This is a genomic window from Hyphomonas sp., from assembly GCF_022844445.1.
GTDB lineage: Bacteria > Pseudomonadota > Alphaproteobacteria > Caulobacterales > Hyphomonadaceae > Hyphomonas.
The window spans coordinates 55,387-139,418 of record NZ_JALHLS010000010.1 but is presented as its reverse complement, the minus strand read 5'-3'; the positions used below and the strand labels follow the sequence as shown (position 1 = coordinate 139,418).

At 64.6% G+C, this 84,032-nt stretch carries 86 protein-coding genes and 1 tRNA gene (1 of these 87 running past the window's edge); 28 read left to right on the top strand and 59 right to left on the bottom strand.

Going from position 1 to position 84,032, the window contains the following annotated elements; translation table 11 throughout:
• From Q0C17_RS12620 to Q0C17_RS12610, 3 genes are all read right to left on the bottom strand, one after another.
• Positions 1-866 (bottom strand): alpha/beta fold hydrolase (locus Q0C17_RS12620; protein WP_291206819.1); only part of this gene is annotated, 866 nt, incomplete at its 3' end.
• 33 nt (positions 867-899) lie between these two features.
• Positions 900-1,370, bottom strand: a complete 471-nt coding sequence (locus Q0C17_RS12615) for a MarR family transcriptional regulator (protein ID WP_291206815.1) — start codon at positions 1,368-1,370, stop codon at positions 900-902.
• A gap of 5 nt (positions 1,371-1,375) precedes the next feature.
• Positions 1,376-2,521 carry a hypothetical protein gene (locus tag Q0C17_RS12610; protein ID WP_291206812.1) on the bottom strand — a complete coding sequence of 382 codons (1,146 nt, stop codon included), beginning with the start codon at positions 2,519-2,521 and terminating at the stop codon, positions 1,376-1,378.
• Positions 2,522-2,642: 121 nt separating this feature from the next.
• Here Q0C17_RS12610 and Q0C17_RS12605 point away from each other — a divergent pair, with 121 nt between their 5' ends.
• The 6 genes from Q0C17_RS12605 to fghA all read left to right on the top strand — a co-directional run bounded on the left by Q0C17_RS12605 (position 2,643) and on the right by fghA (position 6,375).
• Positions 2,643-3,038 (top strand): RidA family protein, encoded by a 396-nt coding sequence (locus Q0C17_RS12605; RefSeq protein WP_291206809.1) that lies wholly within the window; start codon positions 2,643-2,645, stop codon positions 3,036-3,038.
• Between the two features lie 53 nt (positions 3,039-3,091).
• Entirely contained in the window at positions 3,092-4,198 is a 1,107-nt protein-coding gene (locus Q0C17_RS12600; protein WP_291206806.1) for an S-(hydroxymethyl)glutathione dehydrogenase/class III alcohol dehydrogenase, read from the top strand.
• Positions 4,199-4,359: 161 nt separating this feature from the next.
• Positions 4,360-4,737 (top strand): VOC family protein, encoded by a 378-nt coding sequence (locus tag Q0C17_RS12595; RefSeq protein WP_291206803.1) that lies wholly within the window; start codon positions 4,360-4,362, stop codon positions 4,735-4,737.
• 17 nt (positions 4,738-4,754) lie between these two features.
• The gene (locus tag Q0C17_RS12590) at positions 4,755-5,228 is read left to right on the top strand and encodes a RidA family protein (RefSeq protein WP_291206800.1); all 474 of its coding nucleotides are present in this window, start codon (positions 4,755-4,757) and stop codon (positions 5,226-5,228) included.
• A complete protein-coding gene (locus tag Q0C17_RS12585) occupies positions 5,225-5,533 on the top strand; it encodes a hypothetical protein (protein ID WP_291206797.1) in 309 nt (102 codons plus the stop codon). Before Q0C17_RS12590 ends, Q0C17_RS12585 begins: the two co-directional genes overlap by 4 nt.
• The gene (fghA, locus tag Q0C17_RS12580; RefSeq protein ID WP_291206794.1) at positions 5,533-6,375 is read left to right on the top strand and encodes an S-formylglutathione hydrolase; all 843 of its coding nucleotides are present in this window, start codon (positions 5,533-5,535) and stop codon (positions 6,373-6,375) included. The genes Q0C17_RS12585 and fghA overlap by 1 nt, the downstream gene beginning before the upstream one ends.
• Here fghA and hemN read toward each other — a convergent pair.
• Complete coding sequence (gene hemN / locus Q0C17_RS12575; RefSeq protein WP_291206791.1) at positions 6,372-7,724, bottom strand: oxygen-independent coproporphyrinogen III oxidase; 1,353 nt, start codon at positions 7,722-7,724, stop codon at positions 6,372-6,374. The two genes, fghA and hemN, sit on opposite strands and share 4 nt — an antisense overlap.
• Before the next feature lie 148 nt (positions 7,725-7,872).
• Between hemN and Q0C17_RS12570 the strand changes: the two genes are divergently transcribed.
• Both Q0C17_RS12570 and gyrB read left to right on the top strand, forming a co-directional pair.
• Complete coding sequence (locus Q0C17_RS12570) at positions 7,873-10,005, top strand: DEAD/DEAH box helicase (protein ID WP_291206788.1); 2,133 nt, start codon at positions 7,873-7,875, stop codon at positions 10,003-10,005.
• 176 nt (positions 10,006-10,181) lie between these two features.
• Positions 10,182-12,626 carry a DNA topoisomerase (ATP-hydrolyzing) subunit B gene (gyrB, locus tag Q0C17_RS12565; protein ID WP_291206785.1) on the top strand — a complete coding sequence of 815 codons (2,445 nt, stop codon included), beginning with the start codon at positions 10,182-10,184 and terminating at the stop codon, positions 12,624-12,626.
• Between the two features lie 57 nt (positions 12,627-12,683).
• On the opposite strand, the gene Q0C17_RS12560 is transcribed toward gyrB, so the two are convergent.
• Positions 12,684-13,403, bottom strand: coding sequence for a VOC family protein (locus tag Q0C17_RS12560; RefSeq protein WP_291206782.1), 720 nt, complete (start codon positions 13,401-13,403; stop codon positions 12,684-12,686).
• Positions 13,404-13,519: 116 nt separating this feature from the next.
• Here Q0C17_RS12560 and Q0C17_RS12555 point away from each other — a divergent pair, with 116 nt between their 5' ends.
• Together Q0C17_RS12555 and trxB are read left to right on the top strand one after the other, a co-directional pair.
• Positions 13,520-14,542 carry a cation diffusion facilitator family transporter gene (locus tag Q0C17_RS12555; RefSeq protein ID WP_291206779.1) on the top strand — a complete coding sequence of 341 codons (1,023 nt, stop codon included), beginning with the start codon at positions 13,520-13,522 and terminating at the stop codon, positions 14,540-14,542.
• An 81-nt stretch (positions 14,543-14,623) separates the two neighbouring features.
• Positions 14,624-15,592 carry a thioredoxin-disulfide reductase gene (trxB, locus tag Q0C17_RS12550; RefSeq protein WP_291206776.1) on the top strand — a complete coding sequence of 323 codons (969 nt, stop codon included), beginning with the start codon at positions 14,624-14,626 and terminating at the stop codon, positions 15,590-15,592.
• A 26-nt stretch (positions 15,593-15,618) separates the two neighbouring features.
• Here the strand turns inward: trxB and Q0C17_RS12545 are convergent, their stop codons facing one another.
• The gene (locus tag Q0C17_RS12545) at positions 15,619-16,383 is read right to left on the bottom strand and encodes a hypothetical protein (RefSeq protein ID WP_291206773.1); all 765 of its coding nucleotides are present in this window, start codon (positions 16,381-16,383) and stop codon (positions 15,619-15,621) included.
• A 70-nt stretch (positions 16,384-16,453) separates the two neighbouring features.
• On the opposite strand from Q0C17_RS12545, the gene Q0C17_RS12540 reads away from it, so the two are divergent.
• The 3 genes from Q0C17_RS12540 to Q0C17_RS12530 all read left to right on the top strand — a co-directional run bounded on the left by Q0C17_RS12540 (position 16,454) and on the right by Q0C17_RS12530 (position 20,003).
• On the top strand, positions 16,454-17,584 hold the full coding sequence (locus tag Q0C17_RS12540) for an NAD(P)/FAD-dependent oxidoreductase (RefSeq protein WP_291206770.1): 1,131 nt from the start codon (positions 16,454-16,456) through the stop codon (positions 17,582-17,584).
• Positions 17,585-17,641: 57 nt separating this feature from the next.
• Positions 17,642-17,718 (top strand) — tRNA-Met (locus Q0C17_RS12535).
• Between the two features lie 56 nt (positions 17,719-17,774).
• Complete coding sequence (locus Q0C17_RS12530) at positions 17,775-20,003, top strand: patatin-like phospholipase family protein (protein WP_291206767.1); 2,229 nt, start codon at positions 17,775-17,777, stop codon at positions 20,001-20,003.
• Here Q0C17_RS12530 and Q0C17_RS12525 read toward each other — a convergent pair.
• From Q0C17_RS12525 to Q0C17_RS12510, 4 genes are all read right to left on the bottom strand, one after another.
• Positions 20,000-21,619 (bottom strand): ATP-binding protein, encoded by a 1,620-nt coding sequence (locus tag Q0C17_RS12525; RefSeq protein WP_291206764.1) that lies wholly within the window; start codon positions 21,617-21,619, stop codon positions 20,000-20,002. The genes Q0C17_RS12530 and Q0C17_RS12525 overlap by 4 nt on opposite strands.
• Positions 21,620-21,710: 91 nt before the next feature.
• Positions 21,711-22,313 (bottom strand): ATP-dependent Clp protease proteolytic subunit, encoded by a 603-nt coding sequence (locus Q0C17_RS12520; protein ID WP_291206761.1) that lies wholly within the window; start codon positions 22,311-22,313, stop codon positions 21,711-21,713.
• Positions 22,314-22,419: 106 nt separating this feature from the next.
• A complete protein-coding gene (gene recQ, locus Q0C17_RS12515) occupies positions 22,420-24,255 on the bottom strand; it encodes a DNA helicase RecQ (protein ID WP_291206758.1) in 1,836 nt (611 codons plus the stop codon).
• Between the two features lie 49 nt (positions 24,256-24,304).
• Positions 24,305-25,072 (bottom strand): hypothetical protein, encoded by a 768-nt coding sequence (locus tag Q0C17_RS12510; protein ID WP_291206755.1) that lies wholly within the window; start codon positions 25,070-25,072, stop codon positions 24,305-24,307.
• Between the two features lie 173 nt (positions 25,073-25,245).
• Here Q0C17_RS12510 and Q0C17_RS12505 point away from each other — a divergent pair, with 173 nt between their 5' ends.
• Positions 25,246-25,941 carry a pirin family protein gene (locus Q0C17_RS12505; protein ID WP_291206752.1) on the top strand — a complete coding sequence of 232 codons (696 nt, stop codon included), beginning with the start codon at positions 25,246-25,248 and terminating at the stop codon, positions 25,939-25,941.
• Positions 25,942-26,040: 99 nt separating this feature from the next.
• Entirely contained in the window at positions 26,041-26,511 is a 471-nt protein-coding gene (locus Q0C17_RS12500; RefSeq protein ID WP_291206749.1) for a hypothetical protein, read from the top strand.
• Here the strand turns inward: Q0C17_RS12500 and Q0C17_RS12495 are convergent.
• From Q0C17_RS12495 to queC, 5 genes are all read right to left on the bottom strand, one after another.
• Positions 26,508-27,242 (bottom strand): TMEM175 family protein, encoded by a 735-nt coding sequence (locus Q0C17_RS12495; RefSeq protein WP_291206745.1) that lies wholly within the window; start codon positions 27,240-27,242, stop codon positions 26,508-26,510. The genes Q0C17_RS12500 and Q0C17_RS12495 overlap by 4 nt on opposite strands.
• The gene (locus tag Q0C17_RS12490; RefSeq protein WP_291206742.1) at positions 27,239-28,561 is read right to left on the bottom strand and encodes a mechanosensitive ion channel domain-containing protein; all 1,323 of its coding nucleotides are present in this window, start codon (positions 28,559-28,561) and stop codon (positions 27,239-27,241) included. The genes Q0C17_RS12495 and Q0C17_RS12490 overlap by 4 nt, the downstream gene beginning before the upstream one ends.
• A 791-nt stretch (positions 28,562-29,352) precedes the next feature.
• Positions 29,353-29,781 (bottom strand): 6-carboxytetrahydropterin synthase, encoded by a 429-nt coding sequence (locus Q0C17_RS12485; protein ID WP_291206739.1) that lies wholly within the window; start codon positions 29,779-29,781, stop codon positions 29,353-29,355.
• The gene (gene queE, locus Q0C17_RS12480; RefSeq protein ID WP_291206736.1) at positions 29,736-30,383 is read right to left on the bottom strand and encodes a 7-carboxy-7-deazaguanine synthase; all 648 of its coding nucleotides are present in this window, start codon (positions 30,381-30,383) and stop codon (positions 29,736-29,738) included. Before queE ends, Q0C17_RS12485 begins: the two co-directional genes overlap by 46 nt.
• A complete protein-coding gene (queC, locus tag Q0C17_RS12475; protein ID WP_291206733.1) occupies positions 30,380-31,087 on the bottom strand; it encodes a 7-cyano-7-deazaguanine synthase QueC in 708 nt (235 codons plus the stop codon). Before queC ends, queE begins: the two co-directional genes overlap by 4 nt.
• Before the next feature lie 230 nt (positions 31,088-31,317).
• Here queC and Q0C17_RS12470 point away from each other — a divergent pair, with 230 nt between their 5' ends.
• Positions 31,318-34,188, top strand: a complete 2,871-nt coding sequence (locus Q0C17_RS12470; protein ID WP_291206730.1) for a TonB-dependent receptor — start codon at positions 31,318-31,320, stop codon at positions 34,186-34,188.
• A 121-nt stretch (positions 34,189-34,309) separates the two neighbouring features.
• Entirely contained in the window at positions 34,310-35,446 is a 1,137-nt protein-coding gene (locus Q0C17_RS12465) for a PQQ-dependent sugar dehydrogenase (RefSeq protein WP_291206727.1), read from the top strand.
• Positions 35,447-35,537: 91 nt separating this feature from the next.
• On the opposite strand, the gene Q0C17_RS12460 is transcribed toward Q0C17_RS12465, so the two are convergent.
• From Q0C17_RS12460 to Q0C17_RS12440, 5 genes are read right to left on the bottom strand one after another with little or no spacing between them, the layout of a single operon-like run.
• Positions 35,538-35,951 carry a Fur family transcriptional regulator gene (locus Q0C17_RS12460; RefSeq protein WP_291206724.1) on the bottom strand — a complete coding sequence of 138 codons (414 nt, stop codon included), beginning with the start codon at positions 35,949-35,951 and terminating at the stop codon, positions 35,538-35,540.
• Between the two features lie 16 nt (positions 35,952-35,967).
• On the bottom strand, positions 35,968-37,167 hold the full coding sequence (locus tag Q0C17_RS12455; RefSeq protein ID WP_291206721.1) for a crosslink repair DNA glycosylase YcaQ family protein: 1,200 nt from the start codon (positions 37,165-37,167) through the stop codon (positions 35,968-35,970).
• Complete coding sequence (locus tag Q0C17_RS12450) at positions 37,164-37,700, bottom strand: methylated-DNA--[protein]-cysteine S-methyltransferase (protein WP_291206718.1); 537 nt, start codon at positions 37,698-37,700, stop codon at positions 37,164-37,166. The genes Q0C17_RS12455 and Q0C17_RS12450 overlap by 4 nt, the downstream gene beginning before the upstream one ends.
• A gap of 42 nt (positions 37,701-37,742) precedes the next feature.
• Positions 37,743-38,630, bottom strand: coding sequence for a dienelactone hydrolase family protein (locus Q0C17_RS12445; protein WP_291206715.1), 888 nt, complete (start codon positions 38,628-38,630; stop codon positions 37,743-37,745).
• Between the two features lie 48 nt (positions 38,631-38,678).
• Positions 38,679-39,134, bottom strand: coding sequence for a GNAT family N-acetyltransferase (locus tag Q0C17_RS12440; RefSeq protein ID WP_291206712.1), 456 nt, complete (start codon positions 39,132-39,134; stop codon positions 38,679-38,681).
• A gap of 84 nt (positions 39,135-39,218) precedes the next feature.
• On the opposite strand from Q0C17_RS12440, the gene Q0C17_RS12435 reads away from it, so the two are divergent.
• Positions 39,219-40,517, top strand: coding sequence for an Hsp70 family protein (locus Q0C17_RS12435; RefSeq protein ID WP_291206709.1), 1,299 nt, complete (start codon positions 39,219-39,221; stop codon positions 40,515-40,517).
• Between the two features lie 60 nt (positions 40,518-40,577).
• Here Q0C17_RS12435 and tsaB read toward each other — a convergent pair whose 3' ends face one another.
• The 9 genes from tsaB to Q0C17_RS12385 form a co-directional block, all read right to left on the bottom strand.
• Positions 40,578-41,222 carry a tRNA (adenosine(37)-N6)-threonylcarbamoyltransferase complex dimerization subunit type 1 TsaB gene (gene tsaB / locus Q0C17_RS12430; RefSeq protein WP_291206706.1) on the bottom strand — a complete coding sequence of 215 codons (645 nt, stop codon included), beginning with the start codon at positions 41,220-41,222 and terminating at the stop codon, positions 40,578-40,580.
• A 9-nt stretch (positions 41,223-41,231) separates the two neighbouring features.
• Positions 41,232-41,831: a malonic semialdehyde reductase gene (locus Q0C17_RS12425; protein ID WP_291206703.1), complete on the bottom strand. Its 600-nt coding sequence runs from the start codon at positions 41,829-41,831 to the stop codon at positions 41,232-41,234.
• 52 nt (positions 41,832-41,883) lie between these two features.
• A complete protein-coding gene (locus Q0C17_RS18190; protein WP_366914819.1) occupies positions 41,884-42,456 on the bottom strand; it encodes a NifU family protein in 573 nt (190 codons plus the stop codon).
• A 47-nt stretch (positions 42,457-42,503) separates the two neighbouring features.
• Positions 42,504-43,592, bottom strand: coding sequence for a hypothetical protein (locus tag Q0C17_RS12410; protein ID WP_291206700.1), 1,089 nt, complete (start codon positions 43,590-43,592; stop codon positions 42,504-42,506).
• A gap of 134 nt (positions 43,593-43,726) precedes the next feature.
• Positions 43,727-44,197, bottom strand: coding sequence for a copper chaperone PCu(A)C (locus tag Q0C17_RS12405; protein ID WP_291206697.1), 471 nt, complete (start codon positions 44,195-44,197; stop codon positions 43,727-43,729).
• A gap of 79 nt (positions 44,198-44,276) precedes the next feature.
• On the bottom strand, positions 44,277-45,311 hold the full coding sequence (gene trpS, locus Q0C17_RS12400) for a tryptophan--tRNA ligase (RefSeq protein WP_291206694.1): 1,035 nt from the start codon (positions 45,309-45,311) through the stop codon (positions 44,277-44,279).
• 25 nt (positions 45,312-45,336) lie between these two features.
• Positions 45,337-46,893, bottom strand: coding sequence for a murein biosynthesis integral membrane protein MurJ (gene murJ, locus Q0C17_RS12395; protein ID WP_291206692.1), 1,557 nt, complete (start codon positions 46,891-46,893; stop codon positions 45,337-45,339).
• 22 nt (positions 46,894-46,915) lie between these two features.
• Positions 46,916-49,765 carry a [protein-PII] uridylyltransferase gene (locus Q0C17_RS12390; protein ID WP_291206690.1) on the bottom strand — a complete coding sequence of 950 codons (2,850 nt, stop codon included), beginning with the start codon at positions 49,763-49,765 and terminating at the stop codon, positions 46,916-46,918.
• 52 nt (positions 49,766-49,817) lie between these two features.
• A complete protein-coding gene (locus Q0C17_RS12385; RefSeq protein WP_291206688.1) occupies positions 49,818-50,186 on the bottom strand; it encodes an EthD domain-containing protein in 369 nt (122 codons plus the stop codon).
• A gap of 103 nt (positions 50,187-50,289) precedes the next feature.
• Here Q0C17_RS12385 and Q0C17_RS12380 point away from each other — a divergent pair, with 103 nt between their 5' ends.
• The gene (locus Q0C17_RS12380) at positions 50,290-50,496 is read left to right on the top strand and encodes a hypothetical protein (protein ID WP_291206686.1); all 207 of its coding nucleotides are present in this window, start codon (positions 50,290-50,292) and stop codon (positions 50,494-50,496) included.
• On the opposite strand, the gene Q0C17_RS12375 is transcribed toward Q0C17_RS12380, so the two are convergent.
• The 10 genes from Q0C17_RS12375 to Q0C17_RS12330 all read right to left on the bottom strand — a co-directional run bounded on the left by Q0C17_RS12375 (position 50,493) and on the right by Q0C17_RS12330 (position 58,804).
• Positions 50,493-51,728 (bottom strand): acyl-CoA dehydrogenase family protein, encoded by a 1,236-nt coding sequence (locus Q0C17_RS12375; protein WP_291206683.1) that lies wholly within the window; start codon positions 51,726-51,728, stop codon positions 50,493-50,495. The two genes, Q0C17_RS12380 and Q0C17_RS12375, sit on opposite strands and share 4 nt — an antisense overlap.
• Positions 51,729-51,842: 114 nt before the next feature.
• Entirely contained in the window at positions 51,843-52,229 is a 387-nt protein-coding gene (locus tag Q0C17_RS12370) for a GNAT family N-acetyltransferase (RefSeq protein WP_291206680.1), read from the bottom strand.
• A 142-nt stretch (positions 52,230-52,371) separates the two neighbouring features.
• Positions 52,372-53,109: a tRNA pseudouridine(38-40) synthase TruA gene (gene truA / locus Q0C17_RS12365; protein ID WP_291206677.1), complete on the bottom strand. Its 738-nt coding sequence runs from the start codon at positions 53,107-53,109 to the stop codon at positions 52,372-52,374.
• A gap of 31 nt (positions 53,110-53,140) precedes the next feature.
• Positions 53,141-53,413, bottom strand: a complete 273-nt coding sequence (locus Q0C17_RS12360; protein WP_291206674.1) for a SemiSWEET family transporter — start codon at positions 53,411-53,413, stop codon at positions 53,141-53,143.
• 14 nt (positions 53,414-53,427) lie between these two features.
• Complete coding sequence (locus Q0C17_RS12355) at positions 53,428-53,931, bottom strand: N-acetyltransferase (RefSeq protein WP_291206671.1); 504 nt, start codon at positions 53,929-53,931, stop codon at positions 53,428-53,430.
• Positions 53,932-53,941: 10 nt separating this feature from the next.
• Positions 53,942-54,688 (bottom strand): hypothetical protein, encoded by a 747-nt coding sequence (locus Q0C17_RS12350; RefSeq protein ID WP_291206668.1) that lies wholly within the window; start codon positions 54,686-54,688, stop codon positions 53,942-53,944.
• Positions 54,689-54,764: 76 nt separating this feature from the next.
• Entirely contained in the window at positions 54,765-55,712 is a 948-nt protein-coding gene (gene fmt, locus Q0C17_RS12345; protein ID WP_291206665.1) for a methionyl-tRNA formyltransferase, read from the bottom strand.
• Between the two features lie 42 nt (positions 55,713-55,754).
• On the bottom strand, positions 55,755-56,285 hold the full coding sequence (gene def / locus Q0C17_RS12340; RefSeq protein WP_291206662.1) for a peptide deformylase: 531 nt from the start codon (positions 56,283-56,285) through the stop codon (positions 55,755-55,757).
• Between the two features lie 40 nt (positions 56,286-56,325).
• Entirely contained in the window at positions 56,326-57,669 is a 1,344-nt protein-coding gene (locus tag Q0C17_RS12335) for a DNA recombination protein RmuC (protein WP_291206659.1), read from the bottom strand.
• Positions 57,670-57,826: 157 nt separating this feature from the next.
• Entirely contained in the window at positions 57,827-58,804 is a 978-nt protein-coding gene (locus tag Q0C17_RS12330) for a nitronate monooxygenase family protein (protein WP_291206655.1), read from the bottom strand.
• A gap of 250 nt (positions 58,805-59,054) precedes the next feature.
• Here Q0C17_RS12330 and Q0C17_RS12325 point away from each other — a divergent pair, with 250 nt between their 5' ends.
• Entirely contained in the window at positions 59,055-59,786 is a 732-nt protein-coding gene (locus Q0C17_RS12325; RefSeq protein WP_291206652.1) for an alpha/beta hydrolase, read from the top strand.
• Here Q0C17_RS12325 and Q0C17_RS12320 read toward each other — a convergent pair.
• The gene (locus tag Q0C17_RS12320) at positions 59,783-62,389 is read right to left on the bottom strand and encodes a response regulator (protein WP_291206649.1); all 2,607 of its coding nucleotides are present in this window, start codon (positions 62,387-62,389) and stop codon (positions 59,783-59,785) included. The two genes, Q0C17_RS12325 and Q0C17_RS12320, sit on opposite strands and share 4 nt — an antisense overlap.
• Positions 62,390-62,565: 176 nt before the next feature.
• On the opposite strand from Q0C17_RS12320, the gene Q0C17_RS12315 reads away from it, so the two are divergent.
• Together Q0C17_RS12315 and Q0C17_RS12310 are read left to right on the top strand one after the other, a co-directional pair.
• Complete coding sequence (locus Q0C17_RS12315; RefSeq protein ID WP_291206646.1) at positions 62,566-64,425, top strand: DUF885 family protein; 1,860 nt, start codon at positions 62,566-62,568, stop codon at positions 64,423-64,425.
• Positions 64,426-64,430: 5 nt separating this feature from the next.
• Positions 64,431-65,075 (top strand): YceI family protein, encoded by a 645-nt coding sequence (locus tag Q0C17_RS12310; RefSeq protein ID WP_291206643.1) that lies wholly within the window; start codon positions 64,431-64,433, stop codon positions 65,073-65,075.
• On the opposite strand, the gene Q0C17_RS12305 is transcribed toward Q0C17_RS12310, so the two are convergent.
• Together Q0C17_RS12305 and dksA are read right to left on the bottom strand one after the other, a co-directional pair.
• The gene (locus tag Q0C17_RS12305) at positions 65,062-66,144 is read right to left on the bottom strand and encodes a FliM/FliN family flagellar motor switch protein (protein ID WP_291206638.1); all 1,083 of its coding nucleotides are present in this window, start codon (positions 66,142-66,144) and stop codon (positions 65,062-65,064) included. The genes Q0C17_RS12310 and Q0C17_RS12305 overlap by 14 nt on opposite strands.
• A gap of 279 nt (positions 66,145-66,423) precedes the next feature.
• Positions 66,424-66,870, bottom strand: coding sequence for an RNA polymerase-binding protein DksA (dksA, locus tag Q0C17_RS12300; protein WP_291206635.1), 447 nt, complete (start codon positions 66,868-66,870; stop codon positions 66,424-66,426).
• Between the two features lie 229 nt (positions 66,871-67,099).
• Here dksA and Q0C17_RS12295 point away from each other — a divergent pair, with 229 nt between their 5' ends.
• Complete coding sequence (locus tag Q0C17_RS12295; protein ID WP_291206632.1) at positions 67,100-68,440, top strand: hypothetical protein; 1,341 nt, start codon at positions 67,100-67,102, stop codon at positions 68,438-68,440.
• On the opposite strand, the gene Q0C17_RS12290 is transcribed toward Q0C17_RS12295, so the two are convergent.
• The 3 genes from Q0C17_RS12290 to Q0C17_RS12280 are packed head-to-tail and all read right to left on the bottom strand — an operon-like array spanning position 68,437 to position 69,794.
• Positions 68,437-69,087, bottom strand: coding sequence for a MarC family protein (locus Q0C17_RS12290; protein WP_291206629.1), 651 nt, complete (start codon positions 69,085-69,087; stop codon positions 68,437-68,439). The two genes, Q0C17_RS12295 and Q0C17_RS12290, sit on opposite strands and share 4 nt — an antisense overlap.
• A 12-nt stretch (positions 69,088-69,099) precedes the next feature.
• Positions 69,100-69,414 (bottom strand): hypothetical protein, encoded by a 315-nt coding sequence (locus Q0C17_RS12285; RefSeq protein WP_291206626.1) that lies wholly within the window; start codon positions 69,412-69,414, stop codon positions 69,100-69,102.
• Entirely contained in the window at positions 69,414-69,794 is a 381-nt protein-coding gene (locus Q0C17_RS12280; protein ID WP_291206623.1) for a flagellar biosynthesis repressor FlbT, read from the bottom strand. Before Q0C17_RS12280 ends, Q0C17_RS12285 begins: the two co-directional genes overlap by 1 nt.
• A 408-nt stretch (positions 69,795-70,202) precedes the next feature.
• On the opposite strand from Q0C17_RS12280, the gene Q0C17_RS12275 reads away from it, so the two are divergent.
• Together Q0C17_RS12275 and Q0C17_RS12270 are read left to right on the top strand one after the other, a co-directional pair.
• Complete coding sequence (locus Q0C17_RS12275; RefSeq protein ID WP_291206620.1) at positions 70,203-71,084, top strand: MoxR family ATPase; 882 nt, start codon at positions 70,203-70,205, stop codon at positions 71,082-71,084.
• Positions 71,085-71,204: 120 nt separating this feature from the next.
• A complete protein-coding gene (locus tag Q0C17_RS12270; protein WP_291206617.1) occupies positions 71,205-71,525 on the top strand; it encodes an antibiotic biosynthesis monooxygenase in 321 nt (106 codons plus the stop codon).
• 10 nt (positions 71,526-71,535) lie between these two features.
• On the opposite strand, the gene Q0C17_RS12265 is transcribed toward Q0C17_RS12270, so the two are convergent.
• The gene (locus Q0C17_RS12265; protein WP_291206614.1) at positions 71,536-72,306 is read right to left on the bottom strand and encodes a DUF2270 domain-containing protein; all 771 of its coding nucleotides are present in this window, start codon (positions 72,304-72,306) and stop codon (positions 71,536-71,538) included.
• Between the two features lie 27 nt (positions 72,307-72,333).
• On the bottom strand, positions 72,334-73,080 hold the full coding sequence (locus Q0C17_RS12260) for a hypothetical protein (RefSeq protein ID WP_291206611.1): 747 nt from the start codon (positions 73,078-73,080) through the stop codon (positions 72,334-72,336).
• A gap of 133 nt (positions 73,081-73,213) precedes the next feature.
• Here Q0C17_RS12260 and Q0C17_RS12255 point away from each other — a divergent pair, with 133 nt between their 5' ends.
• Entirely contained in the window at positions 73,214-74,395 is a 1,182-nt protein-coding gene (locus tag Q0C17_RS12255) for a VWA domain-containing protein (protein WP_366914822.1), read from the top strand.
• Between the two features lie 174 nt (positions 74,396-74,569).
• On the opposite strand, the gene Q0C17_RS12250 is transcribed toward Q0C17_RS12255, so the two are convergent.
• The 3 genes from Q0C17_RS12250 to Q0C17_RS12240 are packed head-to-tail and all read right to left on the bottom strand — an operon-like array spanning position 74,570 to position 76,099.
• Positions 74,570-75,157 carry a hypothetical protein gene (locus Q0C17_RS12250; protein ID WP_291206605.1) on the bottom strand — a complete coding sequence of 196 codons (588 nt, stop codon included), beginning with the start codon at positions 75,155-75,157 and terminating at the stop codon, positions 74,570-74,572.
• A gap of 33 nt (positions 75,158-75,190) precedes the next feature.
• Complete coding sequence (locus tag Q0C17_RS12245) at positions 75,191-75,451, bottom strand: hypothetical protein (RefSeq protein ID WP_291206602.1); 261 nt, start codon at positions 75,449-75,451, stop codon at positions 75,191-75,193.
• A 36-nt stretch (positions 75,452-75,487) separates the two neighbouring features.
• Positions 75,488-76,099, bottom strand: coding sequence for a GNAT family N-acetyltransferase (locus tag Q0C17_RS12240; protein ID WP_291206599.1), 612 nt, complete (start codon positions 76,097-76,099; stop codon positions 75,488-75,490).
• Positions 76,100-76,294: 195 nt separating this feature from the next.
• Between Q0C17_RS12240 and Q0C17_RS12235 the strand changes: the two genes are divergently transcribed.
• Entirely contained in the window at positions 76,295-77,554 is a 1,260-nt protein-coding gene (locus Q0C17_RS12235; protein WP_291206596.1) for a TCR/Tet family MFS transporter, read from the top strand.
• Between the two features lie 434 nt (positions 77,555-77,988).
• Positions 77,989-78,519 (top strand): HAD family hydrolase, encoded by a 531-nt coding sequence (locus tag Q0C17_RS12230; protein WP_291206593.1) that lies wholly within the window; start codon positions 77,989-77,991, stop codon positions 78,517-78,519.
• 112 nt (positions 78,520-78,631) lie between these two features.
• Here the strand turns inward: Q0C17_RS12230 and Q0C17_RS12225 are convergent, their stop codons facing one another.
• The 9 genes from Q0C17_RS12225 to Q0C17_RS12185 all read right to left on the bottom strand — a co-directional run.
• Complete coding sequence (locus Q0C17_RS12225) at positions 78,632-79,222, bottom strand: hypothetical protein (protein ID WP_291206590.1); 591 nt, start codon at positions 79,220-79,222, stop codon at positions 78,632-78,634.
• A 51-nt stretch (positions 79,223-79,273) separates the two neighbouring features.
• Positions 79,274-79,735 (bottom strand): EVE domain-containing protein, encoded by a 462-nt coding sequence (locus Q0C17_RS12220; protein WP_291206588.1) that lies wholly within the window; start codon positions 79,733-79,735, stop codon positions 79,274-79,276.
• Positions 79,735-80,433 carry a DUF533 domain-containing protein gene (locus tag Q0C17_RS12215; RefSeq protein ID WP_291206585.1) on the bottom strand — a complete coding sequence of 233 codons (699 nt, stop codon included), beginning with the start codon at positions 80,431-80,433 and terminating at the stop codon, positions 79,735-79,737. Before Q0C17_RS12215 ends, Q0C17_RS12220 begins: the two co-directional genes overlap by 1 nt.
• A gap of 72 nt (positions 80,434-80,505) precedes the next feature.
• Positions 80,506-81,327, bottom strand: coding sequence for a DUF3445 domain-containing protein (locus Q0C17_RS12210; protein WP_291206582.1), 822 nt, complete (start codon positions 81,325-81,327; stop codon positions 80,506-80,508).
• A gap of 6 nt (positions 81,328-81,333) precedes the next feature.
• Complete coding sequence (locus tag Q0C17_RS12205) at positions 81,334-81,960, bottom strand: class I SAM-dependent methyltransferase (protein ID WP_291206579.1); 627 nt, start codon at positions 81,958-81,960, stop codon at positions 81,334-81,336.
• Entirely contained in the window at positions 81,960-82,679 is a 720-nt protein-coding gene (locus tag Q0C17_RS12200) for a hypothetical protein (protein WP_291206576.1), read from the bottom strand. The genes Q0C17_RS12205 and Q0C17_RS12200 overlap by 1 nt, the downstream gene beginning before the upstream one ends.
• Before the next feature lie 114 nt (positions 82,680-82,793).
• Positions 82,794-83,591: a sulfite exporter TauE/SafE family protein gene (locus Q0C17_RS12195; protein WP_291206573.1), complete on the bottom strand. Its 798-nt coding sequence runs from the start codon at positions 83,589-83,591 to the stop codon at positions 82,794-82,796.
• A gap of 9 nt (positions 83,592-83,600) precedes the next feature.
• Complete coding sequence (locus Q0C17_RS12190) at positions 83,601-83,927, bottom strand: rhodanese-like domain-containing protein (protein WP_291206570.1); 327 nt, start codon at positions 83,925-83,927, stop codon at positions 83,601-83,603.
• A gap of 4 nt (positions 83,928-83,931) precedes the next feature.
• Positions 83,932-84,032 carry the 3' portion of a metalloregulator ArsR/SmtB family transcription factor gene (locus Q0C17_RS12185; RefSeq protein ID WP_291206567.1) on the bottom strand. The gene runs 214 nt beyond the window's last position, so only the last 101 of its 315 coding nucleotides appear in the window; its start codon lies beyond the right edge, outside the window; its stop codon occupies positions 83,932-83,934.

The window sequence follows — 84,032 nt, the reverse complement described above, 5'->3', positions numbered from 1 at the left end:
TCAGCGCCGTCGAGAATGTGGACCTCGGCCTCCGGCATCACGGCGCGCATCTTGTCGGCGCTGGAGATCAGCACAGTCGGATCCGCTGTACCAAAAACGGCAGCGACAGGAATTCCGTTGGCCGCAAGCGCGGCAAAGGTTTCGTCCCGGCCCTGCATTGGGAAATGCCGGAAGCTCGACAGCAGCGCCCGGCCGAAGCCGCGATAGGCCATCTGCTCCTTGAAGTCGCCCTGCAGACGGTCTCCAGGCGAAAGACCCGTTTCGTCATACTGCGGATCGCTGGTGAGCGTGCCCAGCGCGACGACGCGCCAGAGCCAGTCGCCGATCACCGGCATGCGGATGAGTGAGGCCTGGAAACCGTCCGTACCCGCCACATCGAACCCCGCCGGCACGAACAGAAACACGCGCGCGGCGCGTTCCGGATGGCGCGCAGCAAATTCCGCAACGATAGGCCCGCCCATCGACAGGCCGACAAAGCCAGCAGGCTCGGTGATCGCCAGCGCATCAAGCAAGCCTTGAAGTTCGCTGTCGTAGAAGTCTACGTCGTAGCGGACCGATGGGCGGTCCGACCAGCCGCGCCCGAAATGATCGAACTGCAGCACTCGGAAGCCGGCCTCGCGCAGTGCCGCGGCATTCTGTTCGAAGATGAAGCCCGGCGTTGAGAAGCCGTGGACCATGACGATCAGCGGCGCGCCTTCCGGTCCGCTAAGGCGGTAATGTATCTTGCCTGCCGGCAGGTCGGCGAACTGGCCGGGCGCACGCGCGCGTTCGATCTCGTCGAGCGGTTTCAGGCCACGCCCCGCCCAAGCCCAACTCGCCCACAGGGCGAACGCAAGGATGCCCAGCCCCCACAATACCGACCTCATCGCGTCCTCCCTGACCGGGCAACACTTAGAGGATCAGCGGTGCGTGTCGAGCCAGTTCCTGAGGCGTTCGAGCGCCGGGAGGATCTCGGCGGCGAGTTCCGGTGGGAAACCTTCGGGCAGTTCCGCAAGCGCCGGAACCAGCGCCTTCAGTGCCGTTTCCTGCGCGGCGCGCCCGGCCGGCGTGAGGAAGACCCGCTTGGATCGGGCATCTTCGGGGTCTGGGTCGACACGGATGAACCCTTTCGCTTCCAGCTTCTGCAATGTGTTGGTCATCGTGCCGCGCGTGACCTGAAATGCAGCGGCGAGCCGCGCAGGCGTCCAGCCATCGCCGAGGCGCAAGCAGTGCGTCAACAGGCTGAACTGCGCCATTGTCAGGCCAAAGGGCATCACACGCTGGAACCGGTTGCCCGAGAGCTGCGAGATGATGCCGATCTCGAGAAAGAGGCTGAAATAGAGCCGGGCGGCATCCGCCGAAGGGCTGGTCCGGGCGGATTTTGCGGGCATACGGATCAACTCATCATCAGGTCATCCAGGCCGCGGCGCGGCGCCGGCACGACCGGCCTTGCATAGCCGACGCGCACCAGCATCTGCAACCGCTCCCCTTCACCGATGAGTTCATGCACCTCACGGTACAGCGGCGCCATCTCCGGATACTCCTGCAGCGCCTGGCTCCACGGATGGATCGCGAGGCCCTGGACGGCGGCCTCCAGCGTGAGGCGCATGTAAGCGCGGCCGGCTGAAAGCTGGCCGTCGCGGGAAGCGCCATCGTTCGTCAACCAGGCGAAAGCGCGCGCCGACGCGGCGCGGGCGCGGAACATGTCGAGGCCTTCACGGAACATCGCCGACTGCGGATCTGCCAGTGCCTCGCGTGAGACAGCGCCAACCAGCTTGCCGAGGCCAATAACCGGGCCTTCGAGCGTGAGGCCATCGCCATGCTGCGCCACTTCTTGAGGGCCGATGCGCATCAAGTCGATGCTCTCCTGCATCGTATAATCTGTCAGCGATTCCATCTCGTGACCGCGCCAAGTGATATCGCGCAGACGCTCCGCCGTCTGATCGTTTCCGCAGGTGCGAGCTGTGAGGCCGAAGGATGTACCAGCCGCTGCGAGCGCATTGAGCTTTTCCGTCTCTACATCGCGCGGTTCGTAGATCTCGCGGTTGGTATGGCGCGCAAGGACGTAGGCGAACAAGGGATCAGGCTCTGCGCCGCCAGCGGTGAACTGCACGCGTGCAACCGGGCGCGCATCGAGGCGGCCTCCCATGTCCGGTACGCCTTCGGGGAACATGGCGATCTCGGCACTGTATCTCTCTTCCGCAGCTGCGAGGCGCAGGAGTTCCAGAAACGCGCCGCAGCCGAGAATGATCTGCCGGTCGAAAGGATCCGTCGCGGGCAGGCGGCGGTCGAGATCGACATAAAGCGTCAGCGCGTTTTGACCTTCCAGCTGCACCAGCCAGGGTTGTCGGTTGTGCGGATTGGGCGCCAGCAGCGCGTAGGAAAGGAAGCGGCGGCGGAACTCGGTCTCCTGCCCCGCCGTGCGCCAGGCTTCGCGCGCCGCACGGCTTGGCTGGTTGAGCGCAACGAAACCGCCCACGCCAGCAGCGGCGAGGACGACCCCTCCTCCGATCAGTTTCAACAGTCCGCGCCGGGAGGTCATCACTCAGTCTCCATTGGTTCGATACCAAACTATATAGTTTGAAGTCTAACTATCGTCAAGGTCTGCGTTTGCACCTGCCCCGCGCGGCTGTTAGCGTTCGCGGATACGGGAGGACGCCACCATGAAAACACGCACGATCAACCCCACACCCTGGTTGCAGCATTTCAACCTGCATCACGGCGTTGAGGTAATCGGCGCCTCACGCACGCTCTACCTGTCCGGCCAGACCTCGACGGCCGCCGATGGCAGCACGTTGCACGCCGGCGACCTGGGCGCGCAGTTCCGCACCGCTTGGGCGAACGTGAAGGACGCGCTGACGGAAGCCGGCATGGGCCCGTCGAACGTCGTGCGTCTCAACATCTTCGTCACCGACGTGGACGCCTTCATGGCGATCGCAGGCGAGGCCACCGGCCAGATCAAAGCCGATGGTACCGAGACGGCCTGCACGCTGATCGGCGTGGCGAGGCTGTTTGACCCGGAAGTGATGATCGAACTGGAAGCAACCGCGGTTGCCTAGGTGGATTCTGGCGGCGCATCGCTTTAGGTAAGGCCCAAACGAGGAGTCTCCCGATGAAAACACGCGCCGCTGTCGCCTTCGAGGCCAAGAAACCGCTCGAGATTGTCGAGCTTGACCTGGAAGGCCCAAAGGCCGGCGAAGTACTGGTGGAGATCATGGCGACCGGCATCTGCCACACGGATGCCTATACACTGGATGGGCTCGACTCCGAGGGCATCTTCCCGAGTGTGCTCGGCCATGAAGGCGCGGGCATCGTGCGCGAAGTGGGCGCGGGCGTCACAAGCGTGAAGCCGGGCGACCACGTCATCCCGCTCTACACACCGGAATGCCGCCAGTGCAAAAGCTGCCTCTCGGGCAAGACAAACCTCTGCACGGCCATCCGCGCGACGCAGGGCAAGGGCTTGATGCCGGACGGCACGAGCCGCTTCAGCTACAAGGGCCAGCCGGTCTTCCATTATATGGGCTGCTCGACCTTCTCGAACTTCACCGTCCTGCCCGAAATCGCGGTGGCGAAAATCCGCACAGATGCGCCCTTCGACAAAGCCTGCTATGTCGGATGCGGGGTCACGACCGGCGTGGGCGCGGTGGTCAACACCGCGAAGGTTCAGGTCGGCGAGAATGTCGTCGTGTTCGGCCTTGGCGGCATCGGGCTCAACGTGATCCAAGGCGCGCGCATGGCGGGGGCGGACATGATCGTCGGCGTCGACATCAATCCCTCCAAGGAGGAATGGGGCCGCCGCTTCGGCATGACGCATTTCGTCAATCCGAAGGACGTGAAGGATGTTGTCGCGCATATCGTCGAGCTGACGGGCGGCGGCGCGGACTATTCTTTCGACTGCACGGGCAACACGACCGTGATGCGCCAAGCGCTGGAATGCTGCCATCGCGGCTGGGGAACCTCGGTCATTATCGGCGTGGCCGAAGCCGGCAAGGAAATCGCGACGCGGCCCTTCCAGCTCGTCACGGGGCGCAACTGGCGCGGCACGGCCTTCGGCGGCGCCAAGGGGCGCACGGATGTGCCGAAGATCGTCGACTGGTACATGAACGGCAAGATCGAGATCGACCCGATGATCACGCACGTGATGACGCTCGACAAGATCAACGACGCGTTTGACCTGATGCATGAGGGCAAGAGCATCCGTAGTGTGGTTGTGTACTGATGGACGCATGGCGCCTGCCCTTTGCGTCAACCGGTGCCGAGTTCAGCTTTGAAGGCTTCCCGACGCCCGAAGACTACGGCCCTGCCATGGCGGCCTTCGCCGATCATGGCTTACGGCCGCCCGTAAACTGACTTTGTGAACAACAACTGGAGGAACTGAAAATGTACAGTCACATGATGGTCGGCTCGAACGACATCGATAAATCGAAGGCGTTCTACGACGCGCTATTTTCGTCCGTAGGCGGAAAGGCCGGCATCAAGGATCCAAAGGGCCGACTGGTCTACATGCACAATGGCGGCATCTTTCTCGTCACCCCGCCGATCGACGGCGCGCCCGCGACCAGCGGCAACGGCATGACCATCGGCTTCGCGATGGCCTCCACCGATCAGGCCGATGCCTGGCACAAAGCCGGCGTCTCGGCCGGCGGTAAGGCTATCGAGGACCCGCCAGGCTGGCGCGGTGAGGGCGCCGGCGCACTCTACCTCGCCTACCTGCGCGATCCGGACGGCAACAAACTCTGCGCCCTGCACCGCAAGTGAGTTGAGAGAGGGCCACCATGACACGTTTCAGCCTCGCTGCCGCGCTCATGGCGGCCCTCCTTACGACCGCCTGCGTCTCGGTTGGCCCTCAAGCCGCGCCGGGACCTGAGGTGGCCCATAATACCGGCCAGCCGATTGCCGGCCAGACCCTGCCCTTCTCACGCGCCGTGCGCGTGGGCCACACGCTCTACCTTTCCGGCGAGCTCGGGATTGATCCTGCCACAAACAGTCTGGTGCCCGGCGGTGTCGGCGCCGAGACGACCCAGATATTCCGAAACTACGAACGCACGTTGTCTGAGTATAACGCGGACCTCTCCGACCTCGTGAAATGTACCGTATTCCTCGGCGACATGGCCAGATACGGAGAGATGAACGCGGCCTATGCCGCCGCGCTGCCGGACCCCAAGCCGGCGCGTTCGACGGTCGGTGTGAACGGTCTTGGCTTCAACGCAGCACTCGAAATCGAGTGTATCGCCATTCTCGAGAAATGAGCTGGCGCGGTGAGCCTCCGGTAGACCTGACCCCAGTCAGGTCCGAAGCGATCCGCTGGGTGATCGAGCGCGCGATGGCGCGCGGAAACCACGTAGTCTCGCTGGCCAAGTGGACGAAAGCGTTGGTCGCCCACATGGCGCAGGGACTGGACGAAGGCCTGAAAGCCGAAATCGCCGCGCGCTGGCCGAGCCTTACCTACTACAGCGAAGCTGGGACGCCGCATAACGCGTCGGACGAAGGCTATGTCGAAGACGCATTCGCGGTGGCGTTTCCGCGCCCGAGCTCCAGTCAAAGGACCCAATGATGACCGAGCTGAAACCCGTCTCCTCCTGGAAATCCTTTGGCGGCACATTGTCCGTCCACGATCATGAGAGCGAGTTGCTGGGCTGCGCCATGCGATTTGCCGTCTACACGCCGCCTCAGGCCGCCCACGGACCGGTGCCGGTGCTCTGGTATCTGTCAGGATTGACCTGCACCTGGGCGAACATGATGGAGAAGTCCGGCGTGCAGGAACATGCCGCGCGCCACGGCCTGATGATCATCGCGCCGGATACGAGTCCGCGCGGACCGGACGTGCCGAACGATGACGCCTATGACCTTGGCCAGGGCGCTGGCTTCTACCTCACGGCCACAGAGGCGCCGTGGGCGAAGCATTACAAGATGGACCAGTACATTACTGAAGAACTGCCCCGCCTCATCGCAGCGAACTTTCCGGCCGACATGGGGCGCCAGGGCCTCTTCGGCCATTCGATGGGCGGCCATGGCGCCATCACGCTACATCTCAAACATCCAGACACATACAAATCCTGCTCGGCCTTCTCGCCGATCACCTCGCCGGCGCGCGTGCCTTGGGGTGAGAAGGCCTTCGCGGCCTATCTCGGCCCAGCCTCGATTGCCTGGGAGCAGTATGACGCGACCGAACTCGTGAAGGAGCGCCAATCAAAAGCGCTCATCCTCATCGACACGGGCACGGCAGACAATTTCCTCCAAACGCAGCTGAAGCCGGAAATCTTCATCGCTGCCTGTGAGAAAGACGGCCAGCGCCTCGACTACCGCCTGCGCCAAGGCTACGGCCACGACTATTACTTCATCGCGACCTTCATGGATGAACACATCGCCCATCATGCGAAGGCTCTGAAGGCTTAGACCGCCTTGGCGTGCCGCTGCTCCGGCGCCGCCGACGTGCGTGCGTCGAAGCATTGCGCCACCGTGCGCAGGAAAAGCCTCGCCGAATCAGGCACGCGCACAACAGATCCGTCCACGGTGCACAAGCCCGCAGGCTGCAGCGCGCGGGTGCGGGCGAGCGCATCCTCAAGGCAACCCTCCGGCGCGCCCATCTCAGAGCACACCGCGTTCGCATCCACTTCGAGTGCGCACATCAACTGCTCGATGGCCCGGGCACGAAGCCGGTCATCCGGCGTGAGCGCAATGCCGCGCTCCACGGGGAGCCTCCCGGCCGCAACTGCCTCGCCCCAGATCTTCCGATCCTTGCAGTTTTGTACAAAGCCCTCGCGGAACTGGGAAATGGATGTCGCCCCCATGCCGATCAGCGTCTCGCAGGGATCGTCAGTATACCCTTGAAAGTTCCTCCGCAGGCGCCCTTCTGAGGCCGCGACCGCCAACGGATCACTGGCGCGCGCATAGTGGTCAAGACCAATGGGCCGGTATCCCGCCGCCTTGAGTACGTCCGCCGCCACGCCCGCCTGCTCAAGCCGATCCGGCAAATCCGGCAACGCGGCGTCGTCAATCGCCTTCTGGTGCTTGGCAAACCAAGGCACATGCGCGTAGCCGAAGACGGAAATCCGCGCGGCGCCCTGCTCCGCTGCAAAGCGTGCAGCAGCGGCCACATCTTCCGTAGTTTGATGCGGCAGGCCGTACATCAAGTCCATATTGATGGCGCCAATCCCCGCGCGGCGCAGGTCTGCGACGAGACCGGCCACCATGTCCGGCGGCTGGATGCGGTTAACCGCGGCTTGCACGGCGGGCGCTAACGTCTGCACGCCGAGGCTCACCCGCGTCACGCCGGCGGCAGCAAAGGCTTCCACCTGCCCGTCATGCATCGTACGCGGATCAAGCTCCACTGCGATTTCCGCGTCCCCGCGCAGGCCAAAGCCGGATTTCAGGCGCGCCACGAGTGCGGCAAAATCGTCCGCCCGCAGCGCATTGGGGGAGCCGCCGCCGAAGTGCAGGTGGCCAATGCCGCCATGCTCGCCCACGGCACGCGCCCAGAGATCTGCTTCCTGCTGGAGGCGCGCCGCGTAGGCGCCGACGCGGGCATAGCCGTTCGGCACGCTGGTCGCGCAGCCGCAATACCAGCAAAGCGTCTCGCAGAAGGGGATGTGAAGGTAAACCGAGAGCGGCTCGCCCCGCGGCGCGCTGGCCGCCCAGGCAGCCGCTTCAGCCTCTCCGGCCGCCGCGGTGAAATCCGCCGCAGTCGGATAACTCGTGTAGCGCGGCACTGCGCGCCGGGCATGGTCAAGCCAGTCAGGGTTCATGCGCCATAGTTTACATAGCTGCCGGCCGGCATGATCTAGGGAAAAATCCCTAGTCGCAGCCTGGAATGCCTGCTGCACCGGCACCTTGGCCATAGCCCCAGCGCCCTAAACGTGCCAATAGGCCCGCTTATCGCCCGAAAGCCACGTAATGAACCTCCCCGACACCATCCCCGCCGCACTCGCTGGCGCCCTCTCCGCACGCGGATATACCGATCTCACGCAAGTCCAGGCCGCCGTTATCGCGCCGCACCTTGCCGACAAGGACCTTCTCGTCTCCGCCCAGACCGGCTCCGGCAAAACCGTCGCCTTCGGCCTCGCCATGGCGCAAGACCTTCTTTCCGGCGAAGACACGCTCGCTCCGGCCGCCTCGCCGCTCGCGATAATCGTTGCGCCAACGCGCGAACTCGCCATGCAGGTCGCCCGTGAACTCACCTGGCTCTACGGCATTGCAGGTGCCCGCCTCGCCACTTGCGTCGGCGGTATGGACATGCGCGACGAACGCCGCGCACTGGAACGCGGCGCCCACATCGTGATCGGCACGCCCGGCCGCCTCGGCGACCATATCAAGCGCGGCTCGCTTGTCACCTCCGGTGTCCGCGTCGTTGTGCTCGACGAGGCCGACGAGATGCTCGACATGGGCTTCCGCGAGGAACTCGAGCTGATCCTTGAAGGCACGCCGGATGAACGTCGTACACTGATGTTCTCTGCGACCGTTCCGAAGGGCATCGCCGCGCTCGCCGCCCGCTACCAGAAGAACGCCGCGCGCGTGACAACGGAAGCGGAGAAGAGCCAGCACCTAGATATCGAGTACCGCGCGCTCCTCGTCGCCCCGGGCGATGAAGAGAACGCCATCGTCAACATCGTGCGCCATTCCGATTCCGAGAGCGCACTGGTCTTCTGCTCCACGCGTGCCGCAGTGAACAAGCTGATGAGCCGCATGGGCAATCGCGGCTTCACGGTGGTCGCCCTCTCCGGTGAGCTCAGCCAGAAGGAACGCTCCAACGCACTCCAGGCCCTGCGCGATGGCCGCGCCCGCGTCTGCATCGCGACCGACGTTGCCGCCCGAGGCCTGGACCTTCAGAACCTCGGCCTCGTGATCCATGCGGACCTGCCGCGCGATCCGGCCACGCTGCTGCACCGTTCCGGCCGCACGGGCCGCGCTGGCCGCAAGGGCGTCAGCGCCCTGCTGGTCGCGCCGAAAGCCCGCCGCCGCGTCGAGCGCCTGCTTGGCGACGCGAAGATTTCCGCGACCTGGGGCAAGCCGCCTTCGGCCGACGAGATCGCCCGCCAGGATGACGCACGCCTTCTGTCCGACACCGCAATCAGCGAACCAGCCAACGACCACGAGAAGCACCTCGTCGAACAGCTCCTCGCCCAGCACGGCCCCGCCGCTGTGGCCGCCGCTTTCGTGCGGGCCAAGCGCGAAGGCCGTTCGGCACCGGAAGAATTGCGCGATGTCGACGACCGAGCCAGCGACCGCCGGGCCAAGCCGGACTGGGAACGCCCCGAGCGCTCGCTGCGCGACCGTCCGGAGCGCATCCGTCCGGAACGCGCTCCGCGCGAGGAATGGACCACCCGCGAGGAGCGCCCAGCGCGCGAAGACCGCCCGCCCCGCGAGAAACGACCGCGTACGGAACGGGCCGACATCCCCGGCGCGATCTGGATCGCGATCAATGTGGGCCGAAAAAAGAATGCTGATCCGAAATGGCTGCTGCCGATGCTGTGCAAAGCCGGCGGCCTGGAGCGCGACGATATCGGTCAGATCCGCATCAACTCCGGCAACACGCATGTTGAGCTGACGCCTCAGGGAGCGATGCGCCTGTTCGAGAAGACGGGCGAGTCTGGGCGTCTAGAGGGCAGCCTTCAGGCCTTCCCGATGGACGGCGTGCCCGAGCCCGAGCCATTTTCGCCCGCCGAATCCCGCAACGAGCCGCGCCGCGAGCGCAGCCGGGACGACGCCCCGCGCGCGCCCTACCGCAAGGACCGCCCGCCGGCACAGCGTGAAGAGCGCCTCGTCCGTGCGCCTCGCGAGCGCGGCCGTGATGAGCCCCCGCGCGAGCGCCCGGCCCGTGACGACGCACCCTTCGCCCGCCCCTTCGCGCCCTCCGAATATGTCCAGGATGACCGCTCCAAAGGCGCAAAGCCCGGCAAGCCACGTCCCAAAACGGGCCCGGGCGCGCCGCGCGCGAAGGGCAATTTCAAGGGAAAGCCCAGCGCGTCCAAGGGCGGCAAAACCGGGTTCAAACCCGGCCCCAAACCCGCCAAGCGCAAGCCCTCCTGAGGAGGGGAAGGCACGGCGCGCAAAAAGCCTGAGATCGGCAGCGGAACGCCTTGTTCTTATTGACGATTTTCTATTCGTTTCGGCGCTGCAAAATACGCCCCCGGGACGTTCCCTTGGGGGCGTAAATCCCGTATATTTCAAGACTGTTTCGAGAATCACCCGAGAAAGAACTTCCCATGGCGGATGACACGATCCCCGAGGCCCCCGAAGTGGGCGGCGAAGGCGAGTATGGCGCAGATTCCATCAAGGTCCTGAAGGGCCTCGACGCGGTCCGCAAGCGCCCCGGCATGTATATCGGCGACACCGATGACGGCTCGGGCCTGCACCACATGATCTACGAAGTGGTCGACAACGCGATCGACGAGGCCCTCGCCGGCCATGCCGATCGCGTGACGGTGACACTGTACCCGGACGGCTCAGCCGAGATCACGGATAACGGCCGCGGCATCCCGGTCGGCCTGCACGCCGGCGAAGGCGTCTCGGCGGCCGAGGTCATCATGACCCAGCTGCACGCCGGCGGGAAGTTCGATCAGAATTCCTACAAGGTCTCCGGCGGCTTGCACGGCGTGGGCGTCTCGGTCGTCAACGCGCTGTCCGACTGGCTGGACCTGACGATCCACCGCGAAGGCTTCGAGCATTTTGTGCGCTTCGTCGATGGCGGGCGCGTCGAGGCGCCGCTGGTCAAGCGCGGCCCCTCGCCGAAGCGAGAGAACGGCAAGCCGTATACGGGCACCGCGGTGCGCTTCTTTGCGTCGCCTTCGACGTTCACGATGACGGACTATGACCGCAAGACGCTGGAGCATCGCCTGCGCGAACTCGCCTTCCTCAACAGCGGCGTGAAGATCATCTTCCGCGACGAGCGCGAAGCCGAGCCCTACGAGATCACGCTGGAATACGAAGGCGGCGTGAAAGCTTTCGTCCAGCACATCGACCGCCAGAAACACTCCCTCATCGGCGAACCCGTCTACGTCATCGGCGAAAAGGACGGCATCACCGTTGAAGCGGCCCTCGAATGGACCGACAGCTATCACGAGTCCGTGCTCTGCTTCACCAACAACATTCCCCAACGCGACGGCGGCACCCATCTTGCCGGCTTCCGCGGCGCGCTGACGCGCATCATCAACAAATATGCCAACGAGACCGGCATCGCGAAGAAGTCTAAAGTCGAGATTTCCGGCGACGATGCGCGCGAAGGCCTGACCTGCGTGCTGTCCGTCAAGGTACCTGACCCGAAATTCAGCTCACAGACGAAAGACAAGCTGGTCTCCTCCGAAGTGCGCCCCGTGGTCGAAAGCCTGATCGGCGAGAAGCTGGGCGAGTGGTTCGAGGAGAACCCGAAGAAGGCTGTCCAGATCATGGAGAAGATCGTCGAGGCCGCTGCAGCCCGCGAAGCCGCGCGCAAGGCGCGGGAACTCACGCGCCGCAAGTCCGCGCTCGACATCACGTCCCTGCCCGGCAAACTGGCCGACTGCCAGGAGAAAGACCCGGCGAAATCCGAACTCTTCATCGTCGAGGGTGACTCGGCCGGCGGCTCTGCCAAACAGGGCCGCAGCCGGGACAACCAGGCCATCCTCCCGCTGCGCGGCAAAATCCTCAACGTAGAGCGCGCGCGCTTCGACAAGATGCTCTCATCCGATCAGGTCGGTACACTGATCATGGCGCTAGGCGCCGGCATTGGGCGTGATGAGTTCGACATCAACAAGCTGCGCTACCACAAGATCATCATCATGACCGATGCTGACGTGGACGGCGCACACATCCGCACGCTGCTGCTGACCTTCTTCTATCGCCAGATGCCCGAGATCATCGAGCGTGGCTTCCTCTACATTGCCCAGCCGCCGCTCTACAAAGTCACGCGCGGCAAGTCCGAGCGCTATGTCAAGGACGATGCCGAACTCGAAGCCTACCTGATCGGTGAAGGCACCAGCGGCGAAACGCTGATCCTCGCGGACGGTACGCAGATTGCGGGCGAAGACCTGCGCGACCGCGTGCGCCAGGCCGCGAACTTCCGCGCGAGCCTGCGCCGCCTCGCCCTGCGCGCCCCGGCTGACCTGATCGAGCATGCGGCGCTTTCCGGCGCGCTAGCCAGCAACGCAGACGATGCCGAAGCGAAGGCCACGGCCCATCGCCTCAACTGGCTCGCCGAGGAAGGCGAGGACACCTGGGAAGGCCGCTTCGCCGAAGGCGCCCTCGTCCTGCAACGCACCGTGCGCGGCGTCGACGAAAACGCCGTGCTGCCGCCTGCCCTCATCGCCAGCCAGGACGCCATCCGCCTTGCAGAGCGCGCCGCCGGCATCAGCGAAATCTACGCCAGGCCCGCGATCCTTCGCCAGGAAAAGGGCGGCGACATTGCGGTACACGGTCCAGCGAGCCTGCTCGACGCCGTGCTCGAATCCGGTCGCAAGGGCCTGAAGGTCCAGCGCTATAAAGGCCTAGGCGAAATGAACGCCGACCAGCTCTGGGAAACCACGCTCGACGCCAACGCCCGCACGTTGCTGCAAGTCAAGGTCGAACACGCTGACGAAGCCGACGAACTCTTCACCAAACTGATGGGCGATGTGGTGGAGCCGAGGCGCGAGTTCATCGAGGAGTTCGCGTTGGAAGCCGAAGTGGACGTTTAGTCCGGCAGAACAAGCTGCTCAACTCCCATCGCTGCGCGACAGGAGGTGAGCAGCTACTTAGGCACTCAACACAATCCCCACCCCGCCGATCCGCACTTCGTCATTGACCACGTCCAGTCCGCGCCTCGCTGCCCGCACGGCCGCCGCGCCGATATCGGGCACGTTCACGAGAAACTTCACGATCCGCTCCTCCGCCCCCTGGCGGAATTCCAAGGTCGCATCCGCAAGCTCAACCACGCCGGCTTTCGCCTTCACGCCCAGCGCCTCGGCCCAGCGCGCCGCCATTGATTCCGGGTCGGCGGTGCGGATCACGGCGCCAGTGAGCCGTCCGGGTACGGCGTTCTTGTGCCAGTCCGGGCCGCCCCAGCGCCAGCTACCCGCCGGGCGCGCCTCGTCAATGGAGACGATCGCTGCGCCCATGTCAGCCGGGTGCAGGTGGCTGGCGGAAATGTCCGGCAAGTCGACGTTCCACACACGGCGGATCTTCAGCGCGTCGGCCCGCGCCCTTGCGGCCGCGAGGTCGTCGGTCTGGAAGATCGCCATGTAACCGCCATCCCCGCCGCGCGCGAGGAAGCGTCCCGCCGGCGCGGTCAGCGCCGTCGGCACCACCACCTCCAGAAACTGGTCGCCTATGGCGTAGACGCGGTTGACGAGCCCGAATTCGCCGACGCCGGGGTCTGGATAGCCCTCCCCCAGCCCTAGCACATTCGCCAGTGCCTCAGCCACATCGAGCGATGCGGCCGCAATCACCAGCTGCCGCAGGCGTACATGTCCCATTAGTTCCTCCCGTGCACGTTGTGGCCATGCCTCTGGGGCGAGCATAACCCCATCCGGGGTCGTTATGCTATCACGCCCCCGTTGACGCGGCGGTCCGCACGCGGCACCCCCGCCCCATGCACGATCATGATCACAAACAAGCGCACAGCCACGGGCCCACGCCGCCGGACGCAGGCTGTCCGGATGAGCACGGCGCCCATGCGCATGCCCATGCCTACGGCCTTGCCCACACGCATGACCACGAGGACCACCCTCACCACCAGCACCATGCGGACATGACCACGGTGGACTCCCGTCGCCGCGTCGTCCTTGCGGCGCTGCTGACCGGCGGCTTCATGTTCGCCGAAGTGATCGGCGGCATCGTCTCTGGCTCGCTGGCGCTGATGGCGGACGCCGCCCACATGCTGACTGATACGGGCTCGCTGCTACTCGCCTGGCTCGGCTACAAGCTCGCTGCGCGGCCCGCCGATCCGGGGCGCAGCTTCGGCTTCGGCCGGATGAAGGTGCTCGCCGCCTTTACCAATGGCGTGCTGCTGATCCTGCTGGCGCTCTGGATCGTCTGGGAAGCGGTCAACCGCTTGCTGCTCCCGTCCCCCATCCTCGGGGAGCTGATGCTTGGCGTCGCCGTGCTCGGCCTCGTCGTCAACATCATGGCCTTTGCCATTCTGCACGGCGGCAACCGAGAGGACCTGAACCTGCGCGGGGCGCTCTGGCATGTGGCGGGCGACCTGCTCGGCTCGGTCGCCGCCATTCTCGCCGCCGTGCTCATCCTCTGGCAGGGCTGGTACATCGCAGACCCCCTGCTTTCGATCCTCGTCGCGGGCCTCGCCCTTTTTGGCGGCGTGCGCATCGCACGCGATGCCGGTCATATCCTGATCGAGGGCACCCCGGAGGGCCTCGAGGCGCCCCGCATCATCGAGGACATCAAGGCCAGTGTTCCCGGCGTCGCCAGTGTCAGCCATGTTCACGCCTGGGCGCTGACCGAATCGCGCCCTCTGGTCACGCTGGAAGTCACCCTCGCCCCTGGCGCCGACGCCGAATCGGTGCGCCGCGCCGTCAAGGAACGCCTCGCCCACGCCTTCGGCGCCAGCCATGCCACCGTGGAAGTGATCGGAGAGGTTAGCCCCGCTGCCGCATAGCCGCATTGCGAAGCCGCGCGCAGCGCTTTAACCCTCGTTGCAACCGCCCATATAGGGGCATCGAAGACGATGGAGGCCCCTATGGCCGAGATGAGACATTCCGAAATTCTGATCATCGGCTCCGGCCCGGCCGGCTGGACCGCTGCCGTGTATGCCGCCCGCTCGCTTCGCGAAACACTCGTCGTCACCGGCATGCAGCCCGGCGGCCAGCTGACCATCACCACGGACGTCGAGAACTGGCCGGGCGAGGCTCACATCCTCGGGCCGGACCTGATGGTGCGCATGCAGGAACACGCCGAGAAGATGGGTGCGAAAGTCGCGAACGATCACATCCTCAGCGTCGATTTCGAAAGCCGCCCCTTCAAAGCGGTCGGCGAAAGCGGCACCACTTATACTGCGGATGCCGTCATCATCTCCACCGGCGCCCAGGCCAAGTGGCTGGACCTGCCAAGCGAGCAGAAGTTCAAGGGCTTCGGCGTTTCTGCCTGCGCCACCTGCGACGGCTTCTTCTACCGAGGCCGCGAAGTCATGGTCATCGGCGGCGGCAACACGGCCGTGGAAGAGGCGCTTTTCCTCACGAACTTCGCTTCCAAGGTCACGGTCGTCCACCGCCGCGGCCATTTCCGCGCCGAGAAGATCCTGCAGGACCGCCTGTTCAAGAATCCGAAGGTCGAAGTGATCTGGGATTCGGCGCTCGAAGAGGTGCTCGGCGACGAACAGCCTCTCGGCGTCACCGCCGCGCGCATCAAAAACGTCAAGACGGGCGCCACGCGCGATATCCCCGTCCACGGCATCTTCATCGCCATCGGACATGCACCGTCCACGGAGCTTTTCGCAGGAAAGCTGCCGATGCGCGACAATGGCTACCTGATCACCGAGCCCGGCTCCACCCGCACGGCCATCCCCGGGGTCTACGCGGCCGGCGACGTGACCGACGAAACCTACCGCCAGGCCGTCACCGCTGCCGGCATGGGCTGCATGGCCGCGCTGGAAGCAGAACGCTGGCTCTCCGAGCAAGCTGCGCACGCAGAGGCGGTTGCCGCGGAATAAATCCCAAGTCGAGACTACATCCCGCCTTAGAGCATCCCCTGCGCCGTTTTCTCGATCTCTCGCGTTTTGGCAGTCTGCACCACTCCCAGCAGCGTCTGCGCGCGCCCCTGCATTACGCGGTCTAGCTCCGTGGGCGGATCAATGGTCAGAGCGGCCTGCAGCTCTGCCTCAATCTCGGCGCGGTACTTCTTCGCGTCGAAAGCCGCCAGCGCACGTGCCCATTGCCAGCGCAGGCCGGCATCCTCAGGTGCAAGGCGCACAGCCTCGGCGTAGTTTTTCCGTGCCGTCTTGAGGCTTGCGCCCATCACTGCCGCGCCGATACTGCCACCGCGGCGGTGCACCTCGACATGCCAGACCGCCAGGAAACCCAGCGCGTAATGGTTTGCCGGGTCGTCCGCCAGCACGCCCTCGGCCAGCGCCTTCGCCTTGGGTCCGTACCCGGACTCGCTCGCCTCCGACAGGCTCATCGGCCGGGTCAGCAACGAGAGGGCAATCGCCTTCTGCAGCCGGCCTTCCTCGTGCCGGGCATCTTTCCGAATGGCGGCTTCCGCCGCCGCCAGCGCTTCCTTGATCTGCCCGGTGTCAGGCTCGCGCCCGGTGCACATGGCCCTCGCGAGGATCACGCGGGCCCGTAGCGCATCGGAATCTGGCGTGGCCAGCGCCGCCGCCTCGGTCAGCGCGAGATCATACCGCCCGGCCCGGAACGCCGCATCCGCGGCCGCGAAATCCGCAAAGGCGGCGGGCGCCCCTGAGACAACAAGCGCCACGAGAATCAAGCTGCGTCGGATCATGCGCCCTGATAGTAGACCGTTTGGAAGCCTTCGGCGAGCGGGGGTGACAATACTGGGACCTGGACACGCTATGGCAGACAGTTTCGAGGCAGACGTGGTGGTCATCGGCGCAGGCGTGATCGGCCTCGCGGCCGCCCGCGCGCTCGCCCGGGCCGGACGCGAAGTCATCGTGCTTGAGGCCGAGGACCAGATCGCGATGCACACCTCTTCGCGCAACTCGGAGGTCATCCATGCTGGCCTCTATTACGCCAAAGGCTCGCTGAAGGCGCGCCACTGCGTGGCTGGCCGGCGGATGCTCTATGCCTTTCTCGATGCCCGCGGCATCGCAGTGAAGCGCTGCGGCAAGTTCGTGGTCTCGGTTGGCGCCGCCGAAGCGGAGGGGCTTGCGGCCATTCTCGCCCGGGCCGAGGACAACGGCGTCGAGCAGCTCAGCCTTGTCGACGGCGCCACTGTCCGGCGAATCGAGCCCGCCCTCAGCCCGGACATTTCCGGCGCCATCGTCTCGCCCGTCTCCGGCATTTTCGACAGCCATGCCTATTTCCTCGCCCTGCAGGGCGAACTGGAAGACGCCGGCGGCTCGATCGCTTTCGGTACACCGCTGCTTTCCGGCGCGGTCGAGACCGGGCATGTCCGCCTCGAAACCGGCGGTGCCGCCCCTGCCACCATCCGGGCCCGCACGGTCGTTAACGCTGCAGGACACCATTCCGTCACGGTGGCCGCCGCCATCGAAGGCCCCCATACAGCCGCCCTGCCCCGCACCTGGTTCACCAAGGGAAACTATTTCTCGATCCAGGGCAGCACCCCCTTCTCCCGTCTGATCTACCCGATGCCGGACACGTCCAGCCTCGGCCTGCACCTGACCATCGACCTCGCCGGCCGCGGCAAAGTGGGCCCGGACGCCGAATGGCTGGCCGAGGATGCCCGCCCGCCCTTCGATTACCGGGTGAACCCCGCCCGCGCGGCTGTGTTCCTGCAGGAGGTCAACCGCTACTGGCCGGGCCTGACGGCCGACCGGCTGGTACCCGATTATGCCGGTGTGCGGCCCAAACTGGTGCCCAAAGGCGCCCCGTCTGGCGACTTCCGCATCGAGGGCCCCGAAATCCACGGCAGCCCCGGCCTGATCAACCTCCTGGGCATCGAAAGCCCCGGCCTGACCTCGTCCCTGTCGATTGCCGACCATGTGGCCGGATTGGCGGCCTAGGGCGCTTGCACGCCCCACCTCCAGTGTGTATCAGGCGCCTTCGCTGATGCGGCGAATGGTTCGGTAGCTCAGCTGGTTAGAGCGCGCGACTCATAATCGCGAGGTCGAGAGTTCAAGTCTCTCCCGAACCACCATTCCCTTTCCTTCCGGCACGCTTCCTGCTCTCTGTCGGGGTCAAGGAGACCTGTTCATGCCGCCCAACGCCCGTTTCCTGACCCTGGCTCTTGGCGCCCTCGTGGCAGCCGCATATCTGGCCTCCCCGGCCCGCGCTCAGGAAGCTCCCCTTCCCGAAGAGGCGCCCCACCCACCGAAGATCGCCCTCGTCCTCTCCGGCGGCGGCGCGCTCGGCATTGCGCATGTCGGCGCGATCCAGGAGCTCGAACGCCTCGGCATCCGGCCAGATATGATCGTCGGCACCTCGATGGGCGCCGTGATCGGCGGTCTCTACGCTTCCGGCATGGACGGGGCCGAGCTTGAGGCCGCGGTCAACGACGTGGACTGGTCTGGCGTCTTCACGCCCCAGGCCGACCGTGACAAGCTGACCTTTCGACAGAAACAGCAGCAGGCAGATTTTCCGGGAACGGCGAGCCTTGGCGTCTCTGCCGCCGGCATTCTCTTGCCAACCGGCGCAGTGCCCGACCAGGCGTTGATGAAGGAGTTGCGCCGCCTCACGCCCGCGCGCACGAACCTCGAAAACTTCGACAGCCTCGAGATTCCGTTCCGCGCGGTCGCCACTGACATCGCCAGCGGCGAGGCGGTTGTCCTGAGCTCCGGCGAATTGCCGATGGCAATGCGCGCGTCGATCTCGCTGCCCGGCGTCTTCCCTGCCGTGCGCCATAAAGGCAAGCTACTGGTCGATGGCGGCCTTGCCGCTAACGTGCCGATCAAGGTCGCGCGCGACATGGGCGCCGATATCGTAATCGCTGTTTGGACGCCGAGCGAGCTGATCCCGGAGGAGAAGATCGGCTCGGTGGTCGATGTGCTCGCCCAGACCGTCAGCCTGTTGATCCTTACCAACGAGCGGGCCGAGATTGCCTCTTTAACGGGCAAAGACCTCCTTGTGCGGATCGATACGAGCGGGTTCAACCCGACCGCATTTACTGACAGCGATGAGCTCATCGAGGCCGGACGCGCCGCCATGCAGGCCGAGACAGGGCGCCTCGAAACGCTCGCCGCCAGCCGGCCCGCCATCGTCTACGCCGATAAGGGCGAGACCGATCGGCCGGTCATCGGCTTCCTCCGTATCGAGAATTCCTCGCGCCTCGACCAGTCCTTGCTCGAGGGCAAGGTGATGGACCTCGTGGGCAAGCCCGCCGACACTGCCGAGATCGAAGAAGCGCTGGACCGCATCTATGCACTCGGCCCGTTCGAGCGGGTCGACTACGCCTTCGAAGAGCAGGATGGCCAGACCGGTCTCGTCGTGCGCGCAGAGGACGCGATTCCGGATGCGGGCCGTGTGCGCTTCGGTCTGATCGTCGAGAACGACTTCAACACCGAATCCGACGCTGCCATCTCGCTCGATTTTCGCTCCCCGGCGCTCGACTCTTTCGGCTCGGAAATCCAGGCGCGCGCTACGCTGGGCGATTTCAACGAGATCGCGGCGGAGTATTTCCGCCTGCTCGATTCCCGCCAGAGCTGGTTCTCATCGGTGCGCGGCGAGGTCCAGAACCGGCCGGTGAACGTCTATTCGTCACGTGGCTTCAAAGAAGCCGGCTACGACCTGACCTACGGCCTCGCCGGGGTCGATGCGGGCTACCAGTTCGGCAATGTCGGCGAACTGCGCCTCGGCATCGAAGTCGGCGCCGGCCGCGCCAAGCTGAACGAGGGCTTCGCCCCGCTTGCGGAGATCGACATCGAAATCGGCCGCCTCATCGCGTCAGGTGCCTATGACACACTGGACGACCCCTTTTTCCCGCTAGAGGGCGTGCGGGCGGGCGCGCGCTATGTGCAGGGCTTTGAAGCGATTGGCGACACTGCGGACTTCCAGACCTTCAGCGCCTCGGCGCTCACTGCACGCAGCTTCGGGCCAAACACTTTGATCGCCTCTCTCGCCGCCGGCCAGCGGATAGACGGTGATGCGCCGCTCGATGCGCTCTACCGCATCGGCGGCCTGTTCAGCCTGTCGGGCTTCCGCAAGGAGGAACTGGCCGGCGAGAATTACTTCGCCTCGCAGCTGATCTTCCGTCGCCGCCTTCTGGGTGATTCCGAACAGCTTTTCGGTGTGCCGCTCTATGTTGGCGGCTCGGCGGAACTCGGGGATGTCTGGCAGCAGGACCGAGATTTCAAAACCGGTGAACTGCGCTTTGGTGGCAGCGTCTTCCTTGCGGCCAGCACGGCCTTCGGCCCGATCTACCTCGCCTTCGGCCGCTCGGAGGGCGGACGGCAATCGGCCTATCTGCTCATTGGACGGACGTTCTAGGCGCCGGCAGCCCGTTTCGGCTGACCGCTGGAAATCAGGATATCGGCCAGCGTCGCCACCAGCGGGCGCGGGCGGATCGGTTTCTCGATCAGTCCCGAGAATCCGGCGCGGTCGCACGCAGCTCGGCGTTCGGGGCTGGCATCAGCCGTCACCGCAACCACAGGCGTCAACATATTGAGGCCATTGCCCATGCGCGCGGCACGCAGCACCGCTTCGCCGCCGCCATGCGGCATATGTACGTCGGTCAGGATAACCTGGTAGCGCCGCTGTCCCACGCGCGTCACTGCAGCGGCTGCGTCCATCACCGTCTCGACGCGCCAGCCCGCCGCGATCAGGGCTTCGCGGATCACGAAGGCACTCGCCTCATGGTCTTCCGCCAGCAGCACCTCGCCAAGGTCGAAGCGCGCAGCGTTGCCTTCCGGCTTGTTTTCAACAGCAAGGCGCGGCCCCGCCTTGATTACTGGTAGCGCCACTGTGAATACGCAGCCGCCGCCGGGATTGTCGGACAGAATGACTTCGCCGCCAAGACGCCGCGCGAGGCTGCGCGCAATCGCGAGGCCGAGGCCGCTGCCGGAGAAGGCATCGGCGCTCTCCGATTGCTCGAACGCCTCGAACAGGCGCACCTTATCGGCGTCCGAGATACCTCGTCCGGTATCGGCGACACGCATCGTCAACATCAGACCGTCCGGGGACGGAGAGGTTGCCAGCGTCACGGTCACCTGGCCGCGATCGGTGAACTTCATCGCATTGCTGACGAGGTTGAACAGGATCTGGCGAAGCCGTCCTGCATCGCTCTCGATCCGCGGCTCGGCGCCGGTCGCAACGCCAATCCGCAGGCTCACGCGCTTCTCGTCGAACTGCGGCAACCAGAGGTCGCGTGTCTCGACGGCAAACTGGCGCAGCTCGATTGGATGCTTGGTAATCGCGAGTTTGCCCGCATCGATGCGGGAGAGATCGAGAAGGTCCGTCAGCAAGCGTTCGAGGTGCTGGCCGCTCTGCGAGATGGTCTTGGCGAGACGTTTCGGCTCGCCCGGTGGCAGCTGCGTGTCCAGCAAGTCGGCAACACCCATGATGCCAGTCAGCGGGGTGCGGATTTCGTGGCCGATAAAGGCGAGCGTGCGGGCGCGCGATTCTGACAGCCGCGTTAGCTGGCGCTGGATGTCATCCATCTTGCGCTGGGCATTCTGCTGGGCGCGGGCGCGCGCGGCGTTCTCTTCGGCCACGGCCTTCAGCAGCATGGCGGGCGAAACAACGCCCACATAGCCCCCCTGCTCCATCACGATCACGCCGTCGGTCAATGCGCTGGTGCCTTGCTCGGCGGCGCTCTTGGCAATGAGCGCGGCGGGCATGTTCGCCTGCGCCACGACTGGTTGGGCGCCAACAAGGTGGGTCACCGAACGGGCCGCATAAACATCACGCCCGTTAGGCCCCGCGAGCGCCTCGGTCAGGCGCCCGCGCGTGACAAGGCCATAGGTTGCCTCGTCGCCCTCGGCCAGGCGCACCGGAAGCGCGAACAAGGCGGTATCGGACAGGAAAAGGGAAAACGCGGCAGCCGCCGTCGTCGCTGGCGTGACCGGGGTCACCGGCAGCGCGATATCCTTCAGGCGTACAGGCATGGACGTGCAGGCACCCGGTTATGGTTAAGGGTGAACCATCGCCCATAAACCTTACCGGGAGGCAAACATCAGCCGCGGGCGGCGTACGCCGTCAGGTGATCTCGCTGCGGTGCCGGACGATCTTGCCGACGAGACCGTAGGCCATCGCCTCTTCAGCGCTCATCCAGAAGTCACGGTCCGTGTCCTTCTTGATCTGCTCGAGGCTCTTGCCGGTGGCGTCCGCGAAGATCTGGTTAAGACGCTGGCGCATCTTGATGATCTCGCGGGCCTGGATCTCGACGTCCGTGGCCTGGCCGCCGACGCCGCCGCGCGGTTCATGCAGCAGGAAGCGGGTGTTCGGCAACGCGTACCGGTTTTCCTTCTTGGCGGCTGAGTAGATCAGCGCGCCGGCCGAGGCGACCCAGCCGGTGCCGAGGATCTTCACAGGCGCCGGCACGAACTTGATCATGTCGTGAATCATATCACCGCTCTCGACATGACCGCCGGGCGAGGACAGGACCAGCAGAATCGGCTCCTGGCTTTCCGAGGACAGGGCCAGCAGCCGTTCGGAAATGCGCTGGGCCTGCTTGAAGTCGATGCCGCCGGTCAGCAGGACGGTCCGGGCCTTGAACAAGGCGGCCTCAAGGAAGGCGTTCGGCTCCGTGGTCGGGCCTTTTTCTTTGTCATCTTCGTCGTCGAGGCGGAAAGGGGTCATGCGGGCTCCGGAGAGAGGAATCTGTCCATTGGGGCCTATAGGTGCGGTGCCACGGGCTGCGGGTCAAGGCGGGGTCTGACTATTCCCCAGCGCCTTTCCCCACGCGTCAACCCGCCTCCGCAACGATCCGGGCTACATCGGCGGCATAGGCCTGCGCCTTCTTCTCCCCTACCCCGCTGATTTCGCGCAGCGCCTCCGCCCGGGTCGGCCTCTCCCGGGCGATCTCGACCAGCGTGCGGTTATGGAAAATCACGTAGGGCGGAACGCCGCGCGTCTTGGCCAGGTCGGTCCGCCACTGGCGCAGCGCATCAAATACACCCTGGTCGCGCGCCGAGAGGTCGGCGATGACAGCGGCCCGCGCCGCGCCTTTCGACTTGGTGCGCCGCCGGGGCGCGCCGACATCCTCACGCAAACTAACAGTGCGCTCGCCTCGGAACAGGGACTTCGCGTCCTCCGCATCCGGAACAATCACCACGGGCCGCATCGCCTCGCCGCCTTCGGCAATCAGGCCTTCGAACATCAGCGCATCGAACACCCGGTTCCAGCCGGGCTTGGGCAGGTCTTTGCCAATGCCAAAGGTTGAGAGCTTCGACAACTCCGTATCAAAATCATCCTTCGCCTCGCCGAGCAGGTGCTGCACCAGCCGGCCGCGCCCGATCCGCTGGCCGCAGCGCAGCACGGCGGAGACCGCCATTTGGGCCCAGCGCGTCGCGTCATGTCGCTCGCCCAGTTCGCCCCGGCACGCGTCGCACACGCCGCAAGGCTCGACCTTCTCTTCGCCGAAGTAGCGCCGCACCGCGCCGCGCCGACATTCGTCGCCGTTGAAAAATGCGAACAGCTGGCGCGTCTTCGTCAGCTGTACGCGCTTCACTTCGTCCGGTGCTTCGCTCGCATAGGTCCATTGCAGCGAGCGGTTCATGTCGGCCGGGCCGAACAGCGCAACGCCCTCGGCGGGCTCACCGTCGCGGCCCGCACGGCCGACCTCCTGCCAGTAGGCTTCCAGCGTCTTGGGCGGATCAGCATGGATGACGAAGCGCACATCCGGCTTGTCGACGCCCATGCCGAAGGCGACGGTGGCGACCATCACGCGGCCTTCTTCCAGCAGGAACTGGCGCTGGCGCGCAGCGCGGATACTGGCATCGAGACCAGCATGATAGGCGAGCGACGGCATTCCCGCCTTCTCCAGCGCCTCGGCGATATCTTCTACTGCGCTGCGGGTGGCGGCATAGACGATGCCACTGGCTCCGGCGCGCGCCTTGACCAGCTGCACCACGCGCTGCGTACGGTTGCCGGCCTTCGGCTCTGCGGAAAGGGTCAGGTTCGGGCGGTCAAAACTTGCAACGTGTACGGACGGATCGGTCAGGTCCAGCTGCGTGAGGATATCCTGGCGCGTGCGCGCGTCGGCGGTCGCCGTGACAGCAAGGCGCGGCACGCCCCGGAACATGCCCTTAAGGCGCCCCAACGCGCGGTAGTCCGGTCGGAAGTCATGGCCCCACTGGCTGACACAGTGCGCCTCATCCACCGCGATCAGCGAGATCTTCATCTGCGCCAGCCGGTCGGCAAGGTTGGTGCCGAGGCCTTCGGGCGAGACATAGAGCAGATCCATCTCGCCGCGCCCCGCCGCATTGAGCGCGTCGGCGCGGGCGTTGAAGTCTATCGAGCTGTCGAGCCGTTCGGCGCGTACGCCGACGTGCTTTAGCGCGTCCACCTGGTCTGCCATCAGCGCGATCAGCGGCGAGACGACGAGGCCGCAGCCGCCCCGCAGCAGCGCCGGAATCTGGTAGCAGAGCGACTTGCCGCCGCCCGTCGGCAGCACGGCGAGCCCGTCGCGGCCAGCCAGCACATCCGCGATCACGTTCTCTTGCAGGCCGCGGAACGCGTCATAGCCATAGACGCGCTTCAGCAGCGCGCGGGCATCTTGCAGGGTGGCGACGGCAGGCATCGGGCCGTTGTGCAGGGGTGCGCGAGTCGCGGCAAGTGGCGGGGTGCGCCTAGTCGACGAAGTCGATGCGGTTGTCGCAGATCACGTAGTTCCAGGTTCGGGCCTGCCGGCGCTGGGTTTCGGCGGCGATGAACTTCACGATGTCATCGCGCTCGCCGAGCGGGCGCCCGGTTTCGAGTTCCCATTTCGCGGCTACGGGCACGTCGATGCTGAAGTGCACCCCGCCGCCGCACATCTCGTGATGGAATGTGAGGCGGATATCGCCCTCGATATAGATGATAGTGCCCGCGCGGAAGTTGCCCTCGAATTCGAGGCGGCGGCTGAAGCGCGCGGTGAGCCGCTCCAGCGCTTTCGCGCGCAGTTCGAGGTCATGGTTCGGCAGCATCTTTCCAGTGCCGTCGCGGTAGACCATCGGCAGGCCATCGGACCTCGGCGCCGGCCCCGGCTCCGGCTCCGGCGCGGGCGGGGCGATCCCCTCCTCCAGCTTGGTCAGTGCCAGCTCGTGCGACCAGCCCTCCCGATGCGTGATCTCGACGAGATATTCCCCTGGCAGCCAGGGATGCGTGTCGACGAGGATCTGCACCCGGCCGTTAAGGCGGCGCGTCACTTCGGCCTCCTCTACCCGTCCGCCGCCCGGGCCCCGGATGCGGAACGTGCGGTAACCCGCGTATCCATCCTGCGGCAGCCAGAGGATCAGCTGCTGGCTGCCCGGATAATGCACGAACTTAACCGCGAGCAGCGGCGTATCCGGCGGCGCCGACCGGTTCACCGGGGCGTCAAGCACGATGTGGCCGTCATTGCCTGCGTCTCCGGACATGTCCCGCCCCCGCCCTATGCGTGCAGCCTAGCAGGTGCATCGCGCGGTGTCGCCCTGACGCCTCCGGCATTCATGCGCAGTCTGCATGAATGTCATCGCATCAGCGCCCTTCTCTGTCGGAAAATGGCTGCGCATATGACGGCCAGCCGCAACTCTTCCGATGGAGGCCTTCGATGATTGACATTCGTCCATTCGACAAGCTGGGCCGGTTCCGCAATGACTGGCTCAACGCCCACTACCATTTTTCGTTCTCTCAGTATTACGACCCTGCCCGCATTCAGCACGGCGCCCTGCGCGTCTGGAATGATGACGAGATCGAGCCACGCACCGGCTTTCCGCCGCACGGTCACGACTCGATGGAGATCGTCACCTATGTCCGCAGGGGCGCGATTACGCACAAGGACTCGCTCGGCAATACTGGCCGCACCGAGGCCGGCGACGTGCAGGTGATGAGCGCGGGCTCGGGCATCCAGCATTCCGAGTGGAATGCCGAGGACGTGCGTACCGAGCTGTTCCAGCTGTGGATCCTGCCGCGCATCCGCGGCGGCAAGCCGAGTTGGGGCGCGCGCAAGTTTCCGAAGGGCGACCGGTCCGGCAACTGGGCAGTGCTGGCCTCCGGCACCGGCGAGGGCGGGAGCCTGGTGATCAACCAGGACGCCAAGGTACTCGGCGCGACGATCAAGGCCGGCGAGACGCTGACCTATACGCTGCCCGAGGGCCGCTACGGATATCTCGTGATTGCGGACGGCGAGGTAACGCTCAACGGCAAGGCACTCGGCATCCGGGATGGTGCGGCCATCTCGGGCGGCGAAGTATTGACGCTGGAAGGCGTCAACTCGGCCGAGTTGGTGCTTGTCGACACAGTCTAGGCGCTTCGGTCACGCGGGCGTGACTTCTTCCCCCAGCCGATCACTGGTATAGTCTGGCGGTCGGCTGGCGGAGTTCCAGTCCTGAACAGGAGTGATGCGATGAGACATTTTCTGGCGGCAGCCCTTCTTGTTGCAGTTGCAGCACCGGTCGCTGCAGCGGCGGAAATCAATGTGACCTACGCTCCGGAGTTTTCCGAAAAGCTCTCCGATGACTATGGAGAGCGCGAAGGCGAATATCTCAGCAAGCGCGTGCGTACCGACCTGGAGCGCGCGCTGGCGAAGGCCGGCGTGGACGTGGCGCGGATCGATGTGACGATCCTCGACGCCAAGCCCTCGCGACCAACCTTCAAGCAGGCAGGCGACGAGCCGGGGCTCGACGTGCACCGCTCGGTCAGTGTCGGCGGCATGAAGCTGTCGGCGGTGACGTATGATGCGGCCGGCACGGCGTCCGAGCCGTTCGAATACAAGTGGTTCGAAACCGACATCACGCAGGCGGGCCTGACGACCTGGCATGACGCGCGCCGCGCCTCGAGCCGGTTTGCGTCGCGTTACGCCAAGTCCCTCGACTAATCATTAGCCGCTTCGGCCTCGCTGCCTTTCGGCAGCGGGGTGAGCGCGGTCGCAATCATCGCGAACGGCCAGATCAGGCTGAGGCCAATTCCGGCGAATCCGTTGAGCGGCGTAAACCCTGCCAGTCCGAATACCAGCAGCGATGCGGCAATGCGTGCGTAGTGGACGTACAGCGTCCGGCGCGTCAGCACCCTTTCTTTTGGCGACAGGCCGATCTCGTCGGCAAGGCGGAGCACGCGCGCGTACATCAGAGCGATGGTGAGGTAGATGGCACCAAAGCCGGCTGCAAAAAAGGCGAGGATGATACCGGACTCGCGGTAGCCGACTTCCATCTCGACGATCCGCTCCATCTGACCTGCCTGCAGGAGGATGAAGCCAAACAGGCTGTCGAACATGAAGCGAAGCGGATAGGCGATGTAGAGGATGAGCAGCAGCAATGCAGTGTTGAGCACGATGATGCGGCCGTCGGCGAGGGCGTAACGACGGAAAAAAATGAAGTGGTCATTCCAGATCGAGACAAGCATCGCGAAACCGGCGGCAATCGGGATGATGGAGATCAGGTAGCCCGTCAGGTCATCGAAGGTGCGGATGGTGCTGCTGGCCGACACGAGGATGCCGAGCGCGAGCGCGAAAATGATGTCGGAGAGATTTTCGATCCGGAGGACCTCGGTGGTGCGCCAGGCAAACTGCGGATCATGATCGCGCGCTTGGACAATCTGCTCACGGATCATTTTTCCGTGCTCCCTTCTGCCTCGCCCTTCTCGATCCGGACCGTAATCGGCTCAGCCGATTTCAGGAAAAGGTCGCGCTGCGGGTGCGGGACCTTGATCTCGTGACGCTCAAGCGCGGAATGGATTTCCCAGACATAGTCAGCCATCACCCTCTGCGGCTTCAAAACGGCCTCGTCGGTAAGCCAGACGATCAGCTCGAAATCGAGACGGAAGTCACCAAAGCGAACGAGCCAAACCTGCGGCTTGCGTTCGCCCTGGTCATCGAAGGTCCAGGGCAGACGCGCGGCCGCTTCCAGGCCAGCCTTCTCCACCAGTTCCTTTGGCGTGCCATAGGCGACCCCGAATGGCACGTGAATGCGCCGCTTGGCATCCATCATCGTCCAGTTGATCAGCTGGTTCTTGATGAAGGCTTCGTTGGGAACGATGATGTCGATATTGTCGTTGGTGGTGAGCACCGTGGAGCGGAAGTTGATCTGCTTCACGACGCCGGAGAGACCGCCCTGAAGTTCGATGAAGTCCCCGACCTTCAGCGTCTTTTCCATCAGCAGGATGACGCCGGAGATAAAGTTTGAGAAGATCGACTGAAGGCCAAAACCGATGCCAACGCCGAGAGCGCCGGAGAAGAAGGTGAGTGCGCCGAGGTTCACGCCGACCAGGTTCAGCGCGACAATGAAGGCGATAATCAGGGCGACGCCCTTCAGCGTCTGGCCGAGCAGGCCGCCGACCGAAGGCGGCAGGTTCTGCGAACTGCGCATCTGCGACTGAGCGAGATTGCCGACCAGCCAGCCGAGCCAGAGGGCGAAGGCCGCCAGCGCCAAACTCGTCAGCAGTCGGAGCAGCGTGACCTCGGCCGAGCCGAAGTGCAGCACGACGGAACCCAGCCCTGCCCCCACCGGGCCGAGCCAGCCGACAATGTAGAGCGCCGCGATCAGCCAGAGCAAGAAGGCGATGGTCTTCGAGACCAAGCCGCGCCGCATGCTGGCGGTAGCGATCTGCACCGCGATCCAGGCGATCAGCAGGCTCATCGCGATGTGAAGCGAGCGGCTGCCCATTCCGGCGGCCTCGAAGGCCGCCGTGACGCCGACCAGTAACAGCGCGGTGCAGGCTGGCCAGAGCATTCTAAGGACGGCGACAAGCGCGAGCAGGACGAAGTCGATCCGCCCGCGCGCCTCCGCAGCCGCCATCAGGCGCTTGCGCGGGAACCGCGAGATCACGTAGGCGGCCGCCGCGGCGATGACGATCGCAAGCAATTGCCAGATCGTGTCCGGCGAGGCGAGATCGGACAAGGCCTCGCGGCTCCAGCCGCTCACGACACGCATGAGCCTCTCCAACGCCGGGACGGCGGCCGGGAACGGCGCGGAAAGCTCCTGGAACAAACGGCCCTCGCAAGTCTGGGGGATTCGGCAATGTCGACTGACCTTACCGGGCGCCCTTCAACGCGCAACCCTTGGCGGGCCGTGACGCAGGCGCGCGGCGGCGCGGATCAAGGCGTAGGCCAATGGAGGCATGGCATGGGTTATAGTCCTCGTTGGGCTTCGATCCACCGCAAGCCATAGCGGTAGAGGCAAATAGAAATCATCCGGACCGGCAGAGCCGTCCGCGTACGGAAGGGAGCCTGCGCGGCGGACGCTGCCAGCGAGCGGGCAGAAATGAAGGCCGGCGTTAGACGCCGCACGTCCGCCGGGCGCGCCACTGGGGTTCGGGTAATGCTCCGGACGACTTCGGCGCCGCCAGATCCTGACCGATTAGCCATGTCGAGTAATGCCCTGCGAGAAGGCGGGCCAGTCAGAACTCGCTACCGGTTCTTACCGGCTCACCTCGATCTATGTCGCTGAGGACAGAAGCGGCCGTTACCGGGAATCGGCCCCGGACCTGGCAGATGCGAGAAGATTGCGCGCGCCGGAATTCGGCAGGAATCGTCCGCTGCGCAGTTCTTGGGTTCGCAGCCGGGCGAAGATGGGTCCGTGGGCCGGCCCGGACGGAATAAGCTCTTGTTCTGATTAGCTTTCTAGGTCCCGGCCCTCGCGTTCGGCGAAGCCGGAATCCCGGCTAGATGGTTTGGGATCGCGGAGCGAAAGGGTGCAGACCGGACCTTGTGCGCCGCAATTCGCTATCCAGGCGGCAAGACCAGTTCGCAGCGCTCGTTGAGACTGGGCCGCGCGATGGCGACGCGGGCGAGGCCCGGGAGGTGAGGTTTAAGGTCGGCGGCGGCCCAGAGACAGAGCCTTTCCAGCGTCGGGACCTCAAGGCCCTCGATCTCGTTGAGGAGGCGGTGATCAAGCTTGGCGGCGGTGGCCTCGAGGCAGGCGGTGAGATGGGCGAAGTCTTCAACCCATTGCTCGCCTGGCTTCACGATTCCGGCGACGGTTGTTTCCAGTCGGAAGGAGTGGCCGTGGATGGAGCGGTAGGGATGGCCTTCGGGCTTGCCGCCCATGTAGTGCGCAGCCTCAAAGGTTATGGCCTTCGAGATCTCGAACACCTGACCTTCGGCCTTCAGGGAAGACCGGTCAGTTTGTGGGTTTGCAAGCTCAGTCGCCATCTTGGATTCTTCAAGCAGTAGTCAGCGGTTGCCGCGACGTGAGACACGCCGGGTCCGTCGTCCCTCGGTTGGAGGAAAAAGTGCTGGAAGTCCAGTGACACAAAGCGATCCGGCTGCGCTTCAGGCTCGTCCTGCGGGTAGATCAGCTTTAGCTCGCTGCCTGAGGTCTGCACGAGCGGGGCGCTGGCCTTCGGACTGACGCAGATCCAGTCGATGCCGGCGGGCGCGGGCAGCGTACCATTGGTCTCGATAGCGATTTCGAACCCAGCCTCGTGGAGGGCGTCGATAAGGCCCGTGTCGAGCTGCAACAGGGGTTCGCCGCCGGTGCAGACGACATAGGGCTTGCCGCCCGGCGAGGTGTTCGCCTGCCACAGCGCAGCGACATGGGCGGCGAGCGCGGCGGCCTCGCGGAACTTTCCGCCACCCTCGCCGTTCGTGCCGACGAAATCGGTGTCGCAGAAGCGGCAGACGGCACTGGCGCGGTCGCGCTCAAGGCCGCTCCAGAGATTGCAGCCGGCAAAACGCAGGAAGACGGCGGCTCGGCCGGTGTGGGCGCCTTCGCCCTGCAGGGTGTAGAAGGCTTCCTTGACGGAGTACGTCATCGCGCGCCCTGCCAGCGGGACCAGCCGCTCGAGCGCAGTTCGCAGGCCGGACAGGTGCCGCAGCCATAGCCCCAGGAATGACGATGGGTGCGGTCGCCGAGATAGCAGGTATGGGTGTGTTCGGTTATCAAGTCGACGAGCGGGTCACCGCCGAGCGAATCGGCGAGGGCCCAGGTGGCGGCCTTGTCGATGTGCATGAGCGGCGCTTCGATAATCAGGTCTGCCTCAAGGCCGAGCTGCAAGGTCTTTTCCTGCGCCATCAGGGTCACAGCGCGGCAGTCCGGATAGCCGGAATAGTCGGTTTCGCACATGCCCCCGACAAGGACGGACGCGCCGCGGCGGACGGCCAGGGCGCCGGCAAGGGTGAAAAAGAGAAGGTTGCGGCCGGGCACGAAGGTGGAGGGCAGGCCATTCGCCTGCATCTCGATCTCGACATCCTCAGTCATCGCGGTCTGGCCGAGGGATTTGAGGACGGCCGCGTCCAGCAGATGATCTGGCCCCAGGCGGGCCGCCCAGCCGGGGAACGCGGCGGCGAGACGTTCGAGGAACACATCCCTACAGGCGAGTTCGACGCGGTGACGCTGGCCATAGTCGAAACCGACCGTTTCCACACGGGCATAGCGATCCAGCGACCAGGCAAGGCAGGTAGCGGAATCCTGGCCTCCGGAAAACAGGACCAGCGCGGTTTCAGGCGTTTCGGGCATTTCCGCGCTCTAACAGGCCCGCCGGGGGTGGCCAAGCGGTCCCGCAGGGTGCCGTCACATTTTTGACACCCCTGCAAAGTGTTTGCCCCCTCCCCCGGGGAGAGCAATTGACACGGCCCGGTTCCTGCACTTGTGTTGCCATTGAAGCGGTCCCGGCAAAGAGGATGGCTCGTAAATCATCAACAGTATCGGTGACCTGCACTCAGCGGCCCGAGGGGAGGAAGATTAGAATGACCCGGAACTTTGACTCGAAAACCGTCTTGCTGGCAGGGGCTTCGGCGCTTGTCCTCACGATGTTTGGGCCGATGGCCATCGCTCAGGAAGAAACGGCGCCGGATGAATCGCGCCGCCTGAACACCGTTACGGTGACCACCCAGAAAACCGAACAGTCCATCCAGGACGTTCCGATCGCCGTTTCGGCGTTTGACGAAGAATCCCTCAACAAGCTTCAGCTGGCCGGTGGTACCGACCTTGTGAAGTCGATCCCGAACGTCTCGTTCACGAAGGGCAACTTCGCTGGCTACAACTTCAAGGTCCGCGGTATCGGTAACGACGCCGTGGCGCAGTCCGGCGATGCCGGCGTGGGCGTCCACCAGAACGACGTTCCGCTGCAGTCGAACGCCCTGTTCGAAGCCGAGTTCTACGACATGGAGCGCATCGAGGTCCTGCGTGGTCCTCAGGGTACGCTGTACGGCCGTAACGCCACCGGCGGCGTGTTCAACGCGATCACCGCCAAGCCGGTGATGGAAGAGTTCCAGGGCCGCGTCTCGGCAACCCTCGGCAACTACGACACCTACAAGTTCCAGGGCATGCTGAACGTGCCGATTGGTGACAAGATCGCCGTTCGCGTTGCGGGCTCGAGCCTCGAGCGCAGTGGCTACGCCACCAACACGGTAACCGGCAACGACATTGACGACCGCTCGCTCTATGGCATCCGTGCCTCGATTGCGGTTGAGCCGACGGACCGGATCCGCGCCCTGCTGATCTATGATCACTTCGAAGAAGACGACAGCCGCATCCGTTCGGGCAAACAGCTTTGCAAGAAAGATCCCTTCAACACGAGCTTTGGCGGCCAGGCCATCGGCGCGCTTGACCGTCTTGTGACGTCACTGGGCTGTGAAGAAGCTCGCCTTGAAGACATGAACGACCGCGTGAACTCGGCTGCAACACTGGGCGGCGGTCTGGCCATCACGGCCGGCCTTCTGAACGGCGATGCCTTCACAGCGCCGATCAATCCGAACCTCCGCGAGATCGAATCTGCTTTCGACCCGTCCTACCAGGCCGAACAGACCCTGATCACCGGTAAGCTCGAATTCGACCTGACCGACTCGCTTCTGCTGACCTATCTCGGCGCCATCAGCGAGAACAAGGTCCTGTCGAAAGAGGACTATAACAAGATCGCCCCGACGACCCAGTTCAACACGACGGCAGGTGCGTTCGCGGCTGTGCCGGGTCTCTACCCGCTCCTGTTCCCGGGCGGTGTGGTCAACGATCCGCAACTTGGCCGCGCGAACGTCTTCCGCACCTTCGACCTGTCGGGCGGCGAGTCCGAACAGACCTCGCACGAACTGCGCCTGCAGTCCTCGTGGGACGGCCCGTTCAACTTCAACCTCGGCTCGATCTACGTCGACTTTGAAGCCATCGATCCGGCACGTCCCGGCGACGGCTACTACGTGTTCTCGAACTCGCTGACAGCGCTTGCCCAGATCAACAACGCAGCCGGCGGCGCCTTCTTCGGTGGCCCGGTCGTGATTGATAACGGTGTCGGCGGCGAAGAAGCCTTTGACGGTGCAATTGTCGGTAATGGCGGCAACTACTTCCGCTCGCTGTCGCCCTACCGCCTCGAATCCTTCGCCGTGTTCGGTGAAGGCTACTATGATGTGACCGACTCGCTGAAAGCGACCGTCGGCCTGCGCTACACGAGCGACAAGAAGGAACAGGACGTTGTCCCGTCGCTGCTGTTTGCTCCGAACGCCACGCTGAGATCGACCGGCCTTCTCGAAGCAGAATTCGAGGAAGTCACCGGCCGCGCCGGCTTCGACTGGTCGCCGGATGTCGGCTTCTCGGAAGACACGCTCATCTACGCCTTCTACTCGCGCGGTTATAAGGGTGGTGGTATCAACCCGCCGCAACCGGTTGGTGCAAACCTCTTCCCGCAGACCTTCGAACCGGAGTTAATCAACTCCTACGAAATCGGTACGAAGAACTCGCTGGCTGGCGGCGCGCTGCAGCTCAACGCAACGGGCTTCTACTACGACTACAAAGGCTACCAGATCACGCAGATCGTGAACCGGACTTCGGCCAACTTCAACATCGACACCAAACTCCAGGGTCTCGAGCTTGAATCGATCTGGAACCCGGTCTCGACCTTCGTGGTCAACGCCAACATCGGTATCCTCGACACCGAGATCCAGGACACCTGGGGCATCGACGTGCTGGACCGCACCAACGGCCGCGCTGACCTGGTCACGCTGAAGAACGCCTCCAGCTTTGCCAACTGCGTTGTGTCGGCTCAGGGCTACGCCGCCGTACTCGGCGCAATCAATGCCAGCGCACTGCCTGCCGGTTCGACCCGCGGCATCTGCAACGGCGCCCTGGCTGCCGGTGTCGGTGGCCGGGCCAACCTGGAAGCCCTGCTGGGCCTCACGGGCCAGACCGTTACCATCACCAACGTCGATGGCACCACCAGCGCCGTGTCGCTGCTGACCCCGACCGATGGCGACGCCAAGGACCTTGATGGCAACTCGATGCCGGGCGCTCCGGAATCGACCATCAACTTCGGCGCCGAATACACCTGGGAGCCGGGCGCGTTCGGTAACTGGGGCCTGACCGCCCGCGCTGACTACTACCGTCAGTCGGACAGCTTCAGCCGCGTCTACAATACCGGCCGCGACGAGCTGTCCTCGTGGGACAACCTCAACGTCTCGATCGCCCTCTTCAACGACGAGAGCGGCGTGCGGGTTGAAGCGTTCGGTAAGAACATTTCCAACGAGCAGGTCATCACCGGTGCCTACCTGACCGACGACTCTTCGGGCCTGTTCACCAACATCTTCCTCACCGAGCCGCGCACCTACGGCGTGTCGGTGTCGAAATCCTGGTAACAGACGCCTCAGCGTCACATCATGAGGGGGCGGCCTTTTGGGGCCGCCCCTTTTTCATTGGCGCGCAGCGCGGGACGCATTATGCCTGTGGTGATACCCGCACTGAACCCGGAGCCGCGCCATGACGTTAACGACCCGCCTGCCCCTGCTTGCCCTGATTGCGACGGTTGCGGCCTGCGCCGAACCGGTGGAGCCCTCGGCCCCCATCGCGGTCAGCGATCTCACGGTGAAACTCGAACCGGTGGTCGCCGCCGAGCAACCCTGGGGCATGACCTTCCTGGCCGATGGCGGCCTGCTCTTCACCGAGAAAGAAGGTGGCCTGAAATATCTTGCGCCCGGCGCGGCGGCCTCCGCCCCCGTGACCGGATTGCCGCAGGCACTGACGGCCGATCAGGCCGGCTATCTGGGCCTTGCGCTCGACCCGGACTTTGCCGCAAGCCGGCTGGTCTATGTCTCGCTCTCGTCCGGCACGCCGGAAGCCAACTCCACCCTCGTGGTGCGCGGCCGCCTCAGCGATGACCACACGGCACTCGAGAATGTGGAAGAGCTGTTCCGCGGCGACCTGCGCGATACGACCTATCACTATGGCTCCCGCCTTGCCTTTGCGAATGATGGCACCCTGTTCGTCACCATCGGCGAAGGCTTCAAGTACATGGACCTGGCGCAGGATCCGAAGACCACGCACGGCAAGGTGATCCGGATCAATCCGGATGGATCAATCCCGGCAGACAATCCGTTTGCAGATGGTACGGCGGGCAATCCGGCGGTGTGGTCCTATGGCCACCGCAACTCGCAAGGGCTCTACTATGACACGGTATCGGGCACGCTATGGGAAACCGAGCACGGTCCGAAAGGCGGCGACGAGCTCAACATCATCACCAAAGGCGCCAACTATGGCTGGCCAAAGATCACCTATGGCGTCAACTATGACGGCACGGTGATCACCGACCAGACCGAGGCGGACGGTATGACGCAGCCTGAGACCTACTGGGTGCCGTCAATTGCATCATCGGGCCTGACAATGCTGACCAGCGATGTCTATCCGGGCTGGAAGGGCGACCTGTTCACCGGCGGCATGAACGGGCCGAGCGGACTCGTCCTTGTGCGGATCGATCTGGAAGACGGCAAGGTCGTCGGCAAGGAAGACCTGCTCAAGAACGAGTATTCGATCCGCGACGTGGCGCAGGGCCCGGACGGCTATCTCTATATCGCGAGCAAGGATTTCGACGGCATCTTCAAGGTGGTGCCGGAGGAATAGGTCCAACCTCAGGTGAATACCGAAACGCCGCGCCGGGGCAGACCTGGCGCGGCGTTTTCATGTCAGGCGACGATGCGCGATGAAAGCGTGGCTATTGGCCGTCCTTGATCGGCACGCCGTAAAGCTCGAGGCGGTGATCGACAAGGCGGTAGCCGAGCTTGCGGGCGATTTCTTCCTGAAGCTTCTCGATCTCTGGCGAGTGGAACTCGACGACTTCGCCGGTCTTCACATTGATCAGGTGATCGTGGTGCTCTTCCGGCACTTCCTCGTAGCGTGCGCGGCCATCGCGGAAATCATGCGCCTGGATGATGCCGGCATCCTCGAACAGTTTCACGGTGCGGTAGACCGTGGCCAGCGAGATGGAGGCATCCAGCGAGTTGGCGCGGCGGTGCAGCTCTTCGGCATCGGGGTGGTCATCGGCCACAGAGAGTACGCGCGCGATGACGCGGCGCGGCTCCGTCATGCGGAGGCCTTTTTCGACGCAGAGCTTTTCCAAACGGTCCATGGCGGGTGTTTTGCCCTCAGCTTCCCCGAATGTCCATATAAGCGCCGTCCATCCAAATGGTATCGGTGACATTCGCTAATCGCGCGAACCGGGCAAGTTCCGCTTCGAGCCTTGCCGCCCGCGGGCCGGTCCAGGCGATGCCCGGCTCGGTCCAGAGGCGCTCGACGGTCAGGGTGCCTGCATTGCGGTCAGCCTTGGCGCAGAGGCGGCCGATCATCCGGTCACCCTCTAGCAGCGGGAACACATAATAGCCCCAGATGCGCTTTTCGGCTGGCACGAAGATTTCGATTCGGTAGTCGAAGCCGAAGAGGCGCTTCAGGCGCGCACGGTCGCGGATCACAGGATCGAAGGGGCTGAGGATCCGCAGGCGCGAGGTGGGTGTTTCTGCCGCGTCGAGGCGGACCTCGATGTCAGCCGGGGCAAGCGCGCGCGACCACGCGCCCTCGGCCGATTCGATCTCGACAGGCACGAGGTCCTTTTGCGCCGCGGTCCACGCCTTCACTTCTTCCAGATCGGCGGCGGCCCAGAAGCGCTGGATGTCCCCCTCGCTGCCAAAGGCGAGGCGGCGGATCGCCTCGCGGCAGAGCCAGTCGACCTGCTTGGCGTCCGGCGGCTCTTTTGCCTTCAGGTGCGCGTGGGGAATGACGCGTTCGGTGAGGTCGTAGAACTTGGTGAAGTTCTCGCGGTGGGACGTGGAAAGCTCGCCCGCATACCACATGTAGTCGAGCGAGAGTTTGTGCGGTGGGCGGCGCCACATCTCGCGCTTGCCGATCACCTTGGTGTCGAAGGCATGCGAAGAGAGCGGGCCTTCGGCGCGGATGCGCTCGCGGATTTCGGCGCGCCCTTCCGCGCCGCGATAGCCGGCATGCCAGTCCCAGCCCTTCACGCGCGCTTCCATACGGCGGAACTGGCGGCGCCAGTTGGGATAGAATTCGATCGGGATGACCGAGGCGTCGTGCGTGAAGTGTTCAAAGACGGCGCGCTGGTCCTTCAGCAATTTCACGAGCATCGGCTCGCGGTAGTTCTGATTGCGGCTCCAGAGGATGTGGTCGTGCGCGCGGGCGACGACGCGGATGGAATCGAGCTGCACGAAGCCGAGTTTGTGGATGGTGCCGGCGAGGTCAAGCGGGCCGGTGGGCGTGGCGGCGAGGCCCTGCGCATCAAGCCAGAGGCGCCGCGCATCGCGGTTGCCGATCCTCAGCGGCGCGCCAGTCATTCGAAAAGGACCAGCTGGCCGCCGTCCAGGTGCACGCCTTCCCGCTCGAGCAGTGCGGTCTTGGTGCGCGTTCCGCCGGGCGCGGAGAAGCCGCCGAGCTTGCCGTCAGAGGTCAGCACACGGTGACAGGGGACAATCAGCGGCCAAGGGTTGCGGCCCATGGCAACGCCGACGGCGCGGGCGGCGCCAGTGTCCGCGCCGATGCGGCGGGCGAGTTCGCCATACGAGACAGTCTCGCCCCAGAGCACTTCGCGCAGGGCGCGGTAAAGGGCGGCTTCAAAGTCGGAGATACCGGAAAGATCGAGGGCGACGTCATCGAAGCGAACGGCCTCCCCGGCGAGGAAGGCACGCAGGGCCGCGATGGTGGCCGCGACGGGTCGCGGGGCATCTGATTCGGCCACCAGCACGGCGCCGGGTTGCACGGCCTTCGCGGAGCTTTCCGCGAAAGGGCGCACGCGCGTCAGGCCTGCTGCGGTCCAGCCGAGGCCGCAGAGGCCGGCGGGCGTGTCGAAGGTTGTCGCCGACTCGAACATTTGGGGAACATCTGCCAGATTCCCCCGCCTGTCCAGAGGCGTTCAGGCCAGATGCTTCGCGAAGAAATCGAGCGTGCGGCTCCAGGCGAGGGCGGCGCCTTCGGCATTGTAGCGGGGCGTCGTGTCGTTGTGGAAGCCGTGCTCGAGGCCTTCATACATGTAGACTTCGTAGGCCTTGCCCGCGGCATCGAGCGCCGCCTTGTAGGGCGGCCAACCGTCATTGACGCGCGTGTCGTTGCCCGCGAGGTGGATCTGCAACGGCACCTCGACCTTCGCCGCCTCTTCTGCCGTGGGCCAGCCGCCATAATAGGGCACCGACGCCTTCAGCCAGGGCTGGTGGACGGCCATCAGGTTGGCAATGGCACCGCCAAAACAGAAACCGGTGCAGGCGATCTTTCCATTCGTGTACGGATGATCACGCAGGAATTCGGCGGCGGCCATGAAATCGGCGAACATGGATTCGCGCGTGCGCTGGGCCTGCAGTTCGCGGCCAGAATCATCATTGCCGGGATAGCCGCCGAGGGGATAAAGCGCGTCCGGGCCGAAGGCGACATAGCCGGCCTTGGCGGCGCGGCGCACGACATCGCGAATGTGCGGATTGAGGCCGCGGTTTTCATGGACGACAATGATGCCTGCGCGCTTGGCCTTGCCTCTGGCCGGGCGGACGAGATAGCCGGACATTTCTCCTGCCCCGTTCGGGGAGGCGTAGGTGACGGTTTCCTCAAGGATATCCGGCTCCCCTTCAGCCGTCTGGGCGCGGCCATAGTCCGGCATCACGCAGGCGGCGAGCGCGGAGACCGTGAGGCCGCCGACGGCAAAGGTGGAGAGCTTCGAGAAGAAGTCGCGCCGCGAGAGGGCGCCGTGGCAATAGTCGTCGTAGAGCTTGAAGACTTCCTGCGGGATTTCGATTTTCTGCTCGGTATCGGCCATGTGGGTCTCCCTCGTTTTGAAAGACTATAGACCGGACAGCGCGGGAGGCTACCCGCCGAGCGGGCGCGACATCAGCAGGGCATCGACGGGAGCTGCGCGCCCGGCTGTATAATAGCCTTTGCGGCGGCCATCGAGGGTAAAGCCGAGGCCGGCATAGAGATGGCGGGCGGGGGCATTGTCCTCTGCCACCTCGAGCAGCAGGCGCGTGTTGCCGGCGGCGGCGAGCGGGGCAAGCGCGGCCTCAATGAGCCGGCGGCCATGGCCCTCGCCGCGCCGGGCAGGATCGGTGGCAATCGTCAGAAGCTCCGTGTCCCCCGCAGCGGACTGGAACAGGGCGAAGGCGATGAGCGCGCTGCCGGCCTGCGCGCCGAGGGCCAGCACGTTTGGCTCCGCGATAAGGCCTGAAAGCGAAGCTTCGCTCCAGGCATCGGCAAAGCCCTGCGCATGCAGCACAGCGGCGCGGGCCGCGTCAGCAGGCGTGAGGGGGCGCAGGGCAAGCGTCATCGGGTCATCCGGACAGGCGGGGTTGATCGAGGGGCCCGCCACCTGCTAGTTCGCCTGCCCGCTCCTCCGGCACAAGAGCCAACGATGACCCAGGCCACTTCAACGCTCGGCCTCGACTTCGGCACGACCAACAGTGTTGCATCGCTTGCATCGGCCGATGGCCGGGCCGAGGCGATGACATTCGGCCATGGCGGCGAGACGTTTTCCGCCTGCCGGTCGGTGCTCTGCTTCTGGAAGGACGAGGACGCAGGCGCCCGCGCAAAAATGGAAATCGGCCCCTGGGCGATCGACCAGTTCCTCGAACTGGGCGGCGACTGCCGCTTCATCCAGTCGTTCAAGACCTTTGCGGCGAGCCCCTTCTTCCAGTCGACCACGATCCACAACAAGCCCTGGTACTTTGAGGACCTGCTCTCGGCCTACCTGCGCCGCCTGTCGGAGCGGGCGGGGACGCGCTGGCCCACTCAGGTCGTGATGGGGCGGCCGGTGCAGTTTGCCGGTGCCCAGCCGGACGAGACCCTGGCGCGAACGCGCTACGAGACCGCTCTGAAGCGGCTTGGCTTCGAGACGATCCATCATGTCTACGAGCCGGTGGCTGCGGCCTTCTTCTATGCGCAGCGCCTGACCGCGCCCGCCACAATCCTGGTGGCCGACTTCGGCGGCGGCACGAGCGACTTCTCGATCATCCGGTTTGATCCGTGCGGCAGCAAGCTGCGCGCTGAGGCGCTATCGCATTCCGGCATCGGCATCGCAGGCGATGCGTTCGACCAGCGACTCATCGAGCATGTGGTGGCGCCGCTCTTTGGCAAAGACTCGACGTTCCGGAGCGGTGACAAGACACTGCCCGTGCCGGTGTCATTCTACACGCGGTTCGCGCAATGGAACCAGCTTTCGATCATGCGGCACACGAAGGACTTTGCGGACCTCCAGAAGCTGGAGACGGTGTCGAACGCGCCTCAGCTGATCCGCGCCTTCATCAACTTTCTGGAGGCGGATGCGAGCTACCTGCTCTACCGCGCGGTGGCGCAGGTAAAGATGCAGCTGTCGCAAGGCGCCGCCGGGCGCTTCCTGCTGGAGGCAGGCAAGCTGAATCTCGACCGGACCATCACGCGCGCCGAATTCGATGGCTGGATCGGGGAAGATGTGCTCGCCATCCAGTCGTCCGTAGACGAAGCATTGGCACGTGCGAACCTGAAAGAAGCTGGCATCGACCGCGTGTTCCTGACCGGGGGCACCTCCTATGTGCCGGCGCTGCGCGAAAGCTTCGAGGCGCGTTTCGGCGGCGGAAAGATCGAGACTGGCGACCAGTTCGTATCGATCGCGCATGGCCTGGCGCTGATCGCGCAGCAGGACGATCTCGAGCCGTGGCTGGCGCAGGCCAAATAGGCGTCGCGCCTGTCCGGACAGACGGGAGCGGCGCTGATAGCGGCTCGTATTGTCAGGCGGCTAGCCCTTGGCCGCAGGCAGGGTCGCATCCGGCGCACGGGCGTAGACTGGCGCGGGGGAATGCTTGTCAGGGTGGAACAGGCCCGCCTTGATCGCGGCGGTGACCGCACTTGGCTGCATGGGGCGAAGGTCCAGCTTGGCGGCGAGGTCCCCAAGCGCTTCCTGGCCGTCCATGAAGATGGGGGCGTGGAAGCCGGTCAGCATGGCGGAAAGCTCCGTAAGCGGAACTTCGATCACTTCGGCAATCCCCTCCCCGCCCGAGATCCCCTGCACCCACCAGGTCTGATCCGGGGGGCGGCGCTGGGCGGCGAGGCAGCCGAGCGCGGCGCCTTCGAGCCCGGCCGGGATGGCGGCTTCGAGGCTGGTGATGCCAACGGCCTTCGCGCCGGTGACGAGGGCGAGGCCGCGTGCATAGGCGACCCCGATGCGAAGGCCGGTGAAACTACCTGGACCTGCCACGACGCCGATGCGGGTCAGCTGGGCGAGCGTCACGCCCGCTTCGGCGCAAAGCTCCGCAACGAGGCCCGGCAGGCGGCGCTCCTGCCCGCGCGGCATCGCCTCGCGCCGGTCAGCCAGGATCTCGCCGTCCTGAACCAGGGAGGCTTCCATCGTGCTGAATGCAGTATTGAGGCCGAGGACTAACATTCGGCTCCGCTAGAGGATGCGGCAGGCCTCGTCAAACTCGAGGCGCGGACTGCGGTCGAATATCTTGGTCTTGTCGCCATAGCCGATGTTGCAGATGAAGTTGGCGCGCCAATGCTTCATTTCGCCCTCGTCGCTCTCAAAGAACTCGCGGTTGACCCCGGCCATGTCGAAGCCGCTCATCGGGCCGCAATCAAGGCCGATGGCGCGGGCGGCGATCATCAGATAGGCGCCCTGCAGCGTGCCGTTCCGGAAGGCCGTCTCGTCACGGTTGCTGTTGAACCAGTCCTTCGCGCCGGGCGCATGGGGGAAAAGCTTCGGGATCTTTTCCTGGAAGGCGAGGTCGTGCGCAATGATCACGGTCCATGGTGCGGCGGCCGTCTTTTCGCGGTTGCCGGCGCTCATCAGCGGCAACAGGCGCTCCTTTCCGGCCGCTGAATGGACGAAGATGAAACGCGCCGGCGAACAGTTGGCGCTCGTCGGGCCCATCTTGGTCAGGTCGTACACCGCCCGGACGAGGATTTCGGGCACGTCTTTTCCAAGAAATCCATTCTGGGTCCGGGCGTCACGGAAGATGACATCGAGGGCATGGTCGTTGACGGGATGGGCCATGGGGGGGAGTCCTTGTGAAGGGAGAAGGTAGTCCGGGTGCGGACGGAACGCGCTAAAGAACGGCCTCGACGGCCGTGACTTCGGGCACATAGGTGCGCAGCATGTTCTCGATGCCGGACTTCAATGTCATCGTGGAGGACGGGCACCCGGCGCAGGCGCCGCGCATGTTGAGATGGACGACGCCGGTTTCTGCATCGAAGCTGCGGAAGGTTATGTCGCCGCCATCCTGCGCCACGGCGGGGCGGACGCGGGTTTCGATCAGTTCCTTGATCTCGGCGACGATCTCGGCGGTCTCGCCCTCATACACGGGCTCATCATCGCCGGGGGCAAGGCCGCTCTCGTCGACGACCGGCAGGCCGGCCATGAAATGGTCCATGATGGCGGCGAGCACCATCGGCTTGACGTGTTTCCAGTCTTTCGCGGCTGCCTTGCTGATCGAGACGAAATCAGCGCCGAGGAAAACGCGTTCCACCCCGTCCACCTGGAACAGGGCGCGGGCGAGCAGGCTTGCGCGGGCGCTGGCGGCGTCGGGATAGTCAAACGGCCCGTAATGGCCCGCCACCGGCAGGCCGGGCAGGAATTTCACCGTATCGGGGTTCGGGGTCGCTTCGGTCTGTATGAACATGCCGCCTCACTTTCAGGCCCCAGACATGGCCTGCCGCTCACATCAGTTCAAGGGACAGCAACTTCCTCGGCTGCCCCATCCGTCGCCTGGGACGCCTCTGCCGTCTCCGCTACCACGGGGGCCGGCGGGGCCAGAACGGCAGCCAGGCCGGCCGAAGCCTCGTGCGCCTCGTAGAGATAGAAGGCCATGCTGGCGAGGTGGTTGGGCAAAAGGGCGGCGGATCCGTCCTGATTCGAGACGAAGACCGGCTTCAGCTCGGCGGCGCGTTTCCACGAGGCTTCGGCGCGGGCGAGGCGGGCAGCGACCTGCGAATCGCCGGTCAGGCCATAGGCGCGGGCCTTGCTGGCGAGGATAAGCTCATGGGCGAGATGCGCGCGAGCCTTGGCGGCGTAGAAGGCTGCGATGTCCTCGCGGCTGGCGGGCCAGGCGTCCTGCTCGGCATTGATACGGTCCGACAGGGCGGCGAGATCGGCCTCGGCCCAAGTGGCGAAGAGGGCCATCTCGAGCGGCAGAGTCTCTTCCGGCGCAGGGCGCAAGGCGAGGCCGCGCGAGGCGCGCGTGTCGAACCGGTTGAGGGCCTCAGCAGCTGCGGTCAGGCGCGGGCGCATGTCCTCCCCCGGAACGGCCATCAGCAGGCGCGAGGCGGCAGCGAGGTCTCCGTCCGGACCGTCTGAGGTCGCGGCGACTTCGGACAGCAGCTTGACATGTTCGGAAAGGCCGGCGGCGGTGGCTTCCTGCCAGGCGGGCAGCGCGGTGAGGCGCGCCTGCGGGTGCCAGGTGTCGCGGTCGGACGCCCAGCCGGCGCCGGCGAGTTCGCGCGCCACCTTGTGGATCGCGACACCTACGCCGGGTACGGACCAGCTTTCGTTTGATGGGAAGATGACCGGGCTGTCGTCGATCTGGCTGGAGACAACGACGGCGGCCGGATAGGCGCCGATGACCGCAACGATCAGGGCGAGCCGGAACAGGCCGACGATGCCCTTCCAGGTCTTCTGGAAGCCGATCATGATCGGGCTCGGCTGCGCGTTCTCCAGCGAGATGAAGTGCTCCGGCGGAATCGGCGCAGGTCTAGGCTTGGCGCGAAGGTCTTCCTCATAGGCTTTGGGAAGCTTCGCGGCAGCAGAGCGTGAGGGCATGGATTTGCGCCTGTCCTGAGCGGGTGGCCGGGGAGGTGTCATATGCCCCGACTATGATGTCATCAGGATGGCAATAACAGGGCGGGACTGCATGAAATTTCAGATAACCGCCCGCATTGCCTACAGGATCGGCATTAACCAGCCGGGGGAACAACCTCGGCCTGGGTGACGATGTCCAGTTCTGCGCCTGATTCGTCTGTGAACGTCAGAACCAGGTCGACCTGGTCGCCTGTCTGGAGAGGCTGGACGCCGAACAGCATCAGGTGATTGCCGCCGCGCTCCAGCACGAGGGGCTGGTCCGGCGAAACCGGAAAGCTCTCGACCTTGCGCATCTGCATCATGTCGTTCTCCATCGACATGGTGTGCAGCTCGACCGTGTCGGCTATGTCGGTAGACGCGCGCACGAGCGTGACCGGGGTGCCGGTGACACTGACATGCAGGCCGCCGCCGGTGATGGTGCGGCCCTCGGGCGGCTGGACAATGAAGGCATCGCGCACTTCGATGACGGGACCATCTGTGGCGGCAGGCGCAGCGGTGGGGGCGGAACCGCCGCAGGCAACAAGCACAAAGGCAGCGGGCAGGATCAGACTGGACAGGATACGCATGCGGACTTCCTCAAATGGCTTTGGCGAAGGATGGCGCGTGTCCGGCCAGGTGGCAATCTGTCTGGCGGTCGCAGGGGCGTCAGGGACGCCAGAAACCGACAACGCGGCGGATCTCGTCCATGATCGGCGCAGCGACGGCATTCGCCCGCTGCGCACCATCGGCAAGCACACGGTCGATCCCGGCCGGATCGGCGAGGATGTCGCGGAAGCGGCTGGTGATCGGCGCCATGTGGGCGACGGTGACGTCCGCGAGGGCTGGCTTGAACACGCCGAAGCCCTTGCCTTCGAACTCGGCCAGCACGCTCTCGATCGTGCGCCCGGAGAGGGCCGCGTAGATGCCGACGAGGTTTTCGACTTCGGGGCGGCCCTTCAGTTCCTCGGCAGTGGCCGGGATGACGCCGGCATCGGTCGTAGCCTTCTTGATCTTCTTTGAGATCGCGTCGGCATCGTCCACGAGGGTGATGCGCGAGAGGTCTGACGGGTCCGACTTCGACATCTTCTTGGTGCCATCCTTCAGCGACATGATCCGGGCACCAGGGCCCTTGATCATTGGCTCCGGCAGCGGGAAAAATCCGGGTACACCGTATTCGCGGTTAAAGCGCTCGGCGATATCGCGGCTGAGTTCGAGGTGCTGTTTCTGGTCCTCCCCGACCGGCACATGTGTCGCTTTGTAGGCGAGGATGTCAGCGGCCTGCAGCACTGGATAGGTGAACAGGCCAACCGAGGCGCGCTCGGCATCCTTTCCGGCCTTGTCCTTGAACTGGGTCATCCGCTCAACCCAGCCCATGCGCGCAACGCAGTTGAAGATCCAGGCGAGCTCGACATGCGCGAGGACGGAGGACTGGGCAAAGATCACTGATCTGGACGGGTCCACACCGGCGGCCATAAACGCGGCAGCGATCTGGCGGGTCTGGTCGATCAGCGCGCCGCGTTCAACCGGCATGGTGATGGCATGCAGGTCCACGACGCAGAAGATGCAGTCATGCCCCTCGGCCTGCAGGTCGGCGAACTTCTTAAGGGCGCCGAGATAGTTGCCAAGATGGAGGTTTCCCGTCGGCTGGATGCCTGAGAATACGCGTTTCGGGCCGTTATAGGCTTGGGTCGTGTCGGTCATGATCCGGGGCGTTTAGCCTGTTTGATCAGCGCCGCAAAGCCTGCCGGAGGTCACTGATCCTGACGGCGCCCGTGATCAGGGCGGCAAGGCCGTAAATGACGGCGGCGGCAGTGACCGTTGCGGCGGCGGCCAGCGACTTCGAACCGTAGAGCGCCGCGATGATCGCCGGCTGCTGCCACAGCATCAGCAGGATGCCTGCGGTGAGAATGCCGGTGGCAAGGCCGGCCCGGATGAGGCCGCCGGCGAGCTTCGGCCCAGGCGTGTACCAACCGCGCCGGGCCAGCGTGATCCACAGGAGGAAGGTGTTGACCCAGGCGGCGGTGCTGGTGGCGATAGCGAGGCCGGGAAAGCCGTCTTGGCCGATATGCTTCAGCCAGAAGAACAAGCCTGCTCCGAGCGCCGTGTTCACGAACACCGAGACGAGCGCAAAGCGCATCGGTGTTTTCGTGTCCTCCCGCGCGAAGAAGGGCGGGGCGAGAACCTTGATCAGCACGAAGGCGGGTACGCCCCAGGCGAAATGGAACAGGGCTGCGCCGGCGGCGGCCGCATCGGAGGGCAGGAACGCGCCGCGCACGAAGAAGGCGTCAATCAGGTAGACCGGCGCGGCCATAAGGCCGGCAGCAGCCGGAAAGGTCAGCGCCATGGCGAGGCCAAGGCCTTCGTCCATGGTGCGGGCCCCGGCGGCGGTGTCCCCTGCCCGCGCGGCGCGGCTGAGGCGCGGCAGGATGGCGACGCCGACCGCGACGCCGACGAGACCGAGGGGCAACTGGTAGAGCCGGTCAGCGGCATAGAGCCAGCTCTTGGCGCCGACCTCGAAGCTGGCAAGCGACTGGCTGACAATGATATTGATCTGCGTGCCGGAGGCCGCGATCGTGCCGGGCACGGCGAGCATCAGTACCTTTTTCACGGCCGGCGTGAGGCGCGGCCAGCCAATCAGGCTGAGCTTCACCTTCTGGTGCGAGACGCCCCACCAGAGCGCGCCCGCCTGCAAAAGGCCTGCGACGAAGAAAGCGATGGCAGCAAATACCGCCGTCAGCTGCGGCGTTGTGCCGAGGAGGCCCGCGGGTATGAGGCAGAGATTCAGCAGCGTCGGTGCGCCGGCGGAGAGGATGAACCGCTCGAGCGAGTTCAGCACGCCGGAGAAGAGCGCGGCGATGGCCATGAAGGTGAGGTAGGGCATCGTGATGCGGGTGAGTAACACGGCGAGACTGTAGTTCTCGGTATCGCCGGCCTGGCCGCCATGGATGACCAAGAGCACCCAGGGCATGAAGATCTGCGCGAGGATCGTCAGCGCGGCGGTGGCCGCAAACAGCACCTTCAGCGCATCCTCGGCGACTGCGCGGGCGGCTTCCGGCCCTTCGGCCTCCAGGGTGCGCGCATAGGTCGGCACAAAGGCGGAGGCGAAGGCGCCTTCGGCGAAGATGCGGCGGAAGAGGTTCGGGAACTGCTGGGCGGTGGCCCAGGCGTCGCCAACCGGCCCGGCGCCGATCTTGGCGGCCAGGATGATGTCCCGCGCAAAACCGAGGATGCGGCTGGCGAAGGTCAGGGACGCCTGTACGGCGGTGTTGCGAACCAGGCTCATGTTGTCCGCTTTTCCTGAATTCTCAGAAACTGTCCACGGCGCGTGACCGTTTCAGCTTACGGGCGGGCGTTTGCGGGCCCTCGGGTTCCTCGCGCGACAAGACGGCCATAAGACGGTCTTTCAGGGCCTCTTTTCGGGCTTTCGAGAGGTGGCCATCGCCCGTCGTCTCAGACTGGACATAAAAGGCGTCGAACACGCGCTCGCCATAGGAGCCGACATGCGCGGAATGGATCGACAGCTTCAGCTCGGCCAGCACTTCAGCAACCTCGTGCAGCAGGCCGGGCCGGTCACGCGCGGCAATATCGACGACAGTATAGTCGGCCGAAATCTCGTCGTGGATCTGCACGGAGGGCTGGACGAGGAAGGCCGCCTCGCGCCGCCCGGTGCGGGACTTGACGCCGCCCTGGGCCGGTTTGCCATCCAGGGCGGCCGTGATCGCCTTCTCCAGCGCCTTGAGACGGTGCGGATCGCCTTCACCAAACGGCAGGCCGCGAATGTCCTGCAGCATAAACACGTCAACGATGCGCCCGCCGCGCGAGGTGAAGACCTGCGCGGCGACGATGTTAGCGCCAAGACGGGCGAGTGTGCCGGCGAGGTCGGCAAAAAGGCCCGGGCGGTCCTTGCCCGAGACGAGCAGCGCCACCGCGCCGCCTTCCGGCGCCATGCGCGTGGTGACCACATCGCCGCCCTTGGCGAGCGCGCCAGCATGCCAGGCAATGTCACTCTCGTCGAAACCGGTCCAGTAGGCCGTTTCGAGTTCGAGTAGCAGCGGCGGCAGCGCCCCGAGACGGTCATTGAGCGCGGCGCGGCGATCTTCGGCGCGGCGTTCCAGCTCGCCCAGCACGCCCGCTTCATCCGTACGCCCCCCGCGCAGTGCAGCAGCCGTGTTGTGGTAGAGATCGGCGAGCAGCTGTCCCTTCCAGGCATTCCAGACCGCCGGGCCGACGGCTTTGATGTCGGCGACGGTGAGGATGTAGAGCAGGCGCAGGCGTTCGAGCGAGCCGACGAGGCGGGCAAACTTGGCGACGGTGCGGGGATCAGTGATATCGCGCTTCTGCGCCGTTTCGCTCATTTCGAGGTGGTGGCCGACGAGCCAGACGACGAGATCGGTTTCCTCGTCCGGCAGGCCGAGGCGTTCGCAGGCCTTGCGCGACGTGCGCATGCCGGCTTCCTGCTGGTCGCCCTTCCCCTTGCCGGTATCGTGAAGCAGCATCGCAAGATACAGCGCGCGCCGGTTCTCGATCTGACTGAACAGCTCATGGGCGAGTGGGGCGATGTCGCCGCGGCCATGCTCAAGATCGGCAATCGTTTCCACGGCGCGCAGCGTGTGCTCATCCACCGTGTAATGATGATACATGTTGAACTGCGTCTGCGCGACGATGGAGCCGAACTCCGGAATCGCGCGGCCGAGGACACCGGCCTCGTTCATGCGGCGCAGCGTCGGGCCGGGCTCCGTGCCGCCGAGGATGGCGTCGAGGATGAGTTCTCGCGCTTCCGGCGTCTCGCGGACCGTTTCGGAAAAGCGGCGAAGGTTGCGCGTCAGCGCGGTGAGCGCGGTCGGGTGAATGTCCTTCTGCTCGCGCCGGGCGATCGTGAACAGACGGATCATGTTCAGCGGATCGGCTTCCATCACCTCGTCGCCCGAAGTGTTGATACGGCCCGTATCCACCATGAAACCCGCCTCGGGCAGCGGCTGGGGCGTTCGCGCAGGCAGGAAGCGACGAAGGCCTTCGGGCTTCTTCTTGTGGTCAGCCTCAAGCTTCGCGGCGAGGATGCGCGTCAGGCCGCCGATATCCTTGGCGACGAGGAAGTATCGCTTCATGAACCGCTCGACGCCCTGCTGGCCCTCACGGTCGCGGTAGCCCATGCGGGCAGCGATTTCGGGCTGCAGGTCGAAGCTGAGGCGGTCTTCCGGGCGGCCGGTGACGAAATGGATATGGCAGCGCACGGTCCACAGGAAACGTGCGGCGCGGATGAAGACGGCATACTCATGATCCGTGAACGGACCCGCCTTCATCACCTCTTCCAGAGAAGTGCCGCCATACATGTGCTTGACGATCCAGTAGAGCGTCTGCAGGTCGCGCAAGCCGCCCTTCCCTTCCTTGAGGTTCGGCTCGACCACGTAGCGGGCATCGCCCGTACGGGCATGGCGCGCATCGCGTTCGGCCAGCTTGTCGGCGATGAACTGGGCGTCCTTGCCCTTGATGGATTCCCGCTGGAACAGCACCATCATGTCTTCAGCCAGCGCCTGGTCGCCGCAGATGAAGCGCGCGTCCAGCATGCTGGTCTTGATGGTGACATCATCCTGCGCAAGCTTTACGCAGTCGATCGGAGCGCGGAAGGCGTTACCGACCTTCAGGCCCATGTCCCAGAGAGCGTAAAGCATGTATTCGACCACACTCTCCGTATGCGGACTGGCCTTGTAGGCGCGCAGGAAGAGAAGGTCTGTATCCGAGGACGGGGCCATGACGCCCCGGCCATAGCCGCCGGTCGCGACGATCGCGAGGCGTTCGGCCTCGGTCGGGTTGGAGGCGCGGTGCACGTGGGTGACCGTGAAATCATAGAGCGCGTGGATAACCTCGTCCTGCACGGCGGCGAGGAGGCGCGCGGTATCCAGCCCGTCGGCGCCTTGCTGCAGGCGTTCCTGCGCGATCAGGCGGCCGCGAAACATGGCGCCGTGCAGCAGGTTCAGCGCCTGCTTGCGGGCAACCTGCGGGCTGTTCATGTTGTCGAGCGCCGCAGCGGTCAGCTTCACCCGCAGCGCCCGGCCATCAATGATGTCGGCAATGCGCCATTTGCCCGGCCGGCGGGAAACCGGGGTCCGGGCCGGACGGGTAAGCAGCGTGGGCGGAGGCTTGGGCGGGGAGGTCATCGGGCCTCAAGATAGCAGGTTTGGGGCCCGCGCCTATGGTCAGAGGGCCGCACTAGCCGACAATCGTGTGCACCCGGTTGAACCAGAGCGGCGAGTTTTCCAGGTCGATGAACCTGCGCTCGTCTTCCAGAAGATCCCGCGCGGCCTCTGCGGCTCCCGGGTTCTGGCCGGCGGCGGCCATTGAGGCCTCGCTCTCGAACCATATCTCGGCGATGCCGTCATAGGGCTCCGGCGCGTTACGGGAGGCGCGGATGCCGGCGCTCATTTCGTCAAAGCCCGCATGAACCTGCTCGTATTTCACGATGCCGAGCGTCTTCGCTCGGGCAGCTACCAACGGGGCGTGTGTCTCCCGCCAGTAGCTCTGGAATTCCGCGCGGCTGAGATGCGGCAGGCGGCGCAGGCAGAAGGTGAGCTTGATCATGGGCCAAAACTAAGCCCGGCGCAGCGGGCTGTCCAGATTGACGCCGGGGCTCGCCGCGCGCGCCGCCTTGCGCCATACTGGAACGGCAACAGGGAGGCCGGCGATGGGCGGAAGTTTCACGAAGGAAATCGTGCGCTGGCTGCACATCACCGGCGGCATGATCCTCTTCGCCTATGTCTACACGCCGCTGGTGGAGAACCCGTTCTTCGCCGGTGCGACGAAGAACGTGATCTTTCCGGGCCTCGCGCTGACCGGCCTCTTGATGTGGCAGTGGCCGATCCTCCGCGGCCTCTTCCGACGCAAGGACTAGAGCAGGTCCCCGCCCGCCGCGGCGGCTGTGGTGCCATCCTTCTTGAAGGCGCGGATAACGTTCTTGCCGGTGATCCACTTGTGCACTTCATCCGGCCCGTCGACGAGGCGCTGCGAGCGGATGTGCGTGTACCAGGCGGCAAGCGGCGTATCCAGCGAATAGCCAAGCGCGCCGTGCAGCTGGATCGCGGTGTCGACCACGTCATGCACCATGTTGGCGAGATAGACCTTGGCGATGCCATTCTCCTGGCGGATGTCCATGCCGTTCTCAGCCTTGTAGGCGATGTGCATCAGCATCAGGCGCGCGATATAGATCTTGCTGGCACAGTCGGCGAGCATGAATTGTACGCCCTGGCGATCCTCAAGGCCTTTGCCGAAGGTCGAGCGCTTGGTGACATGTTCCGTGGCCAGATCAAGCGCGCGCTGCGCCATGGCGACGTTGTGCATACCGTGGCGCAGGCGCCCATAGGCAAGCCGGTGCTGGCCCATCGCGAACCCCATCCCTTCCCCGCCGAGCAGGTTTTCTTCCGGCACGATCAGGTTCTCGATGGCCACCTCGGCATGGCCGCCGCCCATCTCGGTATAGTGAGGCCCATGCACCGCCATGGTCGGGATGTCGCGGATGATGCGGTAGCCGGGGTTCGGCAACTCGACGATGAAGGTGGAATACTGCTGGTGGCGAGGCGCTTCTGGATTGGTCTTCGCCATCACGACGGCGATGTCGGCGGCGGTCGCTGCGGACGAGAACCACTTCTCGCCGTTCAGCACATAGTTCCCCTTGCCATCCTTCACTGCGGTCGTCTGCATGCCGGTGGCGTCCGCGCCTGCGGCCTTCTCGGTCATCGAATAGCAGATTCGCTTCTCGCCGTTGATCAGCGGCTTGAGATACTTCTCTTTCTGAAAATCAGTTCCGTGTGCGAGCAGCGTCAGCATCGTCGCATCGTCCGGACCCTGAGAGTTCATCGACAGCGCGCCAAGATGGCTCTGGCCGAGCTCCATCTGCACGAGGGCATTGGCGAGGGGGCCAAGACCCATGCCGCCCTGCTCGATCGGGAAGAAGGGCAACCACAGGCCCTGCTTGCGGGCTTTCGTCCGCAGCTCCTTCAGCACTGTCTTGTATGCCTTACCGGCCGCCATTTCCTTCTCGGCGGGGATGCACTCCTCCTGCACCCACTTGCGCACGCGCGCGCGTACTTCCTTGGCGTCGTCCGGAATCGTGAAGTCGATGGCCATGTTTCTCTCCTTGTTCGGTTGGCCGGGAGGCTAACCCCGAAGACCGGGGCCGCAAAGATTGCCTTCGCGTCAGGATGAGTCTCCTGGAACAGGTCTCGCACCCACGCACCGCTATCAGACCGGATCGGCTCGCACCGCTGGACGCGACAGAACCAGATCGCCGGGATCGTAGCTCCTCAGAGACGGCCAGTCCGGCGCGTCCTCGACCGGAAGGTAACCTAACCGGGCGGCGAGACGGCGTGACCGGACATTGTCGGGCCGGACGACAAACCATAATGAGGGAGCAGCAAAATGGCTGGCCAAATATGAGTGCAGGCAGTGTCCGGCCTCTGTGGCATAGCCCATGCCCCAGTGATCACGGCCGAACACGAATGCCGTTTCGGCAAAGGCCGTCTGGACGGTAGCCTGCACACGGCCAAGTGCGACACCGTCGGCGGCGCGCAGCACGGTGAAGTTGAGCCAGGTCTCCTGATGGGACCGGACGCCCGGCCCTGCCACCATGCGTTAGAGTTCGTCACGGATGTCAGCTTCAGTCCGGGGCCACGCGCCAAAGCAAGTGTTGACGCAGGGGTCCGTCAGTACAGGCGAGAGTATCTCTACATGCTCAAGGCTCAGGGGCTGATAAACCAGCCGCTTCGAAGCCTCAGCCATAATCTACCCGCTCCAGAAACAAACCGTCGCTCGGTGCAACGGGGCCGCAGGCCGTGCGGTCGGCGGCGTGCAGGATTTCGCGGACCCATTCCGGCCGCTGGAAACCACGCCCGACCTCGACGAGGCTGCCGACCATCGAGCGGACCTGCCGGTGCAGGAAGCTGCGCGCCGAAAGGGTAAACTCGATCCGGTCGCCGAAGCGGGCGACATCGAAACGGTCGAGCGTCTTCTGCGGGCTCGCCGCCTGGCAGGCGGCATCGCGGAAGGTCGTGAAGTCGTGATGGCCGATCAGTCTCTGCGCGGCGTCGTGCATCGCGGGGGCGTCGAGCTTCGCCGGCACACGCCAGGCGAGGCCGCGCTCCAGCGCAAGGTCTGCGCGGCGGTTGACGACGACATAGCGGTAGTGCCGCGACGCAGCGGAGAAGCGGGCGTGGAAATCATCCGCCGTGCGCTCGGCCTTCAGCACAGCGATGGGATGCGGGCGCAGGTGGAAGTTCAGTGCGTCGGCCACCTTGTCGGGCCGGTCCTGCGCAAGGTCCATGTGCGCCACCTGCCCCGTGGCATGTACGCCCGCATCCGTGCGCCCGGCGCCGACAATCTCAACCGGGCCCCCATCCAGCTTTGCTGCGGCCTCTTCGAGCGCGCCCTGCACAGTCGGGATTCCGGGCAGCTTCATCCAGCCCTGGTAGGGCCCGCCATGGTATTCGATCAGGAGCTTGTAGCGCGGCATGGAATGGCGCTGCCAGTCCGGCGGGCTTTGGTCAACTCTCCGGCTGGCTGTGGCGAAGCTTGAGCCAGATGATGGCCGAGAACATCAGCACCGCAACTGCATTCCAGAAAACGATGCTTGGCGCCTGCTCCAGCCAGCCGTAGATCCCCCACAGGACTGACCCGGTGAAGGCCATCAGGAACATAGTGAGCGAGACATCGCGGGCCTGCCTTGTGCGGATGATCTTGATCGCCTGCGGCGCGGACGCGAACGTGCCGAAGAGACCTGCGACGAGGCCGAGCAGTTCTACAGGAGATATTTGCATGGGAAGAAGGTCTTTCAGCCGAAAGCGCGGGGATAGGTAAGCGTGCCGGAGTCCGGGCCGCCTTCGGCGAGGCGGATGGCCATGAAGTGCGGGCCGGACCAGGGCGATGTGAAGGTCCTGGCGGTCTCGGCGTCAAAGCCGAAGCGCGGGTAATAGTGCGTGTGCCCCAGCACGAAGACGAGCGTTTCGCCAAGAATATCGAGCTCCTCAAGGCCTGTGCGGACGAGGTAGCTGCCGATGCCGGTTTTCTGCAGGCCAGGCTTGGCGCTCATCGGCCCGAGACCGGCCGCCAGCGGCTCGCCGTCAATCAGGATACGGAAGAATTCTATATGGCCGACGATGCTGCCATCATCGGCTTCTGCAACGAGCGACAGGAGGCTGTCGCCATCGGCATGCAGCTGGCGTATAAGCCGGCTCTCGTCTCTGGAATTGAAGGCCAGTCCAAACGCCTCGTCGCTGAGCGCGGCAATGGCGTCCATGTCTTCCGGTCTGGCGGCACGAGTGAAGAAGCCTATCATGCGCGAGGTCTCAGGGCGGGCCGATCAGGCCGGGGGCGAGATTGTTCCACCAGTCCGAGCGGGCTATCCATGCGCTGGAAAGATGTAGCGGAATCAGGGCCAGCGTGCAGGTGATCGTTGCGGGATGCAGGTGCTTCAGAGTCCGCCAGTCGAACCATCCGAGAGCGGCGAGGAAGGGATAGATCACGGCGTAGCTTGCGAGATCCAGAATGAAAGGGTCGACCCCCGGCACCTTCAGCGTCCAACGCGTTGCCGCATCGAGTGTGAGGTAAGCGGCTGCGGTGAATGTCAGCCTGCGATGCCATTCCTTGTGGCGCGTTACGAGCAGGATCGACGCCGTCATCAGGACCGCAAAGGACGTGATGTCGATGACATTGTACCAGGTGAACTCGTAGGGATTCTCATGTCCTGCTGCAAGGCGGTGCACGGCGGCGCGTTGGGCGATCCAGTAACCGAGCGGGATCATCACACCGGTGAGCGCAAACCCCGCAAGGCCAATCTCGCGGTGACGCGCAATCTGGCCGCGCGCGGTGAGCTGCGTCTGCAAGACATACAACGCAATCCAGGCAAAGAAGACCAGCGCATGCAGATGATACAGGGTATCGAAGTCGCGCGTCCCAGAGGCGACAGGTAGATAGTAGGTCAGCGGAAAGCTCAGAACGACGATGGCTGCCATCACTATCGCGGAGCGCGCAAAGAATTGCGGGCGCTCGCTGCGCACGGCCGTTGCCTCGGCGCCGATCGTGCTTTCTGTCATGTGACACCCCCTAGCCTCGACGTGGTTATTGAGAGGCCTGCCAGGCCTGTCAATCGGCGAGTCAAAAAGTGCGGGATCAGCCGATCACTTGCCCTGCGGCGAGCGGCGAGCCGGCGAGGAAGTCCCGTGCGTCTAACGGCTTGCCACCAGGTTTCTGCAGGCGCAGCAGGCGCACCGCCCGGCCATCGCCGCAGGCGACCGCAAGCCGGTCATCCAGCAGCGTGCCGGGCGGCGCCAGGTTGTATAGGTCCGTCAGTTCACTGAACAGCAGCTTCAGACGCACCGGTCCCTGTCCGAGGTCCGCTTCGCACCAGGCACCGGGCGCAGGCGCCAGGCCCCGTATCCGGCAATCGATCTCCGCCGCCGGGCGCGTCCAGTCGATGCGCTGATCCCCGGAACTAATCTTGGCAGCATAGGTCATGCCGTCTTCGGTTTGCGCGGCAGGCTTCAGGCTGCCATCCGCGAGTCCTGACAGCGCGCGCGGAGCAAGCTCTGCCGCGAGCGCCGCGAGCCGGTCGTGCAGTGTACCCGCCGTATCCTCGCGGGTGATGGGTGTACGGACGGAGGCGAGAACCGGGCCGGTATCAAGCCCCGCTTCCATCATCATTGCGTCGACGCCGGTTTCCGCATCGCCCGCCATGATCGCGCGCTGGATCGGCGCGGCGCCCCGCCAGCGCGGCAGGATCGAAGCGTGCATATTGAGACAGCCAAGGCGCGGCGCATCGAGGATCGGTTGCGGAAGGATCAGCCCATAGGCGACCACCACCGCAGCATCGAGGCCGAGCGCCGCAAAGGCCGCCTGTTCGTCCGGCTTCTTCAGCGATTTCGGCGTGCGCACTTCCAGGCCGCGCGCCTCCGCAAAGGCGTGCACAGCGGTCGGTGTCATCTTCTGGCCACGGCCTGCCGGGCGCGGCGGCTGCGAATAGACGCAGGCAATCTCGTGCCCCGCCGCGATCAGCGCTTCGAGCACGCCGAGCGCAATGCCGGGACTTCCCATAAAGGCGATGCGAAGGCGTTTTGTCATCGGCGCCGATCTATCGGCAATCGGGCGACTTGGAAAGCGAGCCTAGTTCGCGTCTTCGCGGATGGCCCGCAGCTTCGCCTTCTTCACCTTGTCGATGGCGCGCTGGCGCTTGAGGCGCGAAAGGTGGTCGATGAACAGCGTACCGTTCAGATGGTCCATCTCGTGCTGGATGCAGACCGCGTAGAGGTCTTCCGCCCACTCGTCGACTGCGTTTCCGTTATAGTCGAGATAGCGCAGGCGGCATCTGGCTGGGCGTTCCACCTCATCGAAGATTTCCGGGACGGAAAGGCAGCCCTCTTCATAGGGCTTAGTCTCTTCCACGGCCTCCAGGATCTCGGGGTTCACGAAATAACGCGGCTGCTTCTCTTCGCCTTCCCGCGACAGATCCATCACAATAATACGCAGCGGCACGCCAATCTGGATGGCGGCCAGGCCAATGCCCGGCGCGTCGTACATGGTTTCCAGCATGTCATCCATCAACGCACGGTGCGCGTCTGTGACGCCGCCCTCGACAGGCTTTGACACCTCTTTCAGGCGCGGATCGGGAACGGTGAGGATTTCACGGATGGCCATGGCGGTGAGATATGCATGCCTTACATCAGCGTCAACGGGTCTATTCCGAGGCCAGTGCCTTTAGGGGCGGCTTCAGATCCAGTTCCCCGGAGGCGCCAGAAGGGCGGGCCCGGGCCTCAATCTGCTTCGGTTCGGCCACCGTCTTGGCCGGTGGGGCAATCGACAATTCCTCGAACCGGCGCAGTGTCGGCATGACCCGCTTGTCCATAGAGCCCATCACATCATTGAAGGCATCGACCGAGCCGTTCAGCGATTTGCCGAGTTTCTGCATGTGCTCCAGCATCTTGCCGATGCGGACATAAAGCTCTGCCCCGAGTTCGGCGGCCTCCATCGCGTTCGCGTTCATTTCGTGCTGGCGCCAGAGGTGGGCAACCGTGCGGGCGAGCGCAATCAGCGTCGTCGGCGTCGTGACGATCACCGCCTTTCCCATCGCCTTCTCGATCAGATCCGGCGCTTCCTCGAGCGCAGCAGCGAAGAAGTTCTCGCCGGGAATGAACATCGCCACATAGTCGAACCGGTTACCAAGATTGGACTGGTAGTCCTTTGAGGACAGCAGGTTCACGTGCCGCTGCACGCTGGCAGCGTGTGCCTTCAGGTGCAAGGCACGCTGGGCGGTATCATCCGTGGCCGTCGCGGCCATGTAGGATTCCAGCGACACCTTGGAGTCGACGACGATCTGGCGCCCGCCCGGCAGGTGGATGATCGCATCCGGACGCTGCCGGCCAGTCTCGCCTGCCTCGCTGACCTGTTCGGAGAAATCACAGTGCTGGGACAGGCCAGCCTGTTCCATCACGTTTCGAAGCGTCATCTCGCCCCAGCGACCGCCGCCCTTCGGCGCCGTCAGCGCGCTGACCAGTTTCCCGGTCTCGGCGGTGTGCACCTTGAGGCTGAGATGGATCGCATCGACCTGTTCCTTCAGCGCCGACTTGTCTTCGGTGCGGACCTTCTCGATTGCCTCGACCTTCTGGCGGAAGGTTTCGAAATTCTCGCCAATCGGTTTCATCAATTCCTTCAGTTCGCCCTGGGCCCCTTCCCTGTGGCGTTTGAAGGTTTCGTCGGCGCGCTCGAGGAACAGCGCATTCGCCTGGGAGAGGACGCCTTGCGCCAACTGCGCGAATTTCTGCTCGTCCTCGGCAGATCGGGCCTGCAGGGCGGCCAGCTTCAGCTCTGCCTCCCGCAGCCCCGCCTCCAACGTCTGCTCCCGCTGGCGCAGCTGGGCGACGGTCGCCCGCCCGTAATCAAGGTCGCGTGCGACCAGTTCGTCCCGTGCCGCGCGGCTCTGACGGCCCTGCCAGAGGTAAACGACGAGCCCGATCAGGGCCAGCGCCAGCACGACATGCAGAATGTCGAACCCAGCCGAGCCGATCACGATAACTGGGGTCATGGCGCGTCCTTCAGGATAGGTCGCCAGAACATAATTGGAACGCACGTGCGCTGTCTACACCTGACAGGCGAACGTCCTGACCCCGGCTGGGGAATTCCACAGCCCGGAAAAGCATAGGTTAACAGCCGTGATCAGAGCGTGAACGCCGGTCTACGGGCTAGTTTTTCAGGAAGCCGGCGAGGCGCTTGGTGATGATCTCTTCCGCCTCGGCCATGATCCGATCGATCAGTTCCTTGCAGGTCGGGATGTCATAAATCAGGCCGGCGACCATGCCGCACGACCAGGCGCCGGCATCCATCTGTCCGTCGAGCATGATCTTCGGATAGACGCCTGCGACTTCCTCGATGATGTCCTCGAACTTGATCGCAGTGCCGAGTTCTTTCTCCTTCTGCAGAAGGCGCTCGACGGCGGGGTTGGTCAGCACACGCTCAGTGTTGCGCAGCGGGCGCATCACGAGGCGGGTGTCGAGTTCGGATGCGGCGACGAGCGCCTGCTTCACGTTCTCGTGGACCGGGGCTTCCTTCGTGGCGATGAAGCGCGTGCCCATGTTCATGCCCTCAGCGCCGAGCGCCATTGCGGCGACGAGCGAGCGGCCATCGGCCATGCCGCCGGAGGCGATGAACGGAATATCGAGTTCGTCCATGGCGCGCGGCAACAGGATGAAGTTCGGCACGTCATCCTCGCCAGGATGGCCGCCGCACTCGAAGCCATCGACAGAGACGGCGTCGCAGCCGATTTTCTGGGCCTTCAGCGCGTGGCGCACCGCGGTGCACTTGTGGACGACCTTGATGCCGTTGTCCTTGAGTACTGGAAGCACTTGAACCGGGTTGTTGCCGGCGGTCTCAACAACTTTGACGCCGCCTTCGATGATGGCTTTCACATAGCCCGGATAGTCCGGCTGGTTGACCGAGGGCAGGAAGGTGAGGTTCACGCCGATCGGCTTGTCGGTCATGTCGCGGCAGCGAGCGATCTCGTTTGCGAGGTCCTTCGGGGTGCGCTGGGTCAGCGCCGTGATGATGCCGAGGCCGCCGGCATTGGACACGGCCGCCGCCATTTCGGCAAAGCCGACGAAATGCATGCCGCCCTGCACGATGGGGTGCTGGATGCCGAGCATTTCAGTGATGCGGGTTTTCATCGCGAGGGTCTCCCTTGGGGTTCTGATCTGTTTTTTGAGTTCGGACCATCCTTGAACAAGGCGGGGCGCCGCTGCAAGCATGTCATAAGGTCAATTGTTGCAGGCGGGCCGCCGCCCCTGCCAGTGCGCGTCGGTCACGGCTGCGCCATTTGCAGGCGGAGACGAGGTTTGCCCCTGCGCCGTCCCCTTGCGATTTGCCCATCCCCGCTAAAGGCGATAGGGTCGGCCCCGGGCAATTGGGGGAATTGGTATGATCCTGTTCGTACACGGTGTCCCGGACACCGCGATCCTTTGGGACCCGCTGATTGCGGCCTTGGGGCTGCAGCCGGACTCTTACCGCGCCCTCTCCCTCCCGGGTTTCGGTAATCCTGTGCCGGCGGGTTTCAGCTGCACCAAGGATGCCTATGCCGCCTGGCTCGTGCAGCAGATGGAGGCAGCCGGCGAGCCGGTGCACCTCGTCGGTCATGACTGGGGCGCGCTGCTGGTGCTGCGGGCCGCGTCGCTCCGGCCGGATCTTGTGTCCAGCTGGTGTGTGACCAATGCGCTGATCGACAAGGAATACTCGGGCCACCGCACCGCCCGCATGTGGGCGACGCCGCTGCTCGGCGAACTCGTGATGCTTGGCATGCGGAACAAGGAGCGGCTGGAGGCCGGCCTCATCGAAGGCGGCATGCCGGCGAGCCTTGCCAAGACGGAAGTCCCGCACATCGACAAGACGATGCGCCAGTCGATCCTGAAACTCTACCGCTCGGCGCTTGGTCTGAATTTCCGCGGCGCCTGGGTGGACGATCTCGTGAACCTTCCGAAACGCGGTCAGCTGTTCTGGGGCGAGACCGATCCCTTTGTGGACATTTCGGTGGCCGAGCGTTTTTCGAAGATGTGGGGCACACCGCTGCATGTCGCGCGCGGAGCCGGCCATTGGGCCTGCCATGAACGCGCGCCGGAGTTTGCGGGCCTACTTGCGGCGCACTGGTCGCGCTAGGCGGCCGCCTGTTGCGGGGTGCCGATCTCGCGCTTCACAAGCTCCGAGAGCTGACGAACCGAGAATGGCTTCGGCAGGAACGAGACCGCGCGGTCGTCGAGCTGCTTGGCGAGTTCCTGTTCGGCATAGCCGGAGATGAAGATAACGCGGGCATGGGCGAGCTTCTCGCGCGCCTGCTTGATCAGCGTCGGGCCGTTCATGCCCGGCATGACGACGTCCGAGATCACCAGGTCGAAATGGCCCGGCTTGGCGTTGATGATTTCCAGCGCCTCCTCGCCGTCCTCGGCTTCCTCCACCTCATAGCCGCGCGAACGCAGCACCGAGACGGCAATGTCGCGCACGCCGGCTTCGTCCTCGATGACAAGAATGCGGCCGCGGCCCGACAGATCGACAGGTCGCTGCGCAGCGCGCTGCTCGATCGCCGGATCAACCGCCTGCGGAATTTCCGCTGCCGGAAGGGCTGGCAGGTAGACGTGGAAATTGGTCCCTTTGCCGATCGCGGAGACCGGCTCGATGTACCCGCCGGACTGCTTGATGATGCCGAACACAGTCGCGAGGCCGAGGCCAGTGCCGCTGCCCTTTTCCTTGGTCGTGAAGAACGGATGGAAGATCTTGTCCTTCAGTTCCTTCGGAATTCCGCCGCCGGTGTCCTCCACCTCGATCAGCAGGTATTCGCCGTCCTCGACATAGTCGAAGCCCTTGGCGCGCGCATCGCGGCCCGTCGAGCGGCTCGTGCGGATCGTCAGCTTGCCGCCATCGCGGTGTGACAGCATCGCATCGCGCGCATTGGTGACGAGGTTGATGATTGCGGTTTCCAGCTGGCCCTTATCGGCGCGGATCCACGGAACATCGCGGCCATGGTTGACCTCGAAGGTGATGCGCTCGTCGACCGCGCCGCGCAGCAGCAGCGAGAAGTGCGTGAGGAAGTCGGTCGTGTTGAACACTTCGCGCTTGAACGTCTGCTCGCGCGCATAGGCGAGAAGGCCGCGCACCAGATCCGCCGACCGCACGGTCGACTCGTGGATGGCCTTCAGGTTGTCATAGGACGGATCGCCGATCGGGTGGCGGTTCATCAGGAATTCGCAGTTGCCGCTGGTCACCTGCAGCATGTTGTTGATCTCGTGCGCGATGCGGCCGGCGATGTTGCCGATAGCCTGCATCTTTTCGCCATGCGCAAGCCGGTGCTCAAGCAAGCGGTGCTCGGAGATGTCGACGACATAGGCCACCGAAGGCCGGCCATTGGCGTTCAGCGTGACAAACACATTGGCATGCTTGACCTTGTCTTCGCTGACGGCGCCGGCGAGCTTCAGCGCCACCGGCTTGTCGACGGCATGAATCAGCGCCTGGGCCACCGCGTCGGGGCCTTCCTCGTCGGACTCGAACAGGTCGGAGAAACGCGAGCCGGGCGTCGCACGCCCACCGGTCAGTTCCATGAGCGCGCGGTTGGCATCGAGGATGATCGCGCCGTCCACACGGTCGCCGTCGAGGCGCACCGCGCCAAAGGGTGCATCATCGAACATCGGGTCGCCGTCCGGGCGCACCGGGCGCGAGGCGCCCTGAAGGGCGAAGCGGTCGCCCTCCCCGTTGAGCACTTGCGGGCTCGGCAGCAGGATCGTGCGGCCATTGGCGTCTGGGCCCTTGCCGGACCAGGTCGTGATCGCCGTCACTGGCAGCTCGACGCCGTCGCGCGCGCGCAGCTGGATGTCGGCCCGGCCGGGCGCGCCTGTCTTGCGGTCACGGCCGAGCATCTTGACGAATTCGGGGCGCATGATGTCGTCGAGGCGCACATTCTTGGCCGTTTCGGGCAGGCCAAGCATCTCGCGCAGGAAATTGTTCGCGTAGGTAATCGTGCCGTCCGGACGGGCCGCGAAGAAGCCCATTGGCGCGTCTTCGACGTATAGCGATTTCATGTCGGCCGCGCCGGTCGCTTCGAGCTGGCCGGCGATGCGGCGGATGCGCCACAGCACGCGCCCGCGCGGCAGGGGGGCGACGGTGACTTCGAACTGTGCCGGCACCTGTTCCGGGCCGAGCGTCACCATCGGCAGGAGCTCACGGCGACGGATGCCGGCCTTGGCCGCCTTGGAGAGGCGGTAGATCGGGGCGGTGAGGCCGTGGATGGCGCCGAACAGGCGGTCGACGGTGACCGGGCCCGATTCGCTCGGCCCCGTGATCAGCGTCTGCGAGGCCAGCTCGCCATAGGCGTCATTGGCCGCCACCGGGGCGCCGCCCGGATCGGTGACGAGGACGGCTTCTTCCAGCGCATCAATCCACGGGAAACGCGGTGCGCCGGCATTGGCGATGCGGGCCGCAGCGCCCTTCTCCGGGAACAGGCCGATGAACCGACCGGCGCCGCGTACGGTCCACAGGAGGAAAACGAGACCGCCGGACGCCATGGTGATCAGCAGGATCGACCCTGTGGCCCCCGACGCATGCGGGCGCACGAGCGATACGCTTGCGGCAGCAATCGACAGGAGCAGACAGGCCCAGAAGCCCAGCTGCAGCAGGTCTACCTTGCGACCTGCCAGTCCGCTGGTCGTTCCTTCCGCGTCCTCGCTGGTCCCGAGGATTTGCGCCAGATCAAGGGTTTCGTTGTCTTTTTTCATTTTCTACCGCCAATTCACCCGGCCTGCCGCCGGAAGCGCGACTTTCCCGGCGCAGACAGGCATCCGCGCACGGTATTTTCATGGTTACTTCGTTCTCGCACGTCAAAGGTTAACGAATCCGAAAATACCGTTAAGACAAGCTCAAACAATTGCCCAACCAGAACAGGATTCGGCTCATGACGATAATGCGCTCCGCCTTCGCGCTCGCTCTCCTGGGAACAGTGGCTGCCTGCGGCACCTCGCCCCGCGCCGAGACACCGGTCGCCGCTTATTCGCAGGAGGCCATCGCCGCCGAATCGGTGCGCCTGAACCACTGGTTCGAGACGAAATTCGACGAGGCCGTGGCCCGCGATCCGATGCGCCAGACCTACCTGGGCATCAAGGACCGCTACGGCGAGTGGACCGACGCGTCCGAAGCATTCGAGCTGGCCGAACTGGAAATCCAGCGCGCCGAAGTGGCTGAGATGAAAGCGAACTTCGACTTCGACAAGCTGGACCACCAGACCCAGCTGTCCTGGCGACTGGCGGAATACCAGCTGGAGCTGGCCGAAGCCTCCTTCCCCTACCGGGGACACAACTACACGTTCAACCAGATGTTCGGCGTCCAGTCCGGTATCCCGGCCTTCCTGATCAACCAGCACAAGGTGACCAGCGCCTCCGACGCCGAGGCCTACATCTCGCGCCTGCACGGCGTGCCGGCCTATCTCGGCCAGAACGTGGCCAACGCGAAGGAAGCCGCGGACAAGGGCATCCAACCGCCCGCGTTCGTCTATGATTATGTCCTGACGGACTCGCAGGGCGTGATCACCGGCTATCCCTTCACCGGCACCGGCGATGGTACCGATGACAGCCCGCTGATGGCCGACATCCGGGGCAAGGTCACTGCGCTTGCCGACAACAGCACGATCACCGAAGAAGCCGCCGCCGATCTGACCGCCCGCGCTGCCCGCGCTCTGAAAACTGCCGTCGGCCCGGCCTATGAGGCAGCCATCGCCGAACTCACCCGCCAGCAATCCGTTGCCACCAGCGAGGACGGCGTGTGGAAGCTGCCGGATGGCGGCGCCTATTACAACACCCGCCTTGCTCAGATGACGACAACCAGTCTGACGGCGGATGAAATCCACCAGATCGGTCTCGACGAGATTGCGCGCATCCACGGCGAAATGCAGTCGATTATGACCCAGGTCGGGTTCACCGGCACGCTGCAGGAATTCTTCGAGTTCATGCGCACCGATCCGCAATTCTACAAACCCGAAACCGAGGAAGGCAAAGCAGAGTATCTCGCCGAAGCGGTCGCCGCGATCGAGACCATGAAGGCTGATCTGCCGAAACTGTTCAACACTTTCCCGAAAGCCGACATGGAAGTGAAGGCCGTCGAAGCCTTCCGCGAGAAATCCGCCGGCAAGGCCTTCTATTCGCGCCCCGCGCCGGATGGCAGCCGCCCGGGCATCTACTACGCCAACCTCTACAGCATGGCCGACATGCCGACCTACCAGCTGGAAGCACTCGCCTTCCACGAAGGCATTCCCGGCCACCACATGCAGATCGCTATCGCGCAGGAACTGGAAGGCATCCCGAGCTTCCGCAAGTATGGCGGCTACACCGCTTACTCTGAAGGCTGGGGCCTGTATTCGGAACTCGTACCGAAAGAGCTCGGCTATTATTCAGATCCGTACTCGGACTTTGGCCGGCTCGCCATGGAGATCTGGCGCGCCGCGCGCCTCGTCGTCGATACCGGCATCCATAGCAAGAAATGGACGCGCGAACAGGCCGTGCAGTACCTCATGGACAACACGCCGAACCCGCAAGGTGACTGCGAGAAGGCCATCGACCGCTACATCGTGATGCCGGGCCAGGCGACCGCTTACAAGATCGGCATGCTCAAGATCGTCGAGCTGCGCGAACGCGCCCGTACCCAGCTGGGCGACCAGTTCGACATCCGGGAGTTCCATGACATTGTATTGAGAGACGGCGCCGTGCCCCTTGCGGTGCTCGAGGAGACGGTAGACGCATGGCTCGAGAGCAAGAAAGCGTAAAACTCATGACCCCGGGGCGGAAGGCGGCCCTGCTAGGCCTCCTGCTGCCGCTGATGTCGCTGGCCAGCTGCAACTCGCTGGCCGCGACCTTCCTGAAGCCCGATGTGCAAGCCTCCCCAGCGAGCGTGCCGGCGGGCGACTACAAGCTCGATCCGGCCCACGCCTCGCTCTTCTTCCGGATCAATCATCTCGGCTACTCGACCTATGTTGGCCGCTTCGAGCGTTTCGAGGCGAGCCTGACCGGCGACCCCGCCGCCCCGGAATCGGCAACCGTCACCGCGGTGGTCGACATGACCTCGCTGAACATCGCCAACCCCGAGTTCGCCGCCGAATTGATGGGTCCGGACTGGTTCGATGCCGCTGCCTTCCCGCAGGCAAGCTTCAAGACCTATGGCCTCAAGATCACCGGCGAGAACGAGGCCGACATCAGCGGCGACCTGACCCTGAAGGGCAAGACGCAGGCAGTGATCCTCAAGGCAAAGCTGAACGGCAGCGGCTATGACCGGTTGCGCGGCGCGGACGTCGTCGGCTTTTCGGCCGTGCTGCCGATCAGCCGCGCGGCGTTCGGCGTCGACAGGTTCTCCGGCCTGCTGGCGGACGAGGTCGAAATCCAGATTGAAGCAGAATTCGTGAAAGCTAAGCCCGGCTGAGCGGGCCCAGCGCCCGGCCGCGCCGCGTAATGCGCAGCGCAATGCGCCCGCCCCGGCGTCCGATCTCGGCTTCGGCGGCGAGCACACCGCCCTCCCCGCCGGAGATGAGTTCGACCGGCTGATCCGCCGGCACGCCCAGCAACAGTGTGGCACCAGGCTTCAGGCCGGAAAGCTTCGACAGCGGCACAGCCAGGCTCGCCACCCGCACGGTCAGCGTTGCCGACAGGGCGCCCTGCGCCGGATGCGTGTTGGCCGTCACCGGCCCCTGTCCAGCCTCGGGCTTGGCGGGCGAGGCAATAGCGCCGGCAACGATCAGCTGTGCACGGAAGGTCTCCGTCTGCACGCGCATCGAGAATTCGGTGACCAATGCCTCGCTCGGCGGCGCAATCGCGGCTGCGAACGCAAGCTCGGTCTCAAGGCCGGAGAAGCTCAGATCCGCCGCCACGCCCTGCGCCAGCGGGCGCACGAGCGCATCCAGCAGCGCCAGATCAATCGGGCTCAGGGGCCGCGCGCCGCCGCCCCGCTCACGCGCGCCGCAAGCCGTTTCTATCAGCAGCTGAGCCAATCCCGGCGACAGCACCAGCATCGCGCCGATATCACCTTCGCGTGTCGCAAAGCAGGCAATCGCCTGGCCGCGGTCCTCGTCTGACTGGCGCACCGCCGCATCGAACGGCCCGCGCCCGATCCCGGTGACCACCGCCGCAATCGGCAGACCGCAGCTTTCGCGCATCGCCATCGACAGGCGCGCGGCCAACCGGCGGGCTGAATCATGGTCCTCCTGGCGCTGCTGAACCGGCGCGCCGAATTCCGCGACCGGCCGCGCCGCCGTCGCTATCGGCGCAGGCTCCGGCGGCAGGTCGGACAAGTCCGGACGCAGAAGCGCTTCAATCTCGGCGGGGCTCAGCAATCCGCGTGCGGTCATCAGGGGTCTGTCCGGTTCGGCCGCCTCGAAACTACGCGGCATGTCCGCCATCACCTGCCCCTGCCGGCGGGGCGGCATGTCCCAGCCGTCATCAGCGCTGTCTGGCAGCGCCGGCGCAGGTCGGGGCGCGGCAGAGTTCCGGGTCATCCCCCCTTAATCGCCCGGATCCGGTTAACGACCCGTTAGGGAAATCGCACCGCCGGAGGGTGTTAAGCCCAGCGCCCTGTGGATTCAGCTTATTCCGGCGAATTTAACTCGCCGGTCAGGGCTTGGTAAGGCGCGATTCGGAAGTTGGGCGCATTGTGTCTTCATTGCTGAAGGGGAAACCTTGAGAGTTCCGCCAAGGCGTTTGGGTGAGTGGTAGAAATAAAAAAGGCGGCGCTCCTTCCAAGGAGCGCCGCCTTTCAGGTTTAGGGCCAGCCGTGCCTAGTCGTCGCGCAGCGTGCGTTCCTTGCGCTCGTGCCGCTCCTGAGCCTCAAGGCTCAGCGTGGCGGTCGGGCGCGCTTCGAGGCGGCGCAGGCCGATCGGCTCGCCGGTCGCTTCACAATAGCCGTAGGTGCCGTCCTCGATGCGCCGCAGGGCCGAGTCGATCTTGGAGATCAGCTTGCGCTGGCGGTCCCTGGTGCGCAGCTCAAGGGCCTTGTCGCTCTCGGCGGAAGCGCGGTCGACAATGTCCGGCAGCGAGCCCGATTCGTCCTGGAGATTGTGGATGGTCTGTTTGGCGCCGTTGAGGATGTCGGCTTTCCATTCTTCCAGCAGCCGCCGGAAATAGGCGCGCTGGCGTTCATTCATGAACTCTTCGTCTTCAGTGGGACGATAGTCGTCTGAAAGATCGATGCTCACCGCAGGCTCCTTCACGCGTTTCCGTGCCATATAGATCGACCCTCGATTCGGCGCAATTGCGTGCGCTGTTAACTTATTTCCAACATAATCAAGTTCTTACACCAAAAATACGACAATTCCACGAAACATTCGAGCCTTTTGGTGCAGTAGGGCGCGCGCTGCAGTGCAAGTTGCACACCGGCACTTGATCTTTGGGACCCCGGCAGTCTCTATGGCTCACGTCCCCCGCCGCTGCGCTTTCCACGGTTTCCCCACCTGAATGGCCAAACAACGCAAACAACCGACCAAGCAGGCTGGCTGGATGCTGGCGGTGATGTTCAACTCGTTGTTGATCCTCCTGCCGGTGATTGGGGCAAACACCGTCAAGCAGGCCTATGCCGGGGTCGGCGTGGCCGAACAGCCTACAATCGACGCCATTATTCAGACGAAGGATCGCATTGACGACGCCTTCGAGGATCTCTCGCCGAAAGAGGCGAGCCGCAAACTCCCCTTCTGGCAGGACAAGGTTCAGCGCGCGCTTGAGGAAAAGGACGTTGATGCCCTGCGCGGCTACCTGATCGCCGCCCCGGCGATGCTCGGCAACGATCTCGGCAAGCAGGTGCGCGCGCGCGCAGAGGCGGAAACCAAGGGCACCGCCGACGAGCGCATGATCCGCGCCGCGTTACAGAAGATGCCGGAAAGCGTTGCCCGCGCCATCGAATACGAGATCGGCCTGCCGCAGATTCCGATCATACCGCCCACGCCCGAGGCCCCGCCGGTTCCGCCTGCCGCAGCCGAAGCGCTGCCCGGCGCAGAGCCGGCCGCCGGAGAAACGGGCGCCGCGTCGGCGGAAGTTCCGGCTCCAGAGAAGGAAATCGGCGAAGTGCTGGAAGCCGGCATACGCCCGGAACTCGATTGGCGCTTCCGCCTGCTCGGCAGCTATGGCGACCTCGCCGCGATGTCCCAGCGCTGGATCGGCGGCGACTGGTCCGACGCCATCGTCTTCAAGCTTACCGGCATCGGCCTTGTCCAGCAGGGCATCAGCGATGGCTTGTCAGATGCCAACATCCGGGCCGTTTCGATCGTGAAATCCGCCAGCCGCTCCAAGCGGTTGACTCCGCAGTTCACTGCCTATCTCGACGAGCGCACCGGCGCCGCTGTGCCCCCTGAGGTGCTGACCCCGGCCCTCGAAGCGGCTCTGAAGGATCTCGCGACCACCGACGTGCGCGGCGCCCGCGTGCGCGACGCCTTCGAGAAATCCATCGATCCTGCCGGCCTGATCCGGCTGGAAACCGACCTCGAGCAGATCGACAAGATCGCCACGCTGACCAGCCCCACCGCGGCGCTGACCCTGCTGTCCTATGTCGAGGACGGCACGGACCTGCGCCGCGCGCGCATGCTGGCCGAGGCAGGTGGCATGCAGGCGGTCGCCCTCGTCAAGGAACGTGGCACCGAGGCCTTGCGCGTCGCCGATGCGGGCGTGCGCTGGGACAATTCGATGGTGCTGGAAATCATGAGCCTTACTGCCGCCGGCATGCTGCTCTTCTGGGTCACGCTTTCGACGGTGCGGATCTACTTCCCCAAGCGCAAGCCAAAGGCCGAACTGATCGGCGCGACCTAACCGAGGCTGAAGGCGCCCCGGATACCATCGATCAGCAGCTGGGCCGACAAGGCCGCGAGGATCACGCCGAGGATACGCGTGATGGCCCCCGCCACGCTCGCCCCGATCAGGCGCACGATGGGGCCGGCCAGAAGGAAAACAACCAGCGTGATCAGGAGGTTGAGGCCGATCGCCGCCAGTACGACGCCCTGTTCTGTCCAGTCGGCCGCTTCTGACATGTAGAACATCGCGGTCGCAATCGAGCCCGGCCCGGCGATCATCGGAATGCCCATCGGGAACACGGAAATATCGTCCGGCTGCGGATCGTTCTTATGCTCTTCCAGGACTTCTTCGGCCCGGTTCTCACGCCGCTCGGTGCGCTTCTCGAACACCATGTCCAGCGCGATCAGGAACAGCAGCGCGCCGCCGGCCATCCGAAACGCATCCAGCGAGATGTGCATGGCGTCCAGCAACCACGCGCCGCCGAACGCAAAGAACAGCATGATCAGCGAAGCGACGAAAACGGACTTGTAAGCCATCTTCCGCCGGTGCGCGGCAGGTGTGCCCGCCGTCAGCGTCGCGAAGATCGGCGCGACGCCCGGCGCATCGATCAGAACGAAGAATGTGACGAAGGCTGCGGTGAAGAGCGAAACGAGTTCAGGGGTCATGCGCGCAGCGCCTTAAGGCTTGCGCGTCGCCGCGTCGAGGATTTCCCGCACAGCCGGGGCGACTGTGACTTCCGTGGCAGGCGGCTTCAACCGAGACAGGTCGCCGCCGTCCTGCGACAGGGCCGTCAACATCTTGTGGCCGCGAAGGCGCTGCAGCAGGCCGTCAGTGCCGCGCGGCGTATCGGCCGAGGCAAAGCGCCCGCCGCCGAGATCGACGCGCAGACCTTCGCCCTTTCCGGCTTCCAGCAGCCGTATGGCCTCGTCGAGGCCCACTGCAGGAACCATATTCAATGACAGCGAAGCGCGCAGCGTGTTGCCTTCGGCCATCACGCGTCCTCCGCGCCGGCGGACGGCATCAGCTTCCGGCAGCGGCTCAGCGCGCGGTACAGGTCGCCCGCCACTACATCGGCAGAAATCTGCAGCACATCGTCATGCGCATCCGGCATTTCGGCCAGCAGGCCCGCCAGCGCATCCGCGGTCTGCGTGTAGAGTGGCCCGTCCACTTCGCCGAGCAGGTACATCTGCATCACGGCGAAATAGGCGCGCCCGGCCGGGGTCGCGGCATCGGCGGGTTTCAGAATGTCTTTTTCGCGAAGCACGCGCGCCTGCGTCTCGAGCAGCAGCACACCGCGCCGGTCACCGTTGCGCACAACCGCGCCGTTCACCACGAAGGTTTCGCCGGGCTTGAGGGAGAGTTTGAGTGGCATACTGCGCTGAACCTCGTCCTGCGGACTGTCCCAAGTTCGCACACAGGCGTTAACGCTTGATTGCCATCGGTTTACCGACCCGATGGGTCCACTAGGGACCAATTGGGCAGTATCGATAACAGGTCCGGGGAGGGTGCCATGCGCCCGTCTCAGGAGGGCATTGGATCATAAGTCCTGCACAATCCCGGGCACCCCGACATGTAGCCGGATCGATCGGAGAAGGTGCGGCGCGTGTCTGAAGCTTGAGCCTCTGTGGCGCAGCGCATGGCGAGTTCCGTATACCACGACGGACCCCTCCCCTTAAGTGAATTCGATGTTGCATTGCAGCGCTTTCCTATAGGTCAGCGCTTGCCCGACAGCGGGCGGGCTTTATGGTGACCCCGTAAGATTTCAGAGGGATTAGGGCCGATGCGCTTCGAAGGCACCAGCAATTATGTGGCAACTGACGACCTGCGGGTCGCCGTCAACGCGGCGATCTCGCTAGAGCGCCCGCTGCTGATCAAGGGGGAGCCGGGCACCGGCAAGACCGTGCTGGCCATTGAGGTCGCAAAGTCCCTTGGCCTCGAGCTGATCGAATGGCACATCAAGTCCACCACCAAGGCCAACCAGGGGCTTTACGAGTATGACGCGGTGTCGCGCCTGCGCGACGGACAGATGGGCGAAGAGCGCGCCAAGGACGTCAAGAACTACATCAAGAAGGGCAAGCTCTGGGAGGCCTTTACCTCCAAGAAGCGCCCCGTTCTGCTGATCGACGAGATCGACAAGGCCGACATCGAATTCCCGAACGACCTCCTGCAGGAACTCGACCGGATGGAGTTCTTTGTCTACGAGACCAACGAGACCGTGAAGGCGAAGGTCCGCCCGATCGTCATCATTACCTCCAACAATGAGAAAGAACTGCCGGACGCGTTCCTGCGCCGCTGCTTCTTCCACTTCATCAAGTTCCCGGACGAGCCGACGATGCGCGCCATCATCGATGTCCACTTCCCGGGCATCAAGAAGAAGCTCGTCGGCGACGCGCTCTCGACCTTCTACGCCATGCGCGAACTGCCGGGCGTGAAGAAGAAGCCGTCAACCTCCGAGCTGCTCGACTGGTTGAAGCTTCTGATGAACGAAGACATCGACCTCGAGACGATGCGCGAGAAGAACCCCGAAGCTCTCACCCCGCCGCTGCACGGCGCGCTCCTGAAAAACGAGCAGGACGTAGCCCTCTTCGAACGCCTCGCCTTCCTCTCCCGGCGCACCGACGGAGGCAGCTCGGGTGGCGGTCGCCGCGGCCCGGCAGGCTGAACCCGGGACGCCCCTATCTGATCAGAAAGCCGGAGCCAGCGCTCCGGCTTTTTTCTGTCTGCGGCGCGATCCGGCTCCTGAGGCGTTCCGCATCGCGGAAACGCAGCAGCGAGCTATTCCATGTTCGTGTCAGTCTACCGGCGGCATGTTCATCCGGGTAAGGAGAACCCGTTTCGCGCGGCCTGGGCCCGGGGCACCGGTCTCGTCCGCGACAGCTACGGCTCGCGCTTGCCCTGCGCGGCGGGCGGCTGCGTTGTAGGCTCTGCCGAATGGCCCGGCCGCAAAACCCGGCAGCGCGCGTTTGACCGTAAGGCGGCGCAAGACGACCGGGCAACCCGCGAAGCATTTCAGGACGCCATCTCCGATATCCCGGCCGGCAATGACGCGATCTTCTCGATGGACGTGACGGACGACCTCTCGATGCGCAGCCGCGCAGTATAGAAAGCCTCACTTATCCGAGCGCCGCATCATGCGAACTGGCGGCGCCCGCAAAGTTCACGTCCTCGCGGCTCTTCAGAAAGTCCGCCATCTTCGTCTTGTCGGTGCGCTCGTCCCACCAGGTCTTCCAGGCAACAAAGCCCCATCCCGCATGAAAGCCCAGCCCGCAGAGGATTGCGAACCAGCCCGGGATCGGCCCGATATGCGCGCGGCGGAAGAATTGGTCCCACGAGGTCACATCCACGGGATGGATCGCGATCTTGGCGAAATACGCCGCACCGAGAATGGCAAAGATAAAACCGTAATTGCGCCGAAGCCTGCGCCCGATGCAGCGGATCATCGAGATGCGGTATTCCGGCTTCTCGTAATCGTCCGACAGCGCCGTGCCCCGGTCGAGTTGGATCTTAGCACCCTCGCCGCGCAGGATCGGCACCATGAAGGCAATCTCCAGCACCCGCGCGCGGAACCGCCAGACATAGAAAAACCGATAGCGCCGCGCCTCCAGCATCAGGAAGACGATGCACAGCATGCCAACCAGCACGATGGGAAACGGCGAAGCCCGCTCATTCGCAAACGCCACCGATAGCCCAATGCCGGTCGAGATCACCGCCCAGTTGGTCGTCTGGTCCAGCCGCTGGCGCCAGACCGTCGAACGGTAGACCTCCGCACGGTAGAGATGCGACAGCGCCGTCACTTCCGACGGGCCGCACAGACCCTCCTGCGGAAGAACCACCTGGTCGGCGTCGGTTTCGTCCATCGTATCCATCGAACCGCTATGACTCAAACAGGCCGCCGCGGAAAGTCCCGGCGCCTAATTCGGGCAATAGCCGAGGCTCATCACAGGCGCGTATCCCTCCAGCGCCTGCCGCACGTGACTGGTATCGCCGCTGCCATCGCCGGCGCGGATGTCGCTCGCGAGCGCGCCGGCACCACCGGTGATCCGCGCGCGCCACAGTTGGTAGATCAGCGCGTCCGGCACAGCGGTTAAGCCCACCGCGCGGTCAAAGTCGGCCAGCATGCAATCGCGCATCATCTGCTCGGACAGTACATGGCCGAAATCGCCGCGCTCGAAATCCTGAAACGACACCTTGGCGCTCTTCGCCGGCGCCCCCGCGAGATCGAACATGATTTGCACCAGCCGCGCCCGCTGCTTGGCGTCCGGCGCCAGCGCAATCGCCGCGCCCATGATCTCCGGCCGCCCCATATGCAGCGGCGCAAGGCCCGCCCGCGCCCGCTCCAGGAAGCCTTCCCAGCCATATTCGCGGATCGCAGTCTCGGCCGCCCCGCGCACATAGTCGGCGCTCTCCACCTCCGCGCCGGTCCCGCCCAGCCGGGCGTCCCAGACAGCCTTCGCCTTCGGGTCGGTCAGCTTCAGCGTCAGCGGGGCGAACAGTGGCTTCACCCGGTCCAGCTTCTTCTCTGGCAGGTCCTGCGCCGCCGTCCACGCCGCCTCCAGCATGCAAGCGGCCTCGCCCTGCCCCGCCGGGCAGGCACCCTGCGCCAGAACCGCCGGCGCCATCAGGCCCGCCACCAGAAAAAGGAAACCCGCCCGTATCATGCTGCCTTCCCTAGCGAGGCGCCTCTGAACACAGGATGACTGTCTCAAATCCCGCGAAGTTTTCGCTGCGTCAGCTTGGACACGCGCCCATATGCGGGTTATCCTCAATTCCGAAACAGTACGGATGACCCCGATGTTCCTGAATTTCTTCAATGAACTGCGCGCCGCCAAAGTCCCGGTGACGCTCAAGGAATACCTGACCCTCATGGAGGCGATGGACAAACAGGTCATCAAGATGGAGGTCGAGGAGTTCTATTACCTCGCCCGCGCCGCCCTGGTGAAGGACGAGCGCAACATCGACAAATTCGACCGCGTCTTCTCGCATGTCTTCAAGGGTCTCGACACGCTCGCCGACGCGGTGAACGTGCAAGATCTGCCCGAAGAGTGGCTGAAGAAGATGACGGAGAAATTCCTCACGCCCGAGGAGATGGCCGAGATCGAAGCCATGGGCGGGTTCGAGAAGCTAATGGAGACGCTGAAGCAGCGTCTCGAAGAGCAGAAGAAGCGCCACGAGGGCGGCAACAAGATGATCGGCACCGGCGGCACCTCGCCATTCGGCGCCAATGGCTACAATCCCGAAGGCGTGCGTATCGGACAGGACAAGTCGCGCCACCGCCGCGCCGTGAAGGTCTGGGACAAGCGCGAGTTCAAGAATTACGACGACAAGGTCGAACTCGGTACACGGAACATCAAGATCGCCATGAAGCGCCTGCGCAAATGGGCCCGAAAGGGTGCGCAGGACGAATTGGACCTTGATCAGACGATCCGCAATACCGCCCGCAAGGGTTACCTCGACATCGAGATGCGCGCCGAGAAGCGAAACACCGTTTCCGTGCTCCTGTTGCTCGATGTCGGCGGCTCGATGGACCCTTATGTCCGGATCATGGAGGAGCTGTTCTCCGCCGCGAAATCCGAGATCAAGAACCTCGAGTACTATTACTTTCACAACTGCCCCTATGAGGGCCTGTGGAAGGACAACCGCCGCAGGATGAACAACCGCATCCCGACCTGGGATGTGCTGAACAAGTATCCGTCGGAGTACAAGGTCATCGTCGTCGGTGACGCCACAATGAGTCCTTACGAGATCACCTATCCGGGCGGCTCGGTCGAACACTGGAACGAGGAGCCCGGCGGCATCTGGATCCAGCGCTTCGTCCAGCGCTATCCGCATCTCGTATGGCTCAACCCGACCAAGGAAGGCGCCTGGGAATACACCGGCTCCATCAAACTCGTCCGAGAGCTGATCGGCGAACAACGCATGTTCGAGATGACCCTGGGCGGACTGGACGAGGCGATGAAAGAGCTGAGCCGGTAGGCGAAATAGCGAAATCTATCCGGGCACGGTGTTGCCAGGCGGCGACGGTCTGACCAAAAAGCAGCGCTGCGAGATCAATGTACACCTCGCCGCCATCAATTCGACTAACGAGCGCCGGTTCTGCCTACGGACCAACCACATCCTGGCGACGCCTTGTAGGCAGGCTCTGCCCCGTTATTCGGGGCTTATGGACGCGTCAAAGCTTGTCGGTGGCCGGATGAATTCGAAATAGTATTCTTCCGCTGCCTCCCATTTGCGCTGCCAGGGCGTGATGGTTCCTTCCCGCGCCACCAGCCGCGATTCGCGCAAGGCTTCGTCCGCGCGCAGCATTACCTTCACATCGATCAGGTCTTCCAGCTCCGGCCGGCTCGCATACACGCCTTCAAGAATCAGGATGGGACGGGGTGACAACACCGTCGGCTCCTCACAGACCCGTCCGTCGAAGGTGTCCCAGTCGAACGCATGCCAGGAAGCCTCCTGCCCCGCGCGCAAGGCCTCCAGCACGCGACGCTGCTGCTGCCAGTCGATGCAGAGCTTTACCAGCTCAACCGGCGGCTCCTTGCGCACCTCAGTTCCGCCCGTGTAGAAATCGTCGCCTTCGATCACCGCCGCGTCCAGGATTTCGGCGAGCGCCGCCGCCAGCGTGGTCTTGCCCGAGGCGCTGCGCCCATCGAGCGCCACCGTGAACGGACGGTCGAGGCCCGCCGCGCGCGCCTTCAGCATCTCTGCGAGGGTTTCGGCATCCGTGAAACGTTGGGGCATTCCGGTTCTCCCGCCTGCGGCTTGCCAGTATGCTTATACTGGCTTGGCGCGCTTATAAATCCGCCACAGCGCAAAGCCGCCAATGCCAATCCAAAGCACATTTATCGCCACTGACGGGATCGCCCCGTGATAACCGCTGTTGAGGATGAACCCTGCCGCGCCGATCACGTTCATCCACTGGTACATGGGGCTGTTGCCGTGCATTTTTCCGGCAGACAGCAGGACATAGGCGCCGAGGATCAGGCTCGCGCCGATCCAGCCGGCCGCTTCAATCAGGAAAAGTGTGAGTGTCATGCGCGGGCCTGTATCCCGGTCCGCGCCCCCCGGCAATCAGCTTGCGTCGTGCCGGGCGGCCCATTCGGCCCGCGTCATCTCCCAGACAAGGCTCGCCCGCGTCGTCCCGTCCGGCCGCACGCTGGTCACTTCGCCCAGCCGCCGGAAGCCCAGCCCGTCGAGCATCCGCTGCGTCGCCACATTGTCCAGCGAAGCCGTTTCGCAGATCAGGTCCAGCCCCAGCGTGTCGTACATCCAGGCAAAGCTGAGGCCCGCACCGCGCCCGCCGGCGCCCTGACGGTGCAGCGAGGGATGCAGCGCCCCGCCCAGCTCCCCGGCGCCCCAGTGCGGCCAGACCTGCACGTCCGAGTAGCCGAGGATCCGCCCATCCTCCCCCTCGCGAACGAACAGGAGGCCGATGCCCGTCTCGCGCTCCGCAAGATGGTGGTCGATGAACGCCGCCACCGTCTCCCGGGTCAGCGGCCGGGGCAGTGAATAGATAGGCGCAAACACTTTCGGATCGGCCAGCAGCGCATACAGCCCCGCTGCATCCTCCGGCCGCGCCAGCCGCGACTCGCCCATTTGCGTCGCGCCGCGCACCGCTGCGCGGATCGCTTCGGCTTTTTCCGTCGCTGCGGGATTGCGCGTAAGGGGCAGGTCTCCGGCCATGCCTATCCTTGCGCCCGCTGACGCAGTGGAACGCAAGAGCCTTCCGCCGGATTTGCCCGGCAGCCGCCCGATTGACTATTTATTTTTAAATTATTAGAAATATTTATAGAAACTGAAATATAAACCGTCTGCTGACACATCCGCATCCGGCCCGGCCCGATTGACGCCGACTGGCGCGACAACCAAGGGTACTGGATGATTCCCGCCTCCCCGCGTCCGCCTGGAAAGAATGCCTTCCTGTTCGTGGTGGTCGCGGTGGCCATCAACATGCTGTCTTTCGGCCTCGTCATGCCCATCATGCCGGCCCTGCTGGCCGAGCTGACGGACCAACCCATCGAGATCGCCATCAAGTCCAACGGCTGGCTGGCCGTGGTCTTCGCCGTCGCCAATTTCCTCGCCATGCCGCTGCTCGGCGGGCTGTCGGACCGGTTCGGCCGCCGCCCCATCCTGCTCATCTCCATCGCCATGCTCGGCGTGGATATGGTCATCCTCGGCCTTGCCCCCACGCTCGGCATCCTCTTCCTCGGCAGGGCGCTGGCCGGCTTCTTCTCCGGTACGGTCTCGGTTGCCAACGCCTATGTCGCCGATGTCACCGCGCCGGAAGACCGTGGCCGCGCCTTCGGCATGCTCGGGGCCGCCTTCGGCTTTGGTTTCATCCTCGGGCCTGTCTTCGGCGGCCTCCTCGGCGAGATCCACACCCGCCTGCCCTTCTTTGTCGCTGCCGGCTTTGCGGGCCTCAACTTCCTCTATGGCTACTTCGTGCTGCCCGAGAGCCTCGCCCGCGAGAACCGGCGCGACTTCAGCCTCGCGCGCACAAACCCCTTCGGCGCCATCAAACACTTCGCGAAACTCCCACGCGTCGCCTGGTTCATCATCACCATCGGCGTCTTCCAGATCGCTCACTCGGTCTACCCGACCACCTGGAACTATCACGGCGCCTCGCGCTATGGCTGGTCGGAATGGGAAATCGGCATCTCGCTCGGCGCTGTCGGTCTCGGCTCGGCGTTGTCGCAGGCAGTATTGTCCGGCTGGCTGATCAAACGCCTCGGCGCCATGCGCGCTGCCATGCTCGGGCTAGGCACCCACGTCCTCGCGATGATCGGCTTTGCCTTCGCTATCCATCCCTGGATGGCCTTCGCGATGATTGCCGTCTCAGCCGCCGGCGGCGTCGTCATGCCGGCAATCAACACGATTACCGCCAACCTTACGCCGATGAACGCGCAGGGCGAACTGCAGGGCGCTCAGTCCTCGATCATGGCCTTCACGCTGATATTCAGCCCGGTGCTGATGACGCAGGTCTTCTCAGCCTACACCGCGCCCGGCGCGCCCGTGCATTTCGCCGGTGCCGCGTTCCTGCTCGCCGCCCTCATCGCGGCGCTCGCAATGATCCCGTTCGTGCTCGGCGTGCGCGCCAACCGTGACGCCGTCGCGGTGGTTGCTCCGCTGGCGGAGTAAAAGAGGGGCGCCGGTCGAAGATAGCAGCCGCCGCAACCGTCAGCTTGGCTTTTCTTCATCAGGGCGCCTGCATACGCGGCGAGACTTCCGCCGCCGATGACGCCGTCAAGAAAGCTCTGCACCTGGACCCTGATTGCCGCGTCGCCGAGCAGCGGGCCAAGTCCGGCGGCATTTGCGCAAAAATGCGCGACCAGGCCGCCGATGCCGCCGCCCCGAGTCAGCCGGTCCACAATTGGCCCGGGGACGGCGCCGCCGAGCGCGCGGGCGACAGGCGGAATGGACTGTTCCACCTGGGTTCCTGCCTGCCTGTCCCTGCGCAAAGGCTGATCCTGCCTTCACGCAGGCGAGCTTCGCGCCGCGTTTACGCGGCGCCCATCCTCTTCGCCCCCGCGGCGAGGATTGCAGCGCGCGCCGGCTTCGGCCAAGAGGGGGCCATGAGCCTTCACAAGCCTGCCCTCTTCCTTGACCGTGACGGTGTCATCAACCTCGACAAGGGCTATGTCAGCCGCATTGAGGATTTCGAGTTCATCGAAGGCGCCGCCGAGACAATTGCCGCCTTCAATGCACGCGGCTGGTATGTCTTCGTGGTCACCAACCAGTCCGGGATCGCCCGCAATTACTATAGCGAGGCCGACATGCATGCCCTTCACACCTGGATGGAGGTGCGCCTCGCGGAGGCCGGCGCGCACATCGACCGGATCTATCACTGCCCCTATCACGAAGAGGGTGAAAACCCCCTCTATCGGCGTGACAGTTTCGACCGCAAGCCGAAGCCCGGCATGCTGCTGCGCGCGATGGCGGATTTTCCGGTGAAACGCGAGTCGAGCTTTCTGATCGGTGACAAGGAGGCCGACCTGGAAGCCGCCCGCGCCGCCGGGGTCGCCGGCTTCCTATTCACGGGCGGAAACCTCGCCACCTTCGCTGAATGGACGCTCGCCGGCTTCGAGGATGGCCACCGGGGCTGACTTGGCCGCTCATTTCTCAAGCGCGCCGCGCCGGGAAATGCAGATGTCGACTCTATCCAAAATCGGGAACCCCGGACGACGCGCGCCGTCCTGCGCCTCGCCCTGATCGGCGTCAACGCGCCGCCGCCACGAGATTGATCGCGGTGACGCCGTTGCGCCCGGTGGCACTGTCGCTGACATACATGGTGGCGAATGCCGCAAACGGCTTCGGCGACGTCAGCGCGCACCAGACATGGTCGGCGTCCTTGGTCAGCAGGTCGGTCGAGCGTTCCGGCGCAATCGCCTCCGCGCTCCACATCGCCCCGCCTTTCGGCGCCAGCTTCAGTTCAGCGTCATACTTTGCCAGCTGGTTTCCCGCCCTGTCATGGCAGCGGATCGTCACTTCCACCGGCTCGGCGGAAGGATTGACGGCGGAGAAGCCAAATTTCGTGTAGTAAGGTTTGTCATCCACTTTGTAGACAACCCCGCTCACCCGGCTGTCATGGTTCTGCAGCATCGGCGACACCCAATAGGTCGCAAGATCCCCACCGGAGAAATCCTGCACGGCCGCAGCAACTACCTCCGGCATTTTCACATCCACCACCTGCGTCGTCGGCTTAGCCTCGATGATCTTCAACGGCGCGGACGGATCCTCGGCCAGCGCGGCGCCGGAAGAGATCGCCAATCCTGTTGCAAACACTGCAGCGATACTGGTTCTGCGCATATGTGGTCTCCGAGTCTTGGGACAAATGCTACTGCATCACGGCCTGCCGCTCTACCCGGCCTTGCCATTCCCCGCGTCGACAGGTTTCAAAGTCTTCGGATCCAGCCCGCCCATCCGGCAAACCTCCCTCCACTCTGCCGCCGCCACCGGTTGCACCGACAGACGGAACGAGGTCACCAGGCTCATCTCCGCCAGCTTCGGATTCTCCTTCACCGCCTTCAGCGTCACCGGTTTCGGCATCGGCGCCAGCGCCTTCACGGTCACGCAGTCCCAGCGTACATCATCCGTAGTCGGATCCGGCGCCGATAGCGCGCAGACTTCCACGATACCGACCACGGCAAGGCCTTCATTCGAATGGTAGAAGAAAGCCCTATCGCCCAGCTTCATAGCGCGCATGTGGTTGCGCGCCGTATAATTTCGCACGCCGGACCACATCTCACCCACTTCGCCCTTCGCCACCTGCTGGTCCCAGCTCCAGGCGTCGGGTTCCGATTTCAAAAGCCAGTACTGCATCAGCCCTTGGCTTCCTCGCGGATCGCGGCGGCGTGCGACTCGGCAATCCCGAGTCGCGCGGCGAGCCGCCCGAGGAAGCCGGTTTCCTCCACTGTCGGATCACCCGTCACCACACAGGCCGCCGCATAAAGCTGCGCAGCATGGTTGGGCGACAGCGCACCGGCCGCAATCTTGTCCAGCGTCTCGGCTTCGGGGCGCGTATTCTCGAGGATCGCCCGGTCCTTGCCTCCAAGGCCAGCTTCCTTCAGCGCGCTGTCGATCACCACCTTCTCCGCCTCGTCCAGAACCCCGTCCGCCCAGGCCGCCGCGACGATCGTGCGCACCAGCGCCTCGGCAAATTCCGGCTCAGCCTTCTTCGCGGTCACATAGCCCAGCTGCGCGGGCTCCACGTTCGCGTCCGCCTTCCGCCCCTGAGATTTCATCCAGGCGTGATAGGCCAGCGCGCCGAGGCCCGCGACCGCGCCCGTCTTCGCCGTGCCGCCGATGAACTTGCGTCCGCCCTTCGTGCCGAGCAGCATCGCCGTGATCAGGGCGCCGGCGCCAGCCGCCGCGATCTGCGTGCTGCGGTCGGTTTTCAGTTTCTCCAGCGCCGCCTCTCCAAGGTCGCGCCCCTTCTTCATCTTGCCTTGAAGGTCATATTCCTTCGCCGCCTGTTTCGCCTGCTTCTGGAGGTCGAGGAGGATCTTCTGGAAGTCCATGGCGTGTCTCACTTTCCTATGGATGGGTGCCGGTGTGTCGGGATGTAGGGTATCGAAAGCGCGCCGGAAAGGTCAGATCGACTCGGCTAGCGCCAAACGCACAAGCCGAGCGTAATGCGGCCAGCCCTTGTAGCCTGCGAGCACCGGATCAATCCCGTCCCAGGCAACACGAAACGCGTCGGCATGTCCCGGCCCGGCGAGCGCGGCGCGCAGCGGATCGATCGTCACCCGGATGGTAAACACGACGGCCCCCGAGATCGGCAGTTTCGAAATCGTCTGCCGCTCGACCCGAAACCACAGCGCATCGAGCGCACCTTCGGCAGGCAGCTGCGCGGCAATTTCCTTGAACGGCGCCTGGCTCGGTGTGAAGCGCGCCGTCCCCGGCTGGACCGTCCAGTTGAACCGTTCCAATACCTGACCCGGCTGGACCGCATCGAACATCCGGTGAATGCGGCTAACCATTCCCGGGTTCGCCCCCGGCACCGGACCGTGCAGTCCGCCGAGCGGCTCGCCGAGCTTGTCCACAAGCCGCCAGAAGGTCGGAGCGCACAGACTCGCTGCCTCCAGCCGCCAGAGACCTTCACCGTCTTTCATCAGTATACAGAGATCATCCGACACCGCACTCGCCGCCGCTTCCAGCGCGCTCGGCCATTCTCCGTGCCCCGGGCCGGCGACAGCGTGAACGGCCGAAGAGAGCTCCAACGCCGCCATCTCGCTGCCATCCCGCGCGCCGTAAACCTCGCTTCGGTGATCCCGCATCACGCGGCGCTTTTCTGGCAGCCAGCTACCCGCCTCGGTGTCCGGCGTCAGCCACGCCTCCGGCGCAATCGGCTTCAGTCCAGGCGCGAGACTGAGCGGTCCGCTGAGGAAAGGCAGATAGGGGGGCGTGCGCATGAAGCCTCACGCAACGCGCGCCGAACCCCAGCTGACGAAGCCGGCGATCTTCGGCGTGTTCGGCAGGTACATCGTCTCGGTGTCTTCACAGGCAAAGCCGCATTCATGCAGCATGCCGGTCGTGTTCCGCGTCAGGTGGCAACCGCCCGCAATCGCTTTCCACACGGGCTCCACCCGGCGCTGCCACTTGGCGATGCCTTCATCCGGCGCCAGGCCATGTTCGGTGAACAACACCTTTCCACCCGGCTTCAGCACGCGGCGTGTTTCGGCCAGCGCGCTTTTCCAGTCCGGAATCGTGCAGAGCACGAAAGTGATCATTGCCGTATCGACCGATTTGTCCGGGAGCGGGATATTTTCGGCGCCCGTCTCCAGGAACTCGATACTTTTGCCGATGCCAAGCTCGCCAGCAGTCCGCTTCGCCTTGACGATCATGCCTGGCGCCGGCTCCAGCGCATAGAGTTTTGACACCTTGCCCGCATCATACATGGCGAAGTTCGTGCCCGAGCCGCAACCGAGCTCCAACACCACGCCGTCCGCCTTCGGAACAACCTTCGCGCGCTGCTTCATGATCGGGCGCGAGGAACACGCGCACGAGATCAGGTTCGGAACAACATACCGCTCCCAGGGATTCATCAGTTCGATCCTTTGATCGGCTGGAAGCCCGGATAGGCACCGCTCTGAATCTTCGACTTCGTCGCCTCACTTGGGCGGGCGATCAGGGCGTCCTGTGAAATCGAGACTTCATACTCGAACCCGTCGCCCATCGGCTGGTAGGTCGCCGAGCCATACTCGGCATCGATGCCGAAGCGCGAGCCATACTTCTGCGCCATCGCGCCGACATCGAGGCCCGGCTCATCGGTGACGATCTTTAGCCCGTCGATCTTGCCTTCAGTCACCACATCGGAAGAAAACTGCATCGCATCCAGCGAGCGCATATGCTCCAGCCGGTAGATCGAATCATAGCCGAGGATATTGGCCATTGGCTTGAACTTGATGACCTTGGCACCGATCTGCCATTCATTGCCGCGGAACACGGGCGCCGTGCCATCCGCCTGCAGCAGAACCTCGCCATCCGAGAAGACAACGTCTGCCCGGTAGGCGTCGGCCTGGTCCGGCATGGCGGTGAATTTTACGGTGGCGACCGGGCGCTCATAGGTAAGGCGCTTGTAGGTCTGGATATTGAGGCCCGCGAAGGCGATCACGCCGGCAAGGCCGAGAAAGCCCGATCCGAAGGCCAGGCGCGCAACCCCGGCGAAGGGCTTCAGCCCCGCCATCTTCGCGAAGCCCGCGAACAAGAGAATCAGGCCCAGAACACCCGCAATCGACGGCAAAATCCACCAGATAAGGCTCATCCCTTTTCTCCCAGTTGGCACGCATGCAGATGCGGCCCGTCAACCCACCTTGGCGCTTATATCAGCCCTTTGCGGCGGAATTAGCAACCATGCGCAGAGGATGCTGCGTTTGTCTCAACCCGTCCAGCCCAGCGCCCCAGCGGCTTTCCACCCGACATAGACCGCCACGATGACAATTAGGATAGCAAAGGCAGAACGCGCCACACGCACCCGGGTTGCCAGCGCCCGCGACAGGAGGATGCCGAGGCTCCCTCCCACCGCCCCGCCGGCAAGCAGCAAGCCCACCAGCGGGAAGTCCACTTCGCCGTGGACCGCGTAATTTGCCGCTGTCGCCGCCCCGAAGACCGCGACCGAGACCAGCGAGGACGCCACCGCATTCGCCAGCGTCATGCCGGTAGCCATCATCAGGCCGGGCACGATGAGGAAACCGCCGCCGATGCCAAAGAAGCCGGCCGCGCCGCCGACACCGAGGCCCATCGGCGCGATGCGCGCCATGATTTTCGGCGTGATGTGCACATCCGGGTCGCCTTCGCTTTTGGGGCGGCGCAGCATCGACAGGCCGATCGCCGCCATCGCGAAGGCAAAGGCGAACAAGAGGACGTCACCGTCCACGCGCAGCGCCAGTGTCGAACCGATCAGTGAACCGATGATTCCGGCGACCGCGAAAACGGTGGCGCAAGGCCATTTCACACGCCCCGCACGCCAGTGGCCGGTGAGGCTGACGAGCGCGATGGCCGCGACGGCTGCTGCGGATGTGCCGATCGCAAGGTGCGGATCGGTGACGCCGACAGCATACAGCAGCAGCGGCGCGGCCAGCACCGAGCCCCCGCCCCCGAACGTACCGAGGAAAAGGCCGATGACGGCGCCGCTGAGCAGCGCGGTCAGGATCACGGAGGTGGTGAGTTCGATCATGCGCCCGGCTTACCTGGCGCTGCCGGCGACCGGTAGTCCGGCCCGCTTCCAGGCATCAAGCCCGCCTTCGAGCACGAGCGCATCACCGTCAACGCGCTCAGCGAGGCGGTCGCAGTTCATCTCGGTCCGCATGCCCGACTTGCAGTGGAACACCGCCGTGCGGCCGGCTTCGATCTTCACGTCGGCAGCTTCGAGGCTCGACAGGGGAATGAGCACAGCGCCGGGAATGTGTTCACGTGCGTGCTCATCCGCCTCGCGGATATCGATCAGGTGATACCGTCCCGTCTTCAGGCCTTCAGCAACGGCGGCGGCTTTGATTTTTGTCAGTGTACTCATGCTTTCACTCCTCAGGGCAGAAGATCGCTGCCAGCGTTTCGATGACGCGGAGCGCGGAGGGGTCCGCTATCCGGTAGAAGATGTTCAGGCCCGCCCGGCGCGTGG

What these genes read in the sequence shown, in the direction of transcription:
- Q0C17_RS12615 (WP_291206815.1), bottom strand. Translation starts at nt 1,370, where the DNA reads ATGCCCGCAAAATCCGCCCGGACCAGCCCTTCGGCGGATGCCGCCCGG.
- Q0C17_RS12610 (WP_291206812.1), bottom strand. Translation starts at nt 2,521, where the DNA reads ATGACCTCCCGGCGCGGACTGTTGAAACTGATCGGAGGAGGGGTCGTC.
- Q0C17_RS12605 (WP_291206809.1), top strand. Translation starts at nt 2,643, where the DNA reads ATGAAAACACGCACGATCAACCCCACACCCTGGTTGCAGCATTTCAAC.
- Q0C17_RS12600 (WP_291206806.1), top strand. Translation starts at nt 3,092, where the DNA reads ATGAAAACACGCGCCGCTGTCGCCTTCGAGGCCAAGAAACCGCTCGAG.
- Q0C17_RS12595 (WP_291206803.1), top strand. Translation starts at nt 4,360, where the DNA reads ATGTACAGTCACATGATGGTCGGCTCGAACGACATCGATAAATCGAAG.
- Q0C17_RS12590 (WP_291206800.1), top strand. Translation starts at nt 4,755, where the DNA reads ATGACACGTTTCAGCCTCGCTGCCGCGCTCATGGCGGCCCTCCTTACG.
- Q0C17_RS12585 (WP_291206797.1), top strand. Translation starts at nt 5,225, where the DNA reads ATGAGCTGGCGCGGTGAGCCTCCGGTAGACCTGACCCCAGTCAGGTCC.
- fghA (WP_291206794.1), top strand. Translation starts at nt 5,533, where the DNA reads ATGACCGAGCTGAAACCCGTCTCCTCCTGGAAATCCTTTGGCGGCACA.
- hemN (WP_291206791.1), bottom strand. Translation starts at nt 7,724, where the DNA reads ATGAACCCTGACTGGCTTGACCATGCCCGGCGCGCAGTGCCGCGCTAC.
- Q0C17_RS12570 (WP_291206788.1), top strand. Translation starts at nt 7,873, where the DNA reads ATGAACCTCCCCGACACCATCCCCGCCGCACTCGCTGGCGCCCTCTCC.
- gyrB (WP_291206785.1), top strand. Translation starts at nt 10,182, where the DNA reads ATGGCGGATGACACGATCCCCGAGGCCCCCGAAGTGGGCGGCGAAGGC.
- Q0C17_RS12560 (WP_291206782.1), bottom strand. Translation starts at nt 13,403, where the DNA reads ATGGGACATGTACGCCTGCGGCAGCTGGTGATTGCGGCCGCATCGCTC.
- Q0C17_RS12555 (WP_291206779.1), top strand. Translation starts at nt 13,520, where the DNA reads ATGCACGATCATGATCACAAACAAGCGCACAGCCACGGGCCCACGCCG.
- trxB (WP_291206776.1), top strand. Translation starts at nt 14,624, where the DNA reads ATGGCCGAGATGAGACATTCCGAAATTCTGATCATCGGCTCCGGCCCG.
- Q0C17_RS12545 (WP_291206773.1), bottom strand. Translation starts at nt 16,383, where the DNA reads ATGATCCGACGCAGCTTGATTCTCGTGGCGCTTGTTGTCTCAGGGGCG.
- Q0C17_RS12540 (WP_291206770.1), top strand. Translation starts at nt 16,454, where the DNA reads ATGGCAGACAGTTTCGAGGCAGACGTGGTGGTCATCGGCGCAGGCGTG.
- Q0C17_RS12530 (WP_291206767.1), top strand. Translation starts at nt 17,775, where the DNA reads ATGCCGCCCAACGCCCGTTTCCTGACCCTGGCTCTTGGCGCCCTCGTG.
- Q0C17_RS12525 (WP_291206764.1), bottom strand. Translation starts at nt 21,619, where the DNA reads ATGCCTGTACGCCTGAAGGATATCGCGCTGCCGGTGACCCCGGTCACG.
- Q0C17_RS12520 (WP_291206761.1), bottom strand. Translation starts at nt 22,313, where the DNA reads ATGACCCCTTTCCGCCTCGACGACGAAGATGACAAAGAAAAAGGCCCG.
- recQ (WP_291206758.1), bottom strand. Translation starts at nt 24,255, where the DNA reads ATGCCTGCCGTCGCCACCCTGCAAGATGCCCGCGCGCTGCTGAAGCGC.
- Q0C17_RS12510 (WP_291206755.1), bottom strand. Translation starts at nt 25,072, where the DNA reads ATGTCCGGAGACGCAGGCAATGACGGCCACATCGTGCTTGACGCCCCG.
- Q0C17_RS12505 (WP_291206752.1), top strand. Translation starts at nt 25,246, where the DNA reads ATGATTGACATTCGTCCATTCGACAAGCTGGGCCGGTTCCGCAATGAC.
- Q0C17_RS12500 (WP_291206749.1), top strand. Translation starts at nt 26,041, where the DNA reads ATGAGACATTTTCTGGCGGCAGCCCTTCTTGTTGCAGTTGCAGCACCG.
- Q0C17_RS12495 (WP_291206745.1), bottom strand. Translation starts at nt 27,242, where the DNA reads ATGATCCGTGAGCAGATTGTCCAAGCGCGCGATCATGATCCGCAGTTT.
- Q0C17_RS12490 (WP_291206742.1), bottom strand. Translation starts at nt 28,561, where the DNA reads ATGCGTGTCGTGAGCGGCTGGAGCCGCGAGGCCTTGTCCGATCTCGCC.
- Q0C17_RS12485 (WP_291206739.1), bottom strand. Translation starts at nt 29,781, where the DNA reads ATGGCGACTGAGCTTGCAAACCCACAAACTGACCGGTCTTCCCTGAAG.
- queE (WP_291206736.1), bottom strand. Translation starts at nt 30,383, where the DNA reads ATGACGTACTCCGTCAAGGAAGCCTTCTACACCCTGCAGGGCGAAGGC.
- queC (WP_291206733.1), bottom strand. Translation starts at nt 31,087, where the DNA reads ATGCCCGAAACGCCTGAAACCGCGCTGGTCCTGTTTTCCGGAGGCCAG.
- Q0C17_RS12470 (WP_291206730.1), top strand. Translation starts at nt 31,318, where the DNA reads ATGACCCGGAACTTTGACTCGAAAACCGTCTTGCTGGCAGGGGCTTCG.
- Q0C17_RS12465 (WP_291206727.1), top strand. Translation starts at nt 34,310, where the DNA reads ATGACGTTAACGACCCGCCTGCCCCTGCTTGCCCTGATTGCGACGGTT.
- Q0C17_RS12460 (WP_291206724.1), bottom strand. Translation starts at nt 35,951, where the DNA reads ATGGACCGTTTGGAAAAGCTCTGCGTCGAAAAAGGCCTCCGCATGACG.
- Q0C17_RS12455 (WP_291206721.1), bottom strand. Translation starts at nt 37,167, where the DNA reads ATGACTGGCGCGCCGCTGAGGATCGGCAACCGCGATGCGCGGCGCCTC.
- Q0C17_RS12450 (WP_291206718.1), bottom strand. Translation starts at nt 37,700, where the DNA reads ATGTTCGAGTCGGCGACAACCTTCGACACGCCCGCCGGCCTCTGCGGC.
- Q0C17_RS12445 (WP_291206715.1), bottom strand. Translation starts at nt 38,630, where the DNA reads ATGGCCGATACCGAGCAGAAAATCGAAATCCCGCAGGAAGTCTTCAAG.
- Q0C17_RS12440 (WP_291206712.1), bottom strand. Translation starts at nt 39,134, where the DNA reads ATGACGCTTGCCCTGCGCCCCCTCACGCCTGCTGACGCGGCCCGCGCC.
- Q0C17_RS12435 (WP_291206709.1), top strand. Translation starts at nt 39,219, where the DNA reads ATGACCCAGGCCACTTCAACGCTCGGCCTCGACTTCGGCACGACCAAC.
- tsaB (WP_291206706.1), bottom strand. Translation starts at nt 41,222, where the DNA reads ATGTTAGTCCTCGGCCTCAATACTGCATTCAGCACGATGGAAGCCTCC.
- Q0C17_RS12425 (WP_291206703.1), bottom strand. Translation starts at nt 41,831, where the DNA reads ATGGCCCATCCCGTCAACGACCATGCCCTCGATGTCATCTTCCGTGAC.
- Q0C17_RS18190 (WP_366914819.1), bottom strand. Translation starts at nt 42,456, where the DNA reads ATGTTCATACAGACCGAAGCGACCCCGAACCCCGATACGGTGAAATTC.
- Q0C17_RS12410 (WP_291206700.1), bottom strand. Translation starts at nt 43,592, where the DNA reads ATGCCCTCACGCTCTGCTGCCGCGAAGCTTCCCAAAGCCTATGAGGAA.
- Q0C17_RS12405 (WP_291206697.1), bottom strand. Translation starts at nt 44,197, where the DNA reads ATGCGTATCCTGTCCAGTCTGATCCTGCCCGCTGCCTTTGTGCTTGTT.
- trpS (WP_291206694.1), bottom strand. Translation starts at nt 45,311, where the DNA reads ATGACCGACACGACCCAAGCCTATAACGGCCCGAAACGCGTATTCTCA.
- murJ (WP_291206692.1), bottom strand. Translation starts at nt 46,893, where the DNA reads ATGAGCCTGGTTCGCAACACCGCCGTACAGGCGTCCCTGACCTTCGCC.
- Q0C17_RS12390 (WP_291206690.1), bottom strand. Translation starts at nt 49,765, where the DNA reads ATGACCTCCCCGCCCAAGCCTCCGCCCACGCTGCTTACCCGTCCGGCC.
- Q0C17_RS12385 (WP_291206688.1), bottom strand. Translation starts at nt 50,186, where the DNA reads ATGATCAAGCTCACCTTCTGCCTGCGCCGCCTGCCGCATCTCAGCCGC.
- Q0C17_RS12380 (WP_291206686.1), top strand. Translation starts at nt 50,290, where the DNA reads ATGGGCGGAAGTTTCACGAAGGAAATCGTGCGCTGGCTGCACATCACC.
- Q0C17_RS12375 (WP_291206683.1), bottom strand. Translation starts at nt 51,728, where the DNA reads ATGGCCATCGACTTCACGATTCCGGACGACGCCAAGGAAGTACGCGCG.
- Q0C17_RS12370 (WP_291206680.1), bottom strand. Translation starts at nt 52,229, where the DNA reads ATGGTGGCAGGGCCGGGCGTCCGGTCCCATCAGGAGACCTGGCTCAAC.
- truA (WP_291206677.1), bottom strand. Translation starts at nt 53,109, where the DNA reads ATGCCGCGCTACAAGCTCCTGATCGAATACCATGGCGGGCCCTACCAG.
- Q0C17_RS12360 (WP_291206674.1), bottom strand. Translation starts at nt 53,413, where the DNA reads ATGCAAATATCTCCTGTAGAACTGCTCGGCCTCGTCGCAGGTCTCTTC.
- Q0C17_RS12355 (WP_291206671.1), bottom strand. Translation starts at nt 53,931, where the DNA reads ATGATAGGCTTCTTCACTCGTGCCGCCAGACCGGAAGACATGGACGCC.
- Q0C17_RS12350 (WP_291206668.1), bottom strand. Translation starts at nt 54,688, where the DNA reads ATGACAGAAAGCACGATCGGCGCCGAGGCAACGGCCGTGCGCAGCGAG.
- fmt (WP_291206665.1), bottom strand. Translation starts at nt 55,712, where the DNA reads ATGACAAAACGCCTTCGCATCGCCTTTATGGGAAGTCCCGGCATTGCG.
- def (WP_291206662.1), bottom strand. Translation starts at nt 56,285, where the DNA reads ATGGCCATCCGTGAAATCCTCACCGTTCCCGATCCGCGCCTGAAAGAG.
- Q0C17_RS12335 (WP_291206659.1), bottom strand. Translation starts at nt 57,669, where the DNA reads ATGACCCCAGTTATCGTGATCGGCTCGGCTGGGTTCGACATTCTGCAT.
- Q0C17_RS12330 (WP_291206655.1), bottom strand. Translation starts at nt 58,804, where the DNA reads ATGAAAACCCGCATCACTGAAATGCTCGGCATCCAGCACCCCATCGTG.
- Q0C17_RS12325 (WP_291206652.1), top strand. Translation starts at nt 59,055, where the DNA reads ATGATCCTGTTCGTACACGGTGTCCCGGACACCGCGATCCTTTGGGAC.
- Q0C17_RS12320 (WP_291206649.1), bottom strand. Translation starts at nt 62,389, where the DNA reads ATGAAAAAAGACAACGAAACCCTTGATCTGGCGCAAATCCTCGGGACC.
- Q0C17_RS12315 (WP_291206646.1), top strand. Translation starts at nt 62,566, where the DNA reads ATGACGATAATGCGCTCCGCCTTCGCGCTCGCTCTCCTGGGAACAGTG.
- Q0C17_RS12310 (WP_291206643.1), top strand. Translation starts at nt 64,431, where the DNA reads ATGACCCCGGGGCGGAAGGCGGCCCTGCTAGGCCTCCTGCTGCCGCTG.
- Q0C17_RS12305 (WP_291206638.1), bottom strand. Translation starts at nt 66,144, where the DNA reads ATGACCCGGAACTCTGCCGCGCCCCGACCTGCGCCGGCGCTGCCAGAC.
- dksA (WP_291206635.1), bottom strand. Translation starts at nt 66,870, where the DNA reads ATGGCACGGAAACGCGTGAAGGAGCCTGCGGTGAGCATCGATCTTTCA.
- Q0C17_RS12295 (WP_291206632.1), top strand. Translation starts at nt 67,100, where the DNA reads ATGGCCAAACAACGCAAACAACCGACCAAGCAGGCTGGCTGGATGCTG.
- Q0C17_RS12290 (WP_291206629.1), bottom strand. Translation starts at nt 69,087, where the DNA reads ATGACCCCTGAACTCGTTTCGCTCTTCACCGCAGCCTTCGTCACATTC.
- Q0C17_RS12285 (WP_291206626.1), bottom strand. Translation starts at nt 69,414, where the DNA reads ATGGCCGAAGGCAACACGCTGCGCGCTTCGCTGTCATTGAATATGGTT.
- Q0C17_RS12280 (WP_291206623.1), bottom strand. Translation starts at nt 69,794, where the DNA reads ATGCCACTCAAACTCTCCCTCAAGCCCGGCGAAACCTTCGTGGTGAAC.
- Q0C17_RS12275 (WP_291206620.1), top strand. Translation starts at nt 70,203, where the DNA reads ATGCGCTTCGAAGGCACCAGCAATTATGTGGCAACTGACGACCTGCGG.
- Q0C17_RS12270 (WP_291206617.1), top strand. Translation starts at nt 71,205, where the DNA reads ATGTTCGTGTCAGTCTACCGGCGGCATGTTCATCCGGGTAAGGAGAAC.
- Q0C17_RS12260 (WP_291206611.1), bottom strand. Translation starts at nt 73,080, where the DNA reads ATGATACGGGCGGGTTTCCTTTTTCTGGTGGCGGGCCTGATGGCGCCG.
- Q0C17_RS12255 (WP_366914822.1), top strand. Translation starts at nt 73,214, where the DNA reads ATGTTCCTGAATTTCTTCAATGAACTGCGCGCCGCCAAAGTCCCGGTG.
- Q0C17_RS12250 (WP_291206605.1), bottom strand. Translation starts at nt 75,157, where the DNA reads ATGCCCCAACGTTTCACGGATGCCGAAACCCTCGCAGAGATGCTGAAG.
- Q0C17_RS12245 (WP_291206602.1), bottom strand. Translation starts at nt 75,451, where the DNA reads ATGACACTCACACTTTTCCTGATTGAAGCGGCCGGCTGGATCGGCGCG.
- Q0C17_RS12240 (WP_291206599.1), bottom strand. Translation starts at nt 76,099, where the DNA reads ATGGCCGGAGACCTGCCCCTTACGCGCAATCCCGCAGCGACGGAAAAA.
- Q0C17_RS12235 (WP_291206596.1), top strand. Translation starts at nt 76,295, where the DNA reads ATGATTCCCGCCTCCCCGCGTCCGCCTGGAAAGAATGCCTTCCTGTTC.
- Q0C17_RS12230 (WP_291206593.1), top strand. Translation starts at nt 77,989, where the DNA reads ATGAGCCTTCACAAGCCTGCCCTCTTCCTTGACCGTGACGGTGTCATC.
- Q0C17_RS12225 (WP_291206590.1), bottom strand. Translation starts at nt 79,222, where the DNA reads ATGCGCAGAACCAGTATCGCTGCAGTGTTTGCAACAGGATTGGCGATC.
- Q0C17_RS12220 (WP_291206588.1), bottom strand. Translation starts at nt 79,735, where the DNA reads ATGCAGTACTGGCTTTTGAAATCGGAACCCGACGCCTGGAGCTGGGAC.
- Q0C17_RS12215 (WP_291206585.1), bottom strand. Translation starts at nt 80,433, where the DNA reads ATGGACTTCCAGAAGATCCTCCTCGACCTCCAGAAGCAGGCGAAACAG.
- Q0C17_RS12210 (WP_291206582.1), bottom strand. Translation starts at nt 81,327, where the DNA reads ATGCGCACGCCCCCCTATCTGCCTTTCCTCAGCGGACCGCTCAGTCTC.
- Q0C17_RS12205 (WP_291206579.1), bottom strand. Translation starts at nt 81,960, where the DNA reads ATGAATCCCTGGGAGCGGTATGTTGTTCCGAACCTGATCTCGTGCGCG.
- Q0C17_RS12200 (WP_291206576.1), bottom strand. Translation starts at nt 82,679, where the DNA reads ATGAGCCTTATCTGGTGGATTTTGCCGTCGATTGCGGGTGTTCTGGGC.
- Q0C17_RS12195 (WP_291206573.1), bottom strand. Translation starts at nt 83,591, where the DNA reads ATGATCGAACTCACCACCTCCGTGATCCTGACCGCGCTGCTCAGCGGC.
- Q0C17_RS12190 (WP_291206570.1), bottom strand. Translation starts at nt 83,927, where the DNA reads ATGAGTACACTGACAAAAATCAAAGCCGCCGCCGTTGCTGAAGGCCTG.